Below are 111,418 nucleotides of genomic sequence, written 5' to 3'. Positions count from 1 at the left end.
CGGAGCCCGCCGAGCCGCAGGCCGAGGCGATCGCGCTGAACATCGTTTACGAGGACGCTCATCTCATCGTCATCGACAAGCCGGCGGGTCTCGTGGTGCATCCCGCAAGCGGCCACGAGAGCGGCACGCTGGTCAACGCCCTGATCGCTCATTGCGGCGAGAGCCTCTCCGGCGTCGGCGGCGTGAAGAAGCCCGGCATTGTGCACCGCATCGACAAGGACACGACCGGCCTGCTGGTGATCGCCAAGACCGACGCGGCGCATCACGGCCTCTCGGCGCTCTTCGCCGATCACGGCCGCACGCTGTCGCTGACCCGCGAATATCTCGCCTTCGTCTGGGGCGTCCCGGACCGCGCGCATGGGACGATCGAGACCCACCTCGGCCGTCATTCCATTCAGCGCGAGAAAATGGCGGTCGTCTCCCAATCGCGCGGCCGCGAGGCCATCACCCATTGGGAGAAGGTCGCCGATTACGGCGTCGCTTCGCTCATCCGCTGCCAGTTGGAGACGGGCCGCACGCATCAGATTCGCGTGCATCTCGCCCATATCGGCCATCCGCTGATCGGCGACGCGACCTATGGCGCGGGCTTCAAGACCAAGATCGCCAAGCTGCCCGAGGGGGCGCGCGAGGCGGTCGAGGCGCTCGGCCGGCAGGCGCTGCACGCCGAAACGCTCGGCTTCGAGCATCCGATCACGCGCGAGGAGATGATGTTTGAAAGCGAACTGCCGGACGATCTCGCGGCGCTGAGGGCGGCGCTGGAGGAGGTTTAGCGCGCCTCCCCCCGCGCTTGGGTGGAACCCGCCAGCGCGTGCGGGGTTCTGCAAAGCGGCATTTTGCGGGGAGGGACAGATGACAACCACCGGCCGGAACCCTCGGCGGCTCGTTACGGCGGTCGCGCTCGCGCTTCTGTTCACGATCCCGGCCGCGGCGCCCTCCTTCGCGCAGCGCCGACCGCTCGCGCCGCCGCCGCCAGCCTGGGCGCAAAAGCCCATCGTGCCCTACGCCGGCGACTGCGGCGACAATCCGCCGCCGGGCTACCGCTACGATCTGCAAGGGTGGCGGACGGGGTTCAACCGGGACTTCTACTGCTACATGCTCGACGAGGGCTGAGCGCAAACGCCCCGAAGCCCGAACCTCGTCCTTCGAGACGCTGGCTACTCAGGATGAGTTGCTTGTCAACTGCCCCCACCCGACCCCGCTTCGCGGGGCCACCCTCCCCGCAAGGGGGAGGGATTTCGTGCACGTAGATTATTCGCGCCTCTGACACGCTGCGGTTTGAAAGCAACCTCGATGCAGGCTCATCCCTCCCCTTCACGGGGAGGGTGGCGCGCGGAACGCGCGACGGGTGGGGTTCGCCGAGCGAGAGCCCGCGCGTGTCTCTGAAGCCTTGAATTCAACAGGCGTGGCCCCACCCGACCCCGCTTCGCGGGGCCACCCTCCCCGCAAGGGGGAGGGATTCGCACACCCCGCCCCTCTTTAAGCCACCAGCGCGGCCTTGCCCCTGGCCTTCTTGCGGTCGTTCGGATCGAGGATCGCCTTGCGCAGGCGGATCGACTTCGGCGTCACTTCGACCAGCTCGTCGTCCTCGATATAGGCGAGCGCCTTCTCCAGCGTCATCTTGATCGGCGGCGTGAGGCGCACGGCCTCGTCCTTGCCGGCGGCGCGGATGTTGGTGAGCTGCTTGCCCTTGAGCACGTTGATTTCGAGATCGTTGTCGCGCGTGTGCTCGCCGACGATCATGCCGCGATAGACCTTCCAGCCCGGCTCGATCATCATCGGGCCGCGGTCTTCGAGCTTCCACATGGCGTAAGCCACCGCCTCGCCCTGATCGTTCGAGATCAGCACGCCGTTGCGCCGTCCCTGAATCTCGCCCTTGAACGGGGCGTAGTCGTGGAACAGGCGGTTCATGATCGCGGTGCCGCGCGTGTCGGTGAGCAATTCGCCTTGATAGCCGATGAGGCCGCGCGTCGGCGCATGGAAAACGAGACGCAGGCGATTGCCGCCCGAGGGGCGCATTTCGATCATCTCGGCCTTGCGTTCGGACATTTTCTGCACGACGACGCCGGAATGCTCCTCGTCGACGTCGATCACGACCTCTTCGATCGGCTCCAGAATTTCGCCGTCGTCATCCTTGCGGAAGACGACCTTCGGGCGCGACACGCCAAGCTCGAAGCCCTCGCGACGCATCGTCTCGATGAGGATCGCAAGCTGCAATTCGCCGCGCCCCGAGACGATGAAGGCGTCGCCCATCGGCGCGTCCTCGACGCGCAGCGCGACATTGCCCTCCGCCTCCTTGAACAGGCGCGCGCGGATCATGCGGCTCGTCACCTTGTCGCCCTCGGTGCCCGCGAGCGGGCTGTCGTTGACGAGGAAGGTCATGGAGAGCGTCGGCGGATCGATGGGCTGCGCCTGCAGCGGCTCGTTCACCTCGAGCGCGCAGAGCGTGTCGGCGACATTGAACTGCTCGAGCCCCGCGATCGCGATGATGTCGCCGGCTTCCGCCTCCTCGATCGGCTGGCGTTCGATGCCGCGGAAGGCGAGGATCTTCGAAACGCGGCCCTGCTCGACGATCTTGCCGGCACGATCGAGCACCTTCACCGGCTGGTTCGGCTTCACGCTTCCGGCGAAGACGCGGCCGGTGATGATGCGCCCGAGATAGGGATTGGCTTCGAGCAGCGTGCCGAGCATGCGGAAGCCGCCCTCCTCGACCTTGGGCTGCGGCACATGCTTCACGACGAGATCGAACAGCGGCGCCATATCGTCCTTGGGGCCGTCCGGCTCCTCGGCCATCCAGCCCTGCTTGGCGGAGCCGTAGATGATCGGGAAGTCGAGCTGCTCGTCCGTGGCGTCGAGCGCGGCGAAGAGGTCGAACACCTCGTTGACGACTTCCTGCACGCGCGCGTCGGGCTTATCGACCTTGTTGACGCAGACGATCGGCTTCAGGCCGATCTTGAGCGCCTTGCCGACGACGAATTTGGTCTGCGGCATCGGGCCTTCGGCGGCGTCGACGAGCACGATGGCGCCGTCGACCATGGAGAGGATGCGTTCGACCTCGCCGCCGAAATCGGCGTGGCCGGGCGTGTCGACGATATTGATGCGGACATCCTTCCAGACGACCGAGGTCGCCTTGGCGAGGATGGTGATGCCGCGCTCTTTTTCGAGGTCGTTGGAATCCATCACGCGCTCGGCGACGCGCTGGTTCTCGCGGAAGGCGCCCGACTGACGCAGGAGGCAGTCGACGAGCGTGGTCTTGCCATGGTCGACGTGGGCGATGATGGCGATATTGCGCAGCTGCATGGAACCGGCCGTTTTAAAACAGCCGCGACCCGTTCCGACGGCCCGCTTGGCCCGGACGCTCTGAGGCGGCTTTTTTGTTGCGATGCGGCGCGTTTTACAGGAGCGCGGTCGGAAAGGGAATAGAAAAGGCGGTTGGGCGCAAGCTGAGGCTCAGCGATCGGGACGCGCGCGCCGGTTTAGCTCACATAAATCCGGTCCGGCAGCTCGTCCCCATCCGGCCCCGGCGGAGCGACCGGGGCCAGCAGGCGGGCGCATTCGTCGATCGCCGCGACAAAGCCGTCGGCGCAGCGCTCCTCCCCCAGGCAGGCGAGCAGAGGCTCGAGCGCTATCTTCCACTGATCGTTGCTGATTTTGCCGTTGAGCCCCTCGTCGGCGATGATCCGCGCGTAACGTTCGGCGAAGGAGACGAAGATCAGGACGCCGGTGCGGCCCCGGGTTCCGCCGACGCCGCGCGTGAAAAACTGCTCGATCGCCGCCCTTTCGGCGCGCCGGCGCTTGACCAGGCGGGGCGTCAGCAGCAGCCGTATCGGCGGCCAGAAAATGATGAGCGCGGAAACGACGAAGACGGCGAGTTGCGCGGCATAGATCGCGCGGGCGGAGAGATCGGTGAGAACGGCCAGCGGCCAGGGCGTCACCAGCGCGAAGAACGCGGCCCAGAGCGGCGGCACATAGGCATAGTCGGAGGAGCGGCGCGCCAGGGCGCAGACGATTTCGCCCGAGGTCCGCCGCTCGGCGCGGCCGATGGCGTCGACGATGCGATCGAGGTCCGCTTTCGTCAGCCGCATCACCAGTCCCCCGAGGCGCCGCCGCCGCCGGACGAACCGCCGCCGCCGGAGAAATCGTCGAACCCGCCGCCGCCCCCGCCCCAGGACGAGCCGCCCCCAAACGAGCCCCCGTCGCTCCAGCCGCCGCCGCTCGGCGGCAGGATGATGATTGGCGGACCGCCACGGCGATAGCGGCGATATTGGCCCGGGCGGCCGGCGCTGCGCGCCATCATGACGAAGATGAAAATGAACAGCGCAAAGATCAGCAAGGGCAAAAGCTCGTCGAAGGCGGTCGGCTGCGGCCGAACTTTTTTCACCCACTCCGCCGAGTCGCCGCTCAGGACCTCGATGATTCCGTCGACGCCCCGTTCGATCCCCGCTCCGAAATCCCCGGTTTTGAATTTGGGCGTGACGGCGGTCGCCAGAATGACCTTGGACAGTGCGTCCGTCAGCGTCCCTTCGAGCCCATAGCCGACCTCGATGCGCATTTTGCGCTCGCTCGGCGCAACGAGGAAAAGAACGCCGTTGTTCTTCTTCGCCTCGCCGAGTTTCCAGGCGCGAAAGAGGCCGTTCGCGTAGGTTTCGACGTCATAGCCGTCGAGCGATCTGATCGTCGCGACGACGAGCTGAATGCCCGATTTGTCTTCGAGCTCCTTCAGCTTCTTTTGCAGGGTCACGCGGTCGGCGTCGGGAATGACGTTCGCCTGATCGACGACGCGGCCGGTGAGCTCGGGATAGTTCGGCGCGGCGAAAGCCAGCGTCGCGACGAGCAGCAGGAGGCAGGCGACTAACGCGCGAAGGATATGAAAGCGGGCCGGCTGGGGTTCGAGCGCGGATTCCATCAGTCACCCGGCGCAGCGGGCGCAGCGGCCGGCGATCTCGACGACGCGGGTGCGCGCCTTGAACCCCGCCTCCGCGGTCAGCGTCGCAAGCTCGCGCGCGAGATCCGGGGAGGTCGCTTCCTTCACCTCGCCGCATCCTTCGCAGATCATGAAGACGACCGGCTCCTCCGCGCCATGCGCATGGCCGCAGACGACGAACGCGTTCTTCGACTCGAGCCGATGCGCGAGCCCGTGGTCGAGGAGAAAGGCCAGCGCGCGATAGACCGAGACGGGCGCGGGCCGCTTGCCGTCGGCGTCGGCCATCAGGTCGATCATCTCATAGGCGCCGACCGGGCGGTTGGCCTCGATGAGAATGTCCAGCGCGCGCTGGCGCGCTGGCGTGAGGCCGGGGATTTTCCCGGCGTCATGCGGCGGATGGCTGCTCATGCGCACATTCTAGCGGCCGGACGGCGGAAAGACGAGGCCGTGCGGTTAGGGTTTGGCGCAGGCGGCGTTGAACTTCGCAAACTTCTCCGCCGCGCCTTTCAGGGTCTCCGTATCCGTCGACGCGCCGACCGTGATGGCGAGCGTCGCGGCGCCGCCCGCGAGGGCCGCGAACAGGGGCTCCTTGGCCGGCAAGCTGCCCTCGAAGCTCGGGACGCCCGCGTCCTCATTGACGAGAAGCTTGCCGGGAAAGGTCGCCTTCGCCTCTCCGGCGGCAAGAGTCGCCGTGGCCTTTCGGCCGGGCCTCAGCTTCTTGTTCGTCTCGGAAATGAAGACGTCCACCGCGCCGCTCTTCGGCTTGCAACTGAAGACGATGGTTATGTAATCGGATTCCGGCACGCTATAGTCCAGGGAGACGGTTTCGGACTTTTTCTTGTCGAGCCCGGAAAGCGTCCAGATCCGCTCCTCTTTCTCTTTGGCCGCGGCCGGGGCCGCAACGCCCGCCGCGAGGGCGAAAATCAGCAAAATCCAAGGGCGGACGCGCATTTCAAATTCCCTTTCTGAAATGACTTGCCGAAGTAAAGGCCAAGCCTCGATCCGCGTCAATCCAGCGCTGTCCGGGCGCGCTTGCTTGCCGCGTCCGCCCGTTTATAACGTCGCCAACCCAGCGTAGAGCCCGAGCCCCCATGACCCGCCAGAAGAAAGACATCAAGAAAGTCGTCCTCGCCTATTCCGGCGGCCTCGACACCTCCATCATCCTCAAATGGCTGCAGACCACCTATGGCGCGGAGGTCATCACCTTCACGGCCGACCTCGGCCAGGGCGAGGAGCTCGGCCCGGCGCGCGACAAGGCGCTGCTGCTCGGCGTCAAGCCCGAAAACATCTTCATCGAGGATCTGCGTGAGGAATTCGTCCGCGACTACGTCTTCCCGATGTTTCGCGCCAACGCCCAATATGAGGGGTTCTATCTCCTCGGCACCTCCATCGCGCGGCCGTTGATCGCCAAGAAGCAGATCGAAATCGCCCGCAAGATGGGCGCGGACGCCGTCTGCCATGGCGCCACCGGCAAGGGCAACGACCAGGTTCGCTTCGAACTCGGCTATTACGCGCTCGAGCCCGACATTACGGTGATCGCGCCCTGGCGCGAATGGGACCTCGCCTCGCGCACGGACCTCATCGCCTTCGCCGAGGCGCATCAGATCCCGATCGCCAAGGACAAGCGCGGCGAGGCGCCCTTCTCGACCGACGCCAATCTTCTGCACACGTCTTCCGAGGGAAAGGTGCTCGAAGACCCAGCGCAGGAGACGCCGGATTACGTCTATTCGCGCACCGGCAATCCCGAGGACGCGCCGGACGCGCCGCAATATGTGGCGATCGACTTCGAGAAGGGCGACCCCGTCGCCGTCGACGGCGCAGCGCTCACGCCCGCGGCGCTGCTGGCCAAGCTCAATGATCTCGGCCGCCTGCACGGAATCGGCCGTCTCGATCTCGTCGAGAACCGCTTCGTCGGCATGAAGTCGCGCGGCATGTACGAGACGCCCGGCGGCGCGATCCTGCTCGTCGCCCATCGCGGGATCGAGAGCCTCACGCTCGACCGCGGCGCGGCGCATCTGAAAGACGAGCTGATGCCGCGCTACGCCGAGCTGATCTACAACGGCTTCTGGTTCGCGCCGGAACGCGAGATGCTTCAGGCGGCGATCGACCATTCCCAGCAGCACGTGACCGGCAGCGTGCGGCTCAAGCTCTATAAGGGCTCCGCGACGCTCGTCGGCCGCGAGAGCCCGTGGTCCCTCTATGACCAGGACCTCGTCACCTTCGAGGAGGGCGGCACTTACGACCAGCGGGACGCGGAAGGCTTCATCAAGCTCAACGCGCTGCGGCTGCGCACGCTCGCCAAGCGCGCGGCGCGCGGGGCGAAGAAGTAAGTACGCCTGATCACCCGGCGCCGTCGCTCCTCATGCTTCGAGACGCCGCCTTCGGCGGCTCCTCAGCATGAGGGGCTTTTAACGAAGACTTAGGCCTCATCCTGAGGAGCGCGCTGAAAGCGCGCGTCTCGAGGCCTCATCCTGAGGAGCGCGCTGAAAGCGCGCGTCTCGAAGGACGAGGCCGCCTCGGGCGTGATTGACCCGCTCACCCCCGCTCCCGCTCAACTTCCCGCCACCCGATATCGCGTCGGCAAAAGCCCCCGGGCCAGTCGATCTTATCGACCGCCGCATAGGCTTTCGCCTGCGCTTCCGCGACGCTCGCGCCGAGCGCGGTCACATTCAGCACGCGCCCGCCCGCCGCGAGCAGCCGCTCGCCCGCTCGACGCGTGCCGGCGTGGGTGACGATGACGTCCGGCATGGCTTCGGCCGCGGCGACGCCCTTGATTTCCGATCCGGTGAGCGGCGTGCCCGGATAGCCCCTGGCGGCGAGCACCACCGTCAGCGCAGCCTTGTCGGAAAAACGCGGCCGCGTCCCGTCGAGCGCGCCGCGCGCGGCGGCGAGCATGATCGCCAGCAGGTCGTCCTCGAGGCGCGGCAGGATCGCCTGCGCCTCGGGGTCCCCGAAGCGGTTATTGTATTCGATGAGCTTCGGCCCATCCTTGGTCAGCATCAGCCCGGCGTAAAGCACGCCCTTGAAGGGCGCGCCCTTCTCCCGCATGGCGCGCATCGTCGGCTCGATAATGTCGGCCATGACCCGCCGCTCGATCTCCGGCGTCACCACGGAAGCGGGCGAATAGGCGCCCATGCCGCCGGTGTTCGGCCCCGTATCGCCGTCGCCGACGCGCTTGTGATCCTGCGCCGTGGCGAAGGGCACGGCGCGCTCCCCGTCGCAGATCGCGAAGAAGGACGCCTCCTCGCCTTCCAGAAACTCCTCGACCACCACTTCCGCGCCCGATTGGCCGAAGAGGCCGGCGAACATGGCCTCGACCGCGCGCTCGGCCTCGTCCAGCGTCGTCGCGACGACGACGCCCTTGCCGGCGGCGAGCCCGTCCGCCTTCACGACGATCGGCGCGCCTTTCTCCCTAACATATGCGAGCGCCCGGTCCTTTTCGGAGAAGCGCCCATAGGCGGCGGTGGGGATGGCGTATTCCCGGCAGAGATCCTTGGTGAAGCCCTTCGACCCTTCTAGCCGCGCCGCCGCCTGCGTCGGCCCGAAGGCCAGAATCCCGGCGCGGTCCAGCGCGTCGACGAGGCCGCCGATCAGCGGTTGTTCAGGGCCGACGACGACCAACGCGACGCCCATGTCCTTGCAAAAGCGCAGCACGGCGGCGTGATCGCCCGCATCGAGATCGACGTTCTCGGCCGCCTGCTCTGTCCCCGGATTGCCCGGCGCTACGTAAAGACGCGTCAGAAGCGGGCTTTTGGCCAGCGCATGGGCGATGGCGTGCTCGCGCCCGCCCGATCCGATGAGAAGCACGTTCATTTATAAGGCCCGCTCGATCCGCGCCTGACCTATCGGCGCGACCGGGGAATTAGCGCGCTTTGGGCCAAAAAGGAAACCGCTTCCCTCTCGCGTCGCAAATGCTCTAAACACGGCCCCAAGATTTCCCGAACCGAGACGGAGCCGATGGCGCGCCAGTTCATCTATCACATGCAGGGCCTCACCAAGACCTATCCGGGCGGCAAGAAGGTCCTCGACAATATTCATCTCTCCTTCTACCCGGACGCCAAGATCGGCGTGCTCGGCGTCAACGGCGCGGGCAAGTCGACGCTTTTGCGCATCATGGCCGGCATCGACAAGGAGTTCACCGGCGAGGGCTTCGTCGCCGAAGGGGCGCGGGTCGGCTATCTGCCGCAGGAGCCGCAACTCGATCCGGCGCTGAACGTGCGCGACAACGTCATGCTCGGCGTCGCCGAGAAGAAGGCGATCCTCGACCGCTACAACGATCTCGCGATGAATTATTCGGACGAGACCGCAGACGAGATGACGAAGCTGCAGGACGAGATCGAGGCCAAGGGCCTGTGGGATCTCGACAGCCAGGTCGATCAGGCCATGGACGCGCTCGGCTGCCCGCCGGACGACGCCGACGTCACCAAGCTCTCGGGCGGCGAGCGGCGCCGCGTGGCGCTCTGCAAGCTGCTGCTCGAGCAGCCCGAGATGCTGCTGCTCGACGAGCCGACGAACCATCTCGACGCGGAGACCGTGAACTGGCTCGAGGGCCATTTGCGCGCTTATCCGGGCGCGATCCTGATCGTCACCCACGACCGCTACTTCCTGGATAATGTCACGGGCTGGATTCTCGAACTCGATCGCGGCCGCGGCATTCCCTATGAAGGCAATTACACGAGCTGGCTGAAGCAGAAACAGAAGCGCCTCATGCAGGAGGCCTCTGAAGACAAGGCCCGCCAGCGCGCGATCGAAGCCGAAAGCGAGTGGATCTCGGCCTCCCCCAAGGCGCGCCAGGCCAAGAGCAAGGCCCGCATCCAGCGCTATGAGGAGCTCGTCGCCAAGCAGAACGACAAGGCCCCGACGACCGCGCAGATCGTCATTCCGGTGGCCGAGCGCCTCGGCGACAATGTCATCGACTTCGAGCACATCAGCAAGGGCTTCGGCGACACGCTGTTGATCGACGATCTGACCTTCAAGCTGCCGCCGGGCGGCATCGTCGGCGTGATCGGCCCGAACGGCGCCGGCAAGACGACGCTGTTTCGCATGATCACCGGACAGGAGACGCCCGACAAGGGCGCGATCACCGTCGGCGACAGCGTGCAGCTCGGCTATGTCGACCAGTCGCGCGACGCGCTGCACGCCAACAAGACCGTCTGGGAGGAAATCTCGGAGGGCAATGACGTGATCTATCTCGGCAAGCGCGAGATCAACTCCCGCGCCTATTGCTCGGCCTTCAACTTCAAGGGCGCCGACCAACAGAAGAAGGTCGGCCAGCTCTCCGGCGGCGAACGCAATCGCGTGCATCTCGCCAAGATGCTCAAGAGCGGCGCCAATGTGCTGCTGCTCGACGAGCCGACGAACGACCTCGACGTCGAAACGCTGCGCGCGCTGGAAGAAGCGCTCGTCGATTTCGCGGGCTGCGCCGTCATCATCTCGCACGACCGCTTCTTCCTCGACCGCATCGCGACGCACATCCTCGCCTATGAAGGCGATTCGCACGTCGAATGGTTCGAAGGAAACTTCGCCGATTACGAGGAAGACAAGAAGCGCCGCCTGGGCGTCGACAGCGTCATCCCGCACCGGCTGAAATACAAGAAGTTTACGCGGTAAGAGCCGCGAGAGCCCGGAGGTCGCGTCCCCACCCGACCCCGCTTCGCGGGGCCACCCTCCCCGCAAGGGGGAGGGATCGAGCGCAATAGTCGAGCTTCCGCTATAGCCCGATCGGAATCCGACAGCTAAGCTCGGGCTATGCCCAAGGGCGTAGCTGATTCGGACGGGTCCGCGCTGGAGCGGTTCATCGAAAAATGGCTTGGCCGCGAAGGCGGGCAGGAGCGGGCGAATTACGCCCTTTTTCTTACCGAATTTTGCCTCGCGCTGAGCCTCCCGAGCCCGGAGCCCGCCGGCGCGGCGAGCGACACGAACGACTATGTGTTCGAGCGAAGGGTGCGCGAGACGCGGCGCGACGGCCAGGCGGCGCATCGGCGCATCGACCTCTATAAGCGCGACTGTTTCGTGCTGGAGGCAAAGCAGTCCCGCCAACAGAAGGGCGGCGAGAAGGAAATCGCCCAGCAAGGCCTTTTCGTCGAGGAGGCGGCCCCGCGCGGGCGGCGCGGCGCGGAGCGCGCCTGGGACGTGCTGATGGTGAACGCCCGCGCCCAGGCGGAGGGCTATGTGCGGCTTCTGCCCGAGGGGCACGAGCCGCCGCCTTTCGTCATCGTCTGCGACGTCGGCCACTGTTTCGAGATTTACGCAAATTTCCGCCGCGACGGAAAAGCCTTCGACCAGTTTCCCGACCGCCGCTCCTTCCGCATCCATCTCGAAGAGCTGCGGGAGCCCGAAAAGCGCGCGCTGCTCGCCGCGATCTGGACCGACCCGCTGTCGCTCGATCCGGCGCGCAAGTCCGCCCGCGTCACCCGCGAAATCGCGGCGCGGCTCGCCGCCGTCTCGAAAGCGCTGGAGGCCGCGCGCCACGCGCCGGAGATCGTGGCGATGTTTCTCATGCGGTGCCTCTTCACCATGTTCGCCGAGGACGTGGGCCTGCTGCGCAAGGAGGCTTTTTCCAAAATTCTCGACAGCTGCGCGAAAAAGCCCGACACCTTCCCCCACAAGGTCGGCCAGCTCTGGGAGGCGATGGACAGCGGCGGCTACGCCCATGCGCTCGAAGAGCGCGTCGCGCGCTTCAACGGAACCTTCTTCAAGAACCACCGCGCGCTGTCGCTGGGGCGCGAAGAAATCGGCGAACTGGCGCAGGCGGCGCGTTACGACTGGCGCGAGGTCGACCCGTCTATTTTCGGCGCGCTGCTGGAACAGGCGCTCGACCCGCACGAGCGGCGCCGGCTCGGCGCGCATTTCACGCCGCGCGCCTATGTCGAGCGACTCGTCGTCGCCACCGTGATCGAGCCCTTGCGCGAGGACTGGGCGGCGGCGCTCGCCACCGCCGAGCGGCAGAAATCGGAAGGTCGAAGCGAGGCCGCCGTCGCCACCGTCGCCGCCTTTCACGACCGGCTCTGCGCAACGCGCGTGCTCGACCCCGCCTGCGGCACCGGGAATTTTCTCTATGTGGCGCTGGAGCTGTTGAAACGTCTCGAAGGCGAAGTCCTGGAGGCGCTCGCCGATCTCGGCGGGCAGGAGGCGCTGACCGGGCTCGAAGGCCACAGCGTCGGACCGCAGCAGTTCCTGGGGCTCGAGATCAACGCGCGGGCGAAGGCGATCGCGGAGCTCGTTCTCTGGATCGGCCATCTGCAATGGCACGTGCGCACGCGCGGCGGCATGCCCGGCGAGCCGATCCTGCAGGCCTTCGACAACATCGTGACGAAGGACGCCGTGCTCGAAGCGGAAAAGGTCTTGAAGCGGGACGCACGCGCCAAGCCGGTGACGCGGACGGGGCCGGACGGCGCAGCGATGGAGGTCTACGAGTACAGGAATCCGCGGCGGCCGGCGTGGCCGGAGGCGGAGTTCATTGTCGGCAATCCGCCGTTTATTGGCGGCAAGGATGTCCGCGCGCGGCTCGGCGTCGATTATGCGCAGGCGCTCTGGGCCGCGCATCCGCAGATGAACGAGTCTGCAGATTTCGTCATGTATTGGTGGGACCACGCCGCCGAACTGTTGACGCGCAAGGCAACGACGTTGCGGCGCTTCGGCCTCGTCACCACCAATTCGATCACGCAGGTGTTTCAGCGCCGCGTGATGGAGCGGCATCTGAACGCCAAGGCCCCCGTGTCGCTCGTCATGGCGATCCCCGATCATCCATGGACGAAGGCGACGAAGGACGCGGCGGCGGTGCGGATTGCAATGACGGTAGTGGAGGCGGGAGCGAAAGAGGGGTTGTTGAGGGAGGTGGTGAGGGAGGTTGGAATTGATACGGATACGCCGCTGATCGAGTTAAATGAAACTCTCGGGAAGTTGAACATCGACCTGACCATTGGCGCAGATGTATCTAGCGCCACAAATATCAAAGCCAATAACGGGATATGTTCGCCGGGCGTCAAGCTGCATGGCGCTGGCTTCGTAATCACCCGCGGAGAGGCGGCCTTCCTTGGCCTCGGGAAGCGAGCCGGCCTCGAAAAGCACATAGTGGAATATCGAAACGGAAAGGACCTCACCTCGATTTCGCGGGGTTTCTTGGCAATCGATCTTTTCGGACTTGGATTGGAACAGGTGCGCCATCGTTTCCCGGAAATCTACCAACATATCTCGCGCACCGTGAAACCCGAGAGGGATAAAAACAATCGAGCGACTTACCGCGACAACTGGTGGATTTTTGGAGAGCCCCGTCGGGAGCTGCGGCCTGCGCTTGCGGGCCTCGCGCGCTACATCGCCACAGTCGAAACAACCAAGCACCGTGTATTTCAGTTTCTCGACGCCTCGATCCTGCCCGACAACATGCTCGTCGCCATCGCCTCCGACGACGCCTTTCATCTCGGCGTTCTCTCGTCGCACATCCATTTACGATGGACATACGCACAGGGCGGCACCTTGGAGGATCGTCCACGTTATACGAAATCCCGCTGCTTCGACCCCTTCCCCTTCCCCGACGCCGACGATCTGCAAAGGCGCCGCATTCGCCAAATCGCGGAAGAACTCGACGCGCATCGAAAGCGCGTTCTCGCCGAGCATCCGCATCTCACGCTGACGGGGCTTTACAATGTGCTCGAAAAATTGCGCGCGGGCGGCGGGCCCTGCGTGTTTTCCGGCGCCGAGCGCAAGATTTTCGACGACGGGCTCGTGCTGATTTTGAAAGAACTGCACGAGAGGCTCGACGACGCTGTGGCCGCCGCCTATGGCTGGCCGGCCGATCTTGCGGAGGACGAGATTCTCATCCGCCTCGTCGCGCTCAATCGCGAGCGGGCGCGGGAAGAGGCGCAGGGCCATGTGCGCTGGCTGCGGCCCGACTATCAACTCCCCCGCTTCGGGCAGGCGCAGGAGCGCGCCGAACTCGCGCTCGGCGACGGCGCCGCCCGCCCGGCCCAGGCTGCGTCGAAGCCCGCCTTCCCCGCCGACGACCACGGCCAGACGGCGGCCGTCGTCCTCGCCCTCGCCGCCGCCGAGGGGCCGCTCGACGCCGAGGCGCTGGCGAGCCGCTACAAGCAGGGCCGCCGCGTCGCCGCCAAGATCGCCGCCGTCCTCGCGGCGCTGGCCCGCACCGGCATGGTCGCCACGCTCGACGGCGGCCGCAGCTTCCTGCTGCGCCGAGTCGCCTAAGCAGCCGCCGGTCGCGAGCCGCGTCCCCCTCTCCTTTTGCGGCGTGGCGTTGGGGGTCGACAACCTCGCGGCGTGATCTGCCCCCCACCCGACCCCGCTTCGCGGGGCCACCCTCCCCGCAAGGGGGAGGGAGGAAAGCGGCGCGGTTCTTGGAAATCTGCGTCAGCGCCCGAACGCCTTGCGCAACTCCGCCTTCGCCTGCTCCAGCACGTGGCGGCGCTCGTCCGGCAGATCGCGGCCGGCGCGGTTGATGTAGAAGGTCAGCATCGACATGGCCGAGCGGAACGGCGTCGATTTCCGACGCTCGCTCGCCTCCGCCGAGCGCTTGAGCGAAAGCGCGATTCGCTTGGGGTCGTCCCAGGTGAAAACGCCCGCCTCGAGGTCGAGCGCATTGCTGCCTTGCGTGACCTCCTGCGACCAATAGGCGTCCTTCTCTGCGCCGCGCGCCATCTGTTGCCTCTCCGCAACATCCTTAAACGAAAAACCCCGGCCGCCGTTCGCGGCCGCGCTGACGCGCGCCCGACAATGTCCTTGAAAAGCGACGACCGGGCGCTCGCAACCGCTTGTAAAAACAGGTGAAACTTAACGCTTTGTTTACCCTGTCCACATTCCATGGCGCAGATCGGGCGCCCGCGCGCGCGGCAGCTTGGCTGGCCTCCCGCCACGATTTCGCCATGTCTCTCTGGCGACTTAGCCAGGTTCATCGACCGGGCGATTTGAAGGGAAAAATCTGAGCATGAAATCAACCGCTTGCGCCGCGGCCTTGGCGGCTCTCGCTCTTGCCGGATGCGCCGGAACAGAGTCGCCGATCGCCTCGGCCCCCGAGTCCTACGTCAATGAGCCGCGCAGCGATGAACCTGTGGCGGGCAAGGAGGCGCTCCATCCCCATATTGCGCGCTTCGCCCGGCTCTATGATATCCCCGAATCTCTCATCCACCGGTCGGTGCGGCGCGAGAGCAATTACAATCCCGCGGCGCGTCATGGCCCCTATTGGGGCCTCATGCAGATCCGTCACGACACCGCTAGGCACATGGGCTACAAGGGCCCGGCGAACGGGCTGCTCGACGCCAAGACCAATCTCACTTACGCCGTGCCCTATCTCGCCAACGCCTACAAGCTCTCGGGCGGCAATGAAGCGCGCGCCATCAAGCTCTACGCCGGCGGCTATTATTACGAGGCCAAGCGCCGCGGCATGCTGGATCTCCTCCATAAGGAGCCGCTGGAGACGGAATAAGGTCCGTGACGGCGCGCGCCTGTCGGACGCCCGTTACTGACCTTTCGGGGTGAATGTCGAGCGCACCCGGCCGCCTTGTCCGCCGCCGCCCTGCACGGTCGCAATCCCGCTCGTCACGTCATAGACCAGCCGATCGCCCTTCACGATATTGTCGCCCTGCGTCAGGGTCACATTGCCGGTCAGATAGACCTTGTTGTCGGCCTTGTCGTAGCTGCCGCGATCGCCGGTGCCGATCTGGTCCTTCGACACCAGCGTGACCGGCCCGTCGGCGTCGATATGCTTCACCCGGTCGTTATTGGCGCCAGCGTCGGGCGCGCCCTTGCCCTCGAGGAAGATGACGAGCCGCGACGCTTTGAGCGTCGACGGGCCGTTCGTGACGATGACGCTGCCGGAATAGACGAGCTTCTGGTCGGCGTCGAAATAATCGAGCTTGCCGGCGTCGATATTGAGCGGGTCCTTGGCCGTGGCCCCTGGCAAAACGCCTCCGGAACGACCCTTCGCGGCGACGGGACCAGCGAGCGCAAGCGCCGCAAGGGCGCAGATAATCTGGCGTTTCATCTTCATCTCACTGCGCCGCGCGCAACCCCCCTGGCGGCGCGCCGTCCTCTCCATACAGCACGGAGCGGACATTGCCGGTGAAGGTCGCGCGGCGTTCCTTCTGCGCGAATTCGACACGCTCTGAGTGGACCTCGCCGCCCTGGATCTTCAGCGTGACAGGCTTCTCGGACGTCATGACGCTCGCCTTGAAATCCATGGCGGCTGTCTCTGTCGTCAGGTCGAAGTTTTTTGCGTCCGTGATCTGGACGCCGCCGCTCATGTCGGCGCGGTCGACCTTGGTGCTGTAGACAGCCTTCGGCGCCGTCAACGTGACGGCGCCCTCGCCGGCCGTCTCGACGCGCACTTCCAGGCCGTCCAGATCAAAGACGTCGGGCTTGGCGATGTCCTGCACGCCGACGCGCGCCCGCACCTCATAGGGCCGGCCGTCCTTGCGATAGCCCACGAGCTTGGGGCTTTCGATGACGATGCGCGTCCCCTGAAGCGCCACGCGGGCGAGATTGAGGTCAACGGGCAGAAAGCGCAGCGACCCGATGAGCAGGCCGAGCCCGACGAGGCCGACCATGCCGCCGACGCCCCAGACGATCCAGCGGCGCAGCTTGGCGACCCGCGCAGTGTGGCGCAACGCTTCGGGAAACGCGCTTTCTCGGCGCGCGGTGAGCCCGGCGAGCCGGTCGCGGCCAGTGGTCGGCATGGGGCCGACGCGCCCGTTCATTCCGGGCGTCGCAGGCGCGGCCGGAGGCGGAACGGGTGAAGCGTCAGCGGCGCTGCCGTCTGTCATGCGCGGCTTTATCCGGCTCCCAAGTGGCGAATTCGAGGCGCCGAGGCGCCATCCCTCATGCGCCGGTCACTCGTGGGAAAAGATATCAATTTCCGGCCAGCCGCTCAGATCGAGCTCTGCGCGCGTCGGCAGGAAATCGAAACAGGCCTGCGCCAACCCTGTCCGCTCCTCGCGGGCGAGCATGGCGTCGAGCTTTTCCTTGAGCTGATGCAGATACAGAACGTCCGAGGCCGCGTAAGCCTGCTGCGCGTCGGTCAAGCTCGCCGCGCCCCAGTCGGAGGACTGCTGCTGCTTGGAAATCTCGACGCCCACGAGCTCGCGCACCAGATCCTTTAAACCATGGCGGTCGGTATAGGTGCGCGTGAGCTTGGAGGCGACCTTGGTGCAGTAGACCGGCGCCGGCATGAAGCCGAAGGTCTTGGCGAGGATCGCCAAGTCGAAGCGCGCAAAATGAAAGAGCTTCAGCACGCTCGGATCGGCCAGCAGCTTTTCGAGGTTGGGCGCGCGGGTCTGGCCGCGGGCGATCTGCACGAGTTCGGCGTCGCCATCGCCAAACGAGAGCTGCACGACGCACAGGCGGTCGCGGTGGGGATTGAGCCCCAGGGTCTCGGTGTCGATTGCGACAATGGACGAAAGAGCGGCCCCCGAGGGGAGGTCGCCCTGGTGCAGGCGTATCGTCATGGCGTCCGATTCGTTTAGTGCGGTTCCGCTCTCTTAGCGAAAACCGGAAAGCTTGTCGAAACCGCGTTATTTCTGACGGCGCGCGGCCCCCTTGAACGGGCTTTCCCCCGCCTCCAGGCGATCCTCGATGAACTTCGCCCAGGCGATGAGCGGCTCGCAGACGGTGGCCGTGATCTGCCGAAAACTGAAGTCGGGATCGCCAGCGAGGCTGCGCAGCGAATGGCCGAGATAATAGGCTTCGACCAGCGTCTGCTCCAGCCGCACGCGCCCGCCGTCAGCGGCCTCGGAGCCTCCCGACTCGTTGACATCCATCATCATGCTCACGCTCCCCCAGCTTTCGTTCCCGGACGCGTCATCGCGGCCCTGCCCGGCCCGCCCGGCCTTGCCGGACGCGGGAATTCAACGACGACGTTTAGAACCCATAAACTCTCAACGCCGGGATATCGGAAACAGGCGCATTTTAAGGACACCATGCTACAGCTTAAGCGCATTCGAAAATCCGAGCCGCCGCGATCGGTGCGCGCCCCCGCCTCTTGCCAGCGGGAAAGGGGCCGTTCACTGTAATTTCAACGCAGCGCACAATGGACAACCCGAGTGACCGAGGAACAGCTTAGCTTCAGCGGCGCCGAGCGGCGCTTCAACGCCGTCTTCATCGAATTGTCAGTCCGCCTCTTCGTCATAGGCTTCCTGGCCTATTGGACCTTCGCAATCGTCGCGCCCTTCGGCGCGATGATCGTCTGGAGCGTCGTGCTCGCCGTGGCGCTTTACCCGCTTTTCGACCGGCTCGCGGCGGCGCTCGGCGGGCGCCCCACTGTCGCCGCCGCGCTAATCACGCTCGCGGCGCTGCTTCTCGTCATCGGGCCGGCGACATGGATGGGCGTCGGCTTCATCGATCCGGTAAAGGGCCTGATCGCCGGATTCGACAATGGCGACATCGCCGTTCCACCGCCGCCCGAAGCGGTCAAGAACTGGCCGATTGTCGGAGAGCAGATCTTTACTTTCTGGGCGCTCGCCTCGACCAATCTGCACAGCGCCCTGGCGCAAATTCTGCCGCAGCTCAAACCGGTCGGCGAATATCTGCTCGGCATGGTGCGCAACGCCGGCGTCGGCACGCTGAAATTCCTGTTGTCGATGATCCTGTCCGGCTTCCTGCTCGCCTATGCCGCGCCGCTCATGGTCGGGGTGCGGGCGCTGGCGCGGCGCATCGATCCGTCCAACGGCCACAAATATCTCGATATCGCCGGGGCGACGATCAACGCCGTCTCACGCGGCGTGATGGGCCTTTCGATCATGCAGGCCGTCGTCGGCGGGATCGGCATGTTCCTGGCGAATGTGCCCGGGGCGAGCCTGCTGACAATCGCCATTCTCGTCCTCGGCATTGTGCAGATCGGTCCGCTCATCATCGTCGCGCCGGTCGTGTTCTGGGCCTGGACCGTGCTCCCCACCGCCGGGGCGCTGGCGCTGACGCTCTGCATGCTGACGGTGAACTATATGGACAATGTGCTGAAGCCCTTCATCTTCGCGCATGGACTCTCGACGCCCATTCCGGTGATCTTCATCGGCGTCATCGGCGGCGTTCTGGCGCATGGCGTCGCGGGACTGTTCGTCGGCCCGGTCGTGCTCGCCGTCGTCTGGGAGCTCGGGACCGCCTGGATCGCCCAGGAAATCGCCGCCGGCGCGCAAAAGGCGCCGCAGCCCGAACCGCTCGTCGCGCCGCAGCAGGAGCAGATCGAAGCCTCCTGATCGACCCTTATCCGCCGCGCAGCGCCTTGAGCACTTTGAGGCTGGCGCGGCCGTTGCGCGGCAGACCGACGCGGCTCTGATAATCGGCGATCGCCTCCTTGGTCTTCGTGCCGATCACGCCGTCGGCGTCGCCGACGTCATAGCCCGCGCGCGTGAGCAGCGCCTGCAATTCGCGCCGTTCGGCGCGTGATAATCCCGGATCGTCCGTCGGCCAGGGAGTCTGAATGCCGGGGCGCCCCCGCAGCATGTCGGAGAGGACGGAGATCGCCAGCGCATAGGACTCCGCCGCGTTGTAGGAATAAATGGCGTCGAAGTTTTTGGTCACGAGGAAGGCCGGGCCGTTGCGCCCGGCGGGCAGCATCAGGCCGGCCGATCCGCCGCCGAGCCCGCCGCCGTCGAGCCGCGTGATTCCGCGCGCCTCCCAAAACGACATGGGCTGTTTGTGGGTGCGGCCGGAGGGTCCGGAATAGCCTTCGGGCAAGCGGACCTCGAAACCCCAATGTTCGCCGGCGCGCCAGCCGCTCTTTCTGAGGAAATTGGCCGTCGAGCCGAGCGAGTCGGCGGCGGAGCTCGCGATATTGCGGCGGCCGTCGCCGTCGAGATCGACCGCCGTGCCGAGGAACGTCGAGGGCATGAACTGCGTATGGCCGAAGGCGCCGGCCCAGGAGCCCATGAACTCGTCGCCGCGGATGTCGCCATTGTCGAGGATCTTGAGCGCCGCGACGAATTCCTTGCGCCAATAGTCGTTGCGGCGCGGCGCCTCGCAGGCGAGCGTGGCGAGCGACTGCACGACCGGCCGCTTGCCGAAACTCTTGCCGAAATCCGACTCGACGCCCCAGACCGCGACCACCGTCGCCGGATCGACGCCATAACGGGCTTCGGCGGCGTGCAGGGCGCTGGAATATTTTTGCAGCAGGACGCGCCCTTCCGCGACGCGCTCCTCGTCGACGAGGCCCGCGACATAGTCCCACACCGGCGTCGTGAACTCGGGCTGCTTGTCCATGAAGCTCACGGCGTCGTTGGGCTCGAGCCCATCGGTCGCCGCGGCGACGGTCTGCTGGCTGACGCCCGCCCCCGCCGCCGCATGGCGCAGGCCCCCGAGACAGGAGGACCACTCGCCGCGCGCCGGAGCCGCGAAAAGCACGAGCGCGGCCGAGGCCGCCAGCAGATGATTCGTCTTCATTGCCAAAGCCTATCGCAAGAAGACGTTTTTTTCACGGAAAGCGGCGCTCCCGAGCCAAAGGCGACGCGCGCGCGAGACCGCGCCGCCCAAAGCCGGGAGTCTCCGCGGCCGAGAGGCCCGGCGCCTCCTCAGACCGGCCGGTTGGCGTTCCGGTTGCGCACCGGGCCCATGCGCTCGACGCCTTGCGCGTAGCTGATCACGTCGAAGCGCGCATTGAAGCCCAGCGCCGCGTCGGCGACCGCATCGGTCTTGCCGCCGGTCGACAGCTTCTTCAGATCGCCCTTGTCGAGATAAAGAAGTTCGAGAAGCTCGTTATAGACCGTCGCTTCGTCGATCGGCAGCACGTGGTAGGTGACGCCGTCGATCTCGACCTCATATTTGGCGAGAAGGTCGATGTTGTTGCAGAAGATGAAATATTTTCCTTCAGGCGAGAACAGGCCCTTCGTCACCTTAGCGAGGTCGGTCAGCCATTCGAAGGAATGAAGATAACAGGCGAAGAACGGGATTGTCGGTTCTCCGACATTCGCGATGGCGATCACCTGATCGACCGAGCGCTCCGGCGGACGCTTCTCGTCGGCGAGCTGCTCCTGGAAAATAAGCGCCAATTCGCCACGGAAACCAAAGCGGCCGGGCTTTTCGGTCGGGCCTTTCAGCACCGCGTTGAGAAGGCGGCCCTGCTCTTCCAGCGTCTTGAAGGCGGTGTCGGCAATACTCGTCATGTCGTCTCTCTTCGCCGTTTGGAATTCTTTGGCGGGAACGACTGAGCAACCGACATGCCAGCGGGTAAGAAACATGCGCCGGACAGCCTGCGGCGATCCGGCGCATGTTGAGCTTTTGGAACTGTGGCGGCCGCTTTACTGCTCGCAGATCCGGCGCGGACGCGAGCCAATGACTTCGCCATATTCGTCGAACACCGGCCGGCGCTCGGTCCAGCAGCGGACCGGCGGCGGCGGCGGCGCATAGACGACGGGCGGGGCCGACTGAGCCAGCGCGCCGCCGGCGATGGCGCCGAGCGCGAAGCCGCCAATGCCGGCGGCGATGGCGGGCCCGGCCGAGTCGGCCCTTGCGGGCGCGGCCGGAAGCGTCAGGGCCCCGATCGCCGAAGCGGCGAGAATCGCGGCGAGGAACTTGCGCATGGAAAACTCTCCCAAAGGGCGATGGGGTTTGGACGAATAGCCTTCCATCGCGACGTTAGCCACCGATGGTCGATGAATCGTAAATGCGCGGCGAATTGGTGACGCTTTTACGTTCATCTCCTTCAAATTGCGGAGATTTTCGGCTTCGTCGGCGGCCGCGTCGCGGGCCCCGGTGCGCCTGGGGCCTTCGCCTTCTCCCAGCCGCCAGCGGGCGCCGGCGCCTCATTGGCCGTCCGCGGCGGCTCCTTGGCGTGGAAGGCGGCGGCGGCGGCCTTCGCCGCGGTCAGCTCTTTGGAGTCGAGCCGGGTGGCGACTTCGTCCCGCTTCTTGGCGGCGTCGGCGTCGCCCTGTTCGGCGGCGGCGGAAAACCAGACATAGGACTGAACGAGACTCTGGCCGACGCCGAGCCCGCGCGCGTAGAGGATCGCCAGATTGTACTGGCTGTCGCGCACGCCATATTCGCCCGCCCTGCGGAACCACTCGGCGGCCACCGCATAATCCGGTTTGCCGCCGTCGCCGCCTTCGGCGAGCAGCACGGCGAGATTATGCATGGCGCGGGCGTTCCCCGCCTCGGCGGCGGATTGATAGAGCTTGCGGGCGCGCGAGTAGTCGCGCGCGACGCCTAGTCCCTTCTCATAGAGAGAACCAAGCCGGTATTGCGCCGGCGCGACGCCCTTCCCGGCGGCCTTTTCGAACCATTGCGCGGCGGTCGCCGGATCGCGCGGCACGCCGCGCCCCTCGGCCATGCGCAGCGCGAGTTCATATTGCGCCCCCGGATCGCCGCCCTCGGCGAGCGCCCGGATGGCGACGACGGCGTCCGGCGGCGGCAGCGGATTGAGGCCCGCTCCGCCAATCGAGCCGACGGGGGTCTTGTCGAGAGGCCCCGGCGTTTCGGCCTGCGGCGCGAGCATCCTGGGCGGCGGAGCGGCCGGAGGGCGGGGCGCCGCTTCCGGCGCGTTGGCGGAGGGGCGGGCGGGCGTCGCCCGCGCGAGCGCGGGCGTCTTCGCCGCGCCCTGGCTGGCGCCCGTACGCGCGGGGGCGCCTGGCCCCGGGGCGGCTTCGGGCTCGGCGTCGCTCTCGGTGTGGGCGGCCTCGGCATGGCGGCTGTCCTGGCGCCATTTATCCGCGCCCTCGATTCCGACGCGGGCGATCTGATAGGCGCCGATCATCAGCACCAGCGCGCCGAGGCCGAGCAACAACGGCCGCTTGCGCTCTTGAATGGCCGCGAGAAGGCCGCCGCTCTTGCTCTCTGGCGCCCGCTCGCCGCTCTCGGCGAAGGCTTCGGCGCGCAGGGCGGCGTTGCGGCGTTCCTGATACGCCGTTTCGGCGGCGGCGGCGTCGCGCGCAGCCTGCTGAGCGGCGCGGCGCGCAGCCGCGATGAAATCCATCTGCGCGGATTCCGGCGCCGCGGCGAAGGCGGTCTCGCGTCGCTGCGGGCGGGGCGCGCCGGGCGGCATGAGGAAATCGCCGAGTTCGTCGTCATCCGTGAGACGCGACGGCGGACGCGGCTCCGCGGCGGACGCCGGCTGCGCGGCTGCGCCAGCTTTTGCGGGCGCGGTCACGCCGGTTCGAATTTCGGTCAGCTCGTCCTCGAACATCGCCAGACGATCGACGACGCGTTCGAGGGTTTCGTGCACCGCGAGCAGCGTCTCATGGGTGCGCTGGCCGCTTGCGTCCTGCTTGTCCCGAATGTCGGCGAGCTCGCGCTCAAGCGCCGCGCGCAAGGCGCCCGGGCCGGGGCTCGCCTCGCGCAGGATCTCCTGCGTGGCGCGACGTACGGCCTCCTCGGCGGCTAAAGAGGTGGCGCTTTTGGTCTCCTCCATCTGCGCGACGAGGGCGGCGATCTTCCCTTCGACGGCGGCGAGGGCGGCGCCATTGTGGTCGTTGCGGTCGAGACGTTTCGACAAGGCGCCGATCTGCGTCTCGAGCGCCCTGAACGCCTCCGCGTCGCCTTGCGAGTCGGCCGCCTGATTGATGCGCGCCGCGAGCTGTTCGACAAGCTCGGCCATTTCGAATTGGCGCGCCGCCGGCGAGGCTTCCTCCACGCGATGCGCCAGCGCCGATTGCATGCGGTCGAGCCGCGCGGCGATGTCGTCGAGCTGCGGATTGCGCGTCGCCGCCGCGCTCAGCGTCGAGTGGGCGCCCGGATCGTCGAGACGGTCGATCTTTTGCGACAATTGTTCGAGCTGGCGGCGGAGCGGCTCGATGTCCGGCGCGTGCGCATGCGCGGCGAGCGCCGTCTCCACCTTGCGATCCAGTCCGCGCACCAGATGTTCGATGGCGCCGATGGCGGGCCCCTCGGCGCCCCCCTGCTCGAGCCGTTGCGCGAGCGTCTCGCGCATCCCGTCGATACGTTGAGCGAGATCACGAAACTGCTTTTCCGCGGGAGGACTCGCGAGCATGCCCTCGATGCGCGCGATCGCCTCGGCCGAGACGGCGTCGGGCAGCAAGCGCGTTCCGAGCGTGTCGAGCTTGCGGCCGATCTCCTCTAGCGCGGGCGTCTCGGGCTTGTGCTCCAGCGCCGTATCGAGCTTGCGCGCGAGACCCGCCACGAGCTTCTCAAGCCCGGAGGTGTCGACGCGTTGCGCCGCGCCGTTCTCGAAGCGCTTGGAGATCATCTGGCCGAGATCGTCGATGCGCTTGCCCAATTCGTCGATGCGCTTGCCGCCGGCGCTGGCGACGAGCGCGTCCACCTTGCCGGCGAGCTGTTCGAGGCGGCCGTTGAACGTGTCGAAACTGGCGTTCGTCTCGGTTGAGACGATCGCGCGGATCGAGCGCGCGACCTCGCCCATGTCCAGGGCGGCCGCGGCCTTGGCGGCGACGCCGACCCCCGTGCGCGTCAACGCGTCGACGCGCTGGGCGAGGTCGACCAGGCGCGTCTCGATCTTCTCGAGCGGCAGCGGACGGGCGGCGAGCGCTGCGAGCTGCTCGCGGATTTCGCCGACCCGCGCGACGAGGTCGCGGACGAGCGTGGCGTCGCCGGGGCTCGGCTGCTGAAGCGAGTCGAGCCGGCGCCCGATGGTCAGCACGTCGGCGTGGAGATTACGGACGATCGGGCTCGGGTCGAGATCCCGGATGGCGGCGCGCAACTCGCCGGCGATCCGCTCGGCCGGCGCCAGCAGATCATCGGCGACGCCGCGGCAGCGCTGCGTCTCGACGCGCCGCGCGAGATCGTGCAGCGCCGTCTCGATGGCGGCGACCGAGGCGCGGGGCGCGAGGTCGCCAATCGCCCCGGACATCTCCTCGAGGTCGCGGCGCAGGCCCTCGATCTGACGCATCCCCACCAATTGCTGATCGGCGCGCTGCGCGGCGCCCTGCCGCACCGTTTCGAGCTGCGACGAAATCGAGTCGAGCGAGGCGTGAACCGCGGCGAAACGCTCTGCCGGGGGCGCGCCGTCCCAGACATCCGGCGCGGGCGCGGGGGGCGGAACGACGGGCGCGGCGGGCGACGGGACAGCCGGCGCCGGCTCGGGCCGCTTTGGCCCCTGCGTCGGCTCGGCGGCGTTGAGCGCGCGCTGCCGGCGGGTGATCTCGGCGATCGCCGCGTCGAGCGGGCGACGGGGCGGCGGCTCGGCATGATCCGCGGCCGGGCTCGGGGCGCGGTCGCGCGCGCGGGGCTCGGGGTCGAGCCGACGGGCGATCTCCTCCAGGCGCTGGTCGAGCCCCTCGAGCGCGCGCTCGACGTCGGAGACGCGGTCCGCGTCGGAAAGCTCGTCCAGCCGCGCCTCGAGCCGCGCCAGCGCGGAGCGGATGGGGCGCGCGTTCGCGCCCGCGGACGGCTGTTCAGATAGGCGCGACTCGATGCGCCCCAGCCGCTTCGCCAGGAACGCCAAGCCCTCTTCTGCGCTCTCGCGGCTCAACTCGCCGTCTTCGACCAGGCCAGCGAGATTGTCGAGGGCGCGCGCGGTCTGACGCTCGCTGTGGGCGATGCGACGGCCGAGGACCACCGCCGCGTCGGCGAAAATCTCCTGCTGGTCGCGGCGTGGGGCGCGACGCCCGCGCGACTCGCGCCGGGGCTCGTCATGGTCTTTCTCGTGAAATGCTTCGTCGCGGCGCCGGCGGGGTTCCGCCCTGAGCTCCCGCGCGTCGTCGCGCCAGCGGCGCGGCCGAGGTTCATCGGCGCGCTCACGGTCGTCCCGCGCGCCGCCGCCGCGCGCGAGCCGCCGCGCGATCGTTTCGACCCGATCGTCGTCATCGTCAGTGTCGAACGCCTCCTCGTCGAAAGCCTCCGCCTCCGCCCGAATCACATCGTCCAGCCAGGCGCCGAGGCGTTTCCCGGACCGGCGCGCTTCCGCGCGGGCCGAGCCGCCGGCGTCGTCGTCGAGTCCACGGTGTTTGCGGGAAAGTGCCTTGGTCATGTGCGTATCCGGCAAGCCCGTCTGTTGCGGATGGCTCGAGAGAAGAGTGAACGAAAACAACCCGTGGGTCGGCTCGACAGCGCCCGCGAATCGGAGCGTTAACCATAGATGGCCGAGACGGCGCCGTGAGCGACTTTCCTCTGTTTGCGGTAAACAAGCCGTTAAAGCTCCGGCAATCTGTCAACCTTCGTTCATGTTTACGAAACAAATGATTAGCCATGCTCGCCTTATTCCGTTTCGGGCAAGCCGCCGCGCCTATCGGTAAACCACTTGAGCTATGTTCACGCCCCTATTGCGCGCGCCACGCGCCCTCTCTACCTAAGACGCGAACGGCGTCTCCTCCGGGCCGCGCACAGCGACTGGGAGTCGACCTTTGGCGGGAGAAATCGATGCCGAGCTATAGAGCGCCTGTTGACGACACGCTTTTTCTCCTCAACGACGTGCTGCAGTTTCAGCGTTTCGGCAATCTGAAAGGATTCGCCGACGTCAGCCCCGACGTTCTCGCCCAGATTCTCGGCGAAGCCGGCAAGATTTGCGAAGAGATCCTCGCTCCGCTCAACCAATCCGGCGACGCCAATGGCTGCCGGCGCGACGCCGACGGCGGCGTGACGACGCCCGCCGGCTTCAAATCGGCCTTTCAGGCCTACGCCGAGGGCGGGTGGATCAGCCTGCCCGTGCCGGAGGAATATGGCGGTCAAGGCCTGCCCTTCACGTTGTCGACGCCGATGAGCGAATATGCGTCTGCGGCGAATATGGCTTTCGCCATGTATCCGGGCCTGACGCAGGGCGCGCTGGCCGCGCTGCTCACCCATGGTTCGGAAGAGCAGAAACGGCTTTACGTTCCCAAAATGGCCGAAGGCCGCTGGACCGGCACCATGAATCTGACGGAGCCGCAGTGCGGCACCGATCTCGGCCTCCTGACCACCAAGGCGGTTCCGCGCGGCGACGGCTCCTATTCGATCACGGGACAGAAGATTTTCATCTCCGCCGGCGAACACGACCTTGTTGAAAACATCATCCATCTCGTGCTCGCGCGCATCGAGGGCGCGCCGGCGGGCGTGAAGGGGATATCGCTCTTTATTGTGCCGAAGATCTCCGTGAACGCCGACGGTTCGCTGGGCGCGCGCAACGGCGTCTCCTGCGGCTCCATCGAAGAGAAGATGGGCATTCACGGCAACTCGACCTGCGTGATGAATTACGACGGCGCGCAGGGCTTTCTCGTCGGCGAAGCCAATCGCGGCCTCAACGCGATGTTCGTGATGATGAACGAGGCGCGGCTCGGCGTCGCCATTCAGGGCCTCGCGCAATCGGAAGTCGCCTATCAGAACGCCGTCGCCTATGCGAAGGAGCGCCTGCAGGGCCGCGCCCTGTCGGGACCAAAATACCCGGACAAGAAAGCCGATCCCATCATCGTGCACCCGGATATCCGCCGCATGCTCATGGAGATCAAGGCGTTCAACGAGGCGGCGCGCGGGTTGACGCTCGCCGCCGCGCTCGACAGCGACGTCGCGCATCGCTCGGAAGACGCCGCGGCGCGGCAGGCGGCGGAAGATCGGCTGAGCCTGATGACGCCGGTGCTGAAGGGCGTGTTGACGGATATCGGCTTCGACAATGCGGTGAAGGCGCAGCAGGTCTTCGGCGGCCATGGTTACATTCGCGAATGGGGCATGGAGCAGTTCGTGCGCGACGCGCGCATCGCCATGATCTACGAGGGCGCGAATGGCATTCAGGCGCTCGACCTCGTCGGCCGCAAATTGCCGCGCGAGGGCGGCCGCGCGATCATGGCCTTCTTCAGGGACGGCGCCGAACTGCTGCAGTCGCATGGCGACAAGGAGGCCATGAGGCCCTTCGTCGCGCCGACCCAGGCGGCGCTGAACGACTTGCAGAAGGCGAGCATGTGGCTCATGCAGAATGGGCTCGCCAAGCCCGACAACGCCGGCGCGGCGTCCTATGACTATATGCATCTCCTCGGCCGCGTCGCGATGGCGCTGATGTGGGTCAAGATCGCCGCCGTTGCGCTGGACAAGAAGGCGCGTGAGCCCGATCAGGCCGCGCGCATGGACGCGAAGCTCGTCACCGCGCGCTTTTACATGGAGCGGATGCTGCCGGAGACGTCGCTGCGACTCGCGCGCATTGGCGCCGGCGCCGACACGATGATGTCGCTTGCGCCGGAGATGTTCTAGGGCGCGCGGGGCAGGACTTGAACACCGAGCGGCGCAACCAGGCGTCGCGCAAGGAAATGACAGCCTCGCCGCCCCCTCCCTCCCCTTTTACGGGGAGGGTGGCCCCGCGAAGCGGGGTCGGGCGGGGTCCGCGCGAGAGAGAAGAAAACGAGAGGAAACGTCATGCCCGAGGCTTATATTTACGACGCCGTCCGGACGCCGCGCGGGCGCGGCAAGCCGGATGGTTCGCTGCATGAAGTATCCTCGCTCGGCCTCGCCAATACGGCGCTGAAGGCGATCAAGGCGCGCAACAATCTTCAAGGCCCGGAAGTCGACGACGTCATTCTCGGCTGCGTCGATCCCGTCGGCGAGGCGGGCGGCGACATCGCGCGCGCCGCCGCCATCGCTTCCGGCTACACGTACAAAGTCCCGGGCGTGCAGATCAACCGCTTCTGCGCCTCGGGCCTCGACTCGGTGAATTTCGCCGCCGCCGAAATCATGTCGGGCCAGCACGAGCTCGCGATCGGCGGCGGCGTCGAATCGATGAGCCGCGTCGGCATCGGCGCCTCGGGGGGCGCCTGGTCGGTCGATCCGACGATCGCCATTCCCTCCTATTTCATGCCGCAGGGCGTCTCCGCCGATCTCATCGCGACGAAATACGGTTTCTCGCGCGACGACGTCGACGCCTATGCCGTCGAGTCGCAAAAGCGCGCAGGAGTGGCGTGGCGGGAGGGCCGCTTCGCCAAATCCATCGTGCGGGTGACGGATGTGAATGGCGTTACGCTGCTCGATTACGACGAGCATATGCGCCCCGACACCAATATGCAGGCGCTCGCGAGCCTGAAGCCGTCTTTCGCCTTCTACGCCGAACAGGGCGGCTTCGACGCCGTGGCGATCCAGGCCTATCCGGCGATCGAGAAGCTCAATTACGTGCATCACGCCGGCAATTCGTCGGGCATTGTCGACGGCGCGGCGGCGGTGCTCGTCGGGTCGAAAGAAGCGGGCGACAAGATCGGCGCCAAGCCCCGGGCGCGCATTCGCGCTTTCGCCAACATCGGCTCAGAGCCCGCGATCATGCTGACTGGCCCCGTCGACGTGACGCGTAAGGTGCTCGACCGCGCCGGCATGACGCTCGACGACATCGACCTTATCGAAGTCAACGAGGCGTTCGCCGCCGTCGTGCTGCGCTATCTGCAGGCCTTCGATCTCGATCCGGCGAAGGTCAATCCCAATGGCGGCGCCATCGCCATGGGCCACCCGCTCGGCGCAACCGGCGCGATGCTCGTCGGCGTGGCGCTCGACGAACTGGAGCGCACCGGCAAGTCCACCGCGCTGGTGACGCTTTGCATCGGCGCGGGCATGGGCACGGCGACGATTATCGAACGGGTGTGATGGAACATGCGCAGGCGGCAGTGCGAACAAAGCGCCGCCATCCAACGTCGCCCAGGAACATCGTCGCCTTCTAGAGTGACGAATGGATCGAATTGAGGACACTGAAATGACCCTCGCCAATTTCCGCTTCGAGACCGGCGCCGACGGCGTGGCGCTCCTCACCTGGGACATGCCCGGCCGCTCGATGAACGTCATCACGCCCGAGGTGATGAGCGAACTCGAACAGGTCGTCGACACGGTCGTCGCCGACGCTGCGATCAAGGGCTGCGTGATCGCCTCCGGCAAGAGCGCTTTTTCCGGCGGCGCCGATCTCTCCATGTTGCAGCAGGGCGCGGCCGAATATGCCAAAGCGCGCAAGGAGCAGGGCGAGGAAGCGGCGAACAAGCTGTTTTTCGAGACCTCTCGCAAACTCTCGAAGCTCTATCGCAAGTTAGAGACCTGCGGAAAGCCCTTCGCCGTCGCGATTCAGGGCGTCTGCCTGGGCGGCGCGTTCGAGCTGGCGCTCGCCTGCCACTACCGCGTGATGGCGGACGACGAAAAGACCAAGGTCGGCCTGCCGGAGATCAAGGTCGGGCTTTTCCCCGGCGCCGGCGGCACGCAGCGCGTTTCGCGCATCATGCAGACCGGCGACGCGCTGCAATTCCTTTTCCGCGGCGACCAGCTCAAGCCGAAAGCGGCGCTCGGCGCCAAGCTCGTGCACGAAATTGCGCCGCGCGAAGAGATCGTGGCGCGCGCGCGGGCGTGGATCGCCAATGGCGGCAAGGCGCAGGCGCCGTGGGACGCCAAGGATTTCAAAAACCCCTCCGGCAAGGTCTTCTCGCCGACCGGCATGATGATCTGGCCGGCGGCCAACGCCATCTATCGCCGCGAAACCTACGATAATTATCCGGCCGCCAAGGCGATTCTGCATGCGGCCTATGAAGGGCTGCAACTGCCGATGGATCAGGCGCTCGACGTCGAGTCGCGCTGGTTTGCGCATATTCTGCGCTCGAAGGAAGCCGCGGCGATGATCCGCTCGCTGTTCCTGTCCAAAAACGAACTCGAGAAGGGCGCGCATCGGCCTGCTGAGATTCCGCCAACGACGCTCAAGAAGATCGGCGTTCTCGGCGCAGGCTTCATGGGCGCGGGCGTCGCTTATGTCAGCGCGCTGAACGGGATTGAGGTCGTGCTCATCGACCGCGACCAGGAAAGCGCCGACAAGGGCAAGGCGACGATCGACAAGCTCATTTCAGGCTCCGTCGCCAAAGGGCGCGCCACGCAGGCGGATAAAGACGCGCTGATGGCGCGCGTGACCGCGACCGCCGATTACGCCGCGCTTGCGGGCAGCGACCTCATTCTGGAGGCGGTCTTCGAGGATCGCGCCGTGAAGGCGGAAGCGACCGCGCGGGCGCAAGCGGTCGTCGGCGGCGACGTCGTTTTCGGCTCCAACACCTCGACCCTGCCGATCAGCTCGCTCGCCGAGACCTCGATGAGTCCGGAGAACTTCGTCGGCATTCATTTCTTCTCGCCGGTCGAGAAGATGCTCCTCGTCGAAGTGATCATGGGCAAGGAGACGGGCGACCGGGCGCTGGCGGCCGCGCTCGACTTCATTCGCATCATCAAGAAGACGCCGATCGTCGTGAACGATTCGCGCGGCTTCTATGCGAACCGCTGCGTGCTGAATTACGTGCGCGAAGGCCAGATCATGCTCATCGAGGGCGTGCCGCCGGCGATGATCGAGAATGTCGCGCGCATGGCCGGCATGCCGGTCGGGCCGCTCACGCTCAATGACGAAGTGGCGCTCGATCTCGGCTGGAAAATCCTCAACGCCACCAAGAAAGATCTGGGCGACAAGGCCGTCGACCCGCGCCAGGAGCGCGTGCTGCGCTTCATGGTCGAGGAAAACGGCCGCTATGGCCGCAAGAACGGCAAGGGCTTTTACGACTACCAGCCCGACGGCAAAAAGAGCTTGTGGCCTGGGCTCTCGGCGCTCGCCCAGACCCATCTCGACCCCGACACGATCGATGTGACGGAATTGAAGCAGCGCTTCCTCGTCACGCAGGCGGTGGAGGCGGCGCGCACCCTCGCCGAGGGGGTCGTCACCGACCCGCGCGAAGCCGATGTCGGCTCCATCCTCGGATTTGGCTTCGCGCCCTTCACCGGCGGCACGCTCTCTTACATCGACGGCATGGGGGCCAAGGCCTTCGTCGCGCTCTGCGACGCGCTCGCCGCCCGCCATGGCCCCCGCTTCGAACCGCCGCAACTGCTTCGCGACATGGCGGCCAAGGGCGAGACGTTTTACGGGCGATTCCTGCCGCAGAAGAAGGCGGCGTAACCCCTTCCCGGCTGGCCGTCGTTCGGGCGTTGACCGCGCGCCTTCCCTCTCCCGCTCGCCGGGGGAGGATAGGGAGGGGGCGCGCGCTCCACGCGGCCCGCCTCACAGGGCATGACATCCCCTTCAGCCGCCGCTAAAAGATTAACGCGGCGCGGGCCTGAGTCGCGCGCCCGTCCGGACCCTATTGATGCCCTTTTTCGTCCTGCCCTTCCCCATCGTCGATCCGGTCGCGGTTCAGCTGGGCCCGTTGCCGATCCGCTGGTATGCGCTGGCCTATATCGGCGGCTTTGTTTGCGCCTGGATCGGCATGCGCCTGCTCGTCAGCGACGACGCGCTTTGGGCGCCGGGGCAGCCGCGGCCAAGTCAGGCGGGCATAGACGATCTCATCGTCAACACCGCGCTCGGCGTCATCATCGGCGGGCGGCTCGGCCATGTGTTGTTCTATGATCCATCTTTCTACCTCTCTCACCCGCTCGAAATCCTTCAAACCTGGAAAGGCGGCATGGCCTTTCACGGCGGGCTGATCGGCGCCGTGATTGGCATGGCGCTCTTTGCGCGCAGCCATGGCGCGCCCTTCCTCACCGTCGCGGATATTTGTGCGGCGGTCTCCCCCATTGGCCTTTTCTTTGGTCGTCTCGCCAATTTCATCAAGCCGGAGATGTGGGGGCGCGAGACCGACGTTCCCTGGGCCATGGTTTTTCCGCCCGCGGGCGACGCCCCGCGCCATCCGAGCCAGCTTTATGAAGCCGGACTCGAAGGCCTCGCGCTGTTCGCGCTGCTGTGGCTGGTGGCCCGCGCCGGCGGCCTGAAGCAACCCGGACTTGTCACCGGCCTGTTCGGGATCGGCTATGGATTCGCCCGAATTTTCTGCGAATTCTTCCGCGAGCCGGACCCGGTGCAGGAGGCGCTGCCGCATGGCCTGACCATGGGCATGGTCCTCTCCCTGCCGCTCATCGTCGCCGGCGCGGCCATCGTCCTCTTTTCGCTGCGCCGTAGGAGCGCGCCCGCATGAATCCGTTGAAACAGGAGATTGCGGCGATGATCGCCCATGACGGGCCGATCTCGCTCGAACGCTACATGGGCCTCTGTCTCGGCCATCCGCGCTACGGCTATTACATGACCCGCGATCCCTTCGGAGCCGGCGGCGATTTCGTCACGGCGCCGGAAATCAGCCAGATGTTCGGCGAGCTTCTCGGCGTCTGGGCGAGCGAGGCCTGGCGCCTGTCGGGCGCGCCCGATCCCGCGCGGCTGATCGAACTGGGTCCTGGACGCGGCACGCTGATGTCCGACGTGCTGCGCGTCGCGCGCATCGCGCCCGACTTCCTCGACGCCATCATCGTCCATCTCGTGGAGATGAGCCCGGCGCTGCGCCGAATTCAGGAGCAGACGCTCGCCCGGGCGGCCAAGCCCGTGAGTTGGAGCGCCGACATCGCCGACACGCCGCCCGGCCCCGCGATCATTCTGGCCAATGAGTTCTTCGACGCGATGCCCGCGCGTCATTTCGTGCGGACCATCACCGGCTGGCGCGAGCGGCTTGTCGGGGTCGACGCCTCCGGCGACCTTGTTTTCGGACTGTCCGACCAGACCGAGCCCTCTCTCCGTATTCCCGCCCGCGAGGGGTCGATCATCGAAGTGAGCGCCGTCGCGCAGCGGATCATGGGCGAGATCGCGGCGCGGCTCGTGCGCGAGGGCGGCGCGATGCTCGTGATCGACTATGGTTATACCGAGACGTCGCTCGGCGACAGTCTTCAAGCCGTCGCGCGGCATGCGTATGTCGATCCGCTCGCCGAACCCGGCGAGGCGGATTTGACCGTCCATGTGGATTTCGCGGCGCTCGCCCGCGCCGCGCGCGCCGAGGGCGCCAAGGTGATGGGGCCGGTCACGCAATCGCATTTCCTGCTGCAACTCGGCATCGAGCGACGCGCTCAGTCGCTGATGAAGAAGGCGACGCCCGAACAGGCGCAGGGAATCGTCGACGCGCTCGACCGGCTGACAGGCACGAAGGAGCCCCGCCAGCATATGGGCGGCTTGTTCAAGGTCATGGCGGTGACGCACCCCGACATGCCAGACATGCCGGGCTTCATCTAGGGAGGATGCATCATGACGGCGCCGCCCGCGCTTCAGGCCGCCAACCTCGATCTGCCCGGCGTGCGCCACGCCTTCTTCACCCGCGAGGGCGGCGTCTCCGAGGGAGTCTATGGCTCGCTCAATGGCGGCGTCGGCTCGAAGGACGAGCCAGCCCGCGTGCAGGAGAACCGCGCCCGCATGGCGGCGCGCGTCGACGTGACGCCGGAACGGCTGCTGGTTCCGTTCCAGATTCACTCCGCAGACGCCCAGACCGTGCGCGAACCCTGGCCCGCCGAGGCGCGGCCGCGCTGTGACGGGCTCGTGACGCGCGAAGCGTCGCTGGCGCTCGGCGTCACCGGGGCCGATTGCGGCATGCTGCTGTTCGCCGACGCGCGGGCGGGGGTGATCGGGGCCTGCCACGCGGGCTGGAAAGGCGCCTTCACCGGCATGATCGAGGCGACCATCGCCGCCATGGAGGCGCAAGGCGCGCGGCGCGCCGATATCCACATTGCGCTCGGGCCGGCGATCGGCGCCGCGAGCTATGAAGTGGGACCGGAGTTTTCGGCGCGCTTTCTCGACGCGGATCGCGGCAATGCGCGCTTCTTTTCTCCGTCAGAGCGCGTGGGACATTCCTTCTTCGATCTGCAAGGCTTCATCGCGGCCCGCGTCGAACGGCTGGAGGTCGCCTCCTTCGAGGCGCTGGGCGTCGACACTTATGTCGACGAAGCCCGCTGCTTCAGCTACCGGCGCAGCGTCCATCGGCAGGAGCCCGACTACGGGCGGCTGGTTTCGGCGATCGCGCTGGCCGGTTGACGGCGAAGAGCGCTACTTCGTCGCGTAGGTGAACAGCATCGCATGCGGCAGGCCGCGCGGCGGCGCCGGGAAAGGCGCGGCGGCGCGGACGGCGGCGAGCGCGGCGGCGTCGAGGTCTGGCAGGCCGCTGGTCTTATAGACGGCCTGATGGGTCAGATTCCCCATCTCGTCGATGTAAAAAGCCACGACGCCCCGGCTCGACATCGGGATTTCGCGCACCCGCGCCGGAATCCGCATATGCGGCATGATGAGGCCGTAGAGGATCGACAGATAAGTGGTCTTCGCCTGGCCGCCGCCCACCGGCGAGGTCTTCGGCGGCGCGGCCAGTTTGAAATCGGGGAGCGGCGCGAGCGCCGCCACCTGATCGGCGATGGTGTTGGACTGGCCCTTCTTCGCCGCCTTCGTATCCTTCGTCACCGGCTTTTCCGTCGGCGTGGGCGTCTTTTCGGCGCGCTCGATGATCTCGGCGTCCGGCTTGTCCTCGATCGCCTTTTCGGGCGCGGGCTCGGGCGTCTTGTCGCCGTCGGCCTCGTCGGTCGCGTCTTTCAAGCCCTCGGGCTTTTCGTCCTTGGGCGCGACCTTTTCCGTCTGCGGCTCGTTGCGCGGCGTCTTCGCCTCTTTCTGCTCTTCGGGCGAGTCCCGTTCGCTCTTGGCCTTGCTCTCGAGCTTGGGCGCGTCGGTCGCCGGCTTCTCGTCCTCCACGGGCGGAGGCGGGGGCGGCGGCGGCTTCTGTTTTTCCTGCTCAGGCTGCGGCGGCTCCGGCGGCGGAGGCGGCTCCTCCTTCTTCTCCTCCGGCGGCGGCGGCGGTTCAGTGATCACTTCGACCGGGGTTTCCTCGACGGGCGGCGCAAATTCGGTGCGCCGGTCCTCCCACAGCAGGAAGGCGACGATCGCAAGATGGAGGAGAAGGCACAGAAGAATGAACGCCAGAAAGCGCGGACGCGGCGTCACGCCGCCGCGCAGGCGCGGATCGAACAGCCGTTCCATTGCGACAGCGGCGATCGCTGCGCCACGCGGCTTCTGTCTAACCGTTTCGTTCATCTCGCAGGAGAAACCCTTCACCCTGCCGCCGCCCGTACCTCAGCCGAAGGTGAAATCGTGGGGTCGAATGTGCCACAGCCCGCGCCATTCGCAAACCTTCTGGGGTTTTTTGCGGCGCGCGCCTGCGCCCATGCCGCCTTATGACGCAGGCGCCGGGGCCGCGAGAATGCTTATATTCAAGTCAGCTAATAAAAAAGAGCGGGCCACGCCCGCGAGAGGGAACGCACTGAATGGCCAAGACCTTCGAGATCAACCGACGCATCTTCCTGTGGTCTGGAGCGGCGCTCGCGGCGTCGGCGACCAGTCTCGCGCAGACCCCGGCCCGACGTGCGCCGCGCGCCGCGAGCGAGACGTTCAAGCCCGATGTCGACATCGAACTCATCTGCCGGCGGGACCAGGTTCCGATTCTTCCCGGCAAACCCACCCAGGTCTGGCGCTATGCCGGCAATCTGCTCAACGGTCCTCCCCAGACGCTGACGCCGATGCCCGACAGCTACCTTGGGCCGCTGATGCGCTTTGAAAAAGGCCAGAGGGTGCGCCTCCGGCTGCGCAACGAGCTCCCGGAACAGACGATCACCCATTGGCACGGCCTGCACGTTCCGATGGAGGCTGACGGCCACCCCATGGCCGCGATCGAGCCCGGCGAGACCTATGTCTACGAATTCGACGTGCGCAATCGCGCGAGCCTCAATTTCTATCACCCCCATACGCATGAGGCGACGGCGACGCAGGTCTATCACGGGCTTGCCGGCGGCCTCATTGTGGAGGACGAGGAAGAGCGCGCGCTCGGCCTACCCTCGGGCGCATATGAAATTCCCCTCGTCCTCCAGGACCGTTCCTTCGACGACAATAACCAGCTCGCCTATTGGGGCGGCATGCATCGCGACATGTTCGGCTTTTATGGCGAGCGAATTCTCGTCAACGGGCGGCCGGATTTTCGGCTGGAGGTCGACAGCCGCGCCTATCGGTTCCGAATTCTCAACGGCTCGAATGCGCGCATCTACAAGCTGCTCTGGGACGACGGTACGCCGCTGACCGTCATTGGCGTCGACGGCGGGCTCCTGGAGAAGCCGGAGCGGCGCCCTTATGTGATGCTCGCCCCCGCCGAGCGCGTCGATCTGTGGGTCGATTTCAGCGGACGCGCGGTGGGCTCCAAACTCGTCATGCGCAGCGGCGCATTCGAGGGGCTCGTGCCGCCCATGGCGCAGCGGATGATGGGAAGCGGCCTCTTCGTTGGCGACGAATACCCGCTGTTCACGGCGACTGTCGCGCGCGCGGTGAGCGACAGTCCCAAACTGCCCGAGAAGCTCTCGACGATCCGGCGCTATCGGCCCGACGACATCGCCAATCGCGACACGCCCCGGCCGATCGAATTATCCATGGGCCATATGGCCGTCATGCTGAATGGCCGCGTCTATGGGCATGACGACGTCATGGATATCGAGCGCATCCCCGTTGATACGGTGCAGCTCTTCGAAATTTACCACGCGCAGGGCGGCGGCAGGGGCATGGGCATGGGCATGGGAATGGGGATGGGAATGGGAATGGGCGGCAGGGGCATGGGCGGCATGGGGATGCGCCGCATGGGAATGGGCGGCGGCATGATGGGCGGCGGCATGGGGATGATGGGCATGATGAATATGGCCCATCCCATACATCTGCACGGCCAGCCCTTCGAGATTTTGAGCCGCAGCTATGAGGGCGATGACCCCGAAGCCTATGCGACGATCCGCGAGGGCCTCATCGACAGCGGACTGAAGGATACGGTGCTCGTCGCGCATGGCGAGACGATCCGCATCGCCAAGCCTTTCGGCGATTTCAAAGGCCGCTTCATGTATCACTGCCACAACCTCGAACATGAGGACATGGGGATGATGCGGGAGTTTTCAGTGGAGTAAGAACGCGAGTAAGAGCCCGGAAATCAGCAATTGTTCTGAGCTTAAGGGGCCTCGTCCTTCGAGACGCGCGCGTTGCGCGCTCCTCAGGATGAGGCCCTATGTTACTTTTGCAAAAGGAGAAGCCCCTCATGCTGAGGAGCCTGCGAAGCAGGCGTCTCGAAGCACGAGGGGCGTTGTCGGCGGCTTATTTATCTCGGCGCGTCGACATTGGTTTTTAACTCAGTGCTGCATGCCGCCGCCGCTGCCGCCGCCATGGCTCATGCCGCCCATCATGCCGCCCATTCCACCCATCATGCCGCCCATGCCGCCGCCCATCATCGACATGCCGACCTTCATCATGCTGGTCATGGTCTCGCTGGCGATTTTCTTCTGCTCGTCCGAGAGCGTGGTGAAGAGCGGCTCGATCGCGGCTTTCTGCGCGCGCACGATGTCGAGATGGTCGGCCATATGGTTTTCCATCTTGTCGAGCTTTTGCAGCACCGCCGGCCTGGACGAGTCGGGACGGTCGTCGGTCGCTGCGCATTTGGCCTTGGCCTTCTGCGCCACGGCGCGCCAAGCGTCGGCAAAATTGCTCCAGGCCGTCGACTGCTGGTCGGTGAGCTTTAACTCGGCCTTCAGATAGGCGAGCCGGCCTTCGAGATGTTCGGTGAAGCCGCACATCATGTGCTGCATCATGCCGCCCATTCCCCCCATGCCGCCCATGCCGCCCCCCGAGCCGCCATGATCCATCCCGCCGGAGCCGCCGCCGTGGCTCATGCCGCCCATCATGCCCCCCATGCCGCCGCCGCCATGATCCATGCCGCCTGAACCGCCGCCATGGCTCATGCCGCCGCCCATCATGCCGCCCATGCCGCCCATCATGCCGCCGCCGGCGCCCCCGCCGTGATGGCCCGCGTGTTCGTCAGCCTTGGGCGCCTCTCCGCTCGTTGCGGGGGGCGTCGCCTGCGCCTTGCCGGGATCCGCCCATTGCGTCGCCCCGGCGCCATGCGCGGAATGATCCATCGCGCCGTGGTCCATCTTGCTGTGGTCCACATCTTCCGCGCGGGCCGAAATGAGACCCAGCGCCAGCGCCAGCGCCGCAAAGCTCGTCGTCACAGAAAAGGCCCGACCGGTCATGCTCCCTCCAATATTTTGTTGTCGCTGCGACAGCCGTCGCGCGGCGTTTGCAAGGCAAAGTGTAGCAGACTAGAAGGCGAAAACACCAAGCCAATTGTCGCGCCTCGCTTTCGCAAGCCCGGCGTGGCCAATTGTTTACGAAGCTTTTTGCTCGGCTATATCGACTAGCGCCCGCAGAATGCGGCGCGTGCCAGCGAGGCGCTGCTTCATTGTCTCGAATTCGCGGATGAAGACGATGCGCATGTCGGGGCGAACCTTCGCCTGTGTCCCCTGCTCCGCGACATAGCGCACCAGCGCGGCCGGATTGGCGAATTGATTGTCGCGGAAAGATATGATGACGCCCTTGGGTCCGGCGTCGACCTTTTCGACATGAGCGCGGCGACACATGGCCTTGATGGCGACGATTTCGAAGAGCTGCTCCACTTCCGGCGGAATCGGGCCGAAGCGATCGATCATCTCGGCGGCGAAAGACTCGATGTCCTGATCGGTTTCGAGGGTCGACAGGCGGCGATAAAGCTGCAGACGCAGCGTCAGATCGGGAACGTAGTCTTCGGGAATGGTGACCGGCGCGCCGATCGCAATCGTCGGCGACCAGACTTCCTCTTCGGGCTCTTCGACGCCGGCCTTCAGCATGGCGATCGCATCGCCGAGCATCTGCTGATATAGTTCGTAGCCGACTTCCTTGATATGGCCGGATTGCTCCTCGCCGAGCAGATTGCCGGCGCCGCGGATGTCGAGATCGTGGCTCGCCAGCTGGAAGCCCGCGCCGAGCGTATCGAGCGTTTGCAGCACCTCGAGGCGCTTTTGCGCTTGGGGCGTAATCGTGCGGTTCGCGGGCGTGGTGAAGAGCGCATAGGCTCGCGTCTTCGAACGTCCGACGCGGCCACGCAGTTGATAAAGCTGCGCAAGGCCGAACATGTCCGCGCGCCAGACGATGAGCGTATTGGCGGTCGGAATGTCGAGACCCGATTCGACGATCGTCGTGGAGAGCAGAATGTCGAATTTGCCGTCGTAGAAGGCCGACATTTTGTCTTCGAGCTCGCTCGCCGACATCTGGCCATGGGCGACGACATATTTCGACTCGGGCACATTCTCACGCAGGAAGGCCGCCGCCTCTTCGAGATCCTCGATGCGGGGGCAGACGAAGAAGGCCTGTCCGCCGCGATAGCGCTCGCGCAACAATGCCTCGCGGACGATCAAAGGATCGAAGGGCGAGATGAAGCTGCGCACGGCGAGGCGATCAACGGGCGGCGTGGTGATGAGCGAGAGTTCGCGCACGCCGGTCATCGCGAGCTGCAGCGTGCGAGGGATCGGCGTCGCCGAGAGCGTCAGCACATGCACTTCGGCGCGCAGCTCCTTCAGGCGCTCCTTGTGCGCGACGCCGAAATGCTGCTCTTCGTCGATGATGACGAGGCCGAGATCGCTGAAATTGACGCCCTTGCCCAGGACCGCATGCGTGCCGATGAGAATCTCGATTTTGCCTTCGGCAAGCTCACGCTTGGTCTCGCGCGCCTCGGCCGCGCCCACCATGCGCGACAGCCGGCCGATCTTGATGGGCAGGCCCACGAAACGCGCGCAAAAGGTTCGGTAATGCTGGCGCGCGAGCAACGTCGTCGGCGCGACGACGGCGACCTGCCTGCCATTGATCGCCGAGCAGAAGGCGGCGCGCAGCGCGACTTCCGTCTTGCCGAAGCCGACGTCGCCGCAAACCAGCCGATCCATCGGGCGGCCGGCGGACAAATCGTCGAGCACCGCGTCGATCGCCGCGAGCTGGTCCTCGGTCTCGTCGTAGGGGAAACGCGCGCAGAATTCGTCGTAAAGGCCTTCCGGCGGAACGAGCTTGGGCGCCTGCCGAAGCTGGCGCTGCGCCGCAATCGCGATGAGGCCTTTGGCCATTTCGCGGATGCGGTTCTTCATCCGCGCCTTGCGCGTCTGCCAGCCGACGCCGCCTAACTTGTCGAGCTGCGCCTCGGCGTCCTCGCCGCCGTAGCGGGTGAGAAGCTCGATGTTCTCGACTGGCAGATAAAGCTTGTCGCCGCCGGCGTAATGCAGCTCGAGACAGTCATGCGGCGCGCCGGCGGCGGCGATCGTCTCGAGCCCGACGAAGCGGCCGATGCCGTGGTCGACGTGAACCACGAGATCGCCCGCCGTGAGCGCCGCGACTTCGCCGAGCAGATTCTCGGTCGCCTTGCGCTTGCGGCGGCGGCGCACCAGACGGTCGCCCAGAATGTCCTGTTCGCCCACCAAGGCGTAATGGTGGGTCTCGAAGCCATGTTCGACGCCGAGCACGGCGAGCGCGAGCCCGCCCAGGCCCTTGTCCGCGCCCTGCCCCAGCGCGGCCGGAAGCGAAGCGACGGGGCGTAGGTCGCGCAGGCCGTGCTCCTGCAGCACATGGCCGAGACGTTCGCAGGAGCCGTCGGACCAGCCCGCGACAATGACGGTCTTGCCGGCGCCGCGCAGCGCCTGCACGTGATCCGCCGCCGCTTGAAACACATTGACCTCTGGCTCATTACGCTCCGGCGCGAAGTCGCGGCCGGGCGCGACGCCGCAATCGATGGCGTCGGCGCTCTCCGAGGCGAAAGGCGAGAAATGCGCCGCGCCGCGCGCCGAAAGGCAGTCCCGCCATTCCTCGCCCGTGAGATAAAGCGCGCCGGGCTCGAGGGGTTTGTAGCTGGAATTCGCCGGATCGAGGTCGTTGGCTTCCTTGCGCGCGTCGTAATAATCCGCGATCTGCTTCAAGCGCTCGCCCGCCGACTCCTCGACGAGCGCGTCGAGCATCAACGGCGCGTCGCCGAGATAATCGAAGAGCGTATCCATCCGCTCGTAGAAGAGCGGCAGCCAATGCTCCATGCCGTGATAGCGCCGGCCTTCGCTCACCGCCTCGTAGAGCGCGTCGCCCCGCGTCTGTCCTCCGAAGCGCGCCGCGTAATTTTGACGGAAGCGGCGCATCGTGTCGCTCGTGAGCCGCAATTCGCTCATCGGCGTGAGGTCGAGCGCGCGAAGCTGGCCCGTGGCGCGCTGAGTCTCGGGATCGAAGCTGCGGATCGATTCAAGCGTATCGCCGAAGAAGTCGAGACGGATCGGGGCCGGCAGGCCGGGCGGAAAAAGATCGATCAGACCGCCGCGCTGGGCGTATTCGCCGGTTTCGCGCACGGTGCTGGCGCGCAGAAAGCCATTGGCCTCCAGCCAGTGGGCCAATTCGTCGAGCTTCACCACATTGCCGGGCGCCGCCGAAAAGCTTTCCGCGGCGATCATCTTCCTCGGCGGGACGCGTTGCAGCAGGCAATCCGCCGTGGCCGTCACGATGCGCGGGCGCTCGGCCGAGGAGCTGGCGCGGGCGAGTCGGGACAGCGCCGTCATGCGGCGCGCGACAATGCCGGCGTGGGGCGAGACGCGGTCGTAGGGCTGGCAGTCCCAGCCCGGGACGTCGAGGACCTCGACCTCGGGATTGGCGAAGCGCAGCGCTTCGCGGAAGGCGGCGGAGCGGGCGGCGTCGCGCGCGACATGGACGAAGACGGCCGGGCGCCCCTCCGCCTCGCGCGCCAGCGCCCGGGCGAGATCGGCGCAGAGAAAGGCGTCGAACCCCTCCGGCGCGCGGGAGAACAGCAGCCGCTCGCCCCCGGCGAGGCGCGCGCGCGCCGTCTCAAGCGCGCCGGCCGCGCCTTTCGTCTTCGCTGCCGCCTTGTTCAATGGAGGGGTCCGTCGTGGGTGTGGAAGGCGATAATGGCTCTAAGTAGGGCCGTGTCCCGCTCGGGCGGCGGCGGCGCACCGCCGGCGAGCCAGCTCAAGAGCTCGGCGTCGGGCAGATCGAGCAGCGCCTCCAGTTCGACGAGTTCCGGCTCCGCCAGCGCGTCGACCCGGGCGTCGACGAAGCCGCCCATCAAAATGTCGAGTTCGCGCATGCCGCGCCGCCAGGCGCGAACCCTGATGCGCCGGCGGCGGATGTCGAGATCGTCCAAGCGACAAAGCCTTTCGCGGGTTGAGCGGCCTGAAAGGCCTTGGATGGTCCCGGAGCCCCGCCCTGCGTCTGGACCCGAAACGCGTTCCTTGTCTTATGTCGCGGTCGGAGAGCGTTCAACTTTTTTGGCTTCCGGCCGGTTCGCGCGGCCCGTCCGATGGCCCGCTCCGAAGGGACGGCGCGCACGCCCGGGCGAGTCGGGCGCCCGGCCTTTCCCACGATTTTCAGGCATGGCCGGGCTCGTGGCGGTTGACCTGCCCGCGCGTTCACGACCCCCGCCGCATCCGAGTCGAACCGCCTTGACATTGGTCTGCGGCTGCCCTATCCCGCAGTCCTCGCGCGAACAACGCGCCGCGCGGGGGAGTAGCTCAGTTGGTTAGAGCGCCGGCCTGTCACGCCGGAGGTCGCGGGTTCGAGCCCCGTCTCTCTCGCCATGAAATCAGACACTTATCCGTTGAAAAAATTCCTCGCCTCGGACCCTTCCGGCGAAATCTCGGAATTTGTTCCGAGTTTGTGCCTCTTACAAGGTGATCGGCCGCGCGAGTTTTGGCGCTGAATCACGATATTGGTCACTCTTCGCTTTTTGTCTTGGTGTCGCGCTGGGTGACTTCTTCGGCCAATCCGATGAGAAGCCCTTCAGGCCCACGGATGTAGCAGAGCCGATACGCGTCTTTATACTGGACGACTTCGCCTACGAGCTGCGCGCCGCGAACGCGGAGCCGTTCGAGCGTCTCGTCAATGTCGTCCACGGCGAACATGACGCGGAGGTAGCCTAGGGCGTTGACCGGGGCGTTTCGGTGATCTGCGACGACAGGCGGCCTGAGGAAGCGGGAGAGCTCGAGCCGGCTGTGGCCGTCCGGTGTACGCATCATCGCAATCTCAACACGCTGGTCGCCCAATCCAGTGACACGTCCGGCCCATTCTCCTTCGATTGTTGCCCGCCCTTCGAACTCGAAGCCGAGCTCTTGAAAGAAATCAGTCGCCCCTCCGAGATCTTCAACGACGATTCCTACGTTGTCCATCCGCAGCGCCATATTCCAATCTCCAAGGTGCTCGTTCCAAGATGCCAGACCGTTTCTGACGCCGCGCTGGCGTTGGTCTTATTCTTCGCGATTTAGAGGGCGGCGGTTTTGAGCTCTCGCAGGCACAAGCAAGCAAGCGTGACACTGAAAATGCAGAGAGTTCGACCAACAGCTTGAGAATCGATTTTTGCGGTTAGTTGGATCAAACCCACGATCATCGGCGTTCGGGAATTGCCACAACGGTGTGTCATGCAAACAATCCTCGCGCGTGAAGACAAAGCCCTTATCCAGCGTGAAGTTGGGAACGGTCTTCGCCTATATTACGGCCCGGTCGCTCGAGAGCCACTGCCGGATGAGTTCGAAGCGCTGCTGAAGCAACTCGAAGAGACGGAGAGGCATTGTAGGAACGCACACAACCACGGGCTCTCCGGCAGCTAAACCGCAAATGGAAGAATGAACGGCTCGCCCGGAGGGCGAAGCAGGCGAGCCGCCAATTGCCTTGATATGCCCTCTTAAGAATACAAAATTCCCATGTCGCCACGGCTCCGGTGCGTTGGTTTTCGGCGAAGCGAAGCGGCGTCATCCCTTATAGTATCCGACCCCGCAAATTTGATCGCCTACTTTTGTGTAGAACGTGGTTTTCTCTAACGGCGTGTCTGTGCCGGGACGCGGCCACCAATAAGTCACTTCCTTTGTCGTTCCCTCGGTTGCATTCCGCAACATTTCCTGACCAAGGGGAAAGCCCTTCTTGCCCTTGATGTCCTGCAGGTGTTCGCCCTTCATGGTAGGATGCGCAGTTAAAGCGCCATCCGAGGCGTTGGCGCAGAATACATACAAATCACGATCTCTGAAGCCGCCTCCGCTTTTGTTGAACATATCAAGTGCTGCCTTCTTGTCTTCTTTTACGGCCACAACCGCCTTCTTCAGCAAGGCTTTGGCCTCCTCTGCCGTACCATGTTGAGCCGCTAGGCCGATAGGACTGACAAACGACAGAGCAGTCGAGCAGGCAATGATAAAAGCGAGGTTGCGTGACATCACGTTCACTCCCCAATGAGTTCAAGAGCGGCAATTAATGAGCTCCCGAAAGGCTTCAAGACCACGCCATCTGAGCGTCCTCAAACGGTATTAGGGCAGCGCGACCGAAAGTAAAAAAGAAACAATAGATTTCTGCAATGGCAGATAGCACAAATGCGTTAGCTAAGCCGTCTTGTCGGCGTTATCTGAATTCTCGCAGATTGGCAGAGTAACTACGAAGGCGCTCCCAAGGCCGACCCCCTCACTCTGTGCCTCTACAGCGCCACCATGCAATTCGACCAAGGTCTTGACTAGCGTGAGACCGATCCCAAGCCCTTCGTGAGCGTCCTTGAGTCTGTTCTCAGCCTGGGAAAACGGTTCGAAGATTTGCCACAGCATTCCCTCGGGTATTCCAACCCCGGTATCTCTCACGGATACGATCGCAACACCTTGGCGCTGCTCCACTGTGAGCCAGATGCGGCCGCCAGGTTCCGTATAGCTGGCCGCGTTATTGAGGAGATTGATAAATACCTGTTCAAGGCGGACCGGGTCGCCCTCAAGCACAAGAGGTCCTTCAGGCACATGTATATCGAAGTCATGCCCTGCGCGCTCGATGGTCGACCGCACTGTCTCCACGGAGTGCCTCAACGCTTCCACGAGATCAACGCGCGCTTTCTTGATCTCGAACTTCCCGTTGCTGATTCTAGAAATATCTAAAAGGTCAGCGACTAATCGAATCAAGTGATTCAACTGCCTGTCAATGATTGGGAATGCCCTGGATTCACGCTTTGCGGCTCCTCCCAAAGCGGCTTCGTGGCGTAGAACGTGCGTGGCGTTGCGTATAGCCGCCAAGGGGTTCCGCAGCTCGTGAGCCAGCGTTGCGATAAATTCGTCTTTTCGCCGCCCTTCCTCCTTCAAAATGTGTTCGGCGCGCTTTCGGTCGGAGATATCGCGAACGAAGGCCCGCATTCCAACCACTTCGCCCATTGCACCGCGTACCGGCCACGCTCTAATGCTGATAGGGATGACTGAGCCGTCTTTTCGGACATACTCCTTTTCATATTCACCCGAGTCGCCGAGACGTAGAATGCGGTCCGCGACTATCGCCGCTTCCATTTGTTGCCATCGAGCGGGGGTGAGCTGGTGATAAGACATCGTTTGCAATTCACCTAGCGAATAGCCTACCATGTCCTGAAAGGCCATGTTTACCTCAAGAAACTGACCTTCCATGTTTACCAGGGCGATCCCGTCTCGACTTGTCTCAAATAATCTCCGGTAACGCTTCTCGGACCGCCGCAATTCCTCCATGGCGTCGTCGCGCAATTGATCCGATGCGGCGCGCGCGTTAGCGTCACGGCGGCGACGGATCGATTCCGCAGCGAGGCTCACGATAAGACCGAGTGAGACAAAAATAGCCAAGCGGATTTGATCGTCACGCGCTTGAATGTAAAGCGAACGAGTAGGTTCCGCGACGAAGATCGCCACTGTCAATGCCGACGAGATCGTCGCGACCACGCCGGGCCCCCGGCCCGCGAAAACGGCGACAATAAGAACTATCAGGAAAAACGGGATGAATGGGCGAGACGCTAGAAGACCGTCCAGCCAGTACCTGACGAGTGCGGCCAACGCGACAGCAACAATCGCGGCACCGTATCTCAATAGCACGCGCAGGCCGCTGGCATTTCCTGAATTCGTGGTCATCGATGAAGGCTCTAACCGTGCCGCGGAGGTCTAATAGCCTTTTTTTTGACACCCTGGCGACCCGAATTTTGGCCGGCGCAACGACTCTTGCTTGATAATCGTCAGGGATGCCTATTCCCGCCTGCCCTTTTTCCTCGCCTCGTCCACCTTTCGGACCGTCTGGAGATCAACCGGCGCGTAAGTTTTCTGGAGGAAAGCGGATCGCGCAAAATCATTTGCTAGCTTCGTCCCGACGCCCTCCGCTTGGGCACCGCCCCGGAGCGCCTCGACGGCGCCCGAGCGTCGAAAATCCGCTAGCGTTCGGCGCTCGCCCTGACCGAACACGGCCGCGCGCACCCGGCGGAAATCATCTCCTAGAGTATCCTTGCTATAAGGAGCCCCGCTGCGATTGCGAAACATAGGTGACGTTGGCCCCGGGTCAGCCCCCAATCGATCGAGATAGGCGTCAAGAACTCTGGTGGCAGTCCGCGATAGTGTGGCAACCGCTGACCTGCCGGTTTTCGCTCTCGCTACGTCGAACCAATCCCCATGGACATCCTTGCGGCGCTGCGCCGGAGTAAGGGTGCGAGCGTCCACAGGGGAAAGGGAGGAGTCCCAAGCGACCGCGATCAGGGCCGCGAGGCCACGATATCCAGCCCGCCAAGCCCCCTTTACCAGGGCGACCGCGTCGGGATAAGCCCAAAGCTCTTCTCGGCGTTTGGGCTCTCGATTGCGGATCCCAAGAGAAGGGTCGGAATCGCGCTGGTAATAACCTTGCGCGGCCGCGACACGCCACAGCGCACGCCAAATCTTGATAGTGCGGTGCGCTTCGCGGGTTGATACCTCCCGCTCTATTTTCAACCTAAAATCGGAGATGTGCTCGAGTCGAACGGTCGATGGCGCAACGTCCCCGAAGAACGGTCTGATGCGATTCCAGGCTCGCTCCCATTCCTCGCGGGTGCGTTCCGCCTTCAACGACCATTCTGCAGTGGCACGATAGCGGCGGAACGCTTCATCCAGAGAGCCGCGCAGGGCCGGCTTTGGCGCGACCGTGTTTTTCAGCAGCTTACGTTTTGCGTCCCATTCCCGGCTAAGCGCCTCGGCCTTTGCCCACGCCTCCGGGCCATCCGGACCGCATGGTTGAGTCTTGATCCCGAGTTCCCGCATCTCCGGGGAGGGATCCCAGAATCCCCTGCCTCTCTTCACGCGGTAATATCGAATCCTGATCCTGACCATGGCCAATACGCCCCAACCTCTGCGCAAACACTTCCGACGCATCGAGCGCCTCGCCGGGCGCTGGCCTACCTGAAATTGGAGGACCTTTAGTCAAGACGGTGAAGCCGCTCGCGTCAACTCGCACGCCGGCGACGGGCAGGCCGGCCGCGATCATGGCTCGCAACGTGCGGGTCAAATCGACTTGCTTGAATGGTGCGGGACGGTTGGCCATCTACCGGTCTCTGCGGGTTTCCGCCGGGCGAGCATCGTCGCTCGCCCTCACTTCAATGCTTTAACGCGCTATTTCTTCTTGCCTCTACCCTGCGCGGACACAGCACCCTTCGCCGCATCCCAGCCGCTCTGCCACTCCTCGGCCTCGTCGGGGCCGAGATCGCCCGGCGGCCGCTCCCGCGGGACGCCCTGCCCAGCTGCCTCATATCCGAAGCGGTAAGCGAGCGACCTGCCCCCGAAGAGATGGGGCTCAGCTGCGGCGGACCTGGGCTCACCTCTTGCCTCTTCGCCCGCCGCAGCTTCGCCGGTCGCCTCGGACGTCGACTGACCATCCGCTGCGGCCTGGGAGGCGGCGGGATCGGGGCCCGCCGTCTCCGTTCCGGTGTTCTCTTCTTCGATAACCTCGCCCGTGTCGGGGTCGTGGTCGATCGCCGCGCCGTCGGCGAGCTGGTCGAGGCGCTCATCAAGGGCTTTCGTCTTTGCGATCGTCACTTCCCCGGTCGGCGACACGGCGCCCTCGAGGACCTTCCCTTCCATTTCCTCCGCCGAGTATTCGTTTCCGACCTCCTCGGGGAAAGCCGCGCGCAGCGCCGCCGCCTCGGCGCATTTGTCGATCTGCCCGAAAGACCGTCGACGCCACATGGAATTGGGAGACGGATCGTCTTTCCCGGCCGTCGCGTAGGTTTCGAGCCACCAGACGCGCGGGCCCGGGAACGGCATCCGCTCCCCGTTCAGGAGGCGATAGACGGTGACTTGGCACCATTCAGGATAGGTCACAACGGCGCTGCCGATTTTCTCGGTCTTTGTCGGTCCGTATTTGGCTTCGTCACGACCTGCGTATTGCCCAGTGCGGAACGCCGTCGTGCGGAGCTCGCCAATGCCCGGCCACACGGTCTCCACCATGCGCTTCAGCTGCGCATTCCACATGGGCACGATATGAACAGGTCGCTTGAAAGGATCGAGCTTCCTCGCCTTGCAATAAGAGAGGGCGAGAATCACGCTCGAGGGGTCTTTCGCGAGCGGGAACACCGCGTCGACAAGCGCACGCCACTCCGTGATGTTGACCCCGAACCTTTCTTCGATCGCCGGGTGATATGGAAGGCGCGGCGGCGCAATTGCGGGGGCCGGTGCGCGGGTTTTCTGTTCGACGACTTCCGTGTTGCTCATTTGCAGTTGCTCGCTTCTTGGTTTCGCCTCGGCTGGATCCGGTTAACGCGTCTCACCGAAACGCCGCTTTCACATCCTCGAAGATCCGCACGCCCTTGAGCTCCCGGACGCCGTTCTTGACGACGAGCCTGATCGCCTTCTCGATGTCCTCTCGCTTGAAGCACATGCGCAACGCGTTCAAATCGATGGCCGCGTAGTCAGTAATCTCGAACGACCACTCCGTTTTCGCCGTCGCCAGGATGCCCGAGTCCGTACGCTGGCGGGTCAAATCGGCGGCGCTGGCCTTCGCCACCTCTTCGGCGGCGTGCGCGCGTTCAGCCGCGGCTTCCGCTTTGGCGGCGTGGTTCTCGGCGTGCCTGGCCCGGTTCTCGGCCTCCGCCTTCTGCACGGCCGCCAGGCGGACAGCTTCCTCCTCGCGCGCTTTCCGCGCCTCCTCCTCGGCCTTCCGGCGCGCCTCTGCGGCCACTTTCCGCTGGTAATCCGTAGCGACCGCGCTGAAGGCGGTATAGATGCGCTCCACTCGGCTGATGGGCCCCCTGAAGAAGGCGTCCACGTCGCGCCCTGCATCCAGGAACGGTTGCTTCTCCCGCTTACGGGCATCCTCCGCCTGGCGCATGAGCGCAGAGGCGTCCTTGACGAGTACGCCGCAGGCGTCGAGGTCCTTTTCTGATTTGATCTCTCGGGGGCCAGCGTTCGCGCGGAGGGCGAGAGCCTCGACCTTCCCGACGAGGTCCTTGTTCTGCTCAGAAAGACGTTCGGAAATGCTCGACGGTGGGCCCTGATTGTGGCCGATCCCCGCTGCGACGGCTGCTTGCGCTTCCACTTGCATAGTCCTTGATCCTCATACTGCGAAACGAGGTGGCCTCGACGGAAAAAGCCTTGCGGCGGACAGTCTTGGCTTCGATGACCTGGCCATCCGCCATAACCCCGCGGGCGGCGTTGCCGAGCAGGTTGATGATTTCCGCGTCGAGGGCCTTGCGCTCCTTCTCGGCCGCCGAGCCGGTGGACTCGATTTCCTTCAGGCGCGTGCGCTGGGCGAGGATCTCGAGAGCGCGGTCATCCCCGGAGAGATCGATCTCGGCGCCGTTGTCGTCTGCATAGAGGGCGGCGATCGCGCGCGAGTCGCGGCCGTAGTCCGGCGCCGGCGGATCGTCGTGCTCGACTCGGCGCCAGAAACCCTCCGCAGCTGCATAGATGCGGGCGACGAGCTTCTTATTCAGGGGAACGTCGATGATATGCAGATCGAGACCGTTCCCTACCACCATGACGGCTACCGCCGCCCACTCGGCCCCAGTCAGGTGCGCCTCGAGGATGGCCTGGCAGGCGATCCAGAGCGGCAGCATTACCTCGCGCGTCTCCTGGTCCAGCCACTTCTTGCGGAAGATGTTCGCCTCCGCTGTTTTGACCTGGAGAATTCCCCTCCCCCGCTCGGGGCAGAAGGCGAACGCGTCAGGCGTTCCACCGATGCGCGCGGTAGGATCGCGGAAATAGAGGCCCGGCTGCTCGATCTTCCACCCGGGGCGGTGCTCCTGCGCCAGTTGGAGCGCATCGTCCTCGAGGAGGCGCCCGCGCTTCATGGCCGGGGTCTCCTCGGGATCCTCGGAAATCTTGCCGGACTTGAGGGCCCAATACTCGAAGGCGGTCACGTAATCATGGACCCCGAGGAGACAGCCGACCGCGGACGCTGTGACATCTCGCTCGCGCATCTGGAGCCATTTCGCCCGGTCGGTGGCGTCGAAAGTCTCGATGCCAGAAGGGACTGGCCAGCTAGGAGAAGGTTTGCTTACGGCGCCGCCGATCGACGTCAGTGGGAGAGTTTCGACCTTCCCCTTGGACCTACTCATCACGCGGTCTCCTTCGGAACGATATCCATCGCCTTCGCGATATCTGCTACCTGGCGCGTGACGTCGTCGAGGAGCTGCTTGACGTAGTCATCGCCCTCCTCCTCGATCATGCGAGCAATGAGTGGCTGCGGCATCGCAATTAGCTTCACAGCGCGTTCCAGCCGGTGGATCGGGCTACCGGCGACTTCGTGCGCCAGCGCGCGCTTAGCTGCTTCCAAGTCGTCATAGACTAGAGAGAGTTTCGTCAGCGTGGACGCGATCGAGGGAAAGACCCCCGGCAACAGCAGATCTGCGACTTCGGCTTCATTCTCAATGCGCGTGATGCGCTCAGCATGGGTCTCGGGGTGGGCCATTTAAATCACCCTTGCAGAAAATAGAGGGTGAGCGCCTGAGCCTCGATGGCGATCAGGCCGAAGCCGAGAAGCGCGAGACACGCGAACTTGTTTGCACAGGTCTTTGCCCCGCGAAGCGCCTGACGCGTCTGGTCAAGCGAGGTTGCCTGCTGGTTGATGACGTTGCGCAGATCCTTGTTCGCGTCGGCGAAGAAGCCGAGAGCCTCGAGCAGCTCTGAATCTATGGGTGAGGGCGGGAGCAGCGCCAACAGCCTCTCTAAAATCGACATTTGCTTTCCCTTTTCTACCTTCAGAGCTTCGAAACTTTGAAACCAAAGACGAAAGCGCTCACCGCGCCTATGAAGAAGACCCACGCGGCGACCAGGAAGATGGCGGCGGTTCTTGCAAACCCCTGACCGTAGGAGGCTCTCGCGCGCTGAACCGCGATGTAGGAAAGAGCGGCGAGCGGAAGGGCAAGCATCGCGGTCACTTCAAAACTGCGCGACCGTTGCCGCTACCGCGACGATAGGATTGCGTGGCTTATCGGAGGTCGCCAGCATTGCCCGCTTGATGTCGATTATGACAGGCAGGTCGTCGCCGATGTCCGCGCCGCGGTAGCCCCTGTGAATGAGGGCCAGCGCCACGGCGGCGCGGTCATTGAGGTCGATGAAGTCGGGGATGGCGTCAGCCATTGCGGATAAAACGCCTTCGCGATTGCGCATCTCTGATCTCCCGGGATTAAAGTTGGCGGCGGGCGCGTTGGTCGGGGAACGCCCGCCGCCTATCACCTGCGACGCATGACCTTGCGCAGGCGGTGTTTGATTAAGCAGCGATGGGAAATGGCACGTCGGACGCCCAACCGGTCCGGGGCTTTCGGTGGTATGCGGCGATCTCGTCACGGCGCTGGCGCGCCGCGGCCCAGGCGAGCTTCAAGCAGCGCGCCCACGTCCAGCGGTCTTCAGCACAGCGATGCCAGCTGCGGCGCTTGGCGTAGCGCCAGCGGGTCCAGGCGTCGGTCATGACCCTGCGTCGTTCGATCTTTGCCTTTTGCGGCAGCCGTGGGGAATCTTCTTCTGACCGCCCTGCCATGCTGCCCTCCATCGCCGCCGCAGCGATGAAATAGAATTGCCATATGGCAAATCACTTTGCAAGTTAAATTTGCTATTTGGCAACTTTAGCCCGAATGGCCAGATCCGATACTGTGGCTTGTGAATGTTCGCGAAGTTCTGAAAGCGTTTCAGGAGCCGCCCGGAGGTCTGGAAGTGATTGCTTAACGTCGAGAAAGTCCGGCGGTCCTCTCCCATGACGGTCGAGTTGGCGATATATTCATTGCCTCTATCGGAGGTGAAAACGTCGCCGGACTCCAAATCGTCGGCGAGCGATCCGGCGATCCCTACGACAACTACGATTGTAGGCCTCAGCTTTTCGATCAGCGACGAAAAGTCAGTTTCTTTGCTGCAGGCGATCCCCGAGCATCTCCAGCACCTAATCCGCTTCTTCGCTCAGCGATATGTCGACGTCATCAGTCATGGCGTCCCCAGATACCGCGCTAGAAGGGTCCGCGCGATTGGTGTTCTGGCCGGCGTCGCAGAGCGCGTGTTTCGTCTCGCCGTTCCGAATTTCTCGTCCGTATTCACGATTGTCATACGTCCGTATTCACAATTGTCATCAGTTCGCTGGCGCACCAGGACGCTGCTGGCGGCACGTAGCCCTTGGTTTTCGATTGCTTTGCTTCAAAAACAGACGTGCGGCGACCCCCCTGCCGGATGCAGCGGAAACTCTCCACAAGCTCAAAAGCGGTTTGCTGGCTCAGGGCAGACTAGATCCTGTCGCCTTTGCAGAATGGCCACGTCGGCGAAATCTACGGGCGGGTACAGAAAAACGTAGTTCGCCGCATCAGGCGATTTGATCGACCCATAGCAAATTGCGTCGAACCCGGCGGAGCGAGCGCAGTCGGCGACAAACCGCGAGAATACATACTGCCGCTTGACCCAGCCTTCGTCGGTCCTGGGCGCGGCCAACAGAGCAGAAGCTGCGGCCGCCCCCAAGATATCGAATCCGGGATTGCGAGCATCGATGGCATTCAGATCCAGCACCTTTATCGCCTTCAATAGCTGCAACTCCGCGATGTGACAAAGCTTTCCAGGCTCCCCCATCTCAGCGGCGGCGGTTTCCGCCGAATCGGCCATGTAGATCATTGGCACGCCGGCATGGTTGAAACGGCCTTCACCGACAACGCGGGCAGGCGCGGGACCGAAGGTCGCAAGATCGTCGGGATTTTGCTTGCAGCTGACAACATCCGCCGCAAACCGTGCCCGGTAAAGTGGAGCGCGGATGGTTGTAGCCTTTACCAACGTTGCTTGACGGCGGATCTCCTCAAGCACCGCGACAGCAAACGGGTGAGTGAGAAGGAGGAAAGGCGTCTCGTGAGCGATTTGGAGGAGCGCATCGATGTCCTCTTCGATGGTATCGACATCGCTAAAACGATGCTCGTAAAGCCAGATATTCGGCGCGCCGTATGCTAGGCATCGTGGGCAGCGCACCAAGTGTTTGAGGGTTGAAATTTCCGCCGCGCTGTAGATGTTGGGCAAGCGTGAGGCTTCGACAGCCCAGCGTGATTCCATTGAATTGCTTTGGAACTCCATGTCACGGAAGGTGACATTTGGCCACAGGGCCTTAAATCGATCATAGCAAAAATCGCAGCAACAAATGCTTGATGTGAACCGCGAGTCGAGTTCGTCGGACAGGATGTCGTTGAAGACTTCGACGTCGTCCGTCGTCACAGGAAGGAACGGACCCCACTCATTCTCAGGCATCATGGCCTCCTGCGGCTCGCAGGGCGAAGTCATGTTGCGCAAAGGAGCACCTCGTTTCAGTATCGGGCCCGGAATGCTATGCCAGCGCAATCTGTGGCGCAAGCAGCTGTGTATCGCCGCACTTTCAAAAGTCGGCTTTGGGTCAGGGGCAGCCCTCTGCGTGCGGCTGCTTTGCGCCACCGACGTTGGCCTGCGGCCAATTAACGGTTCGTCAGTCCAAGCCGAATTGATCATCGCACTACAATCCGTTCCACTTACGGCACTCGCTCGCTGCAACGGACGAAAGCAGCCCTGATCTACAAGAAAACCGGGAAACCTTCGAGCAGTCCAACTTCCTGCTGGTCATACAACGCTGGAAAGCACAGTGAGATATCTCGGAATCGAAGTAGACGACGCTCTTAATATCTTTGGGCAAGTCGAGCTTCAATGACACGAAATGGCGTCGCGCTTCCCGCGACGTCATGCTTCAAGGCGGCATATGTCTCAAGCGCGCCATTTTAAGCCATTCCTCGATTTAGGTGGTGAACGACCGCTCCTGCCAGAATCTGCCGTCTACCATTGGACTTCCGGGCAGCACGCGCACTAGCGACGGTGTATTTTATCCTCGAGCGATCGGGTGATGGCATCGAGCATGCTACTCGCCCAATCGCCCAGAACGCGGTCGTGAACCCATGCCGCCAACGGCGCTTTGAATCTCGTGAGATGCGAGTTGAGGGAGCCACCCCAGGAGCTGGGATAGATGCGCAGGCGCAGAGCCTCCCGGAACCTTTTGGAGCCGCCGTACAATTTGGCAAGGCGCTCCAGCGCCGAATGCCAAACCCAGGTCTCCCCGTCTTGCTCAAGGATCGGAAAGAAGCTCAGCAGGAACCCGATCCGGGCATCCGGCTCGACGGCGACCCATTCGAGCATGAGCTTGAGCGGCGTTTCAAACAACGCGCCGGGGCCCGTGCGCGAGACGTCGTAGGCGAAGAGCTTGGTCGCCGAGGTGATCGAATTAAGGCGCTCGCGCTCGACGCGCGTCGCAATTTCATAGAAGCCAGCGAGCACCTGCCAGACTTCTTCCGGCGCGCGCTTAACGACAATCGCGAGCGCGACACGCAGGGCTTCCGAAGGACGGCCATGTCGCCCGCCCGTCGTGCGACAGGCCTGTTCAATCCGTAGGGCAAAATTCCGAACGAAGTCGCCATCGACGGTACCGGATGCGTCGAGAAGCCGGAGCATACGGTCGTAGTTGAAATCAGCATTGGGCGCGTTACCCTCAGCGTCGTCAGCGATCGACGTCGAGAGAATGGCGAGCTTTACAAGGTCGATGAGCTCCGGGGTGAGCGCGTTGCGATCCAGCGTAACCATCGAGAGGATTTCGAGTGCAGCCCAGGGACCACCCTCTTCTCCGCGCTCGATTAGCGTGGTGATTAATCTCCCGAGCGCGGCCGGTGACACATCGTTGAGCCCCCTTCCATAGGAAATGACGACGGCCTGCCGGGGTGTGACGTTCCCGTCGCGGATGTCCTTTGTGAAGTCGTCTAGCCGCTCGTCCGTGACCCGGAGCGACGTCACGATGTACATCAAGTTCGCCGAAAGTATTTCGGATTTCCTTGCGATCGCGACGAGCGTGTTGAGGTCGTCGGCTCGATCGGCAAGCCTGCGGTCGAGTGCATAGAGGAGCGAGCTGACGAAATTCACGCCGGCACAGGTGCCACTCGCATCTAGCGCCTCGACGGCCAGTTTGAAAGCAGCGAGCGGATCGGGCAACTCAACAGCCAGAGCGTGGGCAAAGGCCTGAGGGGCGTTCATCTCTTGGCTCGCCATAGTGCGGATGGCGCGTGCAAGCTGGTCCGGATTGCGCGCGATGCCGGGTGCCAGAGACTGCGCGTGCCGGGCCGAATATTCGAAGTCCGGATTGTCCTGATCTTGCCCATAGCGCCTGTCGGGATCGTGAATGTCCGACGGCCAAAAGCGGCTGTAGAGCAGCGCCTTGTCGACCGGGTCCGTAGGGAGTGTCGCGTCATAAAGGGAGCGAACCGCTCGCAAGAACTTGGTCGGTTTTTCAGTCCGATCGAAATAGAGCCAGTCGCCGATACTCTTCGTCGCGCCGAAATAGTGGCCCGAGGCCCCGACGACTTCCCTGACGAAGGCATCGATGGTCGGGAGAAGCTCGGGCATCAGCAGATTGCGGAGGTCACCGGCAAGATGGTCCTCGATGGCGGGACGAAGCTCAGGATCCTTGCGCCAGACTTCGTGCAGCCGGTCGAGCGCCCAGCTGAAATAAGCATGGATTGTGCCGTTGTCGGCCGGTACCCATTCGGGGCGATAAGGTTCAGTACCCACCTGCTCGAACTCGCCGGAGCGCGCGATATAAGTCTGGATCATCGCGCCCAGCGCCTCGACCCCGGCCCGCCTGATCCGGGGCTCGTCCTCCTCGAACGCTTGCGCGAGCGCCTCGCGGCGACGGCGATCGTCGGCCTGCGTTCCAGCAAACGCGACCTGGAAAAGCGACCGCAAAAGCTTGACGATCGGGTGCTCGCGCTCGGTGCTCGCGACGGCCGCAAGGCGCAGGATCATCTGCGCAGCCGGCCTGAAGCTTTCTTGGCGGCCTGCGAGCAGCCGCAGGGTCTCGACCATTTCATGGGTCAACGGGATCGTGGCCAGTTCGTCGAGCGATATACGGCCGATGACGAAGAAAAGAGCGGTCGCCATCTGGTCGGGTTCGACCCGAGCGAAGGCCACGAGATAAGGCGCGGCAACCGGATCGAGGATTCCGGCTCCTGCGAATGGCCCACGCAGGAGGGCGTAGACGACTTCGCTCAGCGTCCGCGACCGGGCGAGGAACCGCCATCGCGAGAGCATCGCATCCCGATGCTGAGGCAAGGCGCGGCCGAGAAAGTTGATGAGGGTGGAAGGACGTATATAGTCGAGCCGCCGCAGCGCGAGAAAGTCCGCGATCGGCCGGGGCTGAGTATTCATCGCGCCGTAGTTGCGATCGACCAGATGCTGACCGGCGGCAATGACGAGATTCTCGTACATAAGCTCGCCCTTCATATGGACGAGCGTCTCGGCAATGTCGTTGAACTCTTTTGGATTTTCGTCGGGCGACAGCTTTTCGAACAGTGACAGGCACTCAAGTGAGCGCACGGTCTCACGCTCGGCGCCGACCGCGTGGAGGATCTGCTGAGCGACGTCGTCGACAGACTTTAGAATGCCCCTTTTTTCGTGACCCTCACTCGCAAGCACGGCGATTCGAGGGAAACCATCGCAAAGGTCGGCGATATAATCGAGTTCGCCCGCCTTCGCCTTCGGCAGGCCCGCCTTGAGGATGCCTCTGATGGTCGCTCGGTCGGCCTTGGTAAGGCGGATCATCACGCAATGGTCGTCATGGTGTATGCCGTCGGGACCGATCGTGATGACGCGGAGCTGGCTATCTTCGGTGAGGGCAAGCGCGTTGAGCCGACGGGCTTCAGGGAGCGGACATCCGTCGACCACGAGGATCGCGCAGCATCCTTCTTTCACGATCTGATTTGCGACGTCCCAAAGCCTCGATTTGACCTCCCGATAATCGCAGAAAATGAAGCTGGAGGTGGTCAGCCCACCGAGTAGGCCCGAGCTGGAACTGAGGGCATGATAGAGAGCACGAGTCTTTCCGATGCCCGACGCCCCCCAGATACGGGCGGATGAGCCGGGCTCGTCCAGCTCATCGGCTAGACGCGCGGCGAGCTGAGAGAAATCGATCGCATCAGCGTCATAGGGACCTAGCGAAAATTTACGGTCGGGGCTATCGACGAATGCCGGCACCGCGATATCGACGCGTTTGGCCCACTGCTCGAGGGTCGAGAAGCCAGCGAGGTCGATTGCGGCGTGCATCTCCTTTATCCAGACGGAGACAGCCGGATGGGCGCTTGCCCAAGCTGCAAGCTTGTTGCCTTCATAGATGTGGACCCCAGCGAGCTTGGTCGGGTCGCCGCCGGCAGTCGTTATGCCCCTTAGGATGGCGGCGACGCGATCAGCAGGCTTGGCGCCGACTAGCGGCTTGGCGGTGATGCCGATATAAGTTCCGCCGCGATCAAGCACACCTTTGACCGCGTCGTTGAGCGCCTTCTTCTTGATTCCTTTTGTTTGAGTTCCCTTGGTCCAGACCTCCTTCTCCCATTGGGCGTTACCGTAATCCTTTGCCTTGCACTGGAAGACGATGTCGCGACTGGGGAAGTAATCGGTCGAGGACTCGCCACCCTTCCAAAAGACGGTTCCATCCTGGCCGCCGTCGGCGACCGTGATCTGGAGAGGCACGTCGACACCGCGCAGCGGAACGCCGGCTTTGCGGGCTTCGGCAAAGAGCAGCCGGCGCAACAACTCGACGAGCTGGTCGCCGGTGAAGTCTTGGATTTCGTCGGGGTGGACGGTGAACATCAGCCCTTGTAGCGGAAGAGTGCCGTAGGCGGAACGGGATTGCCGGACCGATCTACGGGAAGCCCTCGCGGCGCGAACGGACGGTTTCCCCGCCATTTGCAAAGCAGAACAGGAAACGCGCCTAGGCTTGCATTCGGCGCCACCGGACCTCTTTCTGGCCAAGTTTGCTCATTTCGAAGTGCGACGCCAGCGAAGATCGGAACGTCGAATCCTGCTGCAAGCGGTCATCCGTCAACGACGGGGGAATGGCAGCAAAGGGTCAGAAGCGGTTCACAACCCGTGTTCAATCAGGAATCAAATCGGTGTATAAACGCCGATAACTAGGGCTACAATTTCTATCTCGGTACCATCGCTGGCGTGGGGCTCTCTTCTATCAGGGATGACGATTGGCTTTTGAAAACGCGGGTCGGTAGATCGCGGCCATAGCTCTATGGCCCCGTCCGTGACCTTGATTTCTTTGCAAGTTCGCTCGATCAGATGGCCTCGCCTACGCTCGATTATCCCTATATCCCCATCTCGGAGCTCGGCGCGTGCGTCGAAGTAAGGAACACAAATAACGAAATTACCTGAAAATATCCTTTTTTTATCCATTGACGGCCCTACTACTCTGTAAGCGAATTGCTCAAGCGCAGCATATCGACCGGGAATTGTCGGCACATCCTCGGAAATTGCCTCGTCCAGCAAATCGTCATGCTCGAACCAGCGCCCGGCGGCTGTTTCTCCGCGAACATGTACCCTGGATATCGATCTCGCCTCGACTAGCGAAACCTCTACCTTAGCCCCGGTCGTCTTTGAGATTTTCGATATTTTCTCGTTATCTTCGATCGCTCCAAATTCGGGATAGAGATCTTTCACGCTGACGTTGAGCACTTCCGCCGCTCGCGAGATCTCATCGACACGGGGGCGCCGAAGTCCCCTTTCGATGCGCGAAAGCTGAGAAACCGAGACACCCATCGCCTCGGCGAGCCTTTCGAGGGTCATGCCCGGGGTGCTTTTCCTGATCCGACGAAGGTCCTGGCCGCTCATTCGCCCACTTTGGCCAGCTGGCAAAGAACGTCCAGAGCCATATGGCAAATTTGCTTGACCAATAAATTGCCATATGGCAAGTCTAACCTCCATGACGCTCTCAGAATATTTAGGTCGGCACTCGGTAAGTGTTTCCGCCTTTGCGGCGAAGGTCGGTGTTCCGCCATCGACGATTTGGCGAGTTATCAAGCGTCAGCGCGATCCAGGTCTCGACCTACTCGGAAAGATAATGAAAGCCACCGACGGCGCAGTGACGCCAAACGACTTCCTCTCTTTGCCCCAGCCTGCACCCTCTTTCACCCCCGAGGCGGCGGAATGACCCTCGCCCCCCGCCCTGGCCCAGATCGTGTCGGTGACGAAGATCGATCAGAGCGATCGCTACGATCTCTTCGTGGAAATCGACGGGCGCCAGGAGGTCATGAGCGTTTCCGCGTCGGCGCTGGAGATGCTCGCGGAGACATGGCCCACGCTGAAGAGCGGAGCGGTTCGATCCATGAACATGCGAGGTGAGACCCAGGCATGAAACCAGCCGCCCCTGCATTTGTGGTTCGCGGTGCTGTTCCTGGCGCTGGCGCCCTACGCCATCGTCGCCGCCGTCTCAATCCTGGGCGGCGGCCCATGAACGAGGCGCCTCGCTCAGATCCAAAGACCCTCGCGCTTCTGATGGCCTACGCCGCGGCAATGTATCTGCTCGCCGCCGGCGCCGCCCTCGCGGTCTTCTGGAGACCGCACTGACGGTCGAAGCTTTCGCGCGGCTTACTCCCGTGCGGACGACGTAGCGAGAAAGTGGTCGAAGACTTTCCCGCTCCGTAGCCCTCCTTGGGCGTTTCCTCCTTCAAGCGCAGGGGCTCCGGCCCCTGCCCTTTCGGGAGCAGCCTTGGCGGGCCCGCGTTGTCACAGGCAATCGGGCCCTTGGTTGAGGTGTAGCGCGTAGCGTTTCTGCATGCCCTCTCCGTGTCCAGCAATGTGACACGGAGTTTTTCGGAAATGTCCGAAAAGTTATCGGAGACGAAAATTGTGAGCGCGTTGTTGCAGGCTCAGGAGTGCGTAAGGGCCATCGCCGGCTCGGAGCCCGGCGACACGGTCATGCGTCAGCTCGAACGGGCGGCCCGGCGCATTCCGTTCTGGCGATGGTCGCGCGTCAAAGACGCTTGGTACGCAGAAAAACGAATGCGGGTTGACGCCGACGAACTGGCGCGGCTGCGCGAACTGGCGGTAAAATATGGCGGGAAGAACCATGTCGAAGCGATCGACGCCCAATCCCTCGAAGACCGACTCCGCCGAATCGAAGCTGCCCTTTGCCTTCCGCCTCAGGACGCATATCGGGCACTGGTTGATGAAAGCCGCCCTGCGGAGAGTTAAGGCTGCGCGCCTGATCGCGCCGTGGGTGGTGGGCCTATGAGCGTTCGCCGTCGCCTCCATAATCGCCGCTCGCACGAGCTGGTGAGCACGGAATTCCGCGGCGCGCCGTACACGATCGGCGTTGGCCGCTTCGAAGACGGCGACCTCGCCGAGATCTTCATCGATTGCCAGGCCAAAGGGGCGACGCCGTTAAACGACGACGCCAAGGATGCCGCAGTCTGCCTAAGCATCGCGCTTCAATACGGCGCACCCGCCCACGTCATCCGTGAGGCTGTGACGCGCACCACGGACGGCGCCGCCGTCGGCGTCATCGGACATGTGCTCGACCTTATGGCTGAAAAGGAGACATCGACGTGAGCGAAGGATCAGCGAAGAGGATCGTCAACACGAAGCAGTTCGTCGCTTTGTTGAAGGACGCGGATCAAAAAAAGACCCGGGTCGCCTCGATCAACGGCGAGCTCGGCGAGCGCATCAAGGACGCCTGCGAGAACGGGCATCTGCACCGTCAGCTTTTCGGCCTGATGCTGAAGTTGTCACGCCAGGACGAATTGAAGCGGGAAGACTTCATCTCACAGTTTCCGGTCTACGTGGACATGTGCCGGGAGGCGGGGATCTTCGGCCAGGAGCACGTCGGCGACCTCCTCGACGGCGCCGCCTCCGAGGAAGAACCGGAGCAAGACCGGAACGAAGCCGCCGCCGAGGCGAATACGAAGGCGCTGGAGAAGGGCATCAAGCCCCTGACCGAAGAAGAGCGCGAGTTCGACGATTCCACTGCGCGGAAGCCTTCCAGGCGGCGCCAAGCCGTGAGCGGCGAGGGCGAGGGAAATTACAAGGTTCATTAAGGGCGCGCAGATGCTGGTGTGGTCGATTGATCCAGGCAAGAGGATGGGCGTGGCGTCCGGCATAGCGGGCCAGATGCCGCGCATCGAGGCCGTGACGCTGCGGGGGACGAAAGACCCAACAGAAGTGCAAGCTCGCAATCTGGGTTGCTTCCTGCGCGACCGCTGGGCGATTGATAAACCAGACCTCGTCGTGGTCGAGTCGACGGACAATCCAGCCGCCTATCCGTCCGCCGACTCGGCGCTCTCTCAAATCTACTGCCACGGGGCCCTGCAGGCGCTTGCCGGATGCTACGGGGTCCGCGTCGAGAAGGTCGCGGCCTCGACGGCTCGAGTTCATTTTTGCGGCAAAGCGTCGGCCGCCGCGCGCGGCAAAGGCCCACGTACGCCGCAGCAGCGCCGCGAGGACCGGGAAGCGACCAATAACATGGTGCTCCGGCGGGCGATTGCGCTGCGATATCTGCCGCATGGAACGAATGATTGGGAGAAATCTTCAGCGGCGTGCTTGTTCGATTACGCCGTACGGCACTTCTGCCGCGTCCCTCCGCACGAGCTTGTGATGTTCGGCGAGGCTGCGGAGGCGCGCTCATGAGCAACGGCCGCGCAATCGACGTCCAAGCGAGAGTGAAGGCGCTCGAGGAGGAGAATGCGGTGCTCCAGGAGCACGTCGCTTACCTCAAGGACGCCCTCTGCAGCTCGGAATGCATTGTGCCGCTCGAATGGGGGCTGTCGCCGAGCGAGACGATAATCGTGCGGGTTCTGCTCACACGGGAATTCGCTGCCAAGGAGACCTTGATGGCCGCGCTCTATTCGACACGCCCGGACATTTCGCCGGACATCAGAATTATCTCAGTCTTTCTGTGCAAGGTGAGAAAAAAGCTGGCGCAGGTCGGCATTCAAACCGAGACGGTCTGGGGCCAGGGCTACCAGCTCCCCGCGGAGGTGCGTCAGAAGTATGGGCCCAAGAAAGGTGGGCGCTAATGATCGTCTGGCCATTCGGCAATTTGCGCCCCTTTTCCTACGATCTACTTATGGTCGACCCTCCTTGGGCCTTTTCCAACTGGTCGGAGAAAGGCGAGCGGAAAAATGCCAAGGCCCACTATAGCTGCATGTCGGTGGACGACATTAAGGCGCTTCCTGTTGGGCACCTTGCGTCCCCGGACGCCGTTTGCATCCTATGGGCGACAAACCCTCTGCTTCGGCAGGCCTTTGAGGTCCTCGATGCGTGGGGCTTCGCCTTCAAGACCGCCGCGCATTGGGTCAAGCGCACCAGCACCGGCAAGCTGGCGTTTGGTACCGGCTACCTCCTGCGTTGCGCCGGCGAGCCCATCCTGATCGGCGCCGTTGGCGAGCCAAAGACCTCAAAGAGAGTGCGCTCGATCATCGAGGGGCCTGTGCGCGAGCATTCCCGCAAACCTGATGAAGCGTTCGCCTGGGCCGAGGCTCTCATGCCGGAGGCCCGCCGCGTCGAGCTCTTCTCGAGGCAGTCGCGCGCCGGCTGGGACTCCTGGGGAAACGAAACCGGGAAGTTCGACGCGGAGGCGGCCGAATGAGCAACACCATGATCACTCTGGCGGAATTCGAGGTGCTGGTCGCCCGGCATGATCTCGCGTTCGAATTCGCGGAGAACACTGCGGTTTGGCGGGAAGGCCACGCCTCTCTCGCACGCATCAACGAAGCGGCGAAATATCTCAACCGCACCGACGTCGTGCGGGTCTGGAACGCGAACGTCGACCGCAAGCTCGCCGAGAGCGCTCGCGAGCAGTTCTACTGGAGGTCCTGACATGGGCGGTGACAAAATGCGCGACGCCCTCCTCCGCGCGGAGGAGTTCATAGCCAACGAGCTCGAGCAGCGCGAAGCCGGAGGCGAGAGCGCCTATGTGCAAGAGGCGCGCGAGATCCTCGCCGTGGTGCGTGAGGCGCTCAAATGAGCTGGACCAAGGAACGAACAGAGCTTTTGCGCAAGCTGTGGACCGACGGCCGGAGCGCGAGCCAGGTGGCGGCCGAGCTGGGCGGCGGCCTGACGTGCAATGCAGTAATCGGGAAGATTCACCGCCTTGGAATTCAAGACCGCCGGTTGGAGAAGACGAGCGGCACGCAGAGATCCGCCAAAATCCAGCACAAGGAAGTGGCGACGCTGGCGAAGAAAGCGAAGATCGTCGCGGTCGCGATCCCTCCAGCGCCACCACCCGTCTTGCAACGGGCACACGAGATCGAGCCGACTCCCGCACCAGACGGCCGCGGCGTGACCCTCATGGACTTGCGCTTCACCTCATGCCGATTCCCATTGGGAGATCCGCGGGAGCAGGGTTTCCGCTTCTGCGGAGCCCCGCGCGAGTCACTCTCGGAGAACCGCCAATACTGCGCACATCACAATGGCGTCGCTTACGAGACGCGGAAGGAACGGACGGAGCGAAACAAGGCCGCCGATGAGGCGCGGCGCCTGGCGGCATTAAAGAGCGGCGCGCACGCCTTCCGGGCTGGCCCGGGGCATACAAGGGCGGTTGCGAAATGAGAGACATGCAGCACTCCGACCGGACCCAGCTCGCTGCTCTCGACGCGGCGATCGCCGCGCTGCGCCGCCGCATGCTCCCGCCGACACGGGAATGCGACCTCCTGGCAGACCAGCTGGGCACGGTTCGGGACCGTGTGGCGAAGGCAATGGCCCTGGCCGAGGAGAAGCGCATACGGCTCTACGGGAACGGACGGAGATGACGATTCACGCCCCGCCAATCACCGACCCCCTTCCCTGCAGCCTGGAGGCTGAGCAGGCGCTGCTGGGCGCGGTGATCGTCTATCCGGAGTGCCTTGACGGATTGCGGCTCTTGCTCGAGCCAAGGCACTTCAGCGAGGACTTGCACGCCCGCATCTACGGCGCAGCGCTCGAGTTGAACGCCGCCGGGAAGTCCGTGTCGCTCATAACGCTCGGGTCCGCGTTGGCGGGGGTGGAGATGCCCGAACGCGCCGGGAAGCTCTCCGCTTATCTCGCGCGCCTCGCCGTCTCGGCGACGACGATTCACGGGGCCAGCGGCTACGCGGAAATGATCGTCGAGACCTGGCGGCGTCGGGAGCTCATAAGAATCGCGGGAGACGCCCAGGAAGCCGCCCGGGCCCCGGCCGGACCCGCTGCAGCTCGAATAGTCGCCGAGTTCGCCGAGGCGACGGGCGAGATCGTCGCCGCGGAGATCGCCTCAACGCGCAAGACGATCGGCGCCGGCGCGGATGCGCTGCTCGATCATGCAGAGAAGATCCGCCGCGGAGAGATCACCTCCCAGGGCGTCACCACCGGGTTTAAGGATGTCGACGACATCTCCCCCTATGAGGCTGGCGCGCTCTGGATCGTCGGCGCTCGCCCTGGCGTCGGAAAGACGATCTGGCAAGTAACCTCGTCTCTGAAGGTCGCTCAGGCGGGAGCGCGCGCCGGCAGGGATGGAGGCGAGCCTTTTGGCTGCTTGGGGTTCTCATTTGAGGTTCCGGAGAAGCAACTGATCGCGCGCTACCTGTCGGACCTCTCCTATGTCCACGACCGGCCGCTAGAGTTCAACCGCATCTTCAGGGGCCAGTATAACGACGAGGAGCTCTGGCGCCTCGAGGACGCTACGCGCCGGATGCGCAACCTGCCGCTGACGATCGACTTCGCGTCGCGCGCAACTATCGTGGAAATCGCGGCAAAGGTGCGCTCTGAAAAGAAGGCGATGGCAAAGCAGGGCGTGCGCCTGGCCGTCGTCTTCCTCGATTACCTGAAATTCATCAAGGCCAGCGATCGCTATAAGGGCCAGCGCCACTACGAGGTCGGCGAAATTTCCGCTGCGCTCAAAGAGCTCGCCAAGGACGAGGGCCTCTGCATAGTCCTTCTTGCCCAGCTTAATCGCGCGCTCGAGAGTCGAGAAGACAAGCGGCCGAACCTCGCCGATCTCAGAGAATCAGGCGACCTCGAGGCTGACGCCGACGTCGTGGCTTTCATTCATCGCGAGGCCTATCACATTCAAAAGTCCTCGGACTATCGACAGGAGAAGCCAGAGGCGAAGGACGCCTTCGAGCTCCTGAAGCACGACGCCGAGCTCATCATCGGTAAAAACCGCGCCGGGCTGGAGGGGACGGCTCGCCTGTGGGTCGATCCCTCCTGCTCGACCATGGCGAACGCGGCGAGGTTGTGAGAAAATGAAGGCTCAGGAAAACCTTCCCGATCCGTTCGTCCCGGCTGAGGCGAACTTGCGCGACTTTCCGTTCATGCCGATCGACATCGCGCGTCTCTTCGGATCTGGATTTCACGCGACCGCGAGCGATTCAGAGTGGCGCGCCGGGGTGACGCTGTGGCTGAAGAGCTTTCACCAGGTTCCGGCGGGCAGCCTGCCGGATGACGACGTGGAGTTGTGCAGGCTGGCTGAGTTCGGCCGCGACATGAAGACGTGGAAGAAGGTTAAGGTGGGCGCTCTGCGCGGCTGGGTGCTTTGTTCGGATGGTCGCCTTTATCATGCGACCGTTGCCGAAAAGGTCAACGAGGCATGGAAAAAGAAGGAGATGCAGCGTGAGCGATCGAAGCGCGGCAACGAGGCGAGATGGGGGAATCGAGACGCTACATCAAATGAACCTCCGCGCGGCAATGGCGCAAAGGGACGCAGGAAGGATCATGTGGGCGATCATGATGCGATCCCAAAGGGATTGCCGGAAGGAGTCCAAGAAGCAATCCCACAAGGAATGCAAGAAGGAGTCCCTGAGCCGTCCTTTAACGATCCCAAGGGACAGGGACAGGGAGAGGGAGAGGGAGAAGAATTAATCCGACAGGCTCGGAGTCTTCCCCAATCTGGGGCCCCGCCGAGCCGGCCGGGAGGCGAATTGCACGCGAAATGCATCAAGCTCGTCGCGAAGGAACCCGTTGCTTGCGCACAGGATTTCCACGTTATCGAGGCCATGATTGGCGATCTCATCACCCCGGCCGACGTGCTCGAAGGGATCCGAACCGGACTGCGTCGATCGACGTATCGGTTCAGGGCGTGGGGAAAATTCGAGGGCTGGATACGCGGTGCGGCGCAGGACCGGCTGGGCCGAATTCCGCGGACAGCGGCGCCGGCTGAAGACCCTGAGCGGCCGCGGGAGAACGAGGCTGACCCGGAGATTGCGCTCGTCGACTCGCTCGGAAAGCCTACGAGCTCGAAGTGGCGGAAGAGCCAGATCGTTGCGATGCTCGAGCGCTGGAAGGAGACCGGCGAGTGGCGCGCGCAATGCCCGCCTCCCGATCGGCATGGGTGCCAATTTCCGCGTTGGATCATCGAGGAGTGCGGGATCGCGGTGCGCGGCAAACTCGAGGCGGCGCAATGACCCGCCGCCCGCGCCCCTTCACCGTTGAGCGCAGGCGCCTGCCAAAGCGCGCTGAGAACGAGTTGGCGCCGCTGCCCGCGGCCGTGCGCCAGCCTGATGCCGATTCCATCGCCCTCGGCCCCATCGCGCAAGAGGTCGCCTTCACGCTGCGCACCGCGCCAATTCGCTTCCCGCGCTCCTGGATCGAGGCCTGAATGAGCGACCAGCTCGAGATCTTCAAGGACGCCGGTTCGGACCAACGGCGAACCCCGCTGTGGTCCTTGCGCGCCAGGCGCCCATACCGGCCACCCTACCAGAAGGCCCGCATCGCGCGCATGGCCTACCTCGCGGGCCTCGGCTGCTCAGCGCGCGAGATCGCTGACGAAATGGGAATGAGCGAGCAACACGTCTATCGAATGCTCTCGGATTATCGCATCGCGCTTGCGCCCAAAGCTCATGGGCAAAAATCAGTCTGTCTGGCGATCTGCTCAAAGGCCCTCACCGACGCCTATGAGCTGGCTGGCGGTCTCGGGATGCAGCCTAACTGGATGATGGCGAGGGCGCTGGAGGCGCTCATCGCCGAGCGGACGGTCCTTCTGAATCTCCTCGACGGGGTGAAAGCGCCCAAATGACCGACTCCGACTGTGACGGCGATGGTCGTTACTCTGACCACGCGGCCGCGAGGCTGCTTGCCGGGGCGTCATTTGCGCCCTCCGAACGGCGGTGGACCACCCAGGAGGTCGAGAGCCGCCTCATCGAGGCAGCGCGCAATCACGAGCGCTTTGTCGCCCGCACCGGGCCATCGCAGAAGATCACGCATTGGATCGACTGGCGGCTTTTCAGGAACATTTCGTCCTTCGATCGGAACGCGCAAGCCGAGGGACTTAGAGAGAAAACCCGGATGCCGGACCGCAGATCCGACGGCGCGCCCAGCGGGCAAGAGATCAGCCGTATCCTCGAAGCGATAGAATGGCCGATGCGATACCTGCGTGGTCACGACGACGAGCGCGCTATCGTGTCGATCTGGTTTTGGTGCGAGACGAGAAATCAGCCGTTCTCAAGGTGGCACAAGCAGGCGTGCGCGCACCGCTCTACCGCGTATCGCCGCCTTGATCGCGGCTTCCAACTGATCGCCAATGGGTTGCTGACGGACGGTGTTAGACTATAGTGCAGAAAATTTGCAGTCAGGGTAGTCCCGATCCGAAAGCATAACGTTTCTGCGATTATTTCGCGCTTGGCCTCGATGTACAATCAGTCACTGAGGTCGGTGTCCCCTTGCACAGTGGGACAAAATCAGGCTCACTTCGCGCCCAAGGTATTCGCCGAAGTTCGTCGCTGGCGTCGCACCGCGCAGGAACCAGCTGTAACCGAGCATCAGCCAGTGGATTAAACTCTATCCGTCATATAAGCTGAAAGCATTGTAGATAGGACTCACGCCGACCTTTAGGATCGGAAATCATGCTCGATACAGACACGTTCGGCCGCACCTATTTGGAGGCCCGCGAAAAATTTCTCGGAGCAGCTACCGGTCTCGTGACCGAGAGTTATGTGAATCCCGCCTCTGGTCCAGACGGAGAGCAGCTTGCCACCGACGTTGCCTGGTTCGGTCCTCCTGACGCAAGCAATGTTCTTTTGCTGATTAGCGGCACTCATGGGGTCGAGGGCTATTGCGGCTCTGGCGCTCAAGTCGATTGGCTGCGGCGCGAAGAATTTAGAAATCTTCTTCCTGACGCCGGCGCTTTGCTAATCCACGCCATAAATCCATTCGGCTTCGCCTGGACCCGACGGGTTAACGAGGACAACGTCGACCTGAATCGCAATTGGATCGACTTTACCGCGCCCCTTCCGCCGAACCCGGGCTATGACGAGCTTGCCGACGATCTTGTGCCCACAGAATGGACTGAAGAGGCACAGCGGCGGACCGCCGACAAGTTCTCGGACTGGCAAGCGGCACGAGGGGCCAACGGGGCCTCAGTGACTGGCGGGCAATATAAGCATCCGCTTGGATTGTTTTTCGGCGGCAGCGGCGTCTCGTGGTCCCGGCGCACACAGACCGCAATATTTCAGAAGTATCTGGCGCGTGCAAAGCGGGTGGCTGTCATTGACTACCACACGGGGCTCGGACCTTGTGGCTATGCCGAGCGCATAAGCGTCTTTCCACCGCAAACCGCCGAATACGACCGTGCTGCGTCTTGGTTGGGTGCAGGTATTACTTCTACAAAGGCTGGCACGTCGGCGTCCAAGGATATCAGCGGCGATAACCTCAGTGGATCACTCGCGCTCCTCCCTGAGACTGAATTCACTGCCATCGCGTTCGAGGTCGGCACGGTCGAGTTAGCGCAAGTCTTACAGGCGCTTCGCGCCGACGCCTGGCTACATGCTTATGACGAACCGCTTTCAGAAAGGGGTCGAGAAATAAAGGTTCAAATGCGCGCAGCGTTTTATTGCGACAATGATTGGTGGAAAGGCATGGTTGCCGGGCAATCACTCCTCACGACTCGGCAGGCCATCGCCGGCCTCACACGTTAACCGAGGCATACTAAACACGCAGCGGTCTTCGCCTATAGTAACGCGCTTCGAGCGGACGTGGTTTGATCCCTCCCGCTCGACCGGGCAAGTGGGTACGCGACCTGTTTGCCCAAAGCCCGGCGGTTCATCGTCTTGGTCGACCACAATGCGACCGCCGGGCGCCAACCTGATACAGGCGGAGGCGTTTATTCTCTTCGATCGTCGTGCTCGCCTCCATCTCGATCCATCTGTCCCATGCCCATATGACCCATGTGACCGTGCATTCGCATGGCTGCGTGGAAGATAATGTTCAGGCGACGCTTCTGGGCATCATCTAAGCTGTCATAAAGGGGCTTCGCAGCTTCTGCGATTTTATCGAGTTCGCCGGCGCGCGCCGACATAATCTTGGCACGATCGTGGAGACGCTCGATCAGATTGGAAGGCTTGTCGCCCTCCTTAGCCTTCTCATGCCACTTCTCCATGCGTTCCGAGCGCGCCTTGGCTACGTCACGAAGTACTGTTTCGAGCGCCGGCCAATTCTTCTCCTGCGCAGGGGTGAGCTTTAAACCCGCCCTCAACGCAGCGATGCGCGCGTCCGTGAACGCTGCCTTGTCCTCGGCTGAGAACTCATAATCATGTCCAGCACGCGCGGGCGGCGCAGCCAAGTTCCCGAAGGCGGCTGCAAACGCGACGAACGATGCCCCCGCCGCAGCCAGATGAAAGCGCTTGCTCATGACACCTCCTCCGATGCGCAGCACGGATGGCCCGCGCCAGAGAAAGCGCGGGGCTCCTTCGCTCCAAAAAAGCTAGTCCTCGTCAACATCGTCGTCATCCGGTGCGGGCAGCACCGGAGGAGGCGGCGTTGCCGGAACATCCACAGATCCGCCCCGGTCATCCGGTATTGGCGTCGCCTGCGCGGGAGGGCCAGCCGGAGGAACGGGTTGGGCATGGGCAAGCAACGCGCCGGCGAAAATCGCCGCGCCTGCGAGGCTCGTTTGAAGCATCAGGCGGATCATGAGGGATCTCCTGTCGCCGCACAACCGGCAACAGCGCCTCACATGGCGCGGCCACGATCTCTGTCAACGAGACACTGGGAAAGACGACGCGGCGTTGTGTCCTGTGCAATCTGCGCGGCAGTGATCGTCTACGGGTGACTGCATGAAACGGGCGGCAATGGGCTCGAATAGCACGGGCCAGAAAAGAACCGACGCCTTCTACCTTACCCCTGCTTGGCGCGCCTTGCGCTCCCAGATCATCGAAGAGCGAGGCAGACGCTGCGAGGAATGCGGCAAGACGCTCGAGGACGACGCGTCGCCCGTCAAGCTGACCCTCGACCACACGGTTGAGCGGCGGGACGGCGGCGAAGATTGGTCCAAGGCGAACCTGCGTCTCCTGTGCACCAGATCTGGCGGCAATGGAGCTGGAGGACTTGGAGGCTGCAACAATAGGAAGACGGTACGCAACAGGCGCGAGCGCAATGGGGCGCGCCCTCTGGTCGAAACAGGGGTAGACGGCTGGCCGTTCGAATAGGCGGGGGGGAGGGACCAAAAGTAGCGCCGGAAGGGGCGTCTACCGGCTAGGGTCCGACGCGCGCAACTCCGCGAATTGCGCAGTGCCTATCTGGGGCCAGCATGCAGTTGCGTTCGTTGCGCGAAATTCCCCTTCGGGCCCGCACGTCGCCGGGAGATCGGAAAACGCATCCACGGACTCCGCAGGCCGCTCTGGATCAGAAATGGAATTTATGGCGCCCAGAGGAAAAAAGCCGAAGCCAAGCCATTTAAAGCTCGTTACGGGCAACCCGGGAAAGCGCCCGCTGCCAAAGAACGAACCGCAGCCGGAGATCCTGGTCCCTTCTGTCCCGAAGGAACTCTGCGACGACGGCAAATTGGAATGGGGGCGCGTCTCACTGGAGTTATACCGGTTGGGCCTGCTCTCGGAGATCGATCGTGCGGCGCTCGTTGCCTACTGCGCATCGTACGGCCTTTGGGTCCGCACGACCCGCAAGCTCAGGGAAATGGAGGCGGTTGATGAGGTTTTCCGCGGCCTGATGATCAGGAGCGCGAAAGGGAATCTAATCTCTAACCCACTGATTGGAATTGCAAACAAAGCGGCGGCGGACGTCGTCAGATATGCCGAGCAGTTCGGCATGACACCCTCCGCCCGCGCGAGGGTGAATGGCGAGCAAGGCAACTCGACGAAGAACAACCCGCTCGACAAGTTCACGAAAGATTGACCCGGTCTCCGCCTACGCGGTGGCCGTCTTGTCAGGGTCGATCGTCGCCGGGCCCCATGTCAGGAACGCCTGCCGGCGCCACTTCGACGACCTGGAGCGAGGCGCCGATCGCGGGCTCTGGTTCGATATTGCGGCTGCACAGCGAGCGCTGGACTTTTTCCCCGAGATCCTCCGGCTGAACGGCGGACAGTTCGAAGGCAAGCCTTTCGCGCTGGATCCAAGTCAGGAATTCCGTATCGGGTCGCTGTTCGGATGGAAGCGCGTCGACGGGACCAGGCGCTTTCGCCGATTTTACGACGAGGAGGGCAAGGGGAACGGCAAAAGCCCGATGGCGGCAGGGATCGGCCTTTACGGGCTGATCGCCGACGCTGAGGACCGGGCCGAGATTTACGCCGCCGGCAAGGACAAAGATCAAGCGATGGTCCTCTTCCGGGACGCGGTCGCGATGGTCGAGCAGTCCCCTGCCCTAGCAGCTCGGGTGAAGACGTCCGGACAGGCGCCGATGGTCTGGAACCTCGCCTATCTCGAGCGCGGGTCCTTCTTTCGGCCGATCTCGAAGGAAGGCGGTAAGTCGGGTCCGCGCCCTCACTTCGCGCTTTGCGACGAGGTCCATGAGCATCCTGATGGATCCGTGATCGAGATGCTCGAGCGCGGGTTCAAGTTTCGGCGCCAGCCCTTGCTCGCGATGACGACGAACAGCGGCACAGATCGCAACTCTGTCTGCTGGGAGGAGCATGTCCACGCCATCCGTGCCGCCTCCGGGAACCCACTCCTCGAGGGCCTCGCCGGCGAGGACCTGTCTTACGTGGGTGATGACAACTGCCTCGAAATTTATGACGACACGTTCGCCTATGTCTGCGCGCTCGACAATGGCGACGATCCACTTGAGGACCAGTCGTGTTGGCCGAAGGTGAACCCGCTCTTGGGCAGGATCCTGAAGAAGGATTACCTGGAGGGTGTAGTGCGCCAGGCCAAGGCGATCCCCGGCAAGGCGAACAATATCCTACGCCTACACTTCTGCGTCTGGACGGATGCCGACAAGGCGTGGATGGCGCGCGGAACGCTTGAGCAATGCCTCGAGGAGTTCGACCCAAACCAGTTCGCCGGCGAGCGCGTTTGCGCAGGTGCCGATTTGTCAGGGTCGCAGGATCTTACTTCACTCGCATATGTTTGCCAGACCGGTGAGGTCGATCTGCCGCGCGAGCGGAAGCTTGAAGATGGCTCGACAACCACCGAGATGGTTCGACTGCCGACGTTCCACGCCTGGTGCGATACATGGACGCCGGGCGACACGCTCGCGGAGCGAGCGCTACGCGACAAGGCTCCTTACGAGGTCTGGCGCGATCAGAAATGGCTCAGGGCGCCGCCCGGCCGGCAAATCCGGCTGGACTTTGTCGCAGCACGAATTGTCGAGGTCGAGACTGAGTTCCGGCTCGATTGGCTAGCTTATGACCGCTACGCCTATCGCAAGCTCGAGGAACACCTTGACGACCTCGGGTCGGTCTCCAGGAAGATCGAGCACCCGCAGGGGGGCAAGCGCCGCGCGGCCGCGCCAGACGAGATTGTGAATGGGGCGCGCGCCGCCGGCAAGGAGCCGCCGCAAGGCCTTTGGATGCCCGGCTCGCTCGCGATGCTCGAGACGTTGATCCTCGAGCGCCGCATTACGATCCAGAAGAATCCGGTTCTGATATCCGCCTTCGCCTCGGCGACGACGGAGGAGGACCCTTTTGGGAACCGCTGGTTCTCGAAGCGCAAGGCAGTCAAGCGCATCGACCCGCTCGTCTCGCTGACCATGGCGACCGGCGCGGCGACGGCGAATTTTGAGTGTGAAGCGGCCTTCGACGTTGCGGCAATGATCGGCTGATACGGGTAAGAGCAAATGACACAAATCTTCAAAGAGTCCGTATCCGAGGTGGGGCCGAACCACGAGTTCGTTTTATCGGATGGAACTGTCGATAGTTATGGCGATACAGTCGATCCGAACGGCTGGGATCTTAAGCGATTTAAGAGAAATCCTATCGCCCTCTTCGGTCATTCCTCCTATCAACCCATTGGCAAGTGGGACAATGTCCGCGTCGAGGCTGGGCGTCTGGTTGGGCGCCTAATCTTCGCGAAGGAAGGGACGTCGCCGCGCATCGACGAGCTGCGGCGGCTTGTCGAGCAAGGAATTTTGCGAGCGGTGTCGGTAGGCTTCAAGCCCATTGAGGCGGAGCCGAAAGACCCAGATCGCCCCTGGGGTCCGCAGACCTATAAAAAGCAGGAGCTTCTAGAGACCAGCCTTGTGTCTGTCCCGGCAAATCCGGCGGCGCTGTCTCTCATGAAGTCGCTCAATATTTCCGACGAAACGCGAAGGCTGGTCTTTGGCGAGCATGCCGAGGATGGACCGGGCTTTGTGCGACGTCAGGCCACCGGCGAGCATCCCCAGCCGGACAGCCGGCGGCGCCGGCGGCGGCTTCGTGGCGGAAGGCGATCCGATCCGCGTTGGTCGGATCACCACGGCGGCAACGACCATGACGCCGAAGAAGCTCGGCGTGATCGTCCCGTTCACTCGGGAACTGGCGAAGCGCTCTACGCCGACGATCGAAGCCCTCGTGCGCCAGGCGATCCTCGAGGACACCGCGTCAGTTCTCGACGCGGCGATCCTAGACGCCACGGCAGCGAGCACTGCGCGTCCGGCGGGCCTCCTCAACGGCGTTGCCGCCGCTGCGGTCGGTTACGGCGGTGGCGACTTCACGGCGGTTGTCGAGGACTTCAAGGCTCTCTTGGCGCCCTTCTATACCGCCAATGCGGCCGACAATATCACCGTGGTTATGCACCCGTCGCAGGGCCTTGCGCTCTCGATGATGCCCGGTCCCGGAGACGGCCGCTTTGGCTGGGCCGACCCGCTCATGAGCCGTTTGACCGTTGTCGAGTCGACGCACGCGACTGCCAATCGCCTGATCGCAATTCGCAATAGCGATTTTGCGACCGCGCTCGGCGACGCGCCGGAGTTCGACATCTCCGAGCAGGCGACTGTCCACATGGAGGACACGAGCCCGGCCGAGATCGTTTCCGGCTCCGGTCCCACGGCCGCGGACCCTGTCCGCAGCTTCTTCCAGACCGCGACCATCGGCGTTCGTATGCTGATGGACGTGTCTTGGAAGATGCGCCGCAGCGGCGTGGTGCAGTGGATCGACACCACGACTTGGTGATCTGATTTCTGACTACTCGGCGCGCGCCGGGCTGGCGTGCGCCGTATCCTGCAATCACGAATACCCCAACAGATAAGGATTAACGTCCATGATCCGCAGGTTCTCTGTTCCTGTGACCACGAACGCCGGTGGCGCGGCTACCGCCTATACCCCCTTCCTTTCGGGCTATATCCACTCGATCGAATACCTGAAAACCGACTTCGCCGATGGCGTCGACTTCACGATCACCGGCGAGGCGACTGGGCGCACCATCTGGGCGGAAAGCGACGTCAACGCCGCGAAGGTTTGCAATCCGCGGGCGCCGACGCATTCGACGGCTGGCGTTGCGGCGCTCTTCGCGTCGGGCGGCACCGCGGTCAACGATCGCGTCGCGCTGAGCCGCGATCGCGTGAAGATTGTCATCGCGCAAGGCGGCAACACCAAGAGCGGCGCGTTCGTCGTGACCGTCGACGACGGCAAGTAATTTCTTCGGGGGCGGCTCTGGTCGCCCTTGAATGCCGCGAGGAAAAGCAAATGCGAGAGACTTGGTATGTTCTCGAAAACGGCGCGGCCGCCGATCCGAATGAATGCGCGCCGGATGAAGCGGGCTTGCTGCGCCACAATAGCGGCGTCGCGGTCGCGATCAATAATCAGACCCCGATGAGCCGAGGCGTCGATGTCGAAGCCGAGCGCGCAAAGCAGGCCGTCCTTAGAGAGGCGAAGGAAAAGAACGAGGCGAAGCAGCAGGCCTCGAAAGGCTCGGCCGCCAACAAGGAAGCGAAGCCCACCGCCGATCAAAAACCGCAGGGCTATGTGACTCGCGAGCAGAAATCGGAGTGAGCCGGTGGGCCTTCTCACGCGCCTATTGCACCCGTTCAGGAAGAAGTCGTCCGGCTGGGGCGGCTATTTCCTGAGCAGCGGATGGCTCCCGCCAGGGACGCCAATGAACTGGTGGCAGATGGGGAAGAACCCGATCCCATATGCATCAGCATCCGCCATGGTCGAGGCGTGCGTAGGGGCCTATTCTCAGACCGTCGCGATGTGTCCCGGCGATCACTGGCGCTTGGGCGCAAACGGCGGGCGCGAGCGCGTTCCCAATTCTGCCCTGGCGCGTGTCTTGCGGAAGCCGAATTCGTACCAGTCGATTTCGGACTTCATGCTCAATCTGACGCGCGGCCTCTACAGCGACGGGAACGCCTACGCGCTGGCGCTGAGGAATGACCGCTACGAGATATCAGAGCTGCACCTGATGCACCCGCGCGCATGCTACGCGCGCGTAGCCGAGGAAGGCGAAATCTTCTACGCCCTCGGCGGGAACGAGATCATCGATCGCCGCTTCGGGAGCCTCGCGGCGGTCCCGGCGCGCGATGTGCTTCACGTCCGCTTGCATACGCCGCGCGACCCCCTCAGGGGCGACAGTCCGATCATGGCCGCGGCGCTGGATATCGCGGCTGGCAACGCGGCCCTTCAGCAACAGGTCGCATTCTTTACGAACCAGGCGCGGCCATCCTTCGTGCTCTCTTCAGATCAGCTTCTGAATCGCGAGCAGGTCGCCTTGCTCCGAGAGAAGTGGAACGAGCAAACGCAGGGGGCCAACGCCGGCGGGACGCCTATTCTGAGCGGTGGCCTGAAGCCGCATTTGATCTCGACAAGCGCGCATGACGCGCAGCTCGCTGAGACCATGAAAATGAGCGACCAAAATGTCGCCCTCGCGTTTCGGGTCCCCTTGCAGGTGCTGGGGCTTGGAGGAACAACCTACGCGTCCACGGAGCTGCTCATGCAGTCTTGGATCGCTTCCGGTCTTGGGTTTGCGCTCAATCATATCGAGGAGGCGTTGGGGCGTCTTTTCGCGCTGCGCGGCGTCCCCGACGAATACGTGGAGTTTTCCACGAAGGCGCTGCTGCGGTCTTCGTTCAAAGAAATGCTCGAAGGCCTCGCGCGTGGCGTGCAAGGCGGCATTTATGCGCCGGACGAAGCCCGCGGCGAGATCGAATTGCCGGCTGTCCCCGGCGGCTACGGAGCCGAGCCGCGTGTCCAGCAACAGGTCGTGCCTTTGAGCGCGTGGGAAAAGGGACAGACCGCCAATCCGGCTCCCTCGCCTGACCCGGCGCCGCCGGCCAATCCAGGGGAAGGCGAAGAGGATGCAGAGCGAAGCGCAGAGGATTGGCTCGACGCGGTCTGCAGAGAAGCGAGAAACTTGCGGGAACTCCATGAACAAGCCCGCCGCTGACGCGTTGGCAAAGGCGCTTGGCCGCATCGCTTTCGATGCGGAGCGCCAGACAGAGTCTATTCTTGCTCGCAGCGAATCCGCGCTGATCGCTTTGCAGGCGCGCGCTGACGTCGTCGAGGCGCGGGACCAAGCAAGGATTGTCGCGAACGACGTGCGCATCGATAAGGCGCTTGCGGGGGTAAGGGCGGACACGGCGGCGGCGCTTGCAGAGATCCGGTCCGGCGTCACGGTCCTCCTCGAGGAGATCCGGGCCAGCGCGGGCGCGATCGGCGCCGCGATCGAAGCGCGTTACGCCGAGAGCGAGGCCCGGTGGAATGCCGCGATCGCGGATCGCCTTGCTTCGGTGAAGGACGGCAAGGACGGCCGCGACGGCGAGGACGGCCGGGACGGGGTTGACGGCAACGACGGCGCGCCTGGCGCGCCTGGCGAGCGCGGCCCGGAGGGGCCGCCAGGGCGCGACGGCAAGGACGGTATTGACGGGAAGGACGGCCTCCAGGGCGAACGTGGCCCCGAAGGCCTCCAGGGGCCGCCCGGGCGCGATGGAGCGGATGGAAGGGATGGCGCGAACGGCAGGGACGGCGAACGCGGCCCTGAAGGCCCTGCGGGCCACGACGGCGCTGACGGCGCGCCTGGCCGGGACGGGATCGACGGGAAGGACGGCGCCTCCGGCCGCGACGGGATCGACGGGAAGGACGGACGGTACGGCGTGGATGGGAAGGACGGCGCCCCCGGCGAGCGAGGTGCGCCCGGGCGTGACGGCGTCGATGGTCTTAATGGCAAAGACGGAAAGGACGGGGCTGACGGCAAGGATGGCGCGCCGGGCCGCGATGGCAAGGATGGGCGCGACGGGGTCGACGGGAAAGACGGTGCTCCCGGCGGGCGCGGGCCTGAAGGGCCGCCTGGGAAGCTGTCGGTTGCGAAGGCGTGGATCGACCGTGTGCATTATGAAGGCGAGGTTGCTGTGCATAACGGTGCGACATGGCAGGCGACCCGCGACACGGGCCGCGAGCCGCCGCACGGCGATTGGATATTGCTCGCCGCAGCCGGGGCCGATGGTGCCGACGGCCGCTCCTTCGTCGTCCGCGGCACATGGAACGAAGTCGAGCGCTATCAGCGCCACGACGTCGCCATGCGCGACGGCAGCTCGTTCGTGGCCCTTGTCGACGAGCCAGGTCCATGCCCCGGTGCCGGGTGGCAGCTCTGGGCCGGCCGAGGCAAGACCGGCAAGCCCGGCGATCGCGGACCGAAGGGCGACAAGGGCGAGCCCGGTCAAGACGCGCCGAGCGTCGTCGGCTTCTATGACGAGAACGGCCAGAAGGTTTTGACCTTCGCGGATGGCACGGAGATGCGCGCATGACGTTCACCATCCCCGTGCAAGCGGAGGATCGCCGGCTCGTCACTCAAGCAGATGTCGTGGCGCATCTAGGGACCGGCGTTGCGTCGCGCATCCCCATGCTGGACGTAATGATCCGCCAGGTCTCAGACCTGATCGCGACCGAGTGCGGCGTCGCGCGCTCTGGCGCGCTGCCCCCGACGCTTAGGCGCGAGACCATTCTGGAGACCTTCAATCTCGCGCGTCCCGCGAAGAAGCTGATCCTATCACGCCGCTTCGTCGACCAATTGTCGAGCATTACGGAGGATGGGTCAGCGCTTGGCGCGTCGCATTATCGTGTCGACCAAACCGCCGGTATCGTTGAGCGCCTCGACTCTTCAGGCCGCCCTGCTGAATGGTGCGCTACCGAAATCGTCGCTCTCTATACGGCCGGCTTCGATGAGGTTCCGGGGGGTCTGAAGCTTGCGGCGATCCGCGCCATTCACGAACAAGTATCCGCTTCGTCTCGCGACCCGCTTCTTAAGTCGGAGTCGGTTGATGGGATCTCGCGGTTCGATTACTGGGTCAATGGAGCTTCAGGCGGGTCCGCGTCTGGCGGGGCCTTCTCTCCCGGCGTGCTGGCGCTGCTGAACGACTATCGGTCCTACGCTCTATGACCCCGTAGCAAGCCCGCGACGCGCTCGATCGCCATTGAGAGCGCATGGTCTTGATGTGACCTTGCAGCGCCTGTCCTCGCCCTCCCTATCATAGCCGAAATGAGTGCGGACGCATGTGGTCGATTTTAGGCCGCACGAAGTCGACCAGACGGACGGCCTGCAGATTGGCGTCTCCAAGCTGGTCATGTCGCCAACCGAAGTGAATGCGGCAGGGTGGCCGGCCGCCGACGAAGCGCGCGTCCCTGAAAAGGGGGGATCGTGTGATCATCGACGGCAGGACGCGAGCGGTCCTGAATGGCTGGGGCCGATACATCGCTGGCGAGCTGGTCCGCATAGAACTCGCAATCCAGTAAAGGAGCTCCCAAAATGGAAAAGATGAACGTCGCCGACCTGGTCGGCGCGGGCATGATCGTGCGCCCCGGTCTTGCCGAGGAAATGCTCGTCAAGGGAAAATACATCGTCGAGTGCCGCGGCGAGGATGGCGAGCTGAAGTGGACGGACGAGATCAAAAACCTCGTCACCACGGCCGGCAAGAACGACATGCTCGAGAAGTATCTCGAGGGTTCGTCGTGGTCGACCGGCACCGTCTACATGGGCCTGAAGGGCGCCGGTTCCGCGGCCGCCGGCGACACGATGTCTTCGCACGGCGGCTGGTCGGAGCTGAATATCTCCGCGTCGTCGGGCGTGCGCCAGTCGGTCTCTTTCGGCGCGGCGTCGAGTGGATCGAAAGCGACTGACGCGGCGAGCTCGTTCTCGATCACGACGGCCGGCCCCACGACCGTGGCGGGCGTCTTCATCGTCATCGGCGGCACCAGTGCCAACGGCAATACGACAGGCGTTCTCTTCTCCGCTGGCGACTTCGCCTCGTCTCGCTCGGTGATTGCCGGCGACACGCTGAATGTGACTTACACGGCTTCGCTGTAAGGCGCGCAGAGCGGGCCGCACACGCGGCCCGCAAATTTGGAGGCGAGAGAATGCATATCGAAGCCGCGAAGCGCGCGGGCGAGCTGGCGCGCGGGATTGAGCAGCGCCAGCCCATGCTCGCGCTTCTCGACAAGGCCATTTCCGAGGGATGGCTGATTAAAGAGGTTGTGGCGGTCAATCCGTCGAGGACCGAGGAAAGGTCGCTTGTTCTGGATGTGCTGAGCCCCGAAATCAGCGCGTCGGGGCTCGCTTTTATCCGACAGGTTTACGAAGCCCAAACGGCGGCGCTGCAAAGCGATTTGGATGCGGCGGAAACCTGGACCCCTCCCCAGACCGACCCCTGACGCTGGATTGTAAATCTCGATGGCCGCGATTGTTCACACCTCGACCTCGTCCTCGATCCAAACGGGCACGGTCCCGGCCGGCTGGAATAGCAACAGCAATACGGTTCACGGGATCGGGCCTGGGGGCAATGGCTCAGCCCGTCAATCTGCGTCGATCGGCGGCGTAGGCGGCGGCGGCGGCTCCTATGGCCGCCGCGCCAATGTGGCTCTCGTCGCTGGGGAGACCTATTACTATTTTCTGCCGGCTGGCGGGTCTGGGTTGGATGCGTGGTTCAATGATCTGAACCTGCTTTTGCAATCAAATGCGATGGATCAATTCCCGGCGTGGGATGATGACGGCGGCGCGGGCGTCACGGGTGGCGAGACCGCGCCGGATGGCGCCAGCACCGCTTGGAAATTCATGGAGGATGGAACTTTCGGGTCGCATCGCTACTTCACGCAATTTACGAAGCCGAACCAAACGCTTCAAATGTCGTGGGTGGTTTATGCGAAGAAGGTTAGCGATCGCCTTCTCCGCTTCATTGTCTACGACTACGGCAGCGAATGGATCGAGATCAGCATTGATTTATCCACGCTGACGGCGTCGCTCGAAGCGACCAATGGGACACAGTTTACATATTCGAGCCTGACGGCGAGCACGGACGATCTTGCGACGGGTTCTGGGGGCAATGGATATTATCGGCTGCACCTGAAATTCACCGCAGATGCGGCGGCGGACGATATCAAGTTGATCTACGCGCTTCAGCACCCGGTTGATGGTGACGATTATCAAGGCGACGGCGCGTCGCATGTAATGCTGTGGCACAATCAACTCTATTACGGATGGGGGTCTAAGCCGCGAGCGCCGAGCACGACCGAGCGCCTTTATTCGGTGCTCGCGAAGGCTGGCACGAATGCGACGATCAGCGTTGCGGGCGTCGGCCAGTCGGGCTCCCAGGGCGATGTGACCTATCAGGGCGGCAATGGCGTTAAGCCTGCCTCGGGCGCCAATGGCGGCGGCGGCGGCGGCGCTGCGGGGCCGAGCGGCGCGGGAGGCAATGCCTCTACGACGACGGGCGGCACTGCGAACAATGGCACGACGGCCGGCGGAACTGGGAATAATAATGGCGTCGCCGGTACAGAATTCAGCTCGTCGCCCGCATATGGTTCCGGGTCTGGAGCCGGCGGGCGGACCTCGACGGGCAATGGCATGACGGGCGGAAGTTATGGCGGCGCGGGCGGCGGCTCTTATACGGGAGCCGCAAACACAGGCGGCGCCGGCGCCGCCCCGATCATTTACATCGCCTACAACCCCGCATCGTTGGTCTGGAGTCCGTTCCAGCAAATTCAACACATCATGGTGAGGTAGTTATGGCTGGCAGGCTTTATACGGCCGTCTTCAAGGCGGTTGCTGTGACGGCGCTTCAGGATCTCTTCGAGATCAAAGGGCCGTCCGACGCCGTGACTGTGATCCATAGTTGGACCTTGACGCAGACAACCGAAGTCGGCGACGCGCAAGAGGAGATGCTCCTGTTGACGGCAAACCGCGGCGTTGGCGCGGTGACCTCAGGCTCCGGCGGCGCCAGCGTGACGCCGCAACCGATCGCGGATGGCGATCCTGCTTATGGTGGCACGGTCGAGCGCAATAACACGACGCAAGTTGCGGCCGGTTCGGGCTCTCTGGAAACCGACCTCGAGGTCTACGGGTGGAACATCCGAATGCCGTTCGTGAAGGTTTATACTCCGGAAGAGCGGCCTGTGATCTCGCCCGGCAATACGTGGACGCTTGAGCTGGAAACCGCGCCGGCCGATAGCGTGACGATCAGCGGAACGATCACTTTCGAGGAAATCGGCGGCTAACTTATGGGTCATTTTTTCCGCCCGCCCTGGATTGCCCCGCCCTCTATCCAAAGCCCTGTTCTGGCCCTGTCTAAGGGGCAGTCGGTCTTCAATGAAAGCCTTACGGAAACCGCGTCTGCGAGCGATTCCCAAAGTGCTGCGGCGGTGTTCCCTTGCGCGCAGGCGGAAGCGGCGGCGGCTTCCGAGGCTGAGGTTTGCGTAGCTACCTTTGTCGGCGCGCAGAGCGAGGCCGCGACGGCCTCCGAGGCTCAAAGTAGTTCCGCCGCGTTTGTCGGCGCGCTGACGGAAGCCGCGTCGGCGGCTGATAGCGAAAGCAGCTCGGCCGCCCTGGTCGGCGCGCTGACGGAAGCGGGATCTGCAGCCGATACGCCAAGCGGCGCGACTGTGGTCGCGCTCGCGCGGACGGAAGCGGGTTTCGCGGGGGCTGCGGAGAGTGCGGCCGCGGTGTTCGTTGGCGCGCTGACAGAGGCGGCGACCGCGGCCGAGGCCGAAAGCGGCCTTGCCGCTTTCGTGTCCTCGCTGACCGAAAGCGGGTCGGCCGCAGATACGAAGGTCGGAACCGCGGTCTTTCCGTGCGCGCTTTCCGAAAGCGGGTCTGCGAGCGAAAGCCAGTCGGGGGCGAAGGTTCATGCGCCTTCCCTGGTCGAGAGTGGAACCGCTGCGGAGACGCAGATGGCCGTTGCGGCCTTCGTCGGCGCTGATGCTGAGGCCGCAACGGCGGCCGACGCCCAGGCGGGCACTGGGGCGCTTGTGGCGACCGCGGCCGAGTCGGGCGCGGCGTCGGATGGCAATACCGGGACGATGGTTGCCTCGCCGTCTCGAACTGAGGCGGCGACGGCGAGCGAGACTGAAAGCGCCACGGGCGCCTTTGGGGTCGCAGAGACCGAGTCCGGGGCGGCGAATTCGACGCAGAGCGGGACGGCGGTTATGGCCGCCTCCGCGAGCGAAGCTGGGTCGGCCTCGGATAGCGACGCCGGCGCGCTGGTTATGGCGCCTAGCCTCACTGAGGCCGCGAGCGCTGCGGACGCGCAGACCGGCGATATCGGCGGGGTGACCTATAGCAAGTCGCTAGACGAGGCTGCGTCGGCCCAGGACGCGCCAAGCGCCCAGGCGGCTTTGGTCGGGGCCGGGACTGGCGCGGCGACCGCCAGCGACGCCCCTGCGGCGACTGGCGCGCTTGTGGGAAGCCAGTCGGAAGCCGGGACGGCCAATTCGACGCAATCCGGGGGCGGAGCCCTTGTCGGCGCGATAGCCGAGGGCGGAAGCGCCAATGGCGTGGGCTCCTGCGTCCTTGGGGGCGTGGGGGCGTGCTCGGAGTCCGCGAGCGCGTCCGACGCGTGTAGCGCGCAGCTGGTGACCGCGGCTTCGCGGACTGAGACCGCGAGCGCGTCCGATGCGCCGTCTCTGCTCGCCGTGCTGGCCGCGACGATCGCCGAAAGCGGGATCGTCGTTGCCAACCAGACGGGCCAAGTCGCGATGCCTGTTTCCTGCGCGGAAGCGGGCTCGGGCGCGGATGCGCCGGCGGCGCTGCTCGTTCTGGCCGCGTCTGTGGCCGAGGACTGCGATGCGGCCGACGCTGCGGCCTATGACCAGCTTCGCAGGACGAAAACCCTGCAAGGCGTATTCTCGACGCAAAAGACGCTGGTCGGGTCGATAAGCACGACGCCGAAATCACTGCAAGGCGAGTTCTGATAATGGCGAAAGAGAACCAGAATGCTCGCATCTCCGCAGGCGATGAGGTGTCGCTGCGGATATTGATCCTCGATGAGGCGGGGGCGCCGGCGAACCTGTCGACGCCTTCCGCGGTCTGGGCGCTGGGATCGTTCCCCGAGGCGATCGACGAAGAGACGCCGCTGGTCACGAAGACGACGGACGTAGGCGGCGGCGCGCGCCTTGTGCAAGAGACCGTCGACGCGGAACTGACCTGGGTTCTTTATGTGGACCTCGAGCCGGCCGATACTTGGGATATTCCCTCGGGCCTTCACTATCACGAGGCGCGCGTGACCTCGGGCGGCGCGCCCGCGACGGTGACGCGCGGCGTGCTTACGATCAAATCCACGATTATTCGGGATTGACGCTATGACGCCTGGGCAAGCTATTTCGGCGCTGGATCGCCATCTTTTGGCGCACGGGCAGGATGTGACGCTTCAGCGATTGACGCCCGGCACGACGACCGTGGCGTCGGAGGTGAGCCTTCGGGCCTTTGTGAGTGAGTTTCGCCTCCAGGATATCGATGGGATGGAGGGCCTTCAGCCTGGGGACTCGAAGGCAGTCATTTCGCCGACCGAAATGCTGGCGGCCGATTGGCCTGCGATCGGCGCTGATCCTTTGCCGCGCCATGGCGATCGCCTCGTGGTTAGCGGGCGCACCAGAACCGTTCTTTTCGCGGTTCCTCATAGGATCGCCGGCGAGATTGTTCGTGTCGACTTGAGGATAAGATAGCGGGGGGCTGCAATGCCGGTTAGCGGGTTAATCAAGGTCCACTTCAATATCGCGCTTGCGGGCTCGAGCATCCTTGGCAATGCGCCGCACTGGAATGTGCTGATCGAGATCGCGAATAACTTCTCGGATGGCGTCGCCGCCAACCAAGCCGACAAGGTCTACGTGGCTGAGCGGACCGTCGCGAGCAATACAAACGACGATATCGACCTAACGGGTTCGCTTTCGGATGCTCTGGGCGCGACGATCACGGCCGCCGAGCTGGCCGCGCTGCTGATCTACAATAAGCCGATGGACCCGGCGGCCGACAATACGACGAACCTGACGATCGGCGGCGGATCGAGCCCGATGCTCGGCTTCCTCGGCGGCACGACGCCGACGATCGGCCCGATCCGGCCGGGATGTTTTATCCTGCTCGGAGGCGTGGGCAATGTCGGCGGCTTTGGTGCGATTGCCGCCGGCACAGGCGATATCCTGCGCGTCGGCAATAGCTCTGGCGCCCAGGCGAAATATCAGATTGGCGTTGTGGCGCGGTCGTCGTAATGGCGCGCCTCGGAAACTTTCGGCAAGAGATCGCGAACTTCGTAAACGAGAACCTTTCGCCTGCCGCGCGTCAAAAGCTGATGGCGCGTAAGGCTCAAGAGGTGATCGATAAGACCGCGGCCAACAATGAGGCCGCGCTCGGGCGAAAGGTGCCTTACGATCAGTTCGTGGATGGTCGAGAGGGCGCCCCGCTCGAGACGATCAATCCGAACGGCGGTGTGATCGCCGTTCGGTTCCACTTGATCGGCGATGTGCTGAGCTGGATCTCCGGACAGCTGGAAATGCACTCTCCCGTGCGAAGCGGGCGTTACAAAAAATCGCACATACTGCTCGCGGATGGTGTCGAGGTGGATGCTGCGGGAGAGGTTCCGCCGGCGGAGGAATATCTCTTCGTGAGCCCCCTTCCCTATGCGCGCAAGATCGAGCGCGGCCTTTCGAAGCAGGCGCCGGACGGTGTTTACGATGTCGTCGCCGACATGGCGCGCCGGCGCTATGGCAACATGGCGATGATTAAATTCACCTACCGCTCTGTGCTGTTGCCCTATGTCGGCCTCGGCGGGAAGAAGGGCGGCAAGACAGCGTCGCGCGCCAAGCGCGCCGCGAATTCTATGGAGCGCGAGACGCGCTATCCCGCGATCCAGGTCAATCCGAGGTAGGGATGGCAAAGAAAGCACTTGCTGACGCCGTTGTTGCAAAACTGGCGGCGGAATTTTCGCTCGCGACGATCCTCAATCAGAACGAGGATATGGAAGAACCGGAAGACGGGACGCCATGGGTGCGCGTCGATTTTCCGGTGTCGCAAAACGAGCGCGCGGCGCTGTGCCGGCGCTATCGCGAAATAGGATCGTTCCGCGTTGTCGTGGCGACGCAGATTGCCTCTGGCATGTCCGAAAGCCGGACGTTGTGTGAGGCGATCGACGCGATTTTTCGCGCAAAGAGCTTCGGTGACGTCGAGACCGAGGCGCCATCGATCAGGGATGGAATTGACCAGGGGAATTATCTGCTGGCCGCCGTCATCGTGCCCTATCGGTTCGAATATTCCGACTAATCACGGGGGAAGCCATGTCTATTCCGTATGCCGCAGCCGGCGCGAAAGTCTTCATCTGCACGACGGTTCAATTCAGTGAGCCGGCCGATGCCGCCGCTTATGCGGGGCTGTCCTATACCGAGATCGGGGATGTTTCCGAGATCGGCGAATATGGCGACGAGGCGCGCATCCTGACCGCCGAGACGCTTCAGGATAATCGCGTCTTCAAGGCGAAGGGCACCCGAGACGCCGGCACCGTGCCGCTGATCTGCCTCGATCGCCCCGACGATACGGGTCAGCAAGCTCTGATCACGGCCGAGGCCGCGAACGCCGGCATGTATGCCTTCAAGGTGACCTTGCCCAATAAGCTGACCTCCGGCGGAACCGATCAGATCGACTACTTCTGCGCGCTGGTTTCATCGAAGAAGCTCAACGTGGGCGGCGCCAACAATATCGTGAAGCGCGGATGGAACCTCGCGATCAATACGAAGATCACCACGACGGCGGCGACCTAGTCGCCGCCTTCAAACCAAGTAGGGAGTGAGTATGGATAATATTTTCGACTTGGAGACCGAACAGTCGGCGGTAATGACTGTTCGGCATTTCGCGAGCGGCAATCCGCTTCTGGATAAGAGCGGGAAGCCGATGACGCTGACCCTGGCGGGCAAGGATAGCGATCGCTTTCGCATGGCCCAGGAAGAGCAGCGCGAGTTTCGCTTGCGCAAGGCAATCCAGACCGGCCAGGAAAGGCCGACCTTGGCCGACATGCGCGCCGAGACCATCGACCTGATCGCCGCTTGCACGATCTCGTGGTCGATCATGGTGGATGGCGAGCCCTATCCTTGCACGCGTGAGAATGTGCGCGAGGTCTACCGCCGCTTGCCGTGGCTGGTTGAACAGGCCGACGAATTCATTACCGGGCGCGCAAATTTCTTGAAGGCCTCGGCCGGCGCCTGATCGCCTACGCTGCCGAGGCCTCAGTCGCCGAAAGCCATTTCGAGATTACGGGCGAGCTGCCGGAGCAGCTCGCCTATCTCTGGGGATGGTTTCAAGAATTGGCGATCGGGCGATCGTATGGACCAGCCGGTCCGAATCCTATTTCGTTGCAGGATATAAGGGACTGGGCCGCCCTTATGCGGGTTTCGCCAAAGCCTTGGGAGGTGAAGCTGCTTCGCTATATCGATGCGGCTGTCATGAAAAAGCAGTCAGAAGCGGCCGCGCGAGCGGAAGAGGAACGAAAATCGCGCGCTGAAGGGCTGATCCCGGTTCGCGACGTGAAGGGCATTCAGGGAATGCTCGCCCGCGCGCGCGCAAGGCAGAACGCAAAGATGGAAGGGAGCTAAAGGGGCATGGCAACCGAAAAGGTCGTCTCCGAAATCGAAATCCTGTTCCGCACGCAAAATGCGGAAGGGGCGATCGCGTCGACCGAGAGGTTCACCAAGGCCCAGGAAAGCGCCGCGCGCTCGCTGAACGTGGTCGCGCGCGCCCATGACGAAAATTACAAGCTGACGCAGGAAATCGTTAAGCAGGAGCGATTGCTCGAGCGCGCGCGCGCCCAGGGCTTGGAAAAGACGACCGCATATGCGGCGGCCGTCGAGCGCCTCGATGCGATGCATCGCCGGCTCAATGGCGCCATGAACGACAATGCGAAGGCGACTGGGCTCGCGCGCCACGAGCTGATCAACCTCGGGCGCCAGGCGCAGGACGTAGCGGTTTCGCTCGCCGGAGGGCAATCCCCCTTCACCGTCCTGGCGCAACAGGGCTCCCAGGTTTTCGATGTGCTCTCGACGCACAAGGGCGGCGTGGGCGGCGCGCTGAAAAGCCTGGGCGAGAACATGCTCGGGCTTTTGACCCCTGGGCGCGTTTTGACGGGCGGCCTGATCGCGGGCTTCGCGGCCGTGGAATATGGCATCAGCCGCGCCCAGAACGCGCTTGCTGACCTGGGGCGGGCTCAAGAGACGAGCGGCCTCGGCGCGTCCCGCGTGCTGGCCGCGCGCGGGGTCGGTGCGGGCGTTGGGCTGGACAGCAAGGGCGTTCAAGGCGCTCTGGATCAGGCCAACCAGCAATTCGAAAAATTCAAGCTCGGGTCCGGCGAGGTCCGATCGGCGCTGGAAAAGATCGACGGGCGTTTCGTGCTGCTCGGGGAGCGCGCGAAGACCGCTGGCGAGTTCATTGAATTTGTCGGTGAGAAAATCCGCGAGCTGCCCCGCGAAGAGGGTATGGATCTCGCGAAGCGTCTGTTCGGCGATGACGCCGGCGCGAAGTTTTACGAGAGCTTGCGCAACGGCGAGCTGGCCATGAAGGCGCTTGACGAGGCCGCGCAAAAGACCGGGGTTTCGTTCGCGGATGGGCCGGCGAAGGCCGCCCTGGATATGCAGCGCGAGATTGAGAAGGCGGCCGAGCTGTCCGATCAGAAGCTGTTCGCTGCGTTCGGGCGCTTGTCGAGCCCTCTGCAGGGTGTGTCGCTTCTCTGGCAGGAGATCAAGGGCGGGATCGCAGACGCGGCGATCGCGGCCACTGAATTCTACAACGCGATCCGCGACGGCGGAAAGATGGCCGGGCCCGTCGCCGGCGCGCAGGGTCGGTCGATTGACCAGTATATGAGGGACAACAATCTGAACGGCCCGGCGCTGCCAGAGTGGCAGCCGGGGTCGGTCGGAATGCCGGGCGTGCCCAACACAATGGGCGCGACGCAGCGCGCCTTCACGGCCTGGAATAACGACGGCCTGGGCCCGATGGAGAAGAAGAAGGCGCGCGGCGGATCGGGACGCCATGCGAAGACCGACACGGAGCGCGCGGCCGATAATTACGCCAATGTGACGCGCGACCTCGAGCACCAGCTGTCGCTCGCCCAGGCGATCGGCGACGCGCACGACGCCGTCGCCCTGAAGGTGAAAATCGAGAACGAGCAACACAAGATCGGCGTCGCCGCGACCAAAGAGCAAAAGGACAATGTCGCCGCGCTTGTGACGAAGATCGATGAGGCCGAGAAAGCGCAAAAGAAGCTGAACGAGCAGGCCAAAGCCTTCAATGAGGCTTACGGGTCTGTGGCGGGTTCGGTCTCCGGCGGGCTGAAGGAAATCCTCAAGGGCGGAAAGCCAGGGGATGCCCTAAAGAAGGGACTGGACTCGGCCGGCGATCACATCCTTGACGCGGCGCTGACCGGCTCGGGCCCGATGGCGAAAATGATGGGGATGGAGGGCAAGGACGGGTCTGTAGGCGGGATCTTCGGGATGATCGCCAAGCAGCTCGGGTTCGGGCCGGATGGCGCGAAGACGCAGCAAATGAACGTGACCGCGGCCAACGTGGTGGTGAATGGGGAGGGGGGAATGCTTGGAGGGCTCCTGGGCGGCGGGAAGGATAAGGGCGGCGGCGGGATGCTTGGCGGCCTGATCGATATCTTCGCCAGCCTTTGGCCGTTTGCTGATGGCGGCGTCATGACGTCGAAGGGGTCTGTCCCCTTGAACCGCTATGCCGGGGGCGGCGTGGCGAACAAGCCGCAGCTGGCATTGTTCGGGGAGGGCGCTGGCGCCGAGGCGTTCGTTCCGCTGCCCGACGGGCGCTCTATCCCGGTCTCGATGCAGGGCGGGTCGCAGAGCGGCGGCAATGTCTATATCTCCAATTATTCCGGCGTCGATGTGCAGGCCGAGCAAAAACCTAATGGCGATTGGGAAATCATGATTGACCGTAAAATCGCGGAGAACAATGCGCGGCTTCCGTCGATGATGCGCGATCACACTCGGAGAGAGAATTGAGCGAGCGCCTTGCGAGCGTGAAAAAATGGCCGCGCGAGTTGAGCCCCAACCGCGTGCGGCCGATCATCGAACGTCCGGCCTTGACTGGCCCGAAGCCGCTGCGCGGCCGCGCGCAGACGGTTCTCTCAAGCGCTGGCGGCTGGCGCTTCATTTACGGTGAGGTTGCCTTTACCGGACGCCGCTACCTTCAGTTCCGCGCCCTAGTGGCCTATCTGAAGGGTCGCCAAGCGCCGATCTATGTCGGGCCGTTTGATTATCCGTATGCTCCCCACCTGGTGGCAGGCGTGAGCCGGCCGACGCTGACCAAGTTTTCGGACAATACGGGCTTCAGCGATGGGACCGATTTTTCGGAGTCGAGCAGCCACATTTTGTTGAGCGACTCCATCGGGCCAAATGTGACGACGCTTCTCGCCTATTATGCCTCGACGCCGTTCGTGCTGCGCGCTGGAAATTATTTTGAGCTTGCCGGGCGCTTGCACATCCTCGACCAGGTGAAAGACTTGGGCGGCGGTGATTGGGAGTGGCGCTTTTGGCCGCCGACGCGCGCGGCCTATGAGGAGACTCAAAAGATCGAGGTCGATGACCCTCGCTGCCTTTGCTATCTCGATCCCGACTCTGATGCGCCCGATCCCGATTTGCAGTTCGGGCATTTGGGGCACGGGACTTTCGATTTTATCGAGGCGGACTGGTAATGCCGCAGCCTGAACCTTTCTTCTCGGCCGCCGCGCGCGAAATGCTCGCCGGACAAGTGATCCGCGCCGCCTATGGCGTGGAAATGGAGCTGGAAAGCGAGACGATCCGGCTTTGCAATGGCGACACGGTGACCGACAATGTCGGGCAGCAATGGCGCGGCCTGGGCGTGCTCGGCAGCATTTCGGGAATCCAGTGCGGCGCCGAGGCGGTGACCGCGCCTCTGCAAATGGCGATCTCGGGTCGGCTCTTGACCATGAAAAGCCAGAAGGCGGCGAACTTCCGCGCGACGCTGTCGCGCGCCGTTGCGGATAGCAATGCGGAGATCCTCGGGCGCACGGTTCGCGTGTTCTGGTTGCTGTTCAATGCGAGGACCGCGGCCGCTGTCGATCTGCCTTACCTTCTGCAGACGTATCAAATGGGGAGCGCGAGCCTTTCGTTTGATGGCGCAAAAATCGTTTTGTCGATCCCGGCCGATCCCCTGTTCGGCGGGAAGCATATCCCGCCGCTCAATCTTGTGAGCGACGCCGATCAGCAAGCGAAATATCCGGGGGATCGCATCTTCGAGCGCATCGGATGGAAAAAGACCGTCGTCACGCAATGAGCCGCGACCTAATCAAGTTCGCGTTTGATTGCGGGACGCGCGGGCCTTGCGCGCAGTTCGTGAGCGAATGGCTGGCCTTGCATGGCGTCGATGGGGTTCCCTCGAGGCGTGCGATCGCGCGCGCATGGCGCGCGCATGGCGTCGAGAGTGGCGTAGAGCTTTGGTGCGCTCGCCTGGGCCTCGCGCCGTGCGATCCGGTTCCTGGAGCCGTGGCGCTGATGCGCCCGGCTGTTGGTGGACTTTTGCTAGGTGTGATCGCAATCGATGGGGCATTCGTGACGCGCAGCTTTTCGAAGGTGCAAATCGACTGGCGGCCGGAAATCGTAAGGGCTTGGCGTGTCTAAAATCCTGTCGCCGATCTTTGGAATTTTTGGGCAGATCGCCGCCTATATCCCAGGGATGCAGCCCGTCGCGCTGGCCATGACCATGGCGCGCATGGGCGTCGAGTTCGTGGCTGGCAGCGATAAGAAGCGCGGCGGCGAAGCGCCGATCTCGATCCAGGCGCCGCCCCCGACCTACAAGGTTGTGGTGAGCCATCCGACCGCGCCGCGTCTGATCTCCTATGGCCGCGTGCAAAACCCTGGAATTGAATTCTGGAAGGAAGCCGGAACCGCAAAGATCAATCTGACCTACGGCCTCTATATGTGCGAGGGGCCGATCTCTGGCATTGAGTCGATTACCTGCGACGACGAGCTGATCGACTGGGTTAAATCGAACTTGCTGGTCGGCCCGACGCCGCCTGATACTGACGCCATTTGGGGGCCGAATGGCGGGACCAAGTATGTGGTCTGGGCTGCGGGCCCAGTCTTCGGCCCGCTTGTTCTGGTCGAAATTTGCAATGCGAGGCCTGAAGGAACGACCTCTTACTTGCTGAAGACCTTTCAGTCATCAGGCACGATTTGGGGTGTTAATTCTTACGATATCAGCATGCTCAATTATTGGGATGATTCCCATAAGGGCAAAGGCTGCACGATCTTCTATACCTGGGCCTATTTCGCCTCGACCTACAATGGGGCGAGCCGTCAGCAATATTATCCGAACAACTGGCCCATGTTTAACTTCGTCTACCGCGGCGCGCCGCTTTACGACCCGCGCGACCCTGGCCAGACCGAGCTCGAGGGCGGGGCTTATTCGCTCTACAACACGAGCTGGAAATGGAGCGAAAATCCCGCGCTGATCGCCGCCGATTATGTGAATCGCCTAATTCAGATGGGCGCGACGGCAATCCGGGGGATCAACTGGAAGACGATCGCCGAGGCCGCTGCTGATTGCGATCGCCTTGTGCCTTGTTTCATCCGCAACTTCGGAAATGGCGGGATCTGTTACGAGCCTTTCGCGCGCATGTCGGCGAACGTGTCTTTGGAGCTCGAGCCGCGCGACGTCCTCGCGAAAATTATGGCGGTCTGCGATGGGTCTTATGGGATCGACCAAAATGGGCTCTTTTGCATGTGGATCGGCAAAGAAGAGGCGACGCATGTCACGATCGATGATGGGGATATAACCGGCGCTCAGGTTGGTTTCGGCCTGCCTCTGAATGAAGAGACCAATTATATCCACATCACTTATACGGAGCCGCGCCAGCGTTACTCGCCGGTTGAGGCGCCGATCTATGAGGATGCGGAGTCGATCGCGAAGATCGGCCGGCGGACGGACTCGATTCAGTTGGAATATTGCCCCTCGCCGTCACAGGCGTGGCGCATGGTCCGCCGCTATCTGAAGCGACGGAACCGGCGGCGCACGCTGTCGCTGCGCACGGGCCCGCGAGGCATTTTGTGCGCGGGCCAGCGCTATATCTCTGTGAGCTCGGAAATGCTCGGGATCGTTGGTGCGTTCCGAGTGCTTGCCGTTGCGCAGGGGGAGAGTATTGCCGAATGGAACCTCGAGCTGGCCGAGGTCGCGCACGATATCTACACGGACGAGGCCCCGCCCCCCGATCCCGTTCGGAACTTCGAGATCGTGAAGGCGCCGACGCTTCCGACGCCGGTTCCCTTCCTCTCGGTGGTTTATGACGAAACGAACGGCGGGTATGCGGTTCGGATCGACTATGCTCAACAGCGCTCCTACGGGAATTTGGTTGCGATCGCCAATATCGTTTATCTGGTGGTCGATCCTAACCTGATGTGGGATGCGCAATATTCGCTCGATGCTGGCCAGACTTGGAAACAGGTCAATACGCTGATCTCGCAATTCACGGTGCAAACGCCCGTGCTGCCAAATGGAACGACGGTCACCGTGCAAGCGCGCTGGATTCCCAATAACGGGACGCCCGGCGCTTGGGGCTCGTCTGTCTCAATCACGATTTAACAATCTGGGGGCTTAAATGGGCGCGCTTGCTGACGCCTTTGTAGACGCATTTCCTGACGCCACGACGATCGACAAAAGCGATTGTCGCGCGCTTGGGCAGGCGATCGAGGACTACCTTGCCGCGCCCTATACGCTGAATGACAATGCGGCGCCGTCGCCGACCTCCGCGCCGACCGGAACGGTTCAGCGCCTAATCGGCGCAGATGCGACGGCCGCCCTTGGGGTCATTGACGCCTTTGGAGCCCTTCCTGCCCTGCGCGTTCGCCGCGCGCAGGGGACGGGCGCTTCTCCTACGCAGATTACGAGCGGCGTCTATCTCGGGGCGATCCAGTTCGCCGGCTATTACACGAGCGGCGGATCGGCCTATTCGGATGATGCGGCGATCCTTTACGCCAAGTCGACCGAGACGCATACGAGCACCGCCCAGGGGACGCAATTGGAGCTCTGGACGACGCCAAATGGCACGACGACCCGCTCCTTGGCGCTGGTGATCGGGCAGGATCAATCTGTGCTTGCGAAGGGCGCGCTCGGATATGTGACGGGCCAGGGCGCCGGCGGGACCGTTTCGCAGGCGACGAGCCGCACGACGGGCGTCACCCTCAATGCCGTGACGGGGCAGATCACGCTCTTTGGCGCAGCCGGTTTGACGACGCTATCGACCTCCTCGAGGTTCACCCTGACGAATAACAAGATCGCGGCGAACGATACTCTCGCAATTAGCCTTGTGAGTTCGCCGAACAATCTGGTTTATCTGTTCGGGTCCAAGTGCGCCGCCGGCTCCGCTGATATCTGGGTCATGGCGAGCGCGACGACTTCAGAAGCGCCCGTTTTGCAATTCGCGGTGATCAAGGGCGCGACCAACTAAGTGGTAATGCGTATGAAGCTCGAGTTGAAAGCGATCGATGCGATCAATCTTTCGACGGCGATCGTCGCGGCGCAGATGAACCTGAAGGGGATTGCGCCGGCGCTGGCCTTGCGCCTCGCCTACAATCACAAGCGGCTTCAGGAAATCGTCGTGCCGTTCCAGGAACGCGAGCGCGCGTTGCTCGAGGAATGCGCCGATCGAGACGAGAATGGCAACTTCGTCGAGGACGCGCATCGCGGCGGCGTGAAGGTGAAGGACAATAGGCGCTGGAACGAAGATCGCCGGAAGATGCTGGCCGAGGTGTTCCCAATCGAGCTGCGCGAGCTGCCGATTGATCTTTTCCCCACGGCGGTCGACGCCGACGTGATCGGCGGGCTTTATCCGATCATCATCGATCCGGAGAATGTGCTCGCCGCCGGCGCGGAAGATGGGTCAGAAGAAGACTAGGGCCTCGCGCGCGCCGCCGGCGCTTTTCTTTCGGGTTGCATTTGCAATCAGCGTTACACGGATCTTGCTTTCGCTGCTCGTCGGTCTTCGTAGAAGGTAAGGGGCGGATCATGGATGCAAACGATCTAGGCATGTTGCAGCTATTCGCGACCTGCGTTCTGGCCGTGATTGTCGTCGTGGTGTTTGAATTTAGGCTCGCCGTGGCGTGACCCAAGAAACCGCCACGCGCCGAGTGATCGAGCGCGTGGTGATCTCCCTTTGGCGCGAGGAGACGACTTTCCGCGCCATCGACCGGCACTTGAGGACGATCCGGGTCAAGGTTTCAGAAGACGAAATCCGTCGCATCGTTCGCCGGTATATCTGCGCGAAATCCGAAAATGCATCGCTCGGCCGGAGGCGTCTGCTGCCGGCGAAGCTGCGCGCCTATAAGCCGCGCGAACTGGCGGAAAGCTCCGCGGCATGCCTCGCGCTGATATGCGCCATGCTGATGGCGACGCTGAACGATTGGGTCGCGAGCATCTACGAAGACGAGGATTAACTGACATGGTTTCTTTTTCAGGAGCTGCTCGCCCGCTCTCTGCTCGCGATGTCGAAGAGGTCGCCGGCGAGCTGGGGTGCGAGGTCGCGGCGCTGCGCGCCGTGCTGGACGTCGAGAGCAAGAACCGCGGCTTCGACGCCAAGGGGCGGCCGACGATCCTTTTCGAACCGCATGTCTTCTATCGGAACTTGCATGGCGACGAACAGCGAAAGGCCGTCTCGCAGGGCCTCGCCTATCCCGCGTGGAAGAAGAATTATCCCAAGGGCAAAACCCTCGAGATCAGGCAGGACAAGAATTACGAACGACTCGCGCTTGCCGCGCGGATCAATCAAGAGGCCGCGTTCCGCTCGATCTCGGTTGGCCGAGGACAGGTGCTTGGCGAGAATTACCGCATCGTCGGCTATGAAAGCGCCGTCGCCATGTTCGAAGCCGCCCTGGAAAGCGAGAGGGTCCACCTCGAGCAAATGGCCGCCTTCATCCGGTCGAAGCGGATCGATGACGATCTTCGGAATCGGACCTGGGCGACCTTCGCCCGCGTCTACAACGGGCCCGGCCAAGTGGACTTTTACGCGGGCGAGCTGGCCAAGGCTTACGCCAAGTGGCGAAAGATCGTGTCGAAGCCCCGCGAGGAATTGACGGCCGCCGATCTGAAGGAAGGCGGATCGCAGACGATCGCCGCGACGGAAGCGGCCAAGGGAGGCCTCTTGAAGGCGGGCGTCGGCCTTGTGGGCGCCGGCGGGCTGTCGGAGACCGTGCAGAGCGTGACCGCGCCGATCGAAGAGGCCGCCGAGCATGTCCGCACGGCGCACGGCGCCCTCGCCTGGCTGCAGGACAATTGGCGCGTGGTTGGCGTCGTTCTGCTGGCGCTGCTGGCCGCCTATGGCGTGTGGTCAATCTGGCGCGGCATCAAGGCGGCCGAGGATGAGCGCGTGCGCAATGCCCGCGAGGGCGTGAACGAAAGGATCTGAGCCAATGGCCGCCGTTCCCGCCGTCTTGGTCACTTCCATCTTCGATGAGCCCTTGCCCCCGGCGGGGTCGTTTCGGTTCTGGGCCGATCCCAGGACCGGGGATGTCGGCGGCATGAACTTTCGATGCGCCTGCGGGTGTGGCCAGCTCTTTGGAGTGCGGTTCTCGCCGCCGGCGCCGAAGGGTTGGGTGCGGACAGGGGCCGATGACGCGATAACCCTCCGGCCGAGCATTCAGTGCTTGAATGCGGACGGGTCGAGCCATTGGCACGGCTTCCTGACCGAGGGGCTGTTCGTTCCATGCTGACAAAAGGCGCGGGCCTTTCAAATTTGCGCAATTTCGCAAACTGACCGGAGTGCTTGTCTTGCTTATTCCCCCTCTGGGCCCCCTGATCGAGTTCGCCCTCGCCGCGCTGCGCTTCGCCTTATCGCAAGTCGGGCTTCCCATCGTCGCCGGCGTCGTGGGAATCGCCGTCGGCTACTACAACGCCGACGGCGCGTGTGACGCGCGCCAGGCGGCCGCCAGGGCCGCTGAGACGGCCGCAAAGGCCGAAGACAGCGCCCGGCGGGTCAAAGACGCCCAGGAAGCCGCGCGGCGCGATTTACCGCGGCTTGCGGCGGACGCGGAAGCGCAACTCGCAATGTGGGGCGTGATCGAGGATGCGGCGAAGGAAGCCGCTGGCAAAAGGGAAACTGGCAATGCGGGGACTGCTTCTGATCGGCGCTGCGCTGTGGACGGCGCTTTCGCTCGCCGGGTGCTTCAGCACGACCGAGCGGGCGGTGCCCGTTAGGCCTCATATCCCGCCGCTGCCCCCTTCATGCGCGAAGCAGAAGGCCTCACTGCCCCCCGTTGTGATCGGGGAGGATAAGGGTGTCTTTGGGCTTAAGAACCGCGCCGTTGCCGCGCTGCGCGGCCGGCAGATCGACAATTGCGTGACGGCATATAGGGAGGCCGAGCGGCTTAATGAGCAGCTGCCCCAGGCCCAGGAAGAGGCCCAGGAATGATCGCCGCCGCCTGCGGGCGCCTCGCCGCGCTGGCCCGGCGGCTCAACGTGCTCGCGCGCCTGGATGCGCTCGAGGTGGAGGCCTTCGAGCGCCTATGTGCGCTCAAGACGCAGGAGACGGAGAACATGGCACAGATTGACGACCTGAAGGCGGCGAATAGTCGACTGACCGACGTGGTGACGAAGCTTCTCGCCGTGGTCCGGGAAATGAAAAGTCAGCGCGACGCCGCGGTCGGCCTCAACGCAGATATGCAGGCCAAGCTAACCGCCCTCGAGGCGGCCGAGGATCTTCAGGGCGTCATCGACAACACGAACGCCCTGGCAGATCAAATCGAGGCGGAACTGCCGAGCGTCGTCTGACATTTGCGAGGCGCGTAGAGCGATGCAACGCCGGGCGCGCCTCTGGCCACCCTTCGATCCAGTCATAGGACGGTTGAGCCGAGCCTCAACAGTTCCCCTTCAATTTTGGTGTGGGGCGTCGCGATGAGCGAGCAGGTCACAAAAGAAGATGTTCAAGAGATCGTCGACGCGGCGTTCGACAAGTTCAAATCGGCGTTCCCCGCCATGACGCATGAGGCCATGTCAGGAAAGATCGAGCTGACCTTTGGCTTCGACTGCAAAGACTCCAAAGAGCGAGACGCAGTGCGCGAGGACATGAAGTTCTTGCGCTCATTGCGCGGTCACGCCCGAAAAGGCGGGGAGAAGATCTTCTTGATCGCCGTCGGCGTCCTCGGGACCGGGTTCCTCTATTGGGCGGTCGCGAAGGTTTGGCCAGAAGGAACGAAATATATCCCGCATCCCTGAGCGCTGACGACCCGCTCAGGCCCTATCCCGCCCGGCTCCGGCCGGCGCGGGGCCTTTTGTTCCCTAACCTCTACAGGCGTTCAGCTATCGTAAGATGGCTGGGCGGGTGCGGCAGTGTTTCGAGTGCGAGTTGTAACCGCCGCGCTTCTTGGCCCGGTGAGCGGCCTTATTTACGCGTTAGCCTTCGATACATTGTGAAAGGAGACGGTTCTCCGCCGCAGCAGGCGATGTCCCGAACGATGTTGAAATAGGAGGAGCGGCGTTGCTGACCTTGAGCTTGTAGGCTCGGGGTGCTGATTCCACAGAAGGAAAGCAACGCCATGAACCAAGCTATCACATCGACAGCGATTCCCGCGAGCGCCTGGAAGGCGCAGGCGCTGGCCAACATGACGGCGAGTTTCGAGAGCTTCTGCCTTGTCTCGGGCATGGAGGCGCTGGCCGAGATGATGGAGAGCGACGCGACGGCGGCCTGCGGCCCTCGGCATGGGCGCGGCAAAGGGCGACGGGCGCATCGCTGGGGTAAGACGAGGGGCCAGATCGGTTTCCATGGCGGCAAGGTGGAGATCGACCGTCCGCGTCTGCGCGGATTTGACGGCAAGGAGTTGGCGCTACCCAGTTGGGAGGCGGCGCAAGCCGAGGATTGGCTTGGCAAATGGGCGATGAACCAGATGCTGATCAATGTCTCGACGCGCAGGTTCAAGCGTTCGGTCCGGCTGCCCGAGGGCGACGTTCCGGCGCGTAACGGGTCCGGCCTGTCGAAATCGGCGGCGTCGCGGCGGTTCGTGGCGCTGTCGGCGGCGCGGCTGCGGGAATGGATGGCGCGGGACCTCTCCGCCCTGGATTTGTTGGTGATCCAGATCGACGGCGTGCGCATGGTCGAGGACATGACCCTCGTGGCGGCGCTCGGCGTTGACGCAAGCGGCGACAAACATCCGCTCGGGCTGGTGGAGGGCGCGACGGAAAACGCAGCGACCGTGCAGGCCTTGATCGACAATCTCGTCGAGCGCGGGCTCGATCCCGCTGTTCCTCGCCTGTTCATCATCGACGGCTCCAAAGCGCTCGCCAAGGCGATCCGGGCGACCTTCGGGCGCGAGGCGGCCATTCAGCGCTGCCAGATCCACAAGGCGCGCAACATCCTGGACCGGCTGCCGAAATCCATGCATGCGTCCGTTCGCCGGGTGCTGCGTCAGGCATGGGAGATGAATGACGCCTCGAAGGCCGAGAAGCTATTGCGCAACCTCGCCCGGCGCCTTGAAAAGGACTGGCAAGGCGTTTCCGCCTCGATCCTCGAGGGGCTCGACGAGATGCTGACCGTCACGAGGCTGGGTCTGCCGCCTGAGCTGCGGCGATCGCTCGCGTGCACGAACATGATCGAAAACGTGATGGGGACGTTGCGGCGCGTCTGCCGGAACGTGAAATACTGGCGATCCCCGTCGATGGCTCTCCGTTGGGCGGGCGCAGCCATGCAAGAAGCCGCCAAGGGCTTTCGGCGGCTCAAGGCTCACAAGCAGCTCCCGATCCTGAGGGCGGCGCTCTCCGCCCGAAAGCTGAACGTCACTTCAGCCAGCTCAACTCTTGCTGATGCCGCGAGGGCAGCATAGTCTTTCAACCAGCGACGCCCGCTGCTCGCTTTTCAACAGCAAGCGGGACATCCCCCCGCAGCATTCCACAAGGGCTTATTCCTTGTGAGTAAGAATATTTTGGCCTATAAATCAGGCCTGTCAGGGACGACGAAATGAAGTCGATTGACGTTAGCTTGATCGAGACCGCTGGGGCGAAGGAAGACGACGTCGCCAGCCAGGCGGGTCCAAGTGAGAACGCCCCTCCCCCTGTTGTGGAACAAAGGCCTGCCACAGACGACGATGCGCTCAGCAAGTCGATGCTGAATGCCGTTCTTGACGCGCTGCCTGTGGGCGTGATCATCGCAGACGCCCACGGAAAGATCATTCGGGACAATGCGGCAAGCCGAAAGCTTTGGGGCACGCCACCAGTAACGACGAATTGGGAGGGATACTCAAATTGGGTCGGCTACTGGCCCGACTCGGGAAAGCGACTAAAGGCCGACGAGTGGGCTATGGCCCGCACTCTGCGCATGGGCGAGGTAGTTCGCAACGAACTCGTTGAGAGCGAGCACTTCCAGACCGGCGAGCGACGTTATTTTTTCGGTAACTCAGCCCCGATTTACGACGAACAGGGCCGGATTGTTGCTGGCGTCGTGGTGGAGGTGGACGTAACCGAACATCGCAAGGTCGAGGATCAACTGCGAGAAAGCCAAGAGCGACTCCGCAAGCTAAATGCTGATTTGACTAATCAGGTCGAGGAGCGAACAGCGCAAGCAAGAGAGGCCATGGCGACACTCTTTGAAGCGCAGAAAATGGAGAGCATCGGACAGTTTACCAGCACCGTCGTTCACGACTTCAATAACATGATCACTGTCATTATGGCGAACCTGCGCGTGCTGCAAAGGCAACTAAGGGGGCAGGCCCACATGCAGGCCATCGATGGCGCCATAGCTACGGCGGAACGGGCCGCGAATCTTGCGGGCCGGCTTCTTCTCTATGCACGCCGCAAGGAAGCCGAACCTGAGCCTGTTTGCCTCCCCAGGTTACTGGATGACATGCGCCAGCTGCTGCAATACTCACTCGGGCCGCACATTATATTCGCCTTAAATGCGCCGATTGCGCTGCCCACCATCATAGCTGAGCCGCACCTGCTCGAGCTGGCGTTAGTGAACCTCGCCACTAATGCGCGGGACGCAATGCCGCGGGGCGGCACTTTTACGATAGACGTCGAGGAAGAACGAGTAGAGGCGCGCCAGGACGCGCCTGCTCTGAGAACTGGCCACTACGTCCGGCTGTCGGCCTCAGATACTGGCTGCGGCATGAACAAAGAAACGCTCGCTCGCGCGGCTGAGCCACTATTCACCACAAAACCGGGCCAGTGCGGCACGGGACTTGGTCTTTCGATGATCCGCGACTTCGTGGTGCAGCTGGGCGGAGCCATGCAGCTAAGGAGCGTTGAAGGAAAAGGCACATCTGTCGATCTTTGGCTGCCAACGGTTGGCTCGACCGGGCTGTAGTGGCATGCGGCTCGTCCGGGCTTAGACGGGCCACCTCTTGGATTTGGCGTATGGCGCCTCCCCTATCCTCCACTCTTATCGCCGCGCGTCTCGGGTCAAGGACAGTTGCCAGATCCCTGGATCCCTTTCCCTTGCGGACCTCAGTAGTAACCGCGGCATTAGTCCATCTGGCCCGACTTCCTCCATCGCGCCTTACTTAGGGCTACTCAATGATCCTGCAGGAGAGTAGCCCTTGCCAGCGCCTGCGGCGCGCACTCGCCCAGCTCGACGGCCTCAGAGCTGATCGCGGGTTGCTACGCTTGTTCGCGGAAACGCAGAGCCTGTTAAACGCTCTGCTGATCTTGTCGCGTTATTATCAGCCTGAACGGCCTGAGTGCCCTGGCCCTCGCTCCGGCCCAATGCTTGTCGAGTTCTACGGGAGCCGTACGACTCATGTCGACCTTACGTCTCGCTGCTTCGTGATTAGCGGCTGCTCTCACCGCTTCTTGACGTCAGAAATTCTTCGAGTTGTCTCGGGTCGGCGGCGACGGCCATTTTGATCAATCCTGTAAGCCCTTTGGCCCCGGTCTTCGCCATGATATTCGCACGATGCACCTCCACGGTCCGTGCGCTAATGCCAAGATGGTGAGCGATCTCTTTGTTGCCCATTCCGGCTAGCAGCTTATGAAGAACGTCTACTTCTCTGTCAGTCAGCGTCGCTAGGCGCTCCCTTACTGTTTGGAGATGATCCTGCTGGCTCTCCTTTTGATTGGAAGCGGCTTCCAGCGCCGCGAGCAGAGCTTTAACGTCGAAGGGTTTCACGAGGAGGTCATTTGCGCCCAGCTTCATGGCTTGAACTGCGAGCGGCACATCTGCATGGGCGGTGACGACAATCACTGGCAGGGGTACGGATTTCTTGCGCATCTCGGCGATCAGCTCGACCCCATCCATCTCCGGCATGCGGATATCAGTGATAACGCAGCCATTATAGGGAACTGACAGGCTTTCCAGAAATGAGCGCGCGGAAGCAAAGGCTTCGACTTCATATCCTTCGAGCTTTAACAACAACGCCGTCGTATCACGGACGTCGTCGTCATCGTCTACGACGTAAACGTGTTTGATTGCTGGCATCACGCCTACCCCGCCGCCCGGTAGCGAGAGCGCCACCACGTGTGCAGATAAGGACCAAGTTCCAGTGACCGCCGGAAGGTTTCGGCCCAACCGTAAGGCAATGATTCAGGCTCGGCTTCTTGAGCTTCTAACTCGGCGGCGTTCTTCAGGACCTCGGCAAAGGCCAACCTCAGAGCCAACAGGCCCATTTCCGCGGGCAATGGCTCAGTTTGCGTCGTTTCCAATGAAAGGCGGAGAGCGGCTCCGAGATGTTGAAGGACTAGCGACGTATCGCGGGAGTCGTCTGTACTAATGCGCTCCATCTGTCCGTCCCTTCCAAAGCTTTACACTCGAACTGCTCAGCGTCTAAGTAGTTCCAACAATTTCTGAATTCCTTGATTACTTAGGCTCTGCGGGATTGCCTGGGAACCGGATACGAAGCCGGTGCATTGTCTTAGCGCCAGCGCGAGAGGCGGATGCAAGGGGGCTCATGGAAAAACAGGAAATGGTGCTGTTCGTGCTTGCGCTGTTGTGCGTCGGCGCGATCTCGACTTTGTTGCCGATCTGAAGAGGCAGGAAGGTGAACGTCCCTCCGTCCATAAGGCGAAGCGGATATTCAGGGCTAAGCGTGCTGGAGAAGCGCTCGTCACTTACCAGATGGGCGTAGTCCTTGGGTGAGGAGGCCGTGATGGTTAAGTTCGGAATTTTGGCGACGCTGGAAGCGAAGGTCGGCAAGGAGCATGAAGTCGCTGCATTTTTGAAATCTGCGCTGCCGCTCGTTGAAGCGGAGCCGGACACGATGGCGTGGTTCGCGATCAGGCTCTCGCCAACCACCTTCGGTATTTTCGACGTCGTTCGCGACGAAGCAGGCAGAGACGCCCATCTTGCCGGCGAAGTGGCGAAGGCTCTTATGGCAAAGGCTCCGGACCTTTTCTCTCTGCCGCCTAAGATCGAGAAGGTTGAGGTGCTGGGGTCAAAGTTCAGCTGACTTACTAAAACAACCGTCTACTCGGGCGTCGGGGCCTTCCGTAATGCAGACTTGCCGGTCCTTGGCGGCGCACTACCTTCGTGCTCGGGTAACCTTTCCCAGGGATCCCCTATTTCGAGCCCGGTAGCCCAACCGGGCTTTTTCTTTACCCTCAGCCTGTTAACGAGCCCAAACGGGATCGAATTGATAAACAGAACAAAAAGCGCGGCTTGGAGTTTTTACTGTTTGGGCGGTCGTCGCGAAGCGGCGCCTCTCCAAGAGCAAAAAAGGCCATGCGCAAGAAAGCGTTAGAGAAGCTTTTCTACGATCTTTTGGACGAAAAGATCGGCAGCGAAGAATTGCTATCTGAGTTGGACGAGTTGATCAAAGGCTGCTCTAACGTCGGCCAGATGCAGAGTCTTTACAGCGCGATCGATTGGGCCAGCATCTATGCCAATCCCCGGCGGTCACATTTGTGGGGAGGTAGGGCTACCGTCAGAGCCTGCTTGCTCAAACAGATAAGCGAGGCGATCCTGGCTCAGCCCGATTGCGACTAAGTAGACGCACGGCGGGTGTAAGCGCGTGAGGAAGCGCATCGCGTCCCGATGGCGGCGCGGATCTACCCCTACCGACGATCCTTAGAGCGCCGCCGTCGAGTTCATTCACGAAAGCGGGGCGCTTGAGGAAACCCAAAGCCTCAGCTAGTAGATTTTGTCAGAGTAAATTAAGTAGTTTCCCCAATGTTGAACTGCCAAGATTTTTTGCAAAAGAAATCAGCGGCATCGAGCGGTCTTGGCAGTTGGATTTCATCGGAATGTATAGCATTAACGGCTTCGCCTCGGCATCGCTTCTAGTTTCCCTAATTAGCGGCTTGGTGTTTACGGCTTAATGAAAGGCGCCGAAGGTAAAAACAGCAATACTCGCCGGTATGACAGAGATGGCGAGGGAGTCGCATCTTGCGCGAGAGACTCCAGTTGCAACCCGACGTGCTCCGGCCGTCGAGTTCCCGTAGCGGTCTCGAGGCGGGCGCAATGAGTTCCGCGAACGAGAAGCGTGGTTTGGGTCCAGGCGGCGACAGGAAAACGACGCAATGAATGAGCCGCTCAGCGCTATAGCAGTCTTTGAACAGCTCCAATTGATGGGGCTTTCGAAACTAGAGATGAGCCGCGATGAAATCTGGCCTGGTTGGCGCATTCGCGCTGATGGCGGCCTCATCATCCACATCCACGAGAAGGGGAAGCTGCTGATTTCGGGCCGGAACGCCCGCACGCTGCGGAAAGCGCTCGGGCTGACGGGTCGACGCGAGGCTCTTTGCTCTAGCCCCGCGGATATCGAGGCGCCCGTCTGCCAAGCACGGGCTGGCAGCGAGGCTGACGGCCATCTCGAAGCTTGAGGGGCTGAAATGGCCGCCAGGCCCGCGCCTGTCGGCAGAGGCGCGCACGAAGAGTCCTGCCCGGCCTCCTTCGCGCCGTCAAAACTTACCTCGCACAGCATCGGCGGATAGCTGTGGAAAATACGGGAGAACGCAGATCAGCGGCGCCGAGACCGACCGTTGCGCCGATGCCCTAGGCGGCGGGCCATGCGAAAAAAGCCCGGCGGTGAGCCGGGCTAAGTAAGGAAAGTTTCAAGACAGTGAATATAACCGCTGGCGGGGACTTTCGTTCCAACGGCCGGGCCGGGGTTGCGCGACTGGACGCAATGCCAGAAGCAGCACGGGGGCTGCTTGGCTTCCACTACAGAGGTTGAGTGTGACTAGTCCAAGGCCGCGCCGTGCTACCGTATGACTAACGCATGGCGGCGTGAGCGCGTTCCAGTAAGCGCAGGAAAGCCAAAGCGGCGAATAGCAAGCCGGCAGCGAGGGTGACGGCCGCCTTGAAGCGCGCATGATCTTGGCCAGTTTCCCTCGCGCGCCGAGGCTTGTCCCAAGCTTTAGAGCGCAGGAACGCATCACAAAGCGGTAGACGCTCGCCCGGCCGACGCCTAGCGCCTTGGCGATCTCCGTCGGCCTTCACGTCGCAACAAACATGGGTGCGGGAGCGACATGGCTTGGCCAGGAAAGGCGGCCACAAGAAAAAGCCCGCCGAGGGCGCCCTCAGGCGGGCCCGACGTTGCGTCGGTCTTCGCATGGCGTTGGGGCTGCGGACAGCCGCTGCGACGCGAGGCGTCTCGCAACGTGCAAGGGTAGGTTAAAACTTTCGCCTTCGCTTCGCAACGGCGAAAAACTTACTCCGGCTAAGAAGCAGGCGGGGCAAGAGAAGGGCGGCCCACTCGCCTGTCAAGGCGATGAGCCGCCTTCTTCGCCAGCATATCGCGTGTCTTCGCGCGTTAATAAGTTGCGACTATCGGCTGTGGCGCGGCGGCGTAGGTGCGGCGGCAGCTAAACATGTTGTCCAAGGTGGCAAATATACCGCCGTCCGCAGGCGTGGCTCCATAATAGGCATACGCTGCAGCTTGGCCATAATAGGCAGGAGCAGGTGCGCCTCGGACTACGCGCATCGGCTGAGCGGCGGCGACGCTTACCGACGCGACGAGTGCTGTGGCGGTCAGGAGAAGAGTAAGTTTCGAGCGCATGGCATTTTCCCTAAGCATCACCCAGCCATCCAAACGACATAGGGCGTAGGCTCGCAAATGCTCGCAGAAATCGCAGGATTGGTTGTAACTCAACCTCCGCGGTTTCAGCAATAGCCGCTGGAGGCCGTGGGGAAGGGGATGTCCCGCTTGCTGTTGAAAAGCGAGCAGCGGGCGTCGCTGGTTGAAAGACTATGCTGCCCTCGCGGCATCAGCAAGAGTTGAGCTGGCTGAAGTGACGTTCAGCTTTCGGGCGGAGAGCGCCGCCCTCAGGATCGGGAGCTGCTTGTGAGCCTTGAGCCGCCGAAAGCCCTTGGCGGCTTCTTGCATGGCTGCGCCCGCCCAACGGAGAGCCATCGACGGGGATCGCCAGTATTTCACGTTCCGGCAGACGCGCCGCAACGTCCCCATCACGTTTTCGATCATGTTCGTGCACGCGAGCGATCGCCGCAGCTCAGGCGGCAGACCCAGCCTCGTGACGGTCAGCATCTCGTCGAGCCCCTCGAGGATCGAGGCGGAAACGCCTTGCCAGTCCTTTTCAAGGCGCCGGGCGAGGTTGCGCAATAGCTTCTCGGCCTTCGAGGCGTCATTCATCTCCCATGCCTGACGCAGCACCCGGCGAACGGACGCATGCATGGATTTCGGCAGCCGGTCCAGGATGTTGCGCGCCTTGTGGATCTGGCAGCGCTGAATGGCCGCCTCGCGCCCGAAGGTCGCCCGGATCGCCTTGGCGAGCGCTTTGGAGCCGTCGATGATGAACAGGCGAGGAACAGCGGGATCGAGCCCGCGCTCGACGAGATTGTCGATCAAGGCCTGCACGGTCGCTGCGTTTTCCGTCGCGCCCTCCACCAGCCCGAGCGGATGTTTGTCGCCGCTTGCGTCAACGCCGAGCGCCGCCACGAGGGTCATGTCCTCGACCATGCGCACGCCGTCGATCTGGATCACCAACAAATCCAGGGCGGAGAGGTCCCGCGCCATCCATTCCCGCAGCCGCGCCGCCGACAGCGCCACGAACCGCCGCGACGCCGCCGATTTCGACAGGCCGGACCCGTTACGCGCCGGAACGTCGCCCTCGGGCAGCCGGACCGAACGCTTGAACCTGCGCGTCGAGACATTGATCAGCATCTGGTTCATCGCCCATTTGCCAAGCCAATCCTCGGCTTGCGCCGCCTCCCAACTGGGTAGCGCCAACTCCTTGCCGTCAAATCCGCGCAGACGCGGACGGTCGATCTCCACCTTGCCGCCATGGAAACCGATCTGGCCCCTCGTCTTACCCCAGCGATACGCCCGTCGCCCTTTGCCGCGCCCATGCCGAGGGCCGCAGGCCGCCGTCGCGTCGCTCTCCATCATCTCGGCCAGCGCCTCCATGCCCGAGACAAGGCAGAAGCTCTCGAAACTCGCCGTCATGTTGGCCAGCGCCTGCGCCTTCCAGGCGCTCGCGGGAATCGCCGTCGATGTGATAGCTTGGTTCATGGCGTTGCTTTCCTTCTGTGGAATCAGCACCCCGAGCCTACAAGCTCAAGGTCAGCAACGCCGCTCCTCCTATTTCAACATCGTTCGGGACATCGCCGTGGGGAAGCAGAGCAACGATTAAGCATTTCATTTTGATGGACATAGCGGCTGCCAAGATGAACGAACCCTAGAAGCTCGTCGGAACAGCTGGACGGAAGCCCCGTTGTGGCGGGCCACCATAAAGAAGCCCAGCGCGGGGCTGGGCTGAGGCGAAGAACGGATAGGAAAGCAACCGCCCGACTGGGGCGGTCGTTCCAAGCCAAGCAGAGCGGCTGAAAAATCGGCTTGAACCGGGACGGTTGCGCGACAGGGGCGCTCACTCCTTGAGTAGTAACTGCCCATCCCCACTTCAATCGCAGACGCGACAAGCGTTCGCTCGCTCGCATATTTGCTTGATAAAATTATGCAAAACTAAGGAACGGCTCGGAGCAGTATCGGTTCATTTCAGAACAAAGACAGAATATCTTGTGGCAAGGAACGTAAGATGCGGCCCGCTGAACAGAATATCTTGCAAGAGACGCGGGATGCGATCCTGGTCATGCATGAACTGGGCAACGCCTTGCGACGGTCGTTGGGGCCGACGGAGAATGAATCCCTGCCGCCAAGCATGGCGTTGCTGCTAATGCAGCTAGCTTTGGCAGAGGTTGTGCGAACAGCCTCTGAAGAGGAATGCGATTCGCATCTTCCTTGAGCACGTCATTGGAACGCAGAGCATCGCTTCGCCCTTGAAATTACGGGGCGGGATCAAGCATCGCTGCTACGGTGGGAAGTTGCGAGCTCTCCGCATTCAAAGCAGCACGGGGGCTGCTTGGCTTCCACTTCAAAGGGTGAGTGTGACTAGTCCAAGGCCGCGCCGTGCTACCGCGTAGATAACCTGAGCACCTTCAGGGCGTTCCAATCCGCCCGATAACGTCGCCAGAGACTGGCGGCCATCGCAAGGTAGGAAGAGCTGAAACGGCCGAAGCCTAGCGCCCGTCGGCATACGCGCCGCGCAAAGGATCTCTCCCAAGTCACTCGGGATAGCTGTGGAAACTACGGCCGATCGTAACTGGCGGTCAGAGCAATGCGGGGTGCCCCGGCCGCCAGCCAAGCAGGCGGCGCGCGGCAAGGACTTCCGCGACCGCCGCGCGTCTAGAACCTATCGCGGGAAATCAAGCTGACAAGCCACGGTTGCTCAAGAGCACGCACGCTCAGCCATCGGCATCACTATAGCACTATCTCCTCAAGCTCATGGGAACTACCTACGCTAATCGCAGTTCGGTAGAGGCATGCGCTTTGAGGGGAGGATTTCATGCAGCCTTCCGTAGACGAGTGCGACACTGATGTAGTCCTTCATGCGCTTGGTTCGTCGATGAAGCGCTCGCTTGAAAATACGATTACTCAACAGCTGCCCGCTGAAATTGGACTGCTTCTTCTGCGCTTAGCTTTGGTCGAAGTACTTAAGAACGCGGCTGAGGAAGAAGCGCGTGAGACGAGCCCAGAATCATTTTCGGAAGAGATGATCAGGGCCTTACAGCAATCGATAGGGTTCGGCTTTGCCTCCATCATAGGGTGATAAACTGCTATGGGCTGCGATGCGGGTGAAAGGGCCGGCCATTCGGCACACATCGCGAGATCTACTGGAGCCGCACAATCGACTACACGTCGCGGTTCGGCCGCGCTACGATCAATCATGAGCACCACGCGCGTCAGGTTGACGGTGGGCATCGAGCGCATGGATTGCGACGGGATCATCGCCCTCGCCCAGGTCGAGATCGACGTTCACGGCATCATCATAGCAATACGCGGGCTCGAAGTGCGCAGAGACCGGTCGGGCAAGGTCCGGATGGACGTTCCCCGCGTCTCGCATGGGGGCGGATCGCGCCCCGTCGTCGACCTTCCGCCAGACCTCAACGCAGCGATCCGGCGCGAGATCACGACCCTGCTGGCATAGGCAGCAACTGATACGGACGGCAGGCCTCTGATACTTAGAGATCAGGGCGTTTCGGGGCCCCGATTGACGAGGGGCGCTGTGCCAACGAATCAAAAAAAGGCGTTTGTGCGAGACGCTAATGAATTTGCGCGGCGAGGTCGCCTCACCCATTTGGACAGTTTTGATGGCCACATTGGTGCCTATTCGTGACTCCTACCCGAAGGTAGACAGGTTTCGAAGCTCAAATCAACGCTTCACCTTCGGAGAGATAGATATGAAGAAGCTGCTTCTCGTTTCGGCCGCGCTGGCCCTTTCCACCACCTACGCTCTGGCTGGCGGCCTCGATATCGCCCAGTCGCTGAAGCTCAACCAGACGATCGGCGACACCTCCAAGGGAGGCTTCGCCCTCAACAAGGCGTTCGTCCTGCAGGCGCAGGTTCCGGTCAACGCCAACGGCGACGTTTCGCAGAAGTTGGAGCTCGGGCAGTCGATCGGCGACACCTCGAAGGGTGGCGCGGCCATCAACAAGGCGACCGTGATCCAGGCTCAGGTTCCGCTGAACTTCGGCGCTCCGTGATCCATGCGCTAAGCCGGGTGGTTTAGACAGATCGCGGCCGTCATCGGCCGCGATCTTATCTCGGGCCATAGCGTCCGTTGTTGACAAAGCCTCTAAAGATCGGAGCCGACAAATGAAATATTGGCTTATCCCAGTTCTGGTCTGCATTGGCGGCGCTCAGGCGCAGGCGCAAGCGCTCGGAGGCTTCATCAGCGTCAGCCCGAGCTTCATCGGCGTCAACATTAATAACCCGCTGCTGAGCGCCGTCGCGGGCGTGCAATTCGGCCAGCACAACGATCTCGACGTCAAGCAGAACAGCCTGACAAATTTTGTCGGCGTGCAGCAGGTCTCGATCGGCAAGGCCGGCAGCTCGCAGTCGAACAACGCCGGCGTCACCCAGGTCGGCAATCAGAGTTATACGGGTCTCGGCCAGCACATCGAATCCTTGCCGCCCATGCCGGGCCTCGGCCAGCCCTGACGGGTTGGACGACGCGGGCGATCGCCACAACCACATAATTGAATGGCGGCGTGCGGGATGAGCCGTGACTAGAATTGATTGGCTTCGAATCGACAGTGAATGGCGCAGCTCCAAACGCGCCATCTTAGCTTATCATGTTGGCGGATGGCGCAGGGGCGAGTCGCCGCTCGACGCCCTTGCGCGCGCTCTTGGCGTCGGAGCGGAAAACACCGTCTTGGAATTGACCGACGGGACCGCCGAGCGTGAAGAGCTCGACCAGCTGTCAGCCTGCCTGGATACAGACTGGATTGATCGGCCCGGGCTCAACATCGAGGAAAGCGTCGCGCTCGCGCTTTCGCTGCTCAGCGAGAAACTCGCGGAAGTTCCCCCAGAAGTTCGCGCCTTTTTCGACGCGCCGCGCAAGCTCGAGATGTTGCAAAGCTGGGCCCCTGCCGAGCCTCGCCGCTTCAATTAGCAAGAACAATCCTATTTGGTCGCGGCTGGCGATCCTCGAACCCGCCGCCTATCTCGGTGGCCAGATACTTGCCCCGCCCAAGACCACGATGATGACGTCGGAGTTGAGCACCGCGACTGCGATGGAGCTTCGGATCATTGACGCCCCCTTGGCCTGCGAGTGGCAGACGAAACCTAGCCAATTTGACGTTTTGACATTCGCCGCTAGTATCGGCCCTAGACTTGTACTCAGCCAGAAGACGTCGTCCGGCCTCTGGCAAGGGGGTTTGGCATGTCCAGTAAGATTGTCTCAACGGCGACTCGCATCTCAGCTTGTTGCGGAGCAGCCCTTTCGATGGGCATGGCCCTCACTGAGGCGCGGGCTGAGACCAGGGTGTTTGGTTGCAATTTTGTGGAAAGCTATAGCTCTTATCAGGTCGCCTCAGCGTTCTCCGAGGCACGATCTGTGCTCGGGTCTGAGGCAGTAGAGCTTTACCGCCAATACCTCAGTTTGAAGAACGAGTGCCGCACCAACCCAGAGGCTAGGCGCGTGGTAAATCTATCGGCCAAAATGGCTGAGTTGGCGAGCAGATATTGATCATCCCAGCGCGCTCCTGCGTTGACGACCGCCGACCGGCCTGATCGATTGCACCAAAGCGAAACGCCTCCCTGCATTCAGTTCAGGTTGGCGACGGTCCAAAGGGGACGGAAGGCTATGCGAGCCCGCTGGCGCACTTTCGAAAAACAGAAAATTTGCAGTGTTCCGAATGGCCTCGGCAGCAACGCGCCCCTGCTCGCAGCG

The 111,418-nt window shown here is 63.3% G+C and carries 113 protein-coding genes, 1 tRNA gene and 2 pseudogenes (2 of these 116 cut by a window edge); 77 read left to right on the top strand and 39 right to left on the bottom strand.

Annotated features, from left to right (window positions below; all coding sequences use genetic code 11):
- Window positions 1-770: the 3' portion of an RluA family pseudouridine synthase gene (locus ACETII_RS13255; RefSeq protein WP_363346521.1), read on the top strand. The gene continues 253 nt to the left of window position 1, outside the view; the window shows 770 of its 1,023 coding nt (coding positions 254-1,023); the start codon falls outside the window, past its left edge; the stop codon is at window positions 768-770.
- A 79-nt stretch (window positions 771-849) separates the two neighbouring features.
- Complete coding sequence (locus ACETII_RS13250; RefSeq protein WP_363346519.1) at window positions 850-1,110, top strand: hypothetical protein; 261 nt, start codon at window positions 850-852, stop codon at window positions 1,108-1,110.
- Window positions 1,111-1,476: 366 nt separating this feature from the next.
- On the opposite strand, the gene typA is transcribed toward ACETII_RS13250, so the two are convergent.
- The 5 genes from typA to ACETII_RS13225 form a co-directional block, all read right to left on the bottom strand.
- Complete coding sequence (gene typA / locus ACETII_RS13245; RefSeq protein ID WP_472785808.1) at window positions 1,477-3,297, bottom strand: translational GTPase TypA; 1,821 nt, start codon at window positions 3,295-3,297, stop codon at window positions 1,477-1,479.
- A 176-nt stretch (window positions 3,298-3,473) separates the two neighbouring features.
- Complete coding sequence (locus ACETII_RS13240) at window positions 3,474-4,082, bottom strand: TPM domain-containing protein (protein WP_363346515.1); 609 nt, start codon at window positions 4,080-4,082, stop codon at window positions 3,474-3,476.
- Window positions 4,082-4,903 carry a TPM domain-containing protein gene (locus ACETII_RS13235; RefSeq protein ID WP_472785807.1) on the bottom strand — a complete coding sequence of 274 codons (822 nt, stop codon included), beginning with the start codon at window positions 4,901-4,903 and terminating at the stop codon, window positions 4,082-4,084. The genes ACETII_RS13240 and ACETII_RS13235 overlap by 1 nt, the downstream gene beginning before the upstream one ends.
- A 3-nt stretch (window positions 4,904-4,906) precedes the next feature.
- Window positions 4,907-5,329, bottom strand: coding sequence for a Fur family transcriptional regulator (locus tag ACETII_RS13230; protein ID WP_363346511.1), 423 nt, complete (start codon window positions 5,327-5,329; stop codon window positions 4,907-4,909).
- 45 nt (window positions 5,330-5,374) lie between these two features.
- Window positions 5,375-5,872, bottom strand: coding sequence for a hypothetical protein (locus tag ACETII_RS13225; RefSeq protein WP_472785806.1), 498 nt, complete (start codon window positions 5,870-5,872; stop codon window positions 5,375-5,377).
- Between the two features lie 140 nt (window positions 5,873-6,012).
- Between ACETII_RS13225 and ACETII_RS13220 the strand changes: the two genes are divergently transcribed.
- Window positions 6,013-7,251 carry an argininosuccinate synthase gene (locus ACETII_RS13220; RefSeq protein WP_472785805.1) on the top strand — a complete coding sequence of 413 codons (1,239 nt, stop codon included), beginning with the start codon at window positions 6,013-6,015 and terminating at the stop codon, window positions 7,249-7,251.
- Between the two features lie 205 nt (window positions 7,252-7,456).
- On the opposite strand, the gene purD is transcribed toward ACETII_RS13220, so the two are convergent.
- Window positions 7,457-8,734 carry a phosphoribosylamine--glycine ligase gene (gene purD, locus ACETII_RS13215; protein WP_472785804.1) on the bottom strand — a complete coding sequence of 426 codons (1,278 nt, stop codon included), beginning with the start codon at window positions 8,732-8,734 and terminating at the stop codon, window positions 7,457-7,459.
- Between the two features lie 144 nt (window positions 8,735-8,878).
- Here purD and ettA point away from each other — a divergent pair, with 144 nt between their 5' ends.
- Together ettA and ACETII_RS13205 are read left to right on the top strand one after the other, a co-directional pair.
- On the top strand, window positions 8,879-10,531 hold the full coding sequence (ettA, locus tag ACETII_RS13210) for an energy-dependent translational throttle protein EttA (RefSeq protein ID WP_363346503.1): 1,653 nt from the start codon (window positions 8,879-8,881) through the stop codon (window positions 10,529-10,531).
- 138 nt (window positions 10,532-10,669) lie between these two features.
- Window positions 10,670-14,122 (top strand): class I SAM-dependent DNA methyltransferase, encoded by a 3,453-nt coding sequence (locus tag ACETII_RS13205; protein WP_472785803.1) that lies wholly within the window; start codon window positions 10,670-10,672, stop codon window positions 14,120-14,122.
- Window positions 14,123-14,284: 162 nt separating this feature from the next.
- Here ACETII_RS13205 and ACETII_RS13200 read toward each other — a convergent pair whose 3' ends face one another.
- Complete coding sequence (locus ACETII_RS13200) at window positions 14,285-14,572, bottom strand: DUF3175 domain-containing protein (RefSeq protein ID WP_472785802.1); 288 nt, start codon at window positions 14,570-14,572, stop codon at window positions 14,285-14,287.
- A gap of 460 nt (window positions 14,573-15,032) precedes the next feature.
- Here ACETII_RS13200 and ACETII_RS13195 point away from each other — a divergent pair.
- Window positions 15,033-15,356, top strand: a pseudogene (locus ACETII_RS13195) (transglycosylase SLT domain-containing protein); the annotation flags it as partial.
- A gap of 33 nt (window positions 15,357-15,389) precedes the next feature.
- Here the strand turns inward: ACETII_RS13195 and lptA are convergent.
- The 4 genes from lptA to ACETII_RS13175 form a co-directional block, all read right to left on the bottom strand.
- On the bottom strand, window positions 15,390-15,914 hold the full coding sequence (lptA, locus tag ACETII_RS13190; protein ID WP_363346495.1) for a lipopolysaccharide transport periplasmic protein LptA: 525 nt from the start codon (window positions 15,912-15,914) through the stop codon (window positions 15,390-15,392).
- Window positions 15,915-15,921: 7 nt separating this feature from the next.
- Entirely contained in the window at window positions 15,922-16,692 is a 771-nt protein-coding gene (lptC, locus tag ACETII_RS13185; RefSeq protein ID WP_363346493.1) for an LPS export ABC transporter periplasmic protein LptC, read from the bottom strand.
- A 66-nt stretch (window positions 16,693-16,758) separates the two neighbouring features.
- Window positions 16,759-17,373: a ribonuclease D gene (locus tag ACETII_RS13180; protein WP_472785801.1), complete on the bottom strand. Its 615-nt coding sequence runs from the start codon at window positions 17,371-17,373 to the stop codon at window positions 16,759-16,761.
- A 66-nt stretch (window positions 17,374-17,439) separates the two neighbouring features.
- Window positions 17,440-17,691 (bottom strand): hypothetical protein, encoded by a 252-nt coding sequence (locus tag ACETII_RS13175; RefSeq protein WP_363346489.1) that lies wholly within the window; start codon window positions 17,689-17,691, stop codon window positions 17,440-17,442.
- 276 nt (window positions 17,692-17,967) lie between these two features.
- On the opposite strand from ACETII_RS13175, the gene ACETII_RS13170 reads away from it, so the two are divergent.
- The gene (locus ACETII_RS13170) at window positions 17,968-19,116 is read left to right on the top strand and encodes an AI-2E family transporter (protein ID WP_363346487.1); all 1,149 of its coding nucleotides are present in this window, start codon (window positions 17,968-17,970) and stop codon (window positions 19,114-19,116) included.
- 7 nt (window positions 19,117-19,123) lie between these two features.
- Here ACETII_RS13170 and ACETII_RS13165 read toward each other — a convergent pair whose 3' ends face one another.
- The 4 genes from ACETII_RS13165 to ACETII_RS13150 form a co-directional block, all read right to left on the bottom strand.
- Window positions 19,124-20,299 (bottom strand): lytic murein transglycosylase, encoded by a 1,176-nt coding sequence (locus ACETII_RS13165; protein ID WP_363346485.1) that lies wholly within the window; start codon window positions 20,297-20,299, stop codon window positions 19,124-19,126.
- A gap of 128 nt (window positions 20,300-20,427) precedes the next feature.
- Window positions 20,428-21,018, bottom strand: a complete 591-nt coding sequence (locus ACETII_RS13160; protein WP_363346483.1) for a hypothetical protein — start codon at window positions 21,016-21,018, stop codon at window positions 20,428-20,430.
- Window positions 21,019-21,153: 135 nt separating this feature from the next.
- Entirely contained in the window at window positions 21,154-21,435 is a 282-nt protein-coding gene (locus ACETII_RS13155) for a hypothetical protein (RefSeq protein WP_472785800.1), read from the bottom strand.
- A 122-nt stretch (window positions 21,436-21,557) separates the two neighbouring features.
- Window positions 21,558-25,793: a peptidoglycan-binding protein gene (locus ACETII_RS13150; RefSeq protein WP_472785799.1), complete on the bottom strand. Its 4,236-nt coding sequence runs from the start codon at window positions 25,791-25,793 to the stop codon at window positions 21,558-21,560.
- A gap of 389 nt (window positions 25,794-26,182) precedes the next feature.
- Between ACETII_RS13150 and ACETII_RS13145 the strand changes: the two genes are divergently transcribed.
- From ACETII_RS13145 to ACETII_RS13120, 6 genes are all read left to right on the top strand, one after another.
- Window positions 26,183-27,976 carry an acyl-CoA dehydrogenase C-terminal domain-containing protein gene (locus ACETII_RS13145; RefSeq protein WP_472785798.1) on the top strand — a complete coding sequence of 598 codons (1,794 nt, stop codon included), beginning with the start codon at window positions 26,183-26,185 and terminating at the stop codon, window positions 27,974-27,976.
- Between the two features lie 162 nt (window positions 27,977-28,138).
- On the top strand, window positions 28,139-29,347 hold the full coding sequence (locus tag ACETII_RS13140; RefSeq protein WP_472785797.1) for an acetyl-CoA C-acetyltransferase: 1,209 nt from the start codon (window positions 28,139-28,141) through the stop codon (window positions 29,345-29,347).
- A gap of 106 nt (window positions 29,348-29,453) precedes the next feature.
- On the top strand, window positions 29,454-31,661 hold the full coding sequence (locus ACETII_RS13135) for a 3-hydroxyacyl-CoA dehydrogenase NAD-binding domain-containing protein (protein WP_472788168.1): 2,208 nt from the start codon (window positions 29,454-29,456) through the stop codon (window positions 31,659-31,661).
- Between the two features lie 187 nt (window positions 31,662-31,848).
- Window positions 31,849-32,673, top strand: coding sequence for a prolipoprotein diacylglyceryl transferase (gene lgt, locus ACETII_RS13130; protein ID WP_472785796.1), 825 nt, complete (start codon window positions 31,849-31,851; stop codon window positions 32,671-32,673).
- The gene (locus ACETII_RS13125) at window positions 32,670-33,749 is read left to right on the top strand and encodes a class I SAM-dependent methyltransferase (protein WP_472785795.1); all 1,080 of its coding nucleotides are present in this window, start codon (window positions 32,670-32,672) and stop codon (window positions 33,747-33,749) included. Before lgt ends, ACETII_RS13125 begins: the two co-directional genes overlap by 4 nt.
- 12 nt (window positions 33,750-33,761) lie before the next feature.
- On the top strand, window positions 33,762-34,541 hold the full coding sequence (locus ACETII_RS13120) for a purine nucleoside phosphorylase YfiH/LACC1 family protein (protein ID WP_472785794.1): 780 nt from the start codon (window positions 33,762-33,764) through the stop codon (window positions 34,539-34,541).
- Window positions 34,542-34,553: 12 nt separating this feature from the next.
- Here the strand turns inward: ACETII_RS13120 and ACETII_RS13115 are convergent, their stop codons facing one another.
- The gene (locus ACETII_RS13115; protein WP_472785793.1) at window positions 34,554-35,603 is read right to left on the bottom strand and encodes a TonB family protein; all 1,050 of its coding nucleotides are present in this window, start codon (window positions 35,601-35,603) and stop codon (window positions 34,554-34,556) included.
- A gap of 209 nt (window positions 35,604-35,812) precedes the next feature.
- On the opposite strand from ACETII_RS13115, the gene ACETII_RS13110 reads away from it, so the two are divergent.
- Complete coding sequence (locus tag ACETII_RS13110) at window positions 35,813-37,480, top strand: multicopper oxidase family protein (protein WP_472785792.1); 1,668 nt, start codon at window positions 35,813-35,815, stop codon at window positions 37,478-37,480.
- A 219-nt stretch (window positions 37,481-37,699) separates the two neighbouring features.
- On the opposite strand, the gene ACETII_RS13105 is transcribed toward ACETII_RS13110, so the two are convergent.
- The 3 genes from ACETII_RS13105 to ACETII_RS13095 form a co-directional block, all read right to left on the bottom strand.
- Entirely contained in the window at window positions 37,700-38,596 is an 897-nt protein-coding gene (locus tag ACETII_RS13105) for a Spy/CpxP family protein refolding chaperone (protein ID WP_472785791.1), read from the bottom strand.
- A gap of 135 nt (window positions 38,597-38,731) precedes the next feature.
- Window positions 38,732-42,286 carry a transcription-repair coupling factor gene (gene mfd / locus ACETII_RS13100; RefSeq protein ID WP_472785790.1) on the bottom strand — a complete coding sequence of 1,185 codons (3,555 nt, stop codon included), beginning with the start codon at window positions 42,284-42,286 and terminating at the stop codon, window positions 38,732-38,734.
- Window positions 42,283-42,555: an FAD assembly factor SdhE gene (locus tag ACETII_RS13095; RefSeq protein ID WP_472785789.1), complete on the bottom strand. Its 273-nt coding sequence runs from the start codon at window positions 42,553-42,555 to the stop codon at window positions 42,283-42,285. The genes mfd and ACETII_RS13095 overlap by 4 nt, the downstream gene beginning before the upstream one ends.
- A 356-nt stretch (window positions 42,556-42,911) precedes the next feature.
- Between ACETII_RS13095 and ACETII_RS13090 the strand changes: the two genes are divergently transcribed.
- Window positions 42,912-42,988: transfer RNA gene (locus ACETII_RS13090), tRNA-Asp, on the top strand.
- A gap of 135 nt (window positions 42,989-43,123) precedes the next feature.
- Here the strand turns inward: ACETII_RS13090 and ACETII_RS13085 are convergent.
- Entirely contained in the window at window positions 43,124-43,588 is a 465-nt protein-coding gene (locus ACETII_RS13085; RefSeq protein WP_472785788.1) for a VOC family protein, read from the bottom strand.
- A 237-nt stretch (window positions 43,589-43,825) separates the two neighbouring features.
- Between ACETII_RS13085 and ACETII_RS13080 the strand changes: the two genes are divergently transcribed.
- A complete protein-coding gene (locus ACETII_RS13080; protein WP_472785787.1) occupies window positions 43,826-44,014 on the top strand; it encodes a NepR family anti-sigma factor in 189 nt (62 codons plus the stop codon).
- Window positions 44,015-44,155: 141 nt separating this feature from the next.
- Here the strand turns inward: ACETII_RS13080 and ACETII_RS13075 are convergent, their stop codons facing one another.
- The 14 genes from ACETII_RS13075 to ACETII_RS13010 form a co-directional block, all read right to left on the bottom strand.
- Window positions 44,156-44,611 carry a cache domain-containing protein gene (locus tag ACETII_RS13075; protein WP_472785786.1) on the bottom strand — a complete coding sequence of 152 codons (456 nt, stop codon included), beginning with the start codon at window positions 44,609-44,611 and terminating at the stop codon, window positions 44,156-44,158.
- Between the two features lie 162 nt (window positions 44,612-44,773).
- Window positions 44,774-46,291 carry a sensor histidine kinase gene (locus ACETII_RS13070; RefSeq protein ID WP_472785785.1) on the bottom strand — a complete coding sequence of 506 codons (1,518 nt, stop codon included), beginning with the start codon at window positions 46,289-46,291 and terminating at the stop codon, window positions 44,774-44,776.
- A gap of 111 nt (window positions 46,292-46,402) precedes the next feature.
- Window positions 46,403-47,506 (bottom strand): tyrosine-type recombinase/integrase, encoded by a 1,104-nt coding sequence (locus ACETII_RS13065; protein WP_472785784.1) that lies wholly within the window; start codon window positions 47,504-47,506, stop codon window positions 46,403-46,405.
- A 279-nt stretch (window positions 47,507-47,785) separates the two neighbouring features.
- Window positions 47,786-48,883: a phage recombination protein Bet gene (gene bet / locus ACETII_RS13060; RefSeq protein ID WP_472785783.1), complete on the bottom strand. Its 1,098-nt coding sequence runs from the start codon at window positions 48,881-48,883 to the stop codon at window positions 47,786-47,788.
- A gap of 52 nt (window positions 48,884-48,935) precedes the next feature.
- A complete protein-coding gene (locus ACETII_RS13055; RefSeq protein ID WP_472785782.1) occupies window positions 48,936-49,499 on the bottom strand; it encodes a hypothetical protein in 564 nt (187 codons plus the stop codon).
- 127 nt (window positions 49,500-49,626) lie between these two features.
- On the bottom strand, window positions 49,627-50,589 hold the full coding sequence (locus ACETII_RS13050) for a YqaJ viral recombinase family nuclease (RefSeq protein ID WP_472788167.1): 963 nt from the start codon (window positions 50,587-50,589) through the stop codon (window positions 49,627-49,629).
- A 137-nt stretch (window positions 50,590-50,726) separates the two neighbouring features.
- Window positions 50,727-51,080, bottom strand: a complete 354-nt coding sequence (locus ACETII_RS13045) for a hypothetical protein (protein ID WP_472785781.1) — start codon at window positions 51,078-51,080, stop codon at window positions 50,727-50,729.
- Window positions 51,081-51,085: 5 nt separating this feature from the next.
- Complete coding sequence (locus ACETII_RS13040) at window positions 51,086-51,328, bottom strand: hypothetical protein (RefSeq protein WP_472785780.1); 243 nt, start codon at window positions 51,326-51,328, stop codon at window positions 51,086-51,088.
- Window positions 51,329-51,369: 41 nt separating this feature from the next.
- Window positions 51,370-51,549, bottom strand: a complete 180-nt coding sequence (locus ACETII_RS13035; protein ID WP_472785779.1) for a hypothetical protein — start codon at window positions 51,547-51,549, stop codon at window positions 51,370-51,372.
- 1 nt (window position 51,550) lies between these two features.
- Complete coding sequence (locus ACETII_RS13030) at window positions 51,551-51,781, bottom strand: hypothetical protein (protein WP_472785778.1); 231 nt, start codon at window positions 51,779-51,781, stop codon at window positions 51,551-51,553.
- 100 nt (window positions 51,782-51,881) lie between these two features.
- Window positions 51,882-52,079 carry a hypothetical protein gene (locus ACETII_RS13025; RefSeq protein ID WP_472785777.1) on the bottom strand — a complete coding sequence of 66 codons (198 nt, stop codon included), beginning with the start codon at window positions 52,077-52,079 and terminating at the stop codon, window positions 51,882-51,884.
- A 770-nt stretch (window positions 52,080-52,849) separates the two neighbouring features.
- Window positions 52,850-53,908, bottom strand: a complete 1,059-nt coding sequence (locus ACETII_RS13020; protein WP_472788166.1) for an RES family NAD+ phosphorylase — start codon at window positions 53,906-53,908, stop codon at window positions 52,850-52,852.
- A gap of 549 nt (window positions 53,909-54,457) precedes the next feature.
- A complete protein-coding gene (locus ACETII_RS13015; protein ID WP_472785776.1) occupies window positions 54,458-58,276 on the bottom strand; it encodes a hypothetical protein in 3,819 nt (1,272 codons plus the stop codon).
- A 294-nt stretch (window positions 58,277-58,570) separates the two neighbouring features.
- Window positions 58,571-59,302: a helix-turn-helix domain-containing protein gene (locus ACETII_RS13010; RefSeq protein WP_472785775.1), complete on the bottom strand. Its 732-nt coding sequence runs from the start codon at window positions 59,300-59,302 to the stop codon at window positions 58,571-58,573.
- A 352-nt stretch (window positions 59,303-59,654) separates the two neighbouring features.
- On the opposite strand from ACETII_RS13010, the gene ACETII_RS13005 reads away from it, so the two are divergent.
- The 17 genes from ACETII_RS13005 (at window position 59,655) to ACETII_RS12925 (ending at window position 69,330) form a co-directional block, all read left to right on the top strand.
- Window positions 59,655-59,825, top strand: coding sequence for a hypothetical protein (locus ACETII_RS13005; RefSeq protein WP_472785774.1), 171 nt, complete (start codon window positions 59,655-59,657; stop codon window positions 59,823-59,825).
- Between the two features lie 431 nt (window positions 59,826-60,256).
- Window positions 60,257-60,664, top strand: coding sequence for a hypothetical protein (locus ACETII_RS13000; protein WP_472785773.1), 408 nt, complete (start codon window positions 60,257-60,259; stop codon window positions 60,662-60,664).
- A 36-nt stretch (window positions 60,665-60,700) separates the two neighbouring features.
- Window positions 60,701-61,021, top strand: coding sequence for a hypothetical protein (locus ACETII_RS12995; protein ID WP_472785772.1), 321 nt, complete (start codon window positions 60,701-60,703; stop codon window positions 61,019-61,021).
- Window positions 61,018-61,506 carry a hypothetical protein gene (locus ACETII_RS12990; protein ID WP_472785771.1) on the top strand — a complete coding sequence of 163 codons (489 nt, stop codon included), beginning with the start codon at window positions 61,018-61,020 and terminating at the stop codon, window positions 61,504-61,506. The genes ACETII_RS12995 and ACETII_RS12990 overlap by 4 nt, the downstream gene beginning before the upstream one ends.
- Before the next feature lie 10 nt (window positions 61,507-61,516).
- Entirely contained in the window at window positions 61,517-62,095 is a 579-nt protein-coding gene (locus ACETII_RS12985) for a hypothetical protein (RefSeq protein ID WP_472785770.1), read from the top strand.
- Window positions 62,092-62,484 carry a winged helix-turn-helix domain-containing protein gene (locus ACETII_RS12980; protein ID WP_472785769.1) on the top strand — a complete coding sequence of 131 codons (393 nt, stop codon included), beginning with the start codon at window positions 62,092-62,094 and terminating at the stop codon, window positions 62,482-62,484. The genes ACETII_RS12985 and ACETII_RS12980 overlap by 4 nt, the downstream gene beginning before the upstream one ends.
- Window positions 62,484-63,056, top strand: coding sequence for an MT-A70 family methyltransferase (locus ACETII_RS12975; protein WP_472785768.1), 573 nt, complete (start codon window positions 62,484-62,486; stop codon window positions 63,054-63,056). Before ACETII_RS12980 ends, ACETII_RS12975 begins: the two co-directional genes overlap by 1 nt.
- A complete protein-coding gene (locus ACETII_RS12970; protein WP_472785767.1) occupies window positions 63,053-63,286 on the top strand; it encodes a hypothetical protein in 234 nt (77 codons plus the stop codon). The genes ACETII_RS12975 and ACETII_RS12970 overlap by 4 nt, the downstream gene beginning before the upstream one ends.
- 1 nt (window position 63,287) lies before the next feature.
- Entirely contained in the window at window positions 63,288-63,434 is a 147-nt protein-coding gene (locus ACETII_RS12965; protein WP_472785766.1) for a hypothetical protein, read from the top strand.
- On the top strand, window positions 63,431-64,018 hold the full coding sequence (locus ACETII_RS12960) for a GcrA family cell cycle regulator (protein WP_472785765.1): 588 nt from the start codon (window positions 63,431-63,433) through the stop codon (window positions 64,016-64,018). Before ACETII_RS12965 ends, ACETII_RS12960 begins: the two co-directional genes overlap by 4 nt.
- 5 nt (window positions 64,019-64,023) lie before the next feature.
- The gene (locus tag ACETII_RS12955; protein WP_472785764.1) at window positions 64,024-64,218 is read left to right on the top strand and encodes a hypothetical protein; all 195 of its coding nucleotides are present in this window, start codon (window positions 64,024-64,026) and stop codon (window positions 64,216-64,218) included.
- Window positions 64,215-65,660, top strand: a complete 1,446-nt coding sequence (locus tag ACETII_RS12950) for a replicative DNA helicase (RefSeq protein ID WP_472785763.1) — start codon at window positions 64,215-64,217, stop codon at window positions 65,658-65,660. The genes ACETII_RS12955 and ACETII_RS12950 overlap by 4 nt, the downstream gene beginning before the upstream one ends.
- Before the next feature lie 4 nt (window positions 65,661-65,664).
- The gene (locus ACETII_RS12945; RefSeq protein WP_472785762.1) at window positions 65,665-66,822 is read left to right on the top strand and encodes a DUF1376 domain-containing protein; all 1,158 of its coding nucleotides are present in this window, start codon (window positions 65,665-65,667) and stop codon (window positions 66,820-66,822) included.
- Window positions 66,819-67,016 carry a hypothetical protein gene (locus ACETII_RS12940; RefSeq protein WP_472785761.1) on the top strand — a complete coding sequence of 66 codons (198 nt, stop codon included), beginning with the start codon at window positions 66,819-66,821 and terminating at the stop codon, window positions 67,014-67,016. Before ACETII_RS12945 ends, ACETII_RS12940 begins: the two co-directional genes overlap by 4 nt.
- Entirely contained in the window at window positions 67,017-67,433 is a 417-nt protein-coding gene (locus ACETII_RS12935; protein ID WP_472785760.1) for a hypothetical protein, read from the top strand. It abuts the gene before it with no gap.
- The gene (locus tag ACETII_RS12930) at window positions 67,430-67,969 is read left to right on the top strand and encodes a hypothetical protein (RefSeq protein WP_472785759.1); all 540 of its coding nucleotides are present in this window, start codon (window positions 67,430-67,432) and stop codon (window positions 67,967-67,969) included. Before ACETII_RS12935 ends, ACETII_RS12930 begins: the two co-directional genes overlap by 4 nt.
- Before the next feature lie 290 nt (window positions 67,970-68,259).
- Window positions 68,260-69,330, top strand: coding sequence for a M14 family metallopeptidase (locus tag ACETII_RS12925; RefSeq protein WP_472785758.1), 1,071 nt, complete (start codon window positions 68,260-68,262; stop codon window positions 69,328-69,330).
- Window positions 69,331-69,515: 185 nt separating this feature from the next.
- On the opposite strand, the gene ACETII_RS12920 is transcribed toward ACETII_RS12925, so the two are convergent.
- Window positions 69,516-70,043: a Spy/CpxP family protein refolding chaperone gene (locus ACETII_RS12920; RefSeq protein WP_472785757.1), complete on the bottom strand. Its 528-nt coding sequence runs from the start codon at window positions 70,041-70,043 to the stop codon at window positions 69,516-69,518.
- 72 nt (window positions 70,044-70,115) lie between these two features.
- A complete protein-coding gene (locus tag ACETII_RS12915) occupies window positions 70,116-70,325 on the bottom strand; it encodes a hypothetical protein (protein WP_472785756.1) in 210 nt (69 codons plus the stop codon).
- A 142-nt stretch (window positions 70,326-70,467) separates the two neighbouring features.
- On the opposite strand from ACETII_RS12915, the gene ACETII_RS12910 reads away from it, so the two are divergent.
- The 36 genes and pseudogenes from ACETII_RS12910 to ACETII_RS12735 all read left to right on the top strand — a co-directional run bounded on the left by ACETII_RS12910 (window position 70,468) and on the right by ACETII_RS12735 (window position 101,102).
- Complete coding sequence (locus tag ACETII_RS12910; RefSeq protein ID WP_472785755.1) at window positions 70,468-70,839, top strand: HNH endonuclease; 372 nt, start codon at window positions 70,468-70,470, stop codon at window positions 70,837-70,839.
- Window positions 70,840-71,041: 202 nt separating this feature from the next.
- On the top strand, window positions 71,042-71,542 hold the full coding sequence (locus ACETII_RS12905) for a phage terminase small subunit P27 family (RefSeq protein ID WP_472785754.1): 501 nt from the start codon (window positions 71,042-71,044) through the stop codon (window positions 71,540-71,542).
- Window positions 71,484-73,406 (top strand): terminase large subunit, encoded by a 1,923-nt coding sequence (locus ACETII_RS12900; protein WP_472785753.1) that lies wholly within the window; start codon window positions 71,484-71,486, stop codon window positions 73,404-73,406. The genes ACETII_RS12905 and ACETII_RS12900 overlap by 59 nt, the downstream gene beginning before the upstream one ends.
- Before the next feature lie 15 nt (window positions 73,407-73,421).
- Window positions 73,422-73,838, top strand: a pseudogene (locus ACETII_RS12895) (HK97 family phage prohead protease); the annotation flags it as partial.
- 73 nt (window positions 73,839-73,911) lie between these two features.
- Window positions 73,912-74,733: a phage major capsid protein gene (locus ACETII_RS12890; protein ID WP_472788165.1), complete on the top strand. Its 822-nt coding sequence runs from the start codon at window positions 73,912-73,914 to the stop codon at window positions 74,731-74,733.
- An 88-nt stretch (window positions 74,734-74,821) separates the two neighbouring features.
- Complete coding sequence (locus ACETII_RS12885) at window positions 74,822-75,196, top strand: hypothetical protein (protein WP_472785752.1); 375 nt, start codon at window positions 74,822-74,824, stop codon at window positions 75,194-75,196.
- A gap of 50 nt (window positions 75,197-75,246) precedes the next feature.
- Complete coding sequence (locus ACETII_RS12880; RefSeq protein ID WP_472785751.1) at window positions 75,247-75,552, top strand: hypothetical protein; 306 nt, start codon at window positions 75,247-75,249, stop codon at window positions 75,550-75,552.
- A gap of 103 nt (window positions 75,553-75,655) precedes the next feature.
- A complete protein-coding gene (locus tag ACETII_RS12875) occupies window positions 75,656-76,942 on the top strand; it encodes a phage portal protein (RefSeq protein ID WP_472788164.1) in 1,287 nt (428 codons plus the stop codon).
- Window positions 76,923-78,299 (top strand): collagen-like domain-containing protein, encoded by a 1,377-nt coding sequence (locus ACETII_RS12870; protein ID WP_472785750.1) that lies wholly within the window; start codon window positions 76,923-76,925, stop codon window positions 78,297-78,299. The genes ACETII_RS12875 and ACETII_RS12870 overlap by 20 nt, the downstream gene beginning before the upstream one ends.
- Window positions 78,296-78,931 carry a hypothetical protein gene (locus tag ACETII_RS12865; RefSeq protein ID WP_472785749.1) on the top strand — a complete coding sequence of 212 codons (636 nt, stop codon included), beginning with the start codon at window positions 78,296-78,298 and terminating at the stop codon, window positions 78,929-78,931. Before ACETII_RS12870 ends, ACETII_RS12865 begins: the two co-directional genes overlap by 4 nt.
- Before the next feature lie 375 nt (window positions 78,932-79,306).
- Window positions 79,307-79,855 (top strand): hypothetical protein, encoded by a 549-nt coding sequence (locus tag ACETII_RS12860; protein ID WP_472785748.1) that lies wholly within the window; start codon window positions 79,307-79,309, stop codon window positions 79,853-79,855.
- 50 nt (window positions 79,856-79,905) lie between these two features.
- Window positions 79,906-80,199, top strand: coding sequence for a hypothetical protein (locus tag ACETII_RS12855; protein WP_472785747.1), 294 nt, complete (start codon window positions 79,906-79,908; stop codon window positions 80,197-80,199).
- Window positions 80,200-80,458: 259 nt separating this feature from the next.
- A complete protein-coding gene (locus tag ACETII_RS12850; protein ID WP_472785746.1) occupies window positions 80,459-81,547 on the top strand; it encodes a phage head spike fiber domain-containing protein in 1,089 nt (362 codons plus the stop codon).
- Window positions 81,548-81,549: 2 nt separating this feature from the next.
- Window positions 81,550-82,038, top strand: coding sequence for a hypothetical protein (locus ACETII_RS12845; protein WP_472785745.1), 489 nt, complete (start codon window positions 81,550-81,552; stop codon window positions 82,036-82,038).
- A 3-nt stretch (window positions 82,039-82,041) separates the two neighbouring features.
- The gene (locus tag ACETII_RS12840) at window positions 82,042-83,730 is read left to right on the top strand and encodes a hypothetical protein (RefSeq protein WP_472785744.1); all 1,689 of its coding nucleotides are present in this window, start codon (window positions 82,042-82,044) and stop codon (window positions 83,728-83,730) included.
- Between the two features lie 2 nt (window positions 83,731-83,732).
- Window positions 83,733-84,113 (top strand): hypothetical protein, encoded by a 381-nt coding sequence (locus ACETII_RS12835; protein WP_472785743.1) that lies wholly within the window; start codon window positions 83,733-83,735, stop codon window positions 84,111-84,113.
- 379 nt (window positions 84,114-84,492) lie between these two features.
- On the top strand, window positions 84,493-85,020 hold the full coding sequence (locus ACETII_RS12830; RefSeq protein ID WP_472785742.1) for a hypothetical protein: 528 nt from the start codon (window positions 84,493-84,495) through the stop codon (window positions 85,018-85,020).
- A gap of 101 nt (window positions 85,021-85,121) precedes the next feature.
- Window positions 85,122-85,676, top strand: a complete 555-nt coding sequence (locus ACETII_RS12825; RefSeq protein WP_472785741.1) for a hypothetical protein — start codon at window positions 85,122-85,124, stop codon at window positions 85,674-85,676.
- Window positions 85,677-85,678: 2 nt separating this feature from the next.
- Window positions 85,679-86,068, top strand: a complete 390-nt coding sequence (locus tag ACETII_RS12820; RefSeq protein ID WP_472785740.1) for a phage tail terminator-like protein — start codon at window positions 85,679-85,681, stop codon at window positions 86,066-86,068.
- 14 nt (window positions 86,069-86,082) lie between these two features.
- Entirely contained in the window at window positions 86,083-86,562 is a 480-nt protein-coding gene (locus ACETII_RS12815) for a phage tail tube protein (RefSeq protein ID WP_472785739.1), read from the top strand.
- Between the two features lie 49 nt (window positions 86,563-86,611).
- Window positions 86,612-87,004, top strand: a complete 393-nt coding sequence (locus ACETII_RS12810; protein WP_472785738.1) for a hypothetical protein — start codon at window positions 86,612-86,614, stop codon at window positions 87,002-87,004.
- Complete coding sequence (locus tag ACETII_RS12805) at window positions 86,956-87,390, top strand: phage tail assembly chaperone (protein WP_472788163.1); 435 nt, start codon at window positions 86,956-86,958, stop codon at window positions 87,388-87,390. The genes ACETII_RS12810 and ACETII_RS12805 overlap by 49 nt, the downstream gene beginning before the upstream one ends.
- Before the next feature lie 6 nt (window positions 87,391-87,396).
- Window positions 87,397-89,802: a phage tail length tape measure family protein gene (locus tag ACETII_RS12800; RefSeq protein ID WP_472785737.1), complete on the top strand. Its 2,406-nt coding sequence runs from the start codon at window positions 87,397-87,399 to the stop codon at window positions 89,800-89,802.
- Between the two features lie 53 nt (window positions 89,803-89,855).
- Entirely contained in the window at window positions 89,856-90,494 is a 639-nt protein-coding gene (locus ACETII_RS12795) for a hypothetical protein (protein ID WP_472785736.1), read from the top strand.
- Complete coding sequence (locus tag ACETII_RS12790) at window positions 90,494-91,096, top strand: hypothetical protein (protein WP_472785735.1); 603 nt, start codon at window positions 90,494-90,496, stop codon at window positions 91,094-91,096. Before ACETII_RS12795 ends, ACETII_RS12790 begins: the two co-directional genes overlap by 1 nt.
- Before the next feature lie 426 nt (window positions 91,097-91,522).
- The gene (locus ACETII_RS12785) at window positions 91,523-93,400 is read left to right on the top strand and encodes a phage tail protein (protein WP_472785734.1); all 1,878 of its coding nucleotides are present in this window, start codon (window positions 91,523-91,525) and stop codon (window positions 93,398-93,400) included.
- A 16-nt stretch (window positions 93,401-93,416) separates the two neighbouring features.
- Window positions 93,417-94,265 (top strand): hypothetical protein, encoded by an 849-nt coding sequence (locus tag ACETII_RS12780; protein WP_472785733.1) that lies wholly within the window; start codon window positions 93,417-93,419, stop codon window positions 94,263-94,265.
- Between the two features lie 6 nt (window positions 94,266-94,271).
- The gene (locus ACETII_RS12775) at window positions 94,272-94,712 is read left to right on the top strand and encodes a hypothetical protein (protein ID WP_472785732.1); all 441 of its coding nucleotides are present in this window, start codon (window positions 94,272-94,274) and stop codon (window positions 94,710-94,712) included.
- 205 nt (window positions 94,713-94,917) lie between these two features.
- Window positions 94,918-95,250, top strand: a complete 333-nt coding sequence (locus ACETII_RS12770) for a hypothetical protein (RefSeq protein ID WP_472785731.1) — start codon at window positions 94,918-94,920, stop codon at window positions 95,248-95,250.
- Between the two features lie 5 nt (window positions 95,251-95,255).
- On the top strand, window positions 95,256-96,218 hold the full coding sequence (locus ACETII_RS12765; RefSeq protein WP_472785730.1) for an N-acetylmuramidase family protein: 963 nt from the start codon (window positions 95,256-95,258) through the stop codon (window positions 96,216-96,218).
- A 4-nt stretch (window positions 96,219-96,222) separates the two neighbouring features.
- Window positions 96,223-96,522, top strand: coding sequence for a ubiquitination-like system serine protease family protein (locus ACETII_RS12760; protein ID WP_472785729.1), 300 nt, complete (start codon window positions 96,223-96,225; stop codon window positions 96,520-96,522).
- Window positions 96,523-96,580: 58 nt separating this feature from the next.
- Window positions 96,581-97,006 carry a hypothetical protein gene (locus ACETII_RS12755; protein WP_472785728.1) on the top strand — a complete coding sequence of 142 codons (426 nt, stop codon included), beginning with the start codon at window positions 96,581-96,583 and terminating at the stop codon, window positions 97,004-97,006.
- 210 nt (window positions 97,007-97,216) lie between these two features.
- On the top strand, window positions 97,217-97,579 hold the full coding sequence (locus ACETII_RS12750) for a hypothetical protein (protein ID WP_472785727.1): 363 nt from the start codon (window positions 97,217-97,219) through the stop codon (window positions 97,577-97,579).
- A gap of 123 nt (window positions 97,580-97,702) precedes the next feature.
- Window positions 97,703-98,023 carry a hypothetical protein gene (locus ACETII_RS12745; protein WP_472785726.1) on the top strand — a complete coding sequence of 107 codons (321 nt, stop codon included), beginning with the start codon at window positions 97,703-97,705 and terminating at the stop codon, window positions 98,021-98,023.
- Window positions 98,024-98,343: 320 nt separating this feature from the next.
- Complete coding sequence (locus ACETII_RS12740) at window positions 98,344-99,624, top strand: IS256 family transposase (RefSeq protein ID WP_472785725.1); 1,281 nt, start codon at window positions 98,344-98,346, stop codon at window positions 99,622-99,624.
- A 134-nt stretch (window positions 99,625-99,758) separates the two neighbouring features.
- Window positions 99,759-101,102 (top strand): sensor histidine kinase, encoded by a 1,344-nt coding sequence (locus tag ACETII_RS12735; RefSeq protein WP_472785724.1) that lies wholly within the window; start codon window positions 99,759-99,761, stop codon window positions 101,100-101,102.
- A gap of 462 nt (window positions 101,103-101,564) precedes the next feature.
- Here ACETII_RS12735 and ACETII_RS12730 read toward each other — a convergent pair whose 3' ends face one another.
- Window positions 101,565-102,212, bottom strand: a complete 648-nt coding sequence (locus ACETII_RS12730; protein WP_472785723.1) for a response regulator transcription factor — start codon at window positions 102,210-102,212, stop codon at window positions 101,565-101,567.
- 667 nt (window positions 102,213-102,879) lie between these two features.
- Here ACETII_RS12730 and ACETII_RS12725 point away from each other — a divergent pair.
- The 3 genes from ACETII_RS12725 to ACETII_RS12715 all read left to right on the top strand — a co-directional run bounded on the left by ACETII_RS12725 (window position 102,880) and on the right by ACETII_RS12715 (window position 104,551).
- Entirely contained in the window at window positions 102,880-103,179 is a 300-nt protein-coding gene (locus tag ACETII_RS12725) for a putative quinol monooxygenase (protein WP_472788162.1), read from the top strand.
- Window positions 103,180-103,451: 272 nt separating this feature from the next.
- A complete protein-coding gene (locus tag ACETII_RS12720; protein ID WP_472785722.1) occupies window positions 103,452-103,715 on the top strand; it encodes a hypothetical protein in 264 nt (87 codons plus the stop codon).
- 533 nt (window positions 103,716-104,248) lie between these two features.
- The gene (locus tag ACETII_RS12715; protein ID WP_472785721.1) at window positions 104,249-104,551 is read left to right on the top strand and encodes a hypothetical protein; all 303 of its coding nucleotides are present in this window, start codon (window positions 104,249-104,251) and stop codon (window positions 104,549-104,551) included.
- Window positions 104,552-105,918: 1,367 nt separating this feature from the next.
- Here ACETII_RS12715 and ACETII_RS12710 read toward each other — a convergent pair.
- Window positions 105,919-107,199: an IS256 family transposase gene (locus ACETII_RS12710; RefSeq protein WP_472785720.1), complete on the bottom strand. Its 1,281-nt coding sequence runs from the start codon at window positions 107,197-107,199 to the stop codon at window positions 105,919-105,921.
- 1,330 nt (window positions 107,200-108,529) lie between these two features.
- Between ACETII_RS12710 and ACETII_RS12705 the strand changes: the two genes are divergently transcribed.
- From ACETII_RS12705 to ACETII_RS12685, 5 genes are all read left to right on the top strand, one after another.
- Window positions 108,530-108,793: a hypothetical protein gene (locus tag ACETII_RS12705; RefSeq protein ID WP_472785719.1), complete on the top strand. Its 264-nt coding sequence runs from the start codon at window positions 108,530-108,532 to the stop codon at window positions 108,791-108,793.
- A gap of 117 nt (window positions 108,794-108,910) precedes the next feature.
- Window positions 108,911-109,171, top strand: coding sequence for a hypothetical protein (locus ACETII_RS12700; RefSeq protein ID WP_472785718.1), 261 nt, complete (start codon window positions 108,911-108,913; stop codon window positions 109,169-109,171).
- 253 nt (window positions 109,172-109,424) lie between these two features.
- On the top strand, window positions 109,425-109,727 hold the full coding sequence (locus tag ACETII_RS12695) for a hypothetical protein (protein ID WP_363351874.1): 303 nt from the start codon (window positions 109,425-109,427) through the stop codon (window positions 109,725-109,727).
- Window positions 109,728-109,839: 112 nt separating this feature from the next.
- On the top strand, window positions 109,840-110,184 hold the full coding sequence (locus ACETII_RS12690) for a hypothetical protein (protein ID WP_363346365.1): 345 nt from the start codon (window positions 109,840-109,842) through the stop codon (window positions 110,182-110,184).
- 64 nt (window positions 110,185-110,248) lie between these two features.
- Window positions 110,249-110,638: a hypothetical protein gene (locus tag ACETII_RS12685; protein WP_472785717.1), complete on the top strand. Its 390-nt coding sequence runs from the start codon at window positions 110,249-110,251 to the stop codon at window positions 110,636-110,638.
- A gap of 576 nt (window positions 110,639-111,214) precedes the next feature.
- Here the strand turns inward: ACETII_RS12685 and ACETII_RS12680 are convergent.
- Window positions 111,215-111,418: the 3' end of a hypothetical protein gene (locus ACETII_RS12680; protein WP_472785716.1), read on the bottom strand. It continues 207 nt past the right edge of the window; 204 of the gene's 411 nt are visible here — the last part of the coding sequence; the start codon falls outside the window, past its right edge — the gene reads right to left on this strand; it ends in the stop codon at window positions 111,215-111,217.

The sequence above is a fragment of the Methylocystis sp. NC52PC genome, from assembly GCF_055698645.1.
This window is presented reverse-complemented; position numbering and strand designations above follow the sequence as displayed.

Bases quoted from the DNA above. Each gene is read 5' to 3' on its own strand.
- ACETII_RS13250 (WP_363346519.1), top strand. From the start codon at position 850: ATGACAACCACCGGCCGGAACCCTCGGCGGCTCGTTACGGCGGTCGCG.
- typA (WP_472785808.1), bottom strand. From the start codon at position 3,297: ATGCAGCTGCGCAATATCGCCATCATCGCCCACGTCGACCATGGCAAG.
- ACETII_RS13240 (WP_363346515.1), bottom strand. From the start codon at position 4,082: ATGCGGCTGACGAAAGCGGACCTCGATCGCATCGTCGACGCCATCGGC.
- ACETII_RS13235 (WP_472785807.1), bottom strand. From the start codon at position 4,903: ATGGAATCCGCGCTCGAACCCCAGCCGGCCCGCTTTCATATCCTTCGC.
- ACETII_RS13230 (WP_363346511.1), bottom strand. From the start codon at position 5,329: ATGAGCAGCCATCCGCCGCATGACGCCGGGAAAATCCCCGGCCTCACG.
- ACETII_RS13225 (WP_472785806.1), bottom strand. From the start codon at position 5,872: ATGCGCGTCCGCCCTTGGATTTTGCTGATTTTCGCCCTCGCGGCGGGC.
- ACETII_RS13220 (WP_472785805.1), top strand. From the start codon at position 6,013: ATGACCCGCCAGAAGAAAGACATCAAGAAAGTCGTCCTCGCCTATTCC.
- purD (WP_472785804.1), bottom strand. From the start codon at position 8,734: ATGAACGTGCTTCTCATCGGATCGGGCGGGCGCGAGCACGCCATCGCC.
- ettA (WP_363346503.1), top strand. From the start codon at position 8,879: ATGGCGCGCCAGTTCATCTATCACATGCAGGGCCTCACCAAGACCTAT.
- ACETII_RS13205 (WP_472785803.1), top strand. From the start codon at position 10,670: ATGCCCAAGGGCGTAGCTGATTCGGACGGGTCCGCGCTGGAGCGGTTC.
- ACETII_RS13200 (WP_472785802.1), bottom strand. From the start codon at position 14,572: ATGGCGCGCGGCGCAGAGAAGGACGCCTATTGGTCGCAGGAGGTCACG.
- lptA (WP_363346495.1), bottom strand. From the start codon at position 15,914: ATGAAACGCCAGATTATCTGCGCCCTTGCGGCGCTTGCGCTCGCTGGT.
- lptC (WP_363346493.1), bottom strand. From the start codon at position 16,692: ATGACAGACGGCAGCGCCGCTGACGCTTCACCCGTTCCGCCTCCGGCC.
- ACETII_RS13180 (WP_472785801.1), bottom strand. From the start codon at position 17,373: ATGACGATACGCCTGCACCAGGGCGACCTCCCCTCGGGGGCCGCTCTT.
- ACETII_RS13175 (WP_363346489.1), bottom strand. From the start codon at position 17,691: ATGATGATGGATGTCAACGAGTCGGGAGGCTCCGAGGCCGCTGACGGC.
- ACETII_RS13165 (WP_363346485.1), bottom strand. From the start codon at position 20,299: ATGAAGACGAATCATCTGCTGGCGGCCTCGGCCGCGCTCGTGCTTTTC.
- ACETII_RS13160 (WP_363346483.1), bottom strand. From the start codon at position 21,018: ATGACGAGTATTGCCGACACCGCCTTCAAGACGCTGGAAGAGCAGGGC.
- ACETII_RS13155 (WP_472785800.1), bottom strand. From the start codon at position 21,435: ATGCGCAAGTTCCTCGCCGCGATTCTCGCCGCTTCGGCGATCGGGGCC.
- ACETII_RS13150 (WP_472785799.1), bottom strand. From the start codon at position 25,793: ATGACCAAGGCACTTTCCCGCAAACACCGTGGACTCGACGACGACGCC.
- ACETII_RS13145 (WP_472785798.1), top strand. From the start codon at position 26,183: ATGCCGAGCTATAGAGCGCCTGTTGACGACACGCTTTTTCTCCTCAAC.
- ACETII_RS13140 (WP_472785797.1), top strand. From the start codon at position 28,139: ATGCCCGAGGCTTATATTTACGACGCCGTCCGGACGCCGCGCGGGCGC.
- ACETII_RS13135 (WP_472788168.1), top strand. From the start codon at position 29,454: ATGACCCTCGCCAATTTCCGCTTCGAGACCGGCGCCGACGGCGTGGCG.
- lgt (WP_472785796.1), top strand. From the start codon at position 31,849: ATGCCCTTTTTCGTCCTGCCCTTCCCCATCGTCGATCCGGTCGCGGTT.
- ACETII_RS13125 (WP_472785795.1), top strand. From the start codon at position 32,670: ATGAATCCGTTGAAACAGGAGATTGCGGCGATGATCGCCCATGACGGG.
- ACETII_RS13120 (WP_472785794.1), top strand. From the start codon at position 33,762: ATGACGGCGCCGCCCGCGCTTCAGGCCGCCAACCTCGATCTGCCCGGC.
- ACETII_RS13110 (WP_472785792.1), top strand. From the start codon at position 35,813: ATGGCCAAGACCTTCGAGATCAACCGACGCATCTTCCTGTGGTCTGGA.
- ACETII_RS13105 (WP_472785791.1), bottom strand. From the start codon at position 38,596: ATGACCGGTCGGGCCTTTTCTGTGACGACGAGCTTTGCGGCGCTGGCG.
- ACETII_RS13085 (WP_472785788.1), bottom strand. From the start codon at position 43,588: ATGGCGCTGCGGATGGACAACGTAGGAATCGTCGTTGAAGATCTCGGA.
- ACETII_RS13080 (WP_472785787.1), top strand. From the start codon at position 43,826: ATGCAAACAATCCTCGCGCGTGAAGACAAAGCCCTTATCCAGCGTGAA.
- ACETII_RS13075 (WP_472785786.1), bottom strand. From the start codon at position 44,611: ATGTCACGCAACCTCGCTTTTATCATTGCCTGCTCGACTGCTCTGTCG.
- ACETII_RS13070 (WP_472785785.1), bottom strand. From the start codon at position 46,291: ATGACCACGAATTCAGGAAATGCCAGCGGCCTGCGCGTGCTATTGAGA.
- ACETII_RS13065 (WP_472785784.1), bottom strand. From the start codon at position 47,506: ATGGTCAGGATCAGGATTCGATATTACCGCGTGAAGAGAGGCAGGGGA.
- bet (WP_472785783.1), bottom strand. From the start codon at position 48,883: ATGAGCAACACGGAAGTCGTCGAACAGAAAACCCGCGCACCGGCCCCC.
- ACETII_RS13055 (WP_472785782.1), bottom strand. From the start codon at position 49,499: ATGCGCCAGGCGGAGGATGCCCGTAAGCGGGAGAAGCAACCGTTCCTG.
- ACETII_RS13050 (WP_472788167.1), bottom strand. From the start codon at position 50,589: ATGCGCGAGCGAGATGTCACAGCGTCCGCGGTCGGCTGTCTCCTCGGG.
- ACETII_RS13045 (WP_472785781.1), bottom strand. From the start codon at position 51,080: ATGGCCCACCCCGAGACCCATGCTGAGCGCATCACGCGCATTGAGAAT.
- ACETII_RS13030 (WP_472785778.1), bottom strand. From the start codon at position 51,781: ATGCGCAATCGCGAAGGCGTTTTATCCGCAATGGCTGACGCCATCCCC.
- ACETII_RS13025 (WP_472785777.1), bottom strand. From the start codon at position 52,079: ATGACCGACGCCTGGACCCGCTGGCGCTACGCCAAGCGCCGCAGCTGG.
- ACETII_RS13020 (WP_472788166.1), bottom strand. From the start codon at position 53,908: ATGACTTCGCCCTGCGAGCCGCAGGAGGCCATGATGCCTGAGAATGAG.
- ACETII_RS13015 (WP_472785776.1), bottom strand. From the start codon at position 58,276: ATGTTCACCGTCCACCCCGACGAAATCCAAGACTTCACCGGCGACCAG.
- ACETII_RS13010 (WP_472785775.1), bottom strand. From the start codon at position 59,302: ATGAGCGGCCAGGACCTTCGTCGGATCAGGAAAAGCACCCCGGGCATG.
- ACETII_RS12995 (WP_472785772.1), top strand. From the start codon at position 60,701: ATGAGCGTTCGCCGTCGCCTCCATAATCGCCGCTCGCACGAGCTGGTG.
- ACETII_RS12985 (WP_472785770.1), top strand. From the start codon at position 61,517: ATGCTGGTGTGGTCGATTGATCCAGGCAAGAGGATGGGCGTGGCGTCC.
- ACETII_RS12980 (WP_472785769.1), top strand. From the start codon at position 62,092: ATGAGCAACGGCCGCGCAATCGACGTCCAAGCGAGAGTGAAGGCGCTC.
- ACETII_RS12975 (WP_472785768.1), top strand. From the start codon at position 62,484: ATGATCGTCTGGCCATTCGGCAATTTGCGCCCCTTTTCCTACGATCTA.
- ACETII_RS12970 (WP_472785767.1), top strand. From the start codon at position 63,053: ATGAGCAACACCATGATCACTCTGGCGGAATTCGAGGTGCTGGTCGCC.
- ACETII_RS12965 (WP_472785766.1), top strand. From the start codon at position 63,288: ATGGGCGGTGACAAAATGCGCGACGCCCTCCTCCGCGCGGAGGAGTTC.
- ACETII_RS12960 (WP_472785765.1), top strand. From the start codon at position 63,431: ATGAGCTGGACCAAGGAACGAACAGAGCTTTTGCGCAAGCTGTGGACC.
- ACETII_RS12955 (WP_472785764.1), top strand. From the start codon at position 64,024: ATGCAGCACTCCGACCGGACCCAGCTCGCTGCTCTCGACGCGGCGATC.
- ACETII_RS12950 (WP_472785763.1), top strand. From the start codon at position 64,215: ATGACGATTCACGCCCCGCCAATCACCGACCCCCTTCCCTGCAGCCTG.
- ACETII_RS12945 (WP_472785762.1), top strand. From the start codon at position 65,665: ATGAAGGCTCAGGAAAACCTTCCCGATCCGTTCGTCCCGGCTGAGGCG.
- ACETII_RS12940 (WP_472785761.1), top strand. From the start codon at position 66,819: ATGACCCGCCGCCCGCGCCCCTTCACCGTTGAGCGCAGGCGCCTGCCA.
- ACETII_RS12935 (WP_472785760.1), top strand. From the start codon at position 67,017: ATGAGCGACCAGCTCGAGATCTTCAAGGACGCCGGTTCGGACCAACGG.
- ACETII_RS12930 (WP_472785759.1), top strand. From the start codon at position 67,430: ATGACCGACTCCGACTGTGACGGCGATGGTCGTTACTCTGACCACGCG.
- ACETII_RS12925 (WP_472785758.1), top strand. From the start codon at position 68,260: ATGCTCGATACAGACACGTTCGGCCGCACCTATTTGGAGGCCCGCGAA.
- ACETII_RS12920 (WP_472785757.1), bottom strand. From the start codon at position 70,043: ATGAGCAAGCGCTTTCATCTGGCTGCGGCGGGGGCATCGTTCGTCGCG.
- ACETII_RS12915 (WP_472785756.1), bottom strand. From the start codon at position 70,325: ATGATCCGCCTGATGCTTCAAACGAGCCTCGCAGGCGCGGCGATTTTC.
- ACETII_RS12910 (WP_472785755.1), top strand. From the start codon at position 70,468: ATGAAACGGGCGGCAATGGGCTCGAATAGCACGGGCCAGAAAAGAACC.
- ACETII_RS12905 (WP_472785754.1), top strand. From the start codon at position 71,042: ATGGAATTTATGGCGCCCAGAGGAAAAAAGCCGAAGCCAAGCCATTTA.
- ACETII_RS12900 (WP_472785753.1), top strand. From the start codon at position 71,484: ATGGCGAGCAAGGCAACTCGACGAAGAACAACCCGCTCGACAAGTTCA.
- ACETII_RS12890 (WP_472788165.1), top strand. From the start codon at position 73,912: ATGCCGAGGATGGACCGGGCTTTGTGCGACGTCAGGCCACCGGCGAGC.
- ACETII_RS12885 (WP_472785752.1), top strand. From the start codon at position 74,822: ATGATCCGCAGGTTCTCTGTTCCTGTGACCACGAACGCCGGTGGCGCG.
- ACETII_RS12880 (WP_472785751.1), top strand. From the start codon at position 75,247: ATGCGAGAGACTTGGTATGTTCTCGAAAACGGCGCGGCCGCCGATCCG.
- ACETII_RS12875 (WP_472788164.1), top strand. From the start codon at position 75,656: ATGAACTGGTGGCAGATGGGGAAGAACCCGATCCCATATGCATCAGCA.
- ACETII_RS12870 (WP_472785750.1), top strand. From the start codon at position 76,923: ATGAACAAGCCCGCCGCTGACGCGTTGGCAAAGGCGCTTGGCCGCATC.
- ACETII_RS12865 (WP_472785749.1), top strand. From the start codon at position 78,296: ATGACGTTCACCATCCCCGTGCAAGCGGAGGATCGCCGGCTCGTCACT.
- ACETII_RS12860 (WP_472785748.1), top strand. From the start codon at position 79,307: ATGAACGTCGCCGACCTGGTCGGCGCGGGCATGATCGTGCGCCCCGGT.
- ACETII_RS12855 (WP_472785747.1), top strand. From the start codon at position 79,906: ATGCATATCGAAGCCGCGAAGCGCGCGGGCGAGCTGGCGCGCGGGATT.
- ACETII_RS12845 (WP_472785745.1), top strand. From the start codon at position 81,550: ATGGCTGGCAGGCTTTATACGGCCGTCTTCAAGGCGGTTGCTGTGACG.
- ACETII_RS12840 (WP_472785744.1), top strand. From the start codon at position 82,042: ATGGGTCATTTTTTCCGCCCGCCCTGGATTGCCCCGCCCTCTATCCAA.
- ACETII_RS12835 (WP_472785743.1), top strand. From the start codon at position 83,733: ATGGCGAAAGAGAACCAGAATGCTCGCATCTCCGCAGGCGATGAGGTG.
- ACETII_RS12830 (WP_472785742.1), top strand. From the start codon at position 84,493: ATGCCGGTTAGCGGGTTAATCAAGGTCCACTTCAATATCGCGCTTGCG.
- ACETII_RS12820 (WP_472785740.1), top strand. From the start codon at position 85,679: ATGGCAAAGAAAGCACTTGCTGACGCCGTTGTTGCAAAACTGGCGGCG.
- ACETII_RS12815 (WP_472785739.1), top strand. From the start codon at position 86,083: ATGTCTATTCCGTATGCCGCAGCCGGCGCGAAAGTCTTCATCTGCACG.
- ACETII_RS12800 (WP_472785737.1), top strand. From the start codon at position 87,397: ATGGCAACCGAAAAGGTCGTCTCCGAAATCGAAATCCTGTTCCGCACG.
- ACETII_RS12790 (WP_472785735.1), top strand. From the start codon at position 90,494: ATGCCGCAGCCTGAACCTTTCTTCTCGGCCGCCGCGCGCGAAATGCTC.
- ACETII_RS12785 (WP_472785734.1), top strand. From the start codon at position 91,523: ATGGCGCGCATGGGCGTCGAGTTCGTGGCTGGCAGCGATAAGAAGCGC.
- ACETII_RS12780 (WP_472785733.1), top strand. From the start codon at position 93,417: ATGGGCGCGCTTGCTGACGCCTTTGTAGACGCATTTCCTGACGCCACG.
- ACETII_RS12775 (WP_472785732.1), top strand. From the start codon at position 94,272: ATGCGTATGAAGCTCGAGTTGAAAGCGATCGATGCGATCAATCTTTCG.
- ACETII_RS12765 (WP_472785730.1), top strand. From the start codon at position 95,256: ATGGTTTCTTTTTCAGGAGCTGCTCGCCCGCTCTCTGCTCGCGATGTC.
- ACETII_RS12760 (WP_472785729.1), top strand. From the start codon at position 96,223: ATGGCCGCCGTTCCCGCCGTCTTGGTCACTTCCATCTTCGATGAGCCC.
- ACETII_RS12750 (WP_472785727.1), top strand. From the start codon at position 97,217: ATGATCGCCGCCGCCTGCGGGCGCCTCGCCGCGCTGGCCCGGCGGCTC.
- ACETII_RS12745 (WP_472785726.1), top strand. From the start codon at position 97,703: ATGAGCGAGCAGGTCACAAAAGAAGATGTTCAAGAGATCGTCGACGCG.
- ACETII_RS12740 (WP_472785725.1), top strand. From the start codon at position 98,344: ATGAACCAAGCTATCACATCGACAGCGATTCCCGCGAGCGCCTGGAAG.
- ACETII_RS12735 (WP_472785724.1), top strand. From the start codon at position 99,759: ATGAAGTCGATTGACGTTAGCTTGATCGAGACCGCTGGGGCGAAGGAA.
- ACETII_RS12730 (WP_472785723.1), bottom strand. From the start codon at position 102,212: ATGCCAGCAATCAAACACGTTTACGTCGTAGACGATGACGACGACGTC.
- ACETII_RS12725 (WP_472788162.1), top strand. From the start codon at position 102,880: ATGGTTAAGTTCGGAATTTTGGCGACGCTGGAAGCGAAGGTCGGCAAG.
- ACETII_RS12720 (WP_472785722.1), top strand. From the start codon at position 103,452: ATGCGCAAGAAAGCGTTAGAGAAGCTTTTCTACGATCTTTTGGACGAA.
- ACETII_RS12715 (WP_472785721.1), top strand. From the start codon at position 104,249: ATGAATGAGCCGCTCAGCGCTATAGCAGTCTTTGAACAGCTCCAATTG.
- ACETII_RS12710 (WP_472785720.1), bottom strand. From the start codon at position 107,199: ATGAACCAAGCTATCACATCGACGGCGATTCCCGCGAGCGCCTGGAAG.
- ACETII_RS12705 (WP_472785719.1), top strand. From the start codon at position 108,530: ATGCAGCCTTCCGTAGACGAGTGCGACACTGATGTAGTCCTTCATGCG.
- ACETII_RS12700 (WP_472785718.1), top strand. From the start codon at position 108,911: ATGAGCACCACGCGCGTCAGGTTGACGGTGGGCATCGAGCGCATGGAT.
- ACETII_RS12695 (WP_363351874.1), top strand. From the start codon at position 109,425: ATGAAGAAGCTGCTTCTCGTTTCGGCCGCGCTGGCCCTTTCCACCACC.
- ACETII_RS12690 (WP_363346365.1), top strand. From the start codon at position 109,840: ATGAAATATTGGCTTATCCCAGTTCTGGTCTGCATTGGCGGCGCTCAG.